71 protein-coding genes, 1 tRNA gene and 1 rRNA gene (1 of these 73 running past the window's edge) are annotated in these 85,770 nt (G+C 44.4%); 17 read left to right on the forward strand and 56 right to left on the reverse strand.

Features of this window, described 5'->3' with window-relative positions; genetic code table 11:
• Window positions 1-76, reverse strand: the 5' portion of a protein-coding gene (locus BLW49_RS12930; protein WP_090725003.1) for a VOC family protein. It extends 533 nt beyond the left edge of the window; the window shows 76 of its 609 coding nt (coding positions 1-76); it begins with the start codon at window positions 74-76; its stop codon lies off the left edge, out of view.
• A 179-nt stretch (window positions 77-255) separates the two neighbouring features.
• Between BLW49_RS12930 and BLW49_RS12935 the strand changes: the two genes are divergently transcribed.
• The gene (locus BLW49_RS12935) at window positions 256-954 is read left to right on the forward strand and encodes a MerR family transcriptional regulator (protein WP_090725005.1); all 699 of its coding nucleotides are present in this window, start codon (window positions 256-258) and stop codon (window positions 952-954) included.
• A 254-nt stretch (window positions 955-1,208) separates the two neighbouring features.
• On the opposite strand, the gene BLW49_RS12940 is transcribed toward BLW49_RS12935, so the two are convergent.
• From BLW49_RS12940 to BLW49_RS12960, 5 genes are all read right to left on the reverse strand, one after another.
• Complete coding sequence (locus BLW49_RS12940; protein WP_090725006.1) at window positions 1,209-2,666, reverse strand: DEAD/DEAH box helicase; 1,458 nt, start codon at window positions 2,664-2,666, stop codon at window positions 1,209-1,211.
• 44 nt (window positions 2,667-2,710) lie between these two features.
• On the reverse strand, window positions 2,711-4,450 hold the full coding sequence (locus tag BLW49_RS12945; protein ID WP_090725008.1) for an ABC-F family ATP-binding cassette domain-containing protein: 1,740 nt from the start codon (window positions 4,448-4,450) through the stop codon (window positions 2,711-2,713).
• A gap of 571 nt (window positions 4,451-5,021) precedes the next feature.
• Window positions 5,022-6,197, reverse strand: coding sequence for a helix-turn-helix domain-containing protein (locus BLW49_RS12950; RefSeq protein WP_090725009.1), 1,176 nt, complete (start codon window positions 6,195-6,197; stop codon window positions 5,022-5,024).
• A 27-nt stretch (window positions 6,198-6,224) separates the two neighbouring features.
• The gene (locus BLW49_RS12955) at window positions 6,225-6,986 is read right to left on the reverse strand and encodes a DUF5986 family protein (RefSeq protein WP_090725010.1); all 762 of its coding nucleotides are present in this window, start codon (window positions 6,984-6,986) and stop codon (window positions 6,225-6,227) included.
• Between the two features lie 599 nt (window positions 6,987-7,585).
• Complete coding sequence (locus BLW49_RS12960) at window positions 7,586-8,332, reverse strand: hypothetical protein (protein WP_143042116.1); 747 nt, start codon at window positions 8,330-8,332, stop codon at window positions 7,586-7,588.
• 621 nt (window positions 8,333-8,953) lie between these two features.
• On the opposite strand from BLW49_RS12960, the gene BLW49_RS12965 reads away from it, so the two are divergent.
• The gene (locus BLW49_RS12965; RefSeq protein WP_090725014.1) at window positions 8,954-10,681 is read left to right on the forward strand and encodes a retron Ec67 family RNA-directed DNA polymerase/endonuclease; all 1,728 of its coding nucleotides are present in this window, start codon (window positions 8,954-8,956) and stop codon (window positions 10,679-10,681) included.
• Window positions 10,682-10,958: 277 nt separating this feature from the next.
• Here BLW49_RS12965 and BLW49_RS12970 read toward each other — a convergent pair whose 3' ends face one another.
• The 7 genes from BLW49_RS12970 to BLW49_RS13005 form a co-directional block, all read right to left on the reverse strand.
• Window positions 10,959-11,960 carry a hypothetical protein gene (locus tag BLW49_RS12970; protein WP_090725015.1) on the reverse strand — a complete coding sequence of 334 codons (1,002 nt, stop codon included), beginning with the start codon at window positions 11,958-11,960 and terminating at the stop codon, window positions 10,959-10,961.
• 997 nt (window positions 11,961-12,957) lie between these two features.
• On the reverse strand, window positions 12,958-13,437 hold the full coding sequence (gene rlmH, locus BLW49_RS12975) for a 23S rRNA (pseudouridine(1915)-N(3))-methyltransferase RlmH (protein ID WP_090725017.1): 480 nt from the start codon (window positions 13,435-13,437) through the stop codon (window positions 12,958-12,960).
• A 103-nt stretch (window positions 13,438-13,540) separates the two neighbouring features.
• Entirely contained in the window at window positions 13,541-14,782 is a 1,242-nt protein-coding gene (locus BLW49_RS12980; RefSeq protein ID WP_090725019.1) for an ATP-binding protein, read from the reverse strand.
• A 167-nt stretch (window positions 14,783-14,949) separates the two neighbouring features.
• The gene (locus BLW49_RS12985) at window positions 14,950-17,853 is read right to left on the reverse strand and encodes a glycoside hydrolase family 3 protein (protein ID WP_090725020.1); all 2,904 of its coding nucleotides are present in this window, start codon (window positions 17,851-17,853) and stop codon (window positions 14,950-14,952) included.
• 95 nt (window positions 17,854-17,948) lie between these two features.
• Window positions 17,949-21,191, reverse strand: a complete 3,243-nt coding sequence (locus tag BLW49_RS12990; RefSeq protein ID WP_090725021.1) for a glycosyl hydrolase 53 family protein — start codon at window positions 21,189-21,191, stop codon at window positions 17,949-17,951.
• Window positions 21,192-21,452: 261 nt separating this feature from the next.
• Window positions 21,453-21,620, reverse strand: coding sequence for a CxxH/CxxC protein (locus BLW49_RS12995; RefSeq protein WP_076314175.1), 168 nt, complete (start codon window positions 21,618-21,620; stop codon window positions 21,453-21,455).
• Window positions 21,621-22,424: 804 nt separating this feature from the next.
• Window positions 22,425-23,666: a S1C family serine protease gene (locus BLW49_RS13005; RefSeq protein ID WP_090725024.1), complete on the reverse strand. Its 1,242-nt coding sequence runs from the start codon at window positions 23,664-23,666 to the stop codon at window positions 22,425-22,427.
• Between the two features lie 374 nt (window positions 23,667-24,040).
• Here BLW49_RS13005 and BLW49_RS13010 point away from each other — a divergent pair, with 374 nt between their 5' ends.
• Window positions 24,041-24,247 (forward strand): hypothetical protein, encoded by a 207-nt coding sequence (locus BLW49_RS13010; RefSeq protein ID WP_076314172.1) that lies wholly within the window; start codon window positions 24,041-24,043, stop codon window positions 24,245-24,247.
• Here the strand turns inward: BLW49_RS13010 and BLW49_RS13015 are convergent.
• The 26 genes from BLW49_RS13015 to rpsF form a co-directional block, all read right to left on the reverse strand.
• Window positions 24,216-25,022, reverse strand: coding sequence for an MBL fold metallo-hydrolase (locus BLW49_RS13015; protein ID WP_076314171.1), 807 nt, complete (start codon window positions 25,020-25,022; stop codon window positions 24,216-24,218). The two genes, BLW49_RS13010 and BLW49_RS13015, sit on opposite strands and share 32 nt — an antisense overlap.
• A gap of 13 nt (window positions 25,023-25,035) precedes the next feature.
• The gene (yycI, locus tag BLW49_RS13020) at window positions 25,036-25,776 is read right to left on the reverse strand and encodes a two-component system regulatory protein YycI (RefSeq protein WP_090725026.1); all 741 of its coding nucleotides are present in this window, start codon (window positions 25,774-25,776) and stop codon (window positions 25,036-25,038) included.
• A 60-nt stretch (window positions 25,777-25,836) separates the two neighbouring features.
• Window positions 25,837-27,117: a YycH family regulatory protein gene (locus BLW49_RS13025; RefSeq protein WP_076314169.1), complete on the reverse strand. Its 1,281-nt coding sequence runs from the start codon at window positions 27,115-27,117 to the stop codon at window positions 25,837-25,839.
• Window positions 27,118-28,941, reverse strand: coding sequence for a cell wall metabolism sensor histidine kinase WalK (walK, locus tag BLW49_RS13030; protein WP_076314168.1), 1,824 nt, complete (start codon window positions 28,939-28,941; stop codon window positions 27,118-27,120).
• Entirely contained in the window at window positions 28,942-29,667 is a 726-nt protein-coding gene (gene yycF, locus BLW49_RS13035; RefSeq protein ID WP_090725027.1) for a response regulator YycF, read from the reverse strand.
• A gap of 165 nt (window positions 29,668-29,832) precedes the next feature.
• Window positions 29,833-31,311, reverse strand: a complete 1,479-nt coding sequence (locus tag BLW49_RS13040) for a M23 family metallopeptidase (protein ID WP_076314166.1) — start codon at window positions 31,309-31,311, stop codon at window positions 29,833-29,835.
• A 303-nt stretch (window positions 31,312-31,614) separates the two neighbouring features.
• Window positions 31,615-32,382, reverse strand: a complete 768-nt coding sequence (locus BLW49_RS13045) for a prolipoprotein diacylglyceryl transferase (protein WP_090725029.1) — start codon at window positions 32,380-32,382, stop codon at window positions 31,615-31,617.
• Window positions 32,383-32,669: 287 nt separating this feature from the next.
• A complete protein-coding gene (locus BLW49_RS13050; protein WP_047912588.1) occupies window positions 32,670-33,956 on the reverse strand; it encodes an adenylosuccinate synthase in 1,287 nt (428 codons plus the stop codon).
• A gap of 421 nt (window positions 33,957-34,377) precedes the next feature.
• Complete coding sequence (gene dnaB, locus BLW49_RS13055) at window positions 34,378-35,739, reverse strand: replicative DNA helicase (RefSeq protein ID WP_047912587.1); 1,362 nt, start codon at window positions 35,737-35,739, stop codon at window positions 34,378-34,380.
• 1 nt (window position 35,740) lies between these two features.
• Entirely contained in the window at window positions 35,741-36,184 is a 444-nt protein-coding gene (rplI, locus tag BLW49_RS13060) for a 50S ribosomal protein L9 (RefSeq protein WP_076314164.1), read from the reverse strand.
• On the reverse strand, window positions 36,181-38,184 hold the full coding sequence (locus BLW49_RS13065) for a DHH family phosphoesterase (RefSeq protein WP_090725031.1): 2,004 nt from the start codon (window positions 38,182-38,184) through the stop codon (window positions 36,181-36,183). Before BLW49_RS13065 ends, rplI begins: the two co-directional genes overlap by 4 nt.
• An 11-nt stretch (window positions 38,185-38,195) precedes the next feature.
• Entirely contained in the window at window positions 38,196-39,113 is a 918-nt protein-coding gene (locus BLW49_RS13070; RefSeq protein WP_076314162.1) for a DUF2232 domain-containing protein, read from the reverse strand.
• Window positions 39,114-39,118: 5 nt separating this feature from the next.
• Window positions 39,119-39,421 carry a MazG-like family protein gene (locus tag BLW49_RS13075; protein ID WP_076314584.1) on the reverse strand — a complete coding sequence of 101 codons (303 nt, stop codon included), beginning with the start codon at window positions 39,419-39,421 and terminating at the stop codon, window positions 39,119-39,121.
• 130 nt (window positions 39,422-39,551) lie between these two features.
• Window positions 39,552-39,986, reverse strand: coding sequence for a CBS domain-containing protein (locus BLW49_RS13080; RefSeq protein ID WP_047912583.1), 435 nt, complete (start codon window positions 39,984-39,986; stop codon window positions 39,552-39,554).
• A 158-nt stretch (window positions 39,987-40,144) separates the two neighbouring features.
• A complete protein-coding gene (locus BLW49_RS13085) occupies window positions 40,145-41,242 on the reverse strand; it encodes an LCP family protein (protein ID WP_090725032.1) in 1,098 nt (365 codons plus the stop codon).
• A gap of 259 nt (window positions 41,243-41,501) precedes the next feature.
• Window positions 41,502-43,094, reverse strand: coding sequence for an MFS transporter (locus tag BLW49_RS13090; RefSeq protein ID WP_076314160.1), 1,593 nt, complete (start codon window positions 43,092-43,094; stop codon window positions 41,502-41,504).
• Window positions 43,095-43,382: 288 nt separating this feature from the next.
• Window positions 43,383-44,315 carry a D-alanyl-D-alanine carboxypeptidase family protein gene (locus BLW49_RS13095; RefSeq protein WP_076314159.1) on the reverse strand — a complete coding sequence of 311 codons (933 nt, stop codon included), beginning with the start codon at window positions 44,313-44,315 and terminating at the stop codon, window positions 43,383-43,385.
• 383 nt (window positions 44,316-44,698) lie between these two features.
• Window positions 44,699-45,712 (reverse strand): ABC transporter ATP-binding protein, encoded by a 1,014-nt coding sequence (locus tag BLW49_RS13100; protein ID WP_076314158.1) that lies wholly within the window; start codon window positions 45,710-45,712, stop codon window positions 44,699-44,701.
• Complete coding sequence (locus BLW49_RS13105; RefSeq protein WP_076314157.1) at window positions 45,709-46,686, reverse strand: ABC transporter ATP-binding protein; 978 nt, start codon at window positions 46,684-46,686, stop codon at window positions 45,709-45,711. The genes BLW49_RS13100 and BLW49_RS13105 overlap by 4 nt, the downstream gene beginning before the upstream one ends.
• A 12-nt stretch (window positions 46,687-46,698) precedes the next feature.
• Window positions 46,699-47,622 (reverse strand): oligopeptide ABC transporter permease, encoded by a 924-nt coding sequence (gene opp4C, locus BLW49_RS13110; protein WP_090725035.1) that lies wholly within the window; start codon window positions 47,620-47,622, stop codon window positions 46,699-46,701.
• Window positions 47,623-47,634: 12 nt separating this feature from the next.
• Window positions 47,635-48,600, reverse strand: coding sequence for an ABC transporter permease (locus BLW49_RS13115; RefSeq protein ID WP_076314155.1), 966 nt, complete (start codon window positions 48,598-48,600; stop codon window positions 47,635-47,637).
• Window positions 48,601-48,677: 77 nt separating this feature from the next.
• Complete coding sequence (locus BLW49_RS13120; protein WP_090725038.1) at window positions 48,678-50,447, reverse strand: ABC transporter substrate-binding protein; 1,770 nt, start codon at window positions 50,445-50,447, stop codon at window positions 48,678-48,680.
• A 957-nt stretch (window positions 50,448-51,404) separates the two neighbouring features.
• Window positions 51,405-52,031 (reverse strand): M15 family metallopeptidase, encoded by a 627-nt coding sequence (locus tag BLW49_RS13125; protein WP_090725040.1) that lies wholly within the window; start codon window positions 52,029-52,031, stop codon window positions 51,405-51,407.
• A gap of 140 nt (window positions 52,032-52,171) precedes the next feature.
• Window positions 52,172-52,444 (reverse strand): 30S ribosomal protein S18, encoded by a 273-nt coding sequence (gene rpsR / locus BLW49_RS13130; protein ID WP_047912573.1) that lies wholly within the window; start codon window positions 52,442-52,444, stop codon window positions 52,172-52,174.
• Between the two features lie 19 nt (window positions 52,445-52,463).
• Complete coding sequence (gene ssb / locus BLW49_RS13135; protein WP_090725042.1) at window positions 52,464-52,952, reverse strand: single-stranded DNA-binding protein; 489 nt, start codon at window positions 52,950-52,952, stop codon at window positions 52,464-52,466.
• 50 nt (window positions 52,953-53,002) lie between these two features.
• The gene (gene rpsF, locus BLW49_RS13140) at window positions 53,003-53,293 is read right to left on the reverse strand and encodes a 30S ribosomal protein S6 (RefSeq protein ID WP_047912571.1); all 291 of its coding nucleotides are present in this window, start codon (window positions 53,291-53,293) and stop codon (window positions 53,003-53,005) included.
• 218 nt (window positions 53,294-53,511) lie between these two features.
• Here rpsF and BLW49_RS13145 point away from each other — a divergent pair, with 218 nt between their 5' ends.
• Window positions 53,512-53,706, forward strand: a complete 195-nt coding sequence (locus tag BLW49_RS13145; protein WP_076314151.1) for a YjzC family protein — start codon at window positions 53,512-53,514, stop codon at window positions 53,704-53,706.
• Window positions 53,707-54,201: 495 nt separating this feature from the next.
• Here BLW49_RS13145 and BLW49_RS13150 read toward each other — a convergent pair.
• The 4 genes from BLW49_RS13150 to BLW49_RS13165 all read right to left on the reverse strand — a co-directional run bounded on the left by BLW49_RS13150 (window position 54,202) and on the right by BLW49_RS13165 (window position 55,916).
• Window positions 54,202-54,293: transfer RNA gene (locus BLW49_RS13150), tRNA-Ser, on the reverse strand.
• A gap of 54 nt (window positions 54,294-54,347) precedes the next feature.
• Entirely contained in the window at window positions 54,348-54,560 is a 213-nt protein-coding gene (locus BLW49_RS13155) for a DUF951 domain-containing protein (RefSeq protein ID WP_076314150.1), read from the reverse strand.
• Window positions 54,550-55,641: a mechanosensitive ion channel family protein gene (locus tag BLW49_RS13160; RefSeq protein ID WP_256209746.1), complete on the reverse strand. Its 1,092-nt coding sequence runs from the start codon at window positions 55,639-55,641 to the stop codon at window positions 54,550-54,552. Before BLW49_RS13160 ends, BLW49_RS13155 begins: the two co-directional genes overlap by 11 nt.
• A complete protein-coding gene (locus tag BLW49_RS13165) occupies window positions 55,641-55,916 on the reverse strand; it encodes a putative Se/S carrier protein (protein ID WP_076314149.1) in 276 nt (91 codons plus the stop codon). Before BLW49_RS13165 ends, BLW49_RS13160 begins: the two co-directional genes overlap by 1 nt.
• 105 nt (window positions 55,917-56,021) lie before the next feature.
• Here BLW49_RS13165 and yyaC point away from each other — a divergent pair, with 105 nt between their 5' ends.
• Window positions 56,022-56,627 carry a spore protease YyaC gene (yyaC, locus tag BLW49_RS13170; RefSeq protein ID WP_076314148.1) on the forward strand — a complete coding sequence of 202 codons (606 nt, stop codon included), beginning with the start codon at window positions 56,022-56,024 and terminating at the stop codon, window positions 56,625-56,627.
• Here yyaC and BLW49_RS13175 read toward each other — a convergent pair.
• The 12 genes from BLW49_RS13175 to rpmH all read right to left on the reverse strand — a co-directional run bounded on the left by BLW49_RS13175 (window position 56,602) and on the right by rpmH (window position 68,495).
• Complete coding sequence (locus tag BLW49_RS13175) at window positions 56,602-57,102, reverse strand: DUF4446 family protein (protein WP_076314147.1); 501 nt, start codon at window positions 57,100-57,102, stop codon at window positions 56,602-56,604. The two genes, yyaC and BLW49_RS13175, sit on opposite strands and share 26 nt — an antisense overlap.
• Window positions 57,103-57,165: 63 nt before the next feature.
• The gene (locus BLW49_RS13180) at window positions 57,166-58,329 is read right to left on the reverse strand and encodes an aminotransferase class V-fold PLP-dependent enzyme (RefSeq protein ID WP_090725044.1); all 1,164 of its coding nucleotides are present in this window, start codon (window positions 58,327-58,329) and stop codon (window positions 57,166-57,168) included.
• Between the two features lie 120 nt (window positions 58,330-58,449).
• Complete coding sequence (locus BLW49_RS13185) at window positions 58,450-59,298, reverse strand: ParB/RepB/Spo0J family partition protein (protein ID WP_076314145.1); 849 nt, start codon at window positions 59,296-59,298, stop codon at window positions 58,450-58,452.
• Window positions 59,291-60,052: a ParA family protein gene (locus BLW49_RS13190; protein ID WP_076314144.1), complete on the reverse strand. Its 762-nt coding sequence runs from the start codon at window positions 60,050-60,052 to the stop codon at window positions 59,291-59,293. The genes BLW49_RS13185 and BLW49_RS13190 overlap by 8 nt, the downstream gene beginning before the upstream one ends.
• A 193-nt stretch (window positions 60,053-60,245) precedes the next feature.
• Window positions 60,246-61,064 (reverse strand): nucleoid occlusion protein, encoded by an 819-nt coding sequence (gene noc, locus BLW49_RS13195; protein WP_090725046.1) that lies wholly within the window; start codon window positions 61,062-61,064, stop codon window positions 60,246-60,248.
• Window positions 61,065-61,798: 734 nt separating this feature from the next.
• Complete coding sequence (gene rsmG / locus BLW49_RS13200) at window positions 61,799-62,524, reverse strand: 16S rRNA (guanine(527)-N(7))-methyltransferase RsmG (RefSeq protein WP_076314142.1); 726 nt, start codon at window positions 62,522-62,524, stop codon at window positions 61,799-61,801.
• A gap of 2 nt (window positions 62,525-62,526) precedes the next feature.
• Window positions 62,527-64,413 carry a tRNA uridine-5-carboxymethylaminomethyl(34) synthesis enzyme MnmG gene (gene mnmG / locus BLW49_RS13205; protein ID WP_090725047.1) on the reverse strand — a complete coding sequence of 629 codons (1,887 nt, stop codon included), beginning with the start codon at window positions 64,411-64,413 and terminating at the stop codon, window positions 62,527-62,529.
• Between the two features lie 236 nt (window positions 64,414-64,649).
• Window positions 64,650-66,026 carry a tRNA uridine-5-carboxymethylaminomethyl(34) synthesis GTPase MnmE gene (mnmE, locus tag BLW49_RS13210; RefSeq protein ID WP_076314140.1) on the reverse strand — a complete coding sequence of 459 codons (1,377 nt, stop codon included), beginning with the start codon at window positions 66,024-66,026 and terminating at the stop codon, window positions 64,650-64,652.
• A gap of 116 nt (window positions 66,027-66,142) precedes the next feature.
• Window positions 66,143-66,847: an RNA-binding cell elongation regulator Jag/EloR gene (gene jag / locus BLW49_RS13215; RefSeq protein ID WP_076314139.1), complete on the reverse strand. Its 705-nt coding sequence runs from the start codon at window positions 66,845-66,847 to the stop codon at window positions 66,143-66,145.
• Between the two features lie 33 nt (window positions 66,848-66,880).
• On the reverse strand, window positions 66,881-67,762 hold the full coding sequence (yidC, locus tag BLW49_RS13220) for a YidC/Oxa1 family membrane protein insertase (RefSeq protein ID WP_177178735.1): 882 nt from the start codon (window positions 67,760-67,762) through the stop codon (window positions 66,881-66,883).
• 70 nt (window positions 67,763-67,832) lie between these two features.
• The gene (gene rnpA, locus BLW49_RS13225) at window positions 67,833-68,186 is read right to left on the reverse strand and encodes a ribonuclease P protein component (protein ID WP_047912558.1); all 354 of its coding nucleotides are present in this window, start codon (window positions 68,184-68,186) and stop codon (window positions 67,833-67,835) included.
• A 174-nt stretch (window positions 68,187-68,360) separates the two neighbouring features.
• On the reverse strand, window positions 68,361-68,495 hold the full coding sequence (rpmH, locus tag BLW49_RS13230; RefSeq protein WP_039295761.1) for a 50S ribosomal protein L34: 135 nt from the start codon (window positions 68,493-68,495) through the stop codon (window positions 68,361-68,363).
• A gap of 511 nt (window positions 68,496-69,006) precedes the next feature.
• Here rpmH and BLW49_RS13235 point away from each other — a divergent pair.
• The 9 genes from BLW49_RS13235 to gyrB all read left to right on the forward strand — a co-directional run bounded on the left by BLW49_RS13235 (window position 69,007) and on the right by gyrB (window position 79,960).
• Window positions 69,007-69,675, forward strand: a complete 669-nt coding sequence (locus BLW49_RS13235) for a GntR family transcriptional regulator (protein WP_090725048.1) — start codon at window positions 69,007-69,009, stop codon at window positions 69,673-69,675.
• 192 nt (window positions 69,676-69,867) lie between these two features.
• Window positions 69,868-71,229 (forward strand): GntT/GntP/DsdX family permease, encoded by a 1,362-nt coding sequence (locus BLW49_RS13240; RefSeq protein WP_090725050.1) that lies wholly within the window; start codon window positions 69,868-69,870, stop codon window positions 71,227-71,229.
• A gap of 128 nt (window positions 71,230-71,357) precedes the next feature.
• Complete coding sequence (gene gntK, locus BLW49_RS13245; protein ID WP_090725052.1) at window positions 71,358-72,905, forward strand: gluconokinase; 1,548 nt, start codon at window positions 71,358-71,360, stop codon at window positions 72,903-72,905.
• A gap of 594 nt (window positions 72,906-73,499) precedes the next feature.
• Window positions 73,500-74,846, forward strand: coding sequence for a chromosomal replication initiator protein DnaA (gene dnaA, locus BLW49_RS13250; protein ID WP_076314134.1), 1,347 nt, complete (start codon window positions 73,500-73,502; stop codon window positions 74,844-74,846).
• A gap of 218 nt (window positions 74,847-75,064) precedes the next feature.
• Window positions 75,065-76,207 (forward strand): DNA polymerase III subunit beta, encoded by a 1,143-nt coding sequence (gene dnaN / locus BLW49_RS13255; protein WP_090725055.1) that lies wholly within the window; start codon window positions 75,065-75,067, stop codon window positions 76,205-76,207.
• A 56-nt stretch (window positions 76,208-76,263) separates the two neighbouring features.
• A complete protein-coding gene (gene yaaA, locus BLW49_RS13260; RefSeq protein ID WP_047912552.1) occupies window positions 76,264-76,482 on the forward strand; it encodes a S4 domain-containing protein YaaA in 219 nt (72 codons plus the stop codon).
• 56 nt (window positions 76,483-76,538) lie between these two features.
• Window positions 76,539-77,651 (forward strand): DNA replication/repair protein RecF, encoded by a 1,113-nt coding sequence (recF, locus tag BLW49_RS13265; RefSeq protein ID WP_076314132.1) that lies wholly within the window; start codon window positions 76,539-76,541, stop codon window positions 77,649-77,651.
• Window positions 77,652-77,666: 15 nt separating this feature from the next.
• Window positions 77,667-77,915 carry an extracellular matrix regulator RemB gene (gene remB, locus BLW49_RS13270; RefSeq protein ID WP_047912550.1) on the forward strand — a complete coding sequence of 83 codons (249 nt, stop codon included), beginning with the start codon at window positions 77,667-77,669 and terminating at the stop codon, window positions 77,913-77,915.
• Window positions 77,916-78,049: 134 nt separating this feature from the next.
• A complete protein-coding gene (gyrB, locus tag BLW49_RS13275) occupies window positions 78,050-79,960 on the forward strand; it encodes a DNA topoisomerase (ATP-hydrolyzing) subunit B (RefSeq protein WP_076314131.1) in 1,911 nt (636 codons plus the stop codon).
• A gap of 138 nt (window positions 79,961-80,098) precedes the next feature.
• Here gyrB and BLW49_RS13280 read toward each other — a convergent pair whose 3' ends face one another.
• Complete coding sequence (locus BLW49_RS13280; RefSeq protein ID WP_076314130.1) at window positions 80,099-80,881, reverse strand: YheC/YheD family protein; 783 nt, start codon at window positions 80,879-80,881, stop codon at window positions 80,099-80,101.
• Window positions 80,882-81,266: 385 nt separating this feature from the next.
• Here BLW49_RS13280 and gyrA point away from each other — a divergent pair, with 385 nt between their 5' ends.
• The 3 genes from gyrA to BLW49_RS13295 all read left to right on the forward strand — a co-directional run.
• On the forward strand, window positions 81,267-83,834 hold the full coding sequence (gene gyrA / locus BLW49_RS13285; protein WP_090725056.1) for a DNA gyrase subunit A: 2,568 nt from the start codon (window positions 81,267-81,269) through the stop codon (window positions 83,832-83,834).
• A gap of 198 nt (window positions 83,835-84,032) precedes the next feature.
• Window positions 84,033-85,142 carry an HD-GYP domain-containing protein gene (locus BLW49_RS13290; protein ID WP_090725058.1) on the forward strand — a complete coding sequence of 370 codons (1,110 nt, stop codon included), beginning with the start codon at window positions 84,033-84,035 and terminating at the stop codon, window positions 85,140-85,142.
• A 437-nt stretch (window positions 85,143-85,579) separates the two neighbouring features.
• Window positions 85,580-85,770 (forward strand): 16S ribosomal RNA (locus tag BLW49_RS13295); the annotation flags it as partial.

Raw genomic sequence — 85,770 nt, forward strand, 5'->3', positions numbered from 1 at the left:
TAAAGCCGATGCTCTCATAAAACTCACACTGTTCATCAATGCTCACGCAAGGCAATATAGGAATGACTTTGCTCAAATTATCTCCTCCAGTTTTACGCCGAGGTTCGGCATTTTTGGTTTTTTTGACTTACACTCCTATCGTACAATATTAATGCAAATGATTAGGTTTGAATAAATCAGCCTTTATATTATAGGGTATAATTAAATGAAGTGGTCATGTGCTTTAAGGTTGAATTACAAGGGGTTGAAAGTTTGATGAATGGCCGTGATATAGCTAAAAAGTTGAATATCAGCACGAGCGCATTGAAGCATTACGAAGCATGGGGGTTAATTCCTACAGTCGAAAGAGCATCAAATGGTTACCGAATATATACAGAGGAGCATGAATCGTATTTCCAATGCATTCGTGCCTTAAAATCAGGATTTGGTATGGATCTGGTCAAGGAAGTCATGCCACGCATCGTCAAGGGGGAGAGGCTTGATGCTCTATGGTTAATAAATAAAGCACAAGTGGACCTGCATGCCGAGAAGCTAACGGTTCAAAGAACAGTCGAGATGCTTGATTTAAGAGAGCTTACTGATCTTCCACTCAACCGCAGCAAACCGTTTTTTACGATTGGAGAAGTGGCGAGAGAGGCCAACATATCTGCATCCGCAATTCGACATTGGGAGAAAGAAGGATTAATTAAATCTGAACGGCACAAAGAGAGCGGGTTTCGCATTTATAGCCCGTCCGATGTCCGAAAGATTCTGATCATTCGTACCGTTCAGAGAGTGGTTTATTCCTTGGATGTTGTTCGTGAAGTATTGTCGGATCTTGATAACCATAACGTTGTTCAGGCTAAAGAAATTGCTCTTAAGTCTTTACAATACATTGACCATACACTCGTAGAGCAAGTACGAGGAATTTTTTATTTGCAGAAGCTTTTTGACATTCTTACTAACCGTGCCTAAGCATCGGTAAATTCAAACTAAATTTTGCTCTACTTGTGAGAAGGTTCAGCTTAACGGTCATACTCCGAAGCTCTTCGAGCAATTGTATTAGTTCCCGTTTTTCCATCCGCCACCCTCCTCTCGTCTGCTCAAGAAAGCATCGGTAGACGCCAAAAACCAAGGAGTTAAGCGAGAACATATCCCTTAGCTCCTTGGTTCATAAAATTACTATCCTATTTAGTTATTGACAACATACCCCACCATAGATTTTCCCGCTATTGGCGGTTCGCCTGATGTACCTTCAGCTGCTTCCCTTTAATGGTTGTATTCTTCATCACATTCAGAACGAGTTCACCTTTGCCGTTAAGAATATCCACGTAGGAGGCGTTATCCTCTATTACAATGATCCCGATGTCATCGGCCGATATCCCGTCAATCTTAGCAATGGTGCCTACGAAGTCTACGGCCCTGATCTTCTTTTTCTTACCCCCGTTGAAATAGAGCTTCAGAACCTCCTGATTCCGATGGGAGCTTCGGTCCTTCTTGATCGTCTGCTGATTCGCAAGCTTCGCTTCAAAAGCAGGAAGAGTACGTGCGATGGTCTCTTTGGACGGGGCGTTACGCTTCTCAATCTCGAACCCGATGTATTGCTGGACGCTGGCAACGAACTTGTCTTCAGACGGTGTAGCGAAGGAGATGGCCTTCCCCGATTTCCCGGCTCTTCCCGTACGGCCACTGCGATGGACATAGCTTTCATTCTCTTGCGGAAAATCATAATTAATAACATGGCTGATGTTCTCGATATCAATCCCTCTGGCAGCCACGTCGGTCGCAATCAGGTAGCGGAATTCCCCACGCTTAAATGCGTTCATCATCTCCGTGCGATCATCCTGCTCCATGCCCCCATGGATTCGGCCGCAAGGGTAGCCATGCTTAGTCAATTCATTAAATACCGTTTCAACCCTGATCTGGGTCCGGCAAAAAATAATGCAGCTATCCGGATTCTCCACAACCGTGATATCCCGCAGCAATTTCAGCTTGTGATCGTCCCTGACGGCATACAGGGAATGCTCGATTTGGCTCGTCGTTCTGGCTTCGGTCTGTACCTCAATATCCAGCGGATCATTCATATATTTGTGGCATAGCTGCTCCACATCTTTAGGCAACGTTGCCGAGAACAGCATCGTCATCCGCTCCAGCGGCAGCTCACGGATAATCTTCTCCACATGTTCAATGAAACCCATGTTCAGCATCTCATCGGCCTCATCAATGACCAAATAACGAATCTGCTCCAAATCAATCGTCTGCTTCTCGATGTGATCAATTAACCGCCCCGGTGTGCCTACAATAACATGATTTCGTTGCTGCAACTGCACCTTCTGTCTGTGAAAAGGCTGTTTCCCGTATACAGCGGTTGCCTTAATTCGTTTATATCTGCCGATGTTCATTATATCCTGCTTAACCTGATCGGCCAGCTCACGCGTTGGCGTCAAAATAAGGGCCTGCGGCCGGTATTCCTGCCATTCCAGCATCTCACAGATCGGAATCCCATAGGCTGCAGTCTTCCCGCTTCCGGTATGGGATTTAACGGTCATATCCTTTTTCCCCAGCGCATAAGGAATGACCTTACGTTGCACCTCCGTCGGCTGCTTATACCCCAGGCTATCCAATGAACGGATAATTTCCTCGCTTAATTCATAATCTTTAAAGCCTTGCTCAACTTGCTCACTCATGAAGTAACCCCTTTATATAAGTAACATGTCCGCGCATTTGTCATTTACAGCAGCTTAATCAGCTCTTCCAGCTCATCAAGCAACACTTTGGCAAGTTCAAAATTTGTATCTTTCAATGCCAATTCAATCTTCATTTCAACGGACTTCTTCTTCTGTTCCATTTCCAAATAGTCTTTACTGAAGTGGCTCGCATAAATCATCTGTCTGAACTTGCGCATACTCATCTTACGAATTGTCTTATTTTCAATAATTAATACATAATTCATACCATTCACAACGGAATAGAAATCATGTGAAATCATCAGAATCGCGCCTTTATAGTCGATAATGGCTTTCTCTAGTGCGATCTGGGTGTAAATGTCCAAATGGCTTGTCGGTTCATCAAGAAGCAGTACGTTGGCCTGACTGGCAGCAACCTTGGCTAGCTGAAGTATATTTTTCTCTCCGCCAGATAACGTTCCGATCTTCTGATCCAGGATTTCACCTTCGAAACCATAGTGTTTAAGATAAGCTCTAATCTCATCATAGGTTTGAAACCCGGCGTCAATGAATTCATGGAGTATGGTATTCGAATCCGTTAACGTTTCGCCTTGAAGCTGAGACAAATAAGCAACTTTAGCATCGGCATTTATTTCAATGGAGTCATGATGATTTCGAGCGATTTCCCGGAGCAAAGTCGTTTTCCCGGTACCGTTCGCACCGATAATGGCTACTTTATCACCCGATTTGATTTCAAAGTTCACATGATGCAAAAGCAACTCATCAAAGGCAGCACTATAATTCTCCACATTTATGAGAGTGGTGTCTTCCACTATATGATCCAGCTCAAACCGAATCTTTGGTTGCTTGATATCAACAAATGGCGCTTTAATTCTACGTGCTTCCAATCGTTCCTGAAACCGGACTCTGGCCTTTAACGCCCTTCCTCTGGATGCTTCTGAATTATATTCTGCGATCGCTCTAAGATTATCAATAATGACATCATAGCGCTCAATCTCTTCCTGTTCAGCGACTGCGAGCTCCTGCATCTCAATCTTGGTCTGAAGTAAAGAGAAATTGTACTCGATATATCGCCCATCAAACTCCTGGATCTCCGCGTTCTCGAGGTGTATTATTTTGTTAAAGCAATGGTTCAACAGATACCGGTTATGCGTGACAACGAGCAGCATGCCCTTGTGGGAATTAATGAGTTTCTTAAGTGCGTTCAGGTTTTCAAAATCCAAAAAGACATCCGGCTCGTCCATAATTAGCAGTTCCGGGTGATTCAGCATTTCCTTCATCACTTGAATCAGCTTAAATTCCCCGCCGCTCAGGTCGGTTACGCTGGAGTCTTTGAGCTTCATCAGGTTGGCCAGATTTAGCTTCTTATTAATGTTGCTTTCAAAATCATCCCCGCCCATGGCTTCAAACGCGTCCAACGCCAATTGATACTTCTCCAGCAGGTCATCCATATTCGAAGAGGTTTCCATCTCTGTACAGATCGATGTGATTTCGTTCTGAATCTTAATGAATTCTTCTCCAATATATTCGAAGACCGTTACTTCTTTTGTGTTGTCTACTTGCGAGAACTGACTGACATGCCCGATTCTGCAATTCGGGTCAATCTCAAGCTTCCCCTCAAACAAATACCTTTCAGGGTCCATCAGGATATCGATCAGCGTAGTTTTGCCGCTACCACTTGTACCTATGAAAGCGCAGTGTTGGCCCTCTTCTAACGTGAACGAAATATTTTTATACAGTTCCTTTTGCGGAAATGAAAAGGATAAGTTATCAACTTTGATCATCGTATTACCTTTCTGGATAGCTAGGATGGTGACTATTGTTGGTGTATGGCGATGGTAAGACAGAACATAAGTCTGAGTTGCCGTTGTTCAGCGTAACACTGTTCCCTGGTAAGTTCAATTGGTTTGTGGGTTTGGGTTTCTTGGGTGGTTGATTTAGAAGGATTGGTTCGTGGATATATGTATAAATTATCTCATAATACCATACCGCAAGAGTGTTCATATCCATAAATAAAAGCTTAAGGAGGATCACGTTATGCTCCAACGTACGAGGAAGTTTCACAGCAAATTCTAGTAACGGAGGCCTTGCATCAGCTAGAGAAGAAGAGCTGTTTTCCCATGACTCCATTAATGCAACGGTCTTCTTGTCTTTGGTGAGAGCTGATTAGCCATTAACCAAGTTCCATTGCTAGCTCGTAATCTTTTTTTAATGTCCTCGCGCGATAAACTAATAACTTAATTTCGTTATAATTCTTATTGCAATTCATTTCGCTCTACTTGTGGTACGGTTAACCGTATCACAAATAGAGCGAAAACAGGGGTGCCAAATGGCACCCCATCAACAAACGTACAATTAGCTTCTTGCTCTCGACTCCAGCTTATTTTTTATACTCACGATATTGCCAGTGTGTGCAACTTCAGTCTTCAGATAACCTTCTTCCAATCCCAGCAACTCTTCCACTTCTTCACGAAGTAAGCTCAGGCCGTAGTGTTGCGAAAGCTTTTGCATAAATGTATCTCCGGATATATAATCATTTTCAATTAATAGCTCTATAGCTTGCTTCATGGACACTGGATCTCTTAGGTTTTTAACATCATCTAGGGGCTCCTTTGTTCTCCACCCTTTATGACTTATGGTTCGCTGCATATACTGATAAGTTCCTTCATTTATCGCTCCCAGCTTGTAAGCCCGCATTACCATTGCTCCTATGGACACACCCCACTTTTTTTTAAGTAGTTTATAGTACATAAGATCATTTGGATGAATGGATACATCTCTAAGGAAGCTTTCTCTTGGTAGAAGAAATGCTGCTGCAAAGTCATTTGCTTCCTGTTCTATTTGTTTAAACTCTTCCTTGCTCAAATCATCAATATTCAAATACGGATCATGAAGAACTTTATGGCCCAGTTCATGAGCCACATCGAATTGACGTCTGTAAAAAGACTTTTTGTCATTGCCTAAAACAATTGAATAGTATTGTTTTCCTTCTATTACATGTTGAGATCCAAATGCATCGATAGTCTTCTTACCTAACATCAATGAAGAGATAACAAAGCCCTTAGTCTCAAGTAAGTAAATAATATCTTTAACTGGCTTATCGCCAAGAGACCATGCTTCTCTAACTTTTTCGGCAACTTCTTCTACATTTTCAATGTCTTGGTCTGAAAAGTCAGGTACATCAAGTTCGGGAAAATCTACGTATTCTTCTAATAAGGCGCGAATAATAGTTAAGTACTTTATCCGATCATATTGCATCTCTCTCTCTTTTTTTCCAGTAGTCAACAATGATCGAAAGTATGTGTTTCCTGTTTTTACCTCAACAGAAGTCTCATAAAAATATTCTTTAGGAAATTTCAAAACATTTGTTATAAGCAACAATGAATCTAAGGTAGGAACTGCCTTGTCATTTTCATATTTTGATATCATCTGCTTACTAACACCTAATTCATCAGCTAAATCGGTAATGGTTAGACCACGATAAATTCTCCCCTCCCTTAGCCGAGAGCCGTTAAACTGTCTTTGAATCATCAAAATTCCTCCTTGTTTCGAGGAATGTTAACCTTTATCTTCCTCATTAATATCCACTTCATCCGATCTCTTCGTTGCAATTTCTTGATCGAAATGTTCTTTCCGTTTCTTAACCGATAGTTTGACTTTCGGAATGACATCCATATTATCCATAACTTCTTCGTGTAGAACAGTCAGATCGCTATACTCGTCCTTAGAAACATACATAGACCAATCAGCTTTATCAATCAGCTCAAAATACCGATTGAATAATCTAGCTTCTACCCCCACTATCTTCTTATCCAATTCTTGAGCTACTACAAATATTACCTGGTTAACCAAAGGATATTCTTCACCGAGTATCTTCTGTGCTTCCATAAGCCTTTTATGTTCATAATCCTCTGTCAACGTTGTTTCAAATAAAGTCAGTTGCTGATTCTCAAACTCTAAAGGTCCGCTGTTCAGTGAGACAAAAGCATGAAAATAATGTATCTTGTTTTTCCCAAAATTCTTAATTACTATGTCTAAATTCTTTTCCTTCGAAAATATATATAGGCTGCCTGTATCAATATCCAATGCACAAATAAAGGTCCAGATACCCCTTTTTCTAGTGAGTACAACCAGATCATTAAGCAAGGCTGCTTGTTTAATACGGTCAAATCGTATATCCCAAGATCCTCCATTTCTGAAGTTACCCGTGTCCATACCATACTCTTGCTTTATTTCACTGATAACATTATCTGTTCCCTCGGTAAAAGATTTAACTAATAATTCAGCCATATATCCATTTAAACCTAATCGATCTAACATTATTGTTCCACCTCCAAAGCATATATATTCAGAATTATCTTAATAATACTACATTTTATTAAATAAAGTAAACCTAATGCTACTAAAAAATATTTTTATTCGCTTTCTTTTTCATCTTTAAACTCATTTAATTCTATCTCATTTAGCCATTAGATCTCTAAAATACCCAAATCCAACCTTGAATACATAATAATCAAATTCCCTTAACCGCACATTGTTGCTAGCAACTTTCCATTTCTCTCGGATGAGAGCAGGTAGAAGCAACCGGACGATGAATTTTTAAGTTTGTCAAAACCAACAGCCATCCAACGCCGCAACCCTGCATTCTTCCTCCAAAATTAGGATTAACAAAATATGTACCCATCTCATCCCCCAAAAACTCTCCTGAAATGTGGATCCATCCCAATGAGGTTTTACACAGTAACTTACCAGGTCTATAGAGTTTCTAAACCCAAAATTTCGCCCTACATATGATATGGTTCACCGTAATTTATCTAAGCACAAAGTAAAGTTTGACCATAAAATATACATCAGTATAAAGACAAAGCCACTCCTGACAATGGAGTGGTTTCTTTAAACATACGTAATTGTATATATTATCATACTTCACTTCTAAGTTTCCAAGACTCCTCTGCCAATTCAAGCAGTACCTGAGCGACTAATATGAGATGTCTTGACTCTTCTTTCTGGCTTTTTATATCGTCTTCTTCTAAGTTACTTATCAGCTTATCAATTACCATAATAAACCTAAGTGATGCACTCGCAATAAACCCAAATCGAACAAGCTTGGAATTACCTTCCCACCCCTGATCTCTAAGTCCTTGTAAATAGTTTTGAAACAACTCTTCCTTATATTCTTCTACCTTGTTAACTGGAATTTTATTCTTTGTTAATGCATATCCAAACATTCGACCAAGCTCTTCTCCTACACCTGAAATGCTTGCAAACTGCCAATCAATCGCTAATAATGAATCGATGCCATTCACTTGCTCTATAAAAATGTTATCCCAGTGTACGTCTTGATGGGCGAATACACGGGGTAATAATTCTATTGTTTCCAGTAAGCTATTTACTCGTTTTCTATTGATATGATAAAGCCCCCACATAGAGCTATTACCCTTAAAATCCTCCAAACAAGAATCCCAAATAACTTTTTGCTCCTCAATCGGTTTAGCATAAGCAGCACAAACCTCTACCCACGAACGTATCCAAGAGTGGCATAAAAAAGACTCCGTAGGAAGAGGAGTTCCTGTTATGTAAACGCCATGAGGGACTACATCTCGAATAAAAATAACTGATAGGACCTCAAACCACTCAAAATCTGGTTGTTGCAACTTCATATTCATCAAGCGATTATTATCCTTCTTGATATACTGGTCATTTGATAGCAATTTGCTGCTAACAATTTGACTAATCACTGCTTTTAATTCAATTCCAGGTATAGCTTTATATTCATTTCCTTTTATGTGCTGTAAACACCCAATATCTATTGCAGCTGTCCCTTCCTATTAAATCCTGCATTAACAAAACCGCATCCAGTTTATTTTTTAGAAGCATCAAAGAAACTAGCTAGGCTAAAGGACAACAACAAAGATAATAGTATAAGTGTAAGGGCAACTAAGTAAATCAGAGTCCTAACTGAGCTTTTTAAGCAGAGTCCTGGAATTATAATTATTGTTACAGATCGACTACCATTGTCAGGTTCCAAAATCCACAAATGCTGACATACGTAAGATTAGTGAGGTAGCTGCTACGTAATAGTTTTTAATTTTATTTTTAAATAAAATAGTGTACAATTTATATGCGTGTGGCTAGATCTTTCGCTTGTGTTTCGCAGGCGTTAACAAAAATGTCGGGAGGATTTGCTTCTCTCTATTCTATTTTTATCGTTTTATGATATTCGCTAATTTGATCGGATTAATCGCATAATGAGTAGCCACACGTGTATTAATGGAGGTGTTATAAAATTGGAACAATTCAACAATTTAAAGTCACGTAACGAATTTTCTGATTTTTTAAATATACCTAGAAAACAGCTTAGTTATTTACTATATATTAAAAAAATTAATAATTCATATACAACGTTTGAAATACAGAAAAAAAGTGGTGGTGTTCGTAAAATTAGTGCACCTTCAGATGAACTTAAGGCTGTTCAGAAAAAACTTGTGGAGGCTCTATATAAGCATAGAAAAAGCGGAAATGGAAATAAATTCTCTCATGCTTTCGAAAAACAAAAAAGTATCATTACAAATGCTAGGATTCACAGAAAAAAAAGGTTTGTTTTGAATATTGATCTAGAGAACTTCTTTGAAAGCATACATTTCGGACGAGTTCGAGGCTTCTTTAACAAAAACAAAAACTTTTTGCTGCCAATTGAAGTAGCCACAATTGTAGCTCAGTTGTCATGCTACGAAGGAAAACTTCCTCAAGGAGCCCCTAGTTCTCCAATTATCTCAAACCTAATTTGTGAGATTCTTGACTACAGATTATTCAAAATTGCAAAAAAATATAAGTTGAACTATACACGGTACGCTGATGACTTAACATTTTCCACTAATGACAATAATTTTGTTAATAACCAAGATGATTTTTACAATATACTATATACAGAATTGGAGAAATCAGGGTTTAAAATCAATGAAAAAAAGAAAAGACTACAACTAAATAGCTCAAGACAAGAAGTTACTGGGCTTGTTGTTAACGAGAAATTAAATGTTAACAGAGTTTACTATAAAGAGACCCGAGCAATGGCTCATCAACTTTATAAGCAAGGAGAGTTTACAGTTAATGGTAATAAAGCTACCTTATTGCAACTTGAAGGTAGATTCTCCTTTATAAATCAGCTAACCTGGTATAACAATAAAATTGATGACCGCAAGCATAATTTTCATAATCTAAGTTCTAGAGAACTTCAATATCAAAAGTTTTTATTCTATAAGTACTTCTTTGCGAATCCTAAACCATTAATTGTAACCGAAGGTAAAACTGATGTTGTTTATCTAAAGTCTGCTCTAAAAAGTCTTTATAAAGAATATCCAAACTTGATTACAAAAAATAAAGACGGAGCCTTTCAGTTGAAAGTATCCTTTCTTAATAAAACAAAGCGACTACAATATTTCATGGGAATTTTTCGAGACGGAGGTAGTGCGCTAAACAATATTTATAATTTCTATGATCATAAGAAATCTCTCCCTGATTACCTCAAATATTTTCAAAACATAAGTAACACATCACCAAGCAATCCCGTGTTCCTATTGTTTGACAATGAAATTAAGAGTAAATCTAAGAAACCTATAGGGCAATTTCTTAATCATATAAGCCTAACTGAAAAAAGAAAAAGTTTACTGGAAATAGATTATATTGTTAAGCTAATAGGAAATTTGTATCTTTTAACTGTTCCCCTTGTTAAGGGAAAAGAGGAATGTGACGTAGAAGACTTATTCGATAATACTGTTCTATCACATACAATTAGTGGTAGGATTTTCACGAAAGAAGACAATTATGACGTCTCCAAATATTACGGAAAAGATATCTTCTCTAAATATATATTAAAAAATTATAATAATATTAACTTCAATGATTTTAAACCTATCTTGGATAACATTTCTCAAGTAGTAGATAGCTATTCAAAGGAAACTGTCACAAATGGTGTTTTGGAAATTAGTCACAAAGACAAAGTACCTTTAGAAGTTTAAACCCGAAGAAACCTAATATTTGTAACGACAGTAAAATACCTATTCCTTTAAGGAATAGGTATTTATACACTCTCTCTTTATTACATTATCTCTCCTGTTATCATAGCACAACTCCCTCTGGATATTTAATATTATCAAGTCTTCATATGCGTCCTTTTTATAGCTGCAGTACTGAAAGTAGCCTAGAACAACACTTATTATAAGATTATATTTTTAACAAAAAAACTTACAATGTTGTGCCGCCTGAGAGGAAATCCTGATATTTTATCTAAAAGGTTTACTTATAAATCTGACTTTCAAAGATTGTGTTAAACTTTTCAAAATTATTGTTTAAATTTTTTGATATATCTTGAAATGATACCCCTACTGGTAATAACTTCACTACTAAAACCATTAATAATATGTATGATATATGGAACATGTAAAAAGAATGAGCGTACGTGTTTAAGTTTGCCTTGCTGCTTCTAAAGGTTGAAGAGAATACACTTCCATGAAAACGTTCATTTCGATAAGTATACAAATACCCATTTAGTGCTAATCTAATTTGTTGTCTGATGTTTAGTTGATATGTCTTCCCAGATAGAGTAACTATATCACCTCTTAAGATTTTACAGAAAAGTTGTCCGACTAAATAGTTGGCACTCTTTTCACCATATAACTCTCCATTTTTTTTAATTCTACTCTTACTTTCGAGGTATTTCTTACTTAGCTCATTATAAAGGCTATTGCCGAGAGCATCCTTTACCCTTTTCTGAATGTTTAATTGATGATCTGCACTTTGATTAATGATTGTCGATCTAGTAACATCCTCAAACAATCGCCTTACCAGATACTCGCCCGATTGTTTAGGAATTAGGTTCATCAGTTTTAAAAAGGAAAGTGCCAAGTCGGGCTGTTTTTCCTCATCAATAAGATCACACCAAAATTCATTGGTGACCTTATCAAGTAGCTTGTGTTCCCTTCTAATAGACCACGAGTTTTGGGTATTTAAAAATCCAAGAAAATAGTTGATTGCACTCCACAACTTTTCAAATGCAAGATCAGGCCGACCGGGTAGACTATCAATAGTATCCATTAAGTAGGATACAATCATATGGGTTTCTGGATCCTCACTCTCTTCAAATTTTTGCGGTTCAAAGGTAGATGTTTTTAAGAGTTCTAACCTTTCAGCGTATAAAATTTCTGCTGGAAATTTAAGTGTTTTCGAGTCCGTTTTTGGTTCAATCCAATTATTATAGTATTCCACTCGCATAGAGCTAAAGCAGTTAATTTTTTGCAAGTTTATTCCCCCTTATTCTTTTATTCAAACTATATTTAATTTTATAATTATTAATCAATCTGTCTATCTATTTTCCAGTATAAGTATCTCATTGGTACTGATTTGAGATATTGATAAATATCAGGTTGCATCTAGAATGTATAAAATCTAACTCTCTCCTCTTTTTTGGCTATATCATGTTACGGAATGTAGTGTCTACTCATTATAGTGGATAAATACTAACAACATTTTTAAGCAGATTTTCCCTCTTGAAATCCCCCGTAACTTTGATTTCTAATGCAAATGAGTCTCTAGAATTCTGTTTATATGAAGTTTAGAGAATCCTCTTTGCTCACTTTCTTTTTGAGATCGCTATATCTTTTCATTAAAAAGAAAATGATAACCTGCCTAATTTATGAATTATATTTAGGATTCTTCTTAGTAATTAGTTTCCTAATACTTACCACCATACGTACACCTTAGAGTTATTTTTTATAAAGTGCATACTTCAAAAGTTTTAACCCTTATCTCAAACTTGGAGTTAGTCCAATGCTCTCAAAAACCTTTTAATCATTTTCATTAACAAAACAGATTATATAATACCACTTTCTAAATTTTGAAATACTTTGATGAAAGCTCAATGTTTCCAAGAAACTTTATTTTATATTTATGATGTAATTGAATTGGGAAGAAGGATTTCTTTAGTTTTGAGTAGAATCCTCACTAAAATTGTCTTCAAGCATAAAAATGACTATTGCTGAACTCCGGTCTATCCTAAGAGAAATGTATCTGCATTGCCCCGCATGGCAGACAAGCAACCAAAGTCCATTTGTTCGGAATCAAGTATGCTGATGTAATTACAAAAAATAATTATATTGTCAAATAAATTGTATGCCTTTCAGATATTAACATCTCTTATGTAACGGAAGTTAGCAAAGGCATTAACTTTTCTAAATATGTGGTTCCAAAGGAATACTTCTTCTCAAAAACTTTTATCTGGAGGACCAAAAAATTTTTGTCATTTATGATACGGTTCCCCCCGATTAATCTTCACCGCCCGGTAAATCTGCTCCACTAACACAAGTCTCATCAGCTGATGCGGCAGGGTCATACGGCCGAAGCTCAGCTTCTGCTGCGCACGCTTCAGCACCGCATCGGACAGCCCTTGGCTGCCGCCAATCACAAATACGATATGGCTTGTCCCGTACGTGCCGAGCTTGTCCATCTCGGCAGCGAGATCCTCTGAGCTCCACAGCTGACCCCCGATCGCAAGTGCAATCACATGTGCTTCACTCTTCACATGCGCCAGAATGCGCTCACCTTCGCGTTCTTTGACACCTCGTACTTCGGCTTCGCTCATATTATCCGGCGCTTTCTCATCAGGCACCTCAATGACTTGGAATTTGACATAAGGCCCTAACCGCTTCGCATACTCCTGAATGCCCTGCACTAAGTATTTCTCTTTTAATTTTCCTACGCCTATAATCTGGATTAACATGCTGTACTGCCTCCTGCTTATATTTGAACTTCTTTAAATTGATGGTTACTTTTATCTGTGGATCTAGTTTCTATAATAATGATATCCCTTTATGACCATTGTATCATGCAGCCGGAATAATCAGCCGGAATACGGTGCCCTGTCCTTTTTTACTATCTACTTCAATTCTGCCCTTCAGCTTGTTGATCGTGCTATAGACCATGAGCATCCCGAGGCCTGTGCCCTCCTGCTTCGTGGAGTAATACGGCTTGCCCAGTCTGGACAGCTCCTCCTTATCCATACCGACCCCTGTATCCTCGATACGAATAACAATGCTTCCTTTATGCTCCGAGATATGAATGATCAGCTTGCCGCCGCCCTTTTCTTTCATCGACTCAATCGCATTTTTATATAAATTAATCAGGCATTGCTGAATTTGGTGCTGATCGTAGTTTGTGCTGAGTGAATTGTCATAATGGGTCTCCACTTCAACATCATATATCATCGCATACGGCAAAATAATATTCGTTGTATACTCCAGATCTTCGCTTAAGTCTGCGTACACCATGTTCTGGGACTGCGGCTTGGCGAAGGATAGATAGTCGCTCACAATCCTCTCGGCTCGTTTCAGCTCTTCGAGTGACAGCTTAATATATCCCCGTTCCTTCTCCGTCATCGTTTCCGATTTACTAAGCAGCTGCAAGAAACCACTCGTGACGGTCAGCGGATTCCGGATCTCATGAGATACGCTGGCCGCGAGCTCGCTGACCACGTTCAATCGTTCAGACTGCAGCACGCGATCCCGATAATGGACATTGGCTATCAATTTTTCAATCAGAAGCATCGTAATGACCATGAAGACGGTATATGTCGTCAGCGCATGTCCAGCCAAGTCCCAGAAGGTATGATTCACTTGCTCAATTACAATGATTAAGGTGATCAAGTACCAGATCATTGTCACCAAAGCCGCTGCAGCCGCACCTGCAATGCGTCTCTTAGGCTTCAATCCCAGAAATCTTCTGCTATACATGGGAGCCGCTATAAATATGCTGGTTGCAAATAGAACGGCCGGTAAGACTCCTTCTCCACCAACATACAATCTGCACACGATGAGCGCCACATATAGCGGGAAGCTGCAGCGATATCCTCCAAACAAAGCAACGAGTAGAAAAGGAATATACCTCAGATCAAATGTATACCCATACTCCAATCTGAAAGGCATCAGCATACACAGACACATCGCCGCAGCGGATAATAAGACCATCACTTTTTTATTGTAAGCGAGCGGTTTATTTTCAAAGAAGATCAGGAAAATAACGACCGGAAAAAGCAAAATCAAAAAGTTTAACAACAGCGTTTCGAGCAAAGGGGCTACTTCCTTTCATCGGTATAGCATGTCTATGTTATATTTGAATATATTACTCCAATTACTCCTTCCAAGTAAATTAAACTCATTATTTAAATATTAGGGAAATTATACAAAAATAAAGCCAGATCTCCTCATCGTGAGGAAATCTGGCTTATGCATTTTATTTATTGAAATTGAATCGTACTTAGAGATGTCTTGCCGCTCAGCACGATGTATACGTCTTGACGCCCGCTCACGCCTTCCACTGTCACCGTGTAATCACGCCATCCTTGTGCTCCCGTGGAATCAAGCTCTACGCTTCCTGCCACCGGGCCTTCCGGACCTTGCAGACGAAGCTCGGCTGTTGCCGCCGTTTGGGCTGCTGCACGCAGAGTTACGCTGCTTACACCTTCACCAAATTCAGCATCCTGGAACACGATCCAGCCGGACTGCTCCTTCACTTCAACCGCGCTGCCACCTTCATGACATTCGCCAATCAGTACACCTTCGTAATCGTCATAGTTGAGCGCTTTTACAGGCTGCTTCAGATCACGCGGTGGAATGACTTCACCTTCTACCTTAAGCTCCGTATTCACTCGCAGATCCGCAGACGAAGCCCCTGCCATGAACGTATAGCTGCCGCTCTCGATACAGAAGCGCTCACGGGTAACATCCCAGATCGCCAGCTCGCTCAGCGGAAGCTTGAAGCTTACATCGGCAGATTCACCCGGCTGCAGCTGCACACGCTCGAACGCATGCAATTGCTTCAGTGGACGCTTCACACGAGACTGCTCCGCATGTCCATACAGCTGCACGACTTCTTCACCGGCAAGCTCTCCTGTATTTGTAATGCGCACCGTAATGCCTACCTCGCGATCCTGATCTGCTGATACCGTATTCCGATCAAGACTGATTTCATCATAGCGGAAGGAGCTGTAGGATAAGCCGTGTCCGAATGGATACAGCACATCGCCCTGGAAGTATTGATACGTACGATCTCCCTTGATCACATCGTAATCCATGAATTCAGGCAGCTGATCTGTCGACTTGTACCAAGTCATATTCAGACGTCCTGCTGGATTGACATCACCGAAGAGAACATCCGCTACTGCATTTCCGAGCTCTTGACCTGCATGGGTCGTGTACACAATCGCTGGAACATGCTCATCTGTCCAGTTCAGAGCATAAGGATAGCTGCCGACAACAACAACGATCGTATTCGGGTTGACAGATAGTGCTTCCTTAATCAGCTGCTCTTGAGAGGCCGGAAGCGTTATGTCCGGACGGTCAATCGTTTCTTTACCGTTAATGAGCGGATGGTTACCGACAAATACAACAGCAAGGTCTGCATCGGCTGCGGTTTCCTTCGCTGCAGCAAATTTATCAGTCACCGTCTCCACCTCGAAGATGTCTGCGCTGATCTTCTCTTCTCCGCCTGCTACCGAAGCGGCGCCGGATACATTAATCTCGTTCGCAGTCTCTTCCGCACGGCCTGTTCCCACGAGCAGCTCACCGCTGTCTTTGTTCACGGTAACCGGTGTGTCGTTCCATGTGGAGAAGGTAACCTGCTCGGCATTCTCTCCTTCAGGACGAACAAGGAAGACTTCCTTCGTAAACCATTCCCAGATCTGATCTGCAGATGCCTTCACAATACGATCGTCTGTGGTCAGATAGAGGCCATTGTCTTCAGCGATGATCGTGTGGCTGTCCCAGCCCCAATCGGTCATTTCGAAGATGGCTGCTTGATCAGCCGCTTCACCCGTAGCAGCCAGAGAGGACTGATCCTCTTTGCGTACCTGCACATAGCGTCCGCTGTCCTTCGCTTTCAGCTTCACGCGGTCAGTGCCGCCAGCAAACGTCGTTTCACCGCCATGGCTGCTCAGCTTATCCTGAATACCTTGGAGCGGAGTAACTGCGTAAGGCAGCGAGCCGCTGTACCAGTCACGATATACCGTACCGCCGAGCGGGCCAATGACAGCGACCTTCTTCAGCTTATCTGCTTGCAGCGGCAGCATATTTCCTTCGTTCTTGAGCAGAACTACGGCTTTGCCAGCTGCTTCTCTCGACAGCTTGGCATGCTCTGGATGCATAATGACCGACTCGTCGATCGCTGCATACGGGTTGCCTTCCTCTGGATCGAATTCACCAAGACGGAAACGAACGCGGAACGTATTACGCAGTGCCACATCTAGATCGCTCTCGCTGAGCAGACCTTCTTCTAAGGCTTCACGAAGTGACTGCTTAATGAGCTCGCCGTCATCTGTAATACTGTCGATACCGCCTTCCTTAACGGAACGAGCAACAGCCTCTTTGTAAGTCTCCAGGTAGCCATGATCACGGACCGTACCGGATACGTCAAACGCATCACTGACAACAAATCCGTCCATGCCCCATTCCTGCTTCACAATCGCGTTGACATCCGGGCTAAGGTTAGCTGGAACGCCGTTGATAGCATTATACGCTGTCATCATGGACTGAGCGCCGCCCTCTTTAAACGGAATCTCAAACGCTTTCAAATAATACTCACGCATATTACGCGGATCAATGCTGACTGATGCATCGCCGCGGCCAACCTCGTTATTGTTCGCGATAAAGTGCTTCAGTGTCGCAATCGCTTTCATATACTTCGGATGATCACCCTGCATTCCCTTAACCAGAGCGGATGCGAGTTTACCGGCGAGTACCGGATCTTCACCGTAAGCTTCCTCTGTACGGCCCCAGCGAGGATCGCGTTCCATATCGACCGTCGGTGCCCATAAGGTCAGACCGTTGATCTCTGGATTTTTCTTATAAAAGCCCCGTGCTTCGTCACCGATTGCGCTTCCAATTCGCTGCATCAGGTCCGTGTCCCACGTACATCCGAGACCGATCGGCTGCGGATATCCGGTTGCTTCTCCAAGCCATGCCATACCATGAGCTGCTTCCGTACCATGCTTGTAAGCCTTCACACCAAGGCGTTCTACTGCCGTTTGATATTGAATCATAAGTCCCACTTTTTCTTCCAAAGTGAAGCGAGAAACCAAGTCATTTACCCGTTCTTCAAGTGGAAGGGAAGTGTTCTGGAATGGATATTGTGTTGTACTCGACATATTGAATCCTCCTTCGGGTAGACTCCCTCAAGCGTATTTTATGACATATCCCATATAGGGGCTACCCGAATAATTAGAGGCGTTTTCATAGAATATTAGAGTTGCGGAATGCGGTTTGAAGCCGCCTGAATCGCATGGTATGCCCAGTGGCTTCGCGGAACATCGGTCCACAACTGCTGCTGCACATCGTTTACTCCAGAACGTCCGAGCACGCGATTAATCACCGTTACGGCTTCCGCTCGGGTCAAATACTGATCCGGATGGAAGGGTCCGCCTGCTGTTCCGATCATATATCCTGCCTCGGCAGCCAATGCGATGTTGGATTCAGACCAATGATTTATGGCATCCGTAAAAATAGTGGCTGTGCTGCCTTGAGTCAGCTTCGACTCCAGACCTGCCCAGCGAACAACAATCGCTGCCATCTCTGCCCTTGTGATCGAGCGGCCCGGCTTAAAGGTGCCATCCCGATACCCGGACATCAAACCACTCTTTGTTATTTGTTCTATCTCTGTGCCAGCCCATCCAAATGTATCGATGTCCTTGTAACTCACAGCATACTCTGTTTGAGTTGTTGCAGCCTGAACCCGATACAGCATGGCTGCCATCTCAGCTCGGGTAACGGCCTGACCTGGGCGGAACGTGCCGTCTGAATAACCTGCTATATATGCATCCCGGAAAGGAGTATCCTCTTTATCCTCTGTCTCCGATAGATCTCCGTCTGTTTCCTTCTCATCGTCGTTCTGACTATTCCCATTCTCACCCGCGGAGCCGTTAGGTATAGGTAAAGTCCCTGTTCCAGCATCTTCGGCCGGCTGTGGAGTTGGTGTCGGTTCTGGTTCTGGATCTGGTTCTGGATCTGGATTCGATCCTGACCCCGATCCCGGTTCATAAGCACGCTCGAAGCTCAAATAAAAATCATCCAAGGTCCCCCACGCGCCTCCATCCGCTTTTATGGCTGCACCAATCGTGATCTCGCCCTCTGTCACTAGAATGTCCTTAATTTCAGGGGTACTCCACTGTACCCATCCATTCACCACTGTGTCAGCTCTCAATTCATTCCCATTCACGATCGCATATAAATACATCTCCGGATTAGCCGCATCGCCGCCTTGAAGATTCATAGATACATTGTAGTAACCAGGCTCAAGACCTTCTACTGTCTGCTGGGCCTTGAAATCCACCTGATCTGCAGAATAGAAATGCAGCGAGTAGCTGCCCGTCTTGGCATCCATTGCATTATTCTGATAATCCGTGTGCGGTACTGCACCTTCCGGATAGGTAATACTCCACATGCTCCGGTCACTTTGTTCAAAGCTTCCATTAACGATCCAATTTCTCTTCTTAATCTGCAGAAATGCCTGTACGCTATGCCCGCCTTCTGCCGTGCCTTCGATCACATAGCTGCCAGGGCCTGCTGTTATGGCATTACCCAGCTGCGCCTCATCCCAGGTTACCGTCACGGTCCCTGTTGTTCCATCATTGTAGGTTACACTTGTTACACTAGGTAATGAGAATGGTTCGCCCGCGATAGCCGATAGGTGTACGTCCTGAACGGCATCGATGACAATCGGGGCCACAGCACCCGTATGAACATATTTGAATACATTCAGTGATGGCAAGGGATGTCCTGCAAAATCAAACAACGCCTGATTATCAACGGCGCTTCCGCCATACCACTTCCCGGCATCATGCGGATCATATTCCGCTGCATAGCTGGATGCCCAGCCTGAACCATGTGCTTCCCAGATCGTTCTGTTCTGTTCAAGCTGATCCTTGGGACCCACCGGAAGCCATGCCGGTTCCCAGTAGAACACCCCAATGCCGGCTTCCCCTACCTTGGCTACTGCCTCAATGACATTACGTACCGAGGTAGCCTGTCCTTGAACCGTAATAGGATACTCAAGGGTTTGTCCTGAATTGCTTGGTGCTGTGTTACCGTGTCCGTCCCCATCCTGATCCGTATAGGTGTATGAGGTTTCGGCAACCATGACCTTTTTGCCATACGTGTCGGCAACCTCTGTCAGGACAGCCGTCAGGTTGGACAGCGTACCATGCCAGAATGGGTAATAGGAGCTTGCAAACACATCATAATCTACATTATATCTCTCTAGTTCTTCCGCATAGTGCATGTATCTTCCTGATGTTTCAGGATTCGTAAAATGCAGGGCAACTAGAATTTCCGAATCCACCTCTCGAATGGCCCGGCTTCCTTCATTAAATAGCTCGCTGATATGTGACCATTCCGTCTCCCCTGCAAACTGTCCATTCGTTTCATTGCCAACCTGAACCATTCCAATGTCAATGCCCTCGGCCAGCATCACTTCCAGGCTGTCTTTTGTATACTGGTACAATGCTTCCTTCTTCTCTTCAAAGGTCAGGCCTTCCCATGCCTTCGGCGCTTTCTGCTTCGCCGGGTCTGCCCAGAAATCGGAGTAATGAAAATCCACCAGCAGCTTCATTCCGTTAGCCGTTGCCCGCTTACCTATCTCAATCGCCCGAGCGAGGTCGTTATTACCGCCGCCATAACCATTGCCTGATGCGTCATAGGGATCGTTCCAGATCCGAACACGCACATAATTGACGCCTGCGTCATGCAGTGTTGTAAATATGTCCTGTGTATGACCAGCCTCATTATAGAACTGGACACCACTCTCCTCTAGCGCGATAATGCTGGAGATATCCACTCCCTTGATGAAGTCGGGAGACAGCCCCTCTACTTTTTGCACAAAAATATCTGCATCTACCGGCTTCGTCGTATCCGTGCTCACTTGTCTTAACTCGGCCTGATCGAGATATCCCCAGGAATTTGGTGCACCGCTGATGATTGCACCTATATTCAGATTCGCAGTCTCCTCTTCCAGAATGAATTGCAGACGCAGCTTCCCCCATTCGTTGTAGCCCGTCGTAAGCACTTCATCCCCCATATCCTGACCAGCGATTAAGGTTACGCTGCCAGCTTCTGCAGCATCACCACCCATCGATTGAATGGATAACTCATAGGTACCAGAAGGCAGGCTTGAAACCGTTTGTGTTAGCGTAATTGTCTGCTCCCCAGTGGCCGTATCCTTGATCCAGTATTTAAAGGCATGCTCTCCTTCAAACCCCTCAATATAGGAGTCATCCTGATAGGCAAACCGCTGAATATCCACGGTATTCCAATTGTCAGTAGCGATATTCCATGATCCATCTGTCCAGAAATCAGACTCATATCCGCCATTCATAAGGTACGCATTATGTGGGTTCGCATGTGCCACAGATCCTCCGATTCCAGTCGGTATACTGAATCCCGTAAACCCCATCATCGCAGCCAATATAAGACTGCCTATCCTTTTTCCCATTCAATCATCCCCCATCATTTATCCCAATAAAATAAAAGCACACTCATGCTGATCCTAGTAATTAATCTATCGAATTTTTTTGTAAGCGCTTTATAAATAATATATCAATGGGGGCGCCGGGCGTGAACGGATAATAAATGAACATTTCGTGTGCTAAAGCAACTACTTTGGCACAAGGTCTCTATAAAACACAAAAAGAGCGCAGTAACACGCTCTTCTCCCATCCCTATAATGAACATCAAGCTCTAGCTTCCTACGATGCTACACGACCAGAAATTCCGCATTGTTGTCGCATTCGGAGCATTTCACCGGCGGATCCCAATCCGAGAATTCGGTTTCCTTCAGATCGACAATATCCGGTGCGTCCTCGAACTCATCGACGAACAAATCAATGGCATGCTCCACATGCTCTTTACATACGGTGTACATTCATTCAAGCATCCTTTCTGTCTTGAGGCCTTTCTTATATGGGGTCATCCTCTGTCTTCATGCAATACATAAATTAATAACCCCTTCTCCTGTTCTACCATACCTGTCCTAGAAAATAAACCCTTAATCTGTTTATTCTGTTCCAGCCTATCCCTATCTTTCCCCGCAGGCACCCAATGTCATACAGATATCCTATTCCAACCTGTGCTTCGTTCTACATTCAGATAATTCAAATCCCGTTCCAGTTATTGTAAAATAGGAAATGATCCATTTCCGAAAGGAGGGAAAACCTATCCATTCCGATCTTAATTCTCTCTTGATAGTTACGTTCTTTATTCTAAATGCGCTGTATTACTTTCTGTTCTCCTGGAGCTTTGAAGTAGTCAGATCCGAGCCTATAGAGAAAACAACCACCTTGAAGAGGATAGATATCGCAAGTGCGATAATTTCGATGGCTCTTGTCATGGTTAGCGTGTATATCATGGAACAGCCAAATGCCTTACTATTTTTCGCGTTTACCCTGATTCATGCCTATAATGCGTTTAAAGAATGGAAACTCAATCGACCCTCAAGAGAGTATTTACGCTCATTGTCTTTATGTATCTTCAGTGCTGCTTACACCGTGACTGCCTTCGTCGTCTACCACTAAGCCAGCTGCAGCTCAGCCTAGGCAGCTTCATTCAATTCTTATGAGACTTCACATCTTGATCCACATAAAAAAAGTCCGACATCATCATGTCGGACTCTAGCGAAATGGTGAGGAGCAAGCTGTCTAAACTTCTACTCTCACCACTCATTCCACTATTATTCCACCGGCTTATCGGTCAGCTTCACCGTTGCTTCCTGCAGCTTCCCATCCCGGTAATAAGAGATGACCATCTCATCCCCGATCTTCTTCTTATCATACAGATACTTTCGCACATCCATCGTCGATTGGATCGGCTCTCCGTCAAATTCAACGATGACATCATTCAGCTTAAGTCCTGCTTCGCCCGCTGGTCCGGATGACTCCAGTACAAGAGCGCCTTCCTCTACCGAATCAGGCAGCTTCAGCTCCTTGCGCTGCTCCTCGTCAAGCGGTGCATAGGAGCTCGACAGATCAATTGTGTACACACCGAGGAAGGGTCTTGATACTTGGCCATCCTCCATCAGATCGGTCACAATCTTCATCACATCTTCTGTCGGAATCGCAAAGCCAAGGCCTTCAACCCCCATGTCTGCAATCTTCATCGTATTGATCCCGATCAGCTCACCCTGCATGTTGATCAGCGCTCCGCCGCTGTTGCCCTCATTGATGGCAGCATCGGTCTGAATAACATTCTGCTCCCAGTCATATACTCCGTCCTGGTTAATCGATACAGGGATCATTCGGTTCGTATAGCTTACAATCCCCGAAGTCATCGTACCGCCAAGCCCCAGCGGATTGCCGATCGCAAGTACGGTTTCTCCCCGGCGAATCTGCTTCGAGTCACCGATCTCAACCGTTGTATTGATGCCTTTACTGTCAATGGACAGTACGGCTATATCGCTGATTCGGTCCTTGCCGATGAGCTGTGCCTCCTTGGATACCCCATCCACTGTAACAGCCTCCAGATTATCTCCACTGTCCACAACATGATGATTGGTCATGATATAGGCGGTATCGCCTTCAATCTTAAAGATGACTCCTGATCCCAGAGCTGCATCCTCTATGCGGGAGCCGTCGATCTCACGATGGCTGACAATACTGACAACAGCAGGCCTTACCTTGTCACCGGCAGTAATAATGCGTTCATACGGATCACCTTGCGCTGTTCTAAGTGAAGTACCGGAGAAGGCCGTCTGAGCATCCCCCGGCATCGCAACGAGAGCGAATAGACCAACAGATACAACCGCACTAATCACCGAGCTAATAATGGCAACTTGAAGCATGGAAAGAGAGGAGGACCCTGATGTACTTACTGTTTTTGGCCAGAATTTCTTACGGCTGAATCTTACCCGCCCTATCGATTTTCCGGCCCGTTTCGATACTTTGGTGGAATAAAATTCGTCATCAAACAAACCCATTAAATCCTCTCCCCTTCGTATCACTACGCATCAAGACCTGTTCTTCTCGCCTTAACACTTGTTACATGGTTATATATCAAATCATCAAATGTATGAATCAAGACACTACTATATTAGACACCTCCGTTGCACAAAAAGTTTCTAGGAACTTTTTCCAGCACAACGACCCGTCTAGAACGAACAATAAGACATATACCTTAATTTCACCAAAAATTAGAAGATTCAAGCAGTCTTTCGTTCAATTCAAACAGCCTTTTTAGCATACCACGGCTCTATATTTCGTTACAGAGGAAAAAACAGGAATGATTCTATGCTCTCCTGACTACAATAGAATACAAGCCGAATTAAAGAGATTAATAGAAGGAGGTCTACACATGAATCGTGTCTACTCTGCAATGGAAGAGATCCAAATGGCAGCCAAGCTGGCTGATCTGAAGGAAGAGCATTATCGCAATACCCTCGCCCTCAGTGTAATCATCGAGCTGCTCGTCGAGAAGAATATCCTGACCCGTGAAGAGGTGGAGAAAAAAGCAGCCGAGCTCGACAGCTTTATGGAGAGCCCACCTTATCCCACGGTGTAGGCCGGTCATAATACGTCTCGCACAGCTGAAATTCACTGTCCTTGTAGAAGCAGCCCCGGTCCTCCATCGCACCGCGAACGGTCAACTTCGCCAGCTCCATCATATTATGGTCCCGGCTCAAATGTGCTAAATACGCTCGTTTGGTTCGGCCGTTCAGCAGCTCACTAAGTGCCGCACCTGCCGCTTCGTTAGACAAGTGTCCCAGATCACTCATGATACGGCGCTTCGTATTCCACGGGTACCGTCCCATCCGAAGCATGTCAATGTCGTGATTGGATTCGAGCACGAGCACATCTGCATCCGATATGGCAAGTCTAACCTTGTCGCTCATATAACCGAGATCGGTGGCTACACTCAGCTTCTCCTTGCCATCATAAAATGAATAACCCACCGGCTCGGCTGCATCATGAGAGATCCCGAAAGATTCCACACGCAGTGACTCAAACTCACGGACCTCTCCGCTCTCCATGATCCTGATGTTCTCCTCTGGAATTTTGCCAAGCGCCTTGTGCATCGCCTTCCAGGTATTCGTGTTTGCATAGATCGGTAAATTATATTTACGTGCCACTGCGCCTAGTCCTCGAATGTGGTCAGAATGCTCATGCGTTACCAAGATTCCATCCAGCTGAGACCCAAGCATGTCCCGTTCAAGCAGCAGCTCATCTATTCGTTTGGCACTCAGGCCAGCATCTATTAATAAAGCAGTATCCTCATTACGCACGACAGTCGCATTGCCTGTCGAACCGCTCGACAATACGGTAAAAGCGATCCCCATAGCTTAAAACTCCTTACGGTTTATCTGACTTCGGACTAATAACCTCTCCGCTAATGCCCTGCACAAAATACTGCTGCCCGCTCTCGAGCACGAATCGCCATGCAGGGGCTGCGACCTGGCTGTCCGAGTTGAACTCCTCTCCATAATATCCGAGCTCAATATCCTGAACGACGGCTTCATCGGGCAAGAATAATTCAACCAATGTGCCAAGCGCCTTCGAAGCCGGAAGCACCTGTTGTTCTTCTTCAAATGTCGACATTTCAATCGGTGACAGCTCATAAGCCGTTATTTTTTGATTGGAATAATACAGTGCCAGGTCCACATGAAACAACGGCCATTTCTGTTCAGCCAGCGGATGCAGGATGAAACGATCCAGCACGTCTGGATTGGCCAGCGGATCGAGCTTATATTCCGCAATGTTCTTAATAAATGGCTGCAGCGCTGCTTGCATCTCCTGCTCAGAGAAGATCAGCTTGCTGTCGATCGGCTCTTCCAGCTGAATCGGCTTTGCTGCCTTGCTTCCATTCACATACCGATAGGTGAGCTTGGGCATGGCAGGTGTTTCACTTGGAATGGGAGCGAGAATCTCGATTCCCTTCTCTTCCATGAGCCGCTGTGTGCTCTCTCCCAGCGAGGTGAAGTCCAGACTTGAGCCCGCAGTTTCCCGCGCATCCATCCAGAGCTGATATCCGAGTACCAGATTCAGCAGTAAAAAAGCATAGATTAACACATTCTTAGCACGGCCCCAATCCATTTCCTCACCTCATTTCATTATAGACCTTTGACAGCACAAGTCCAGGGTAGTGGAAGCACATCAAGAAGATGGAATCGTACTCACTTGACCGCTGGCCAGCGTGATTTCCCATACGGGAACCAGCTTCATTCCAGCCTCTGATACGACCGGCTGATAAGCCGGATTTAGCTTGATAACCTGCTGTTCGCCTGCTGCCGCCTTGATCTGTTCAGCCAGCTCGTCCCCATAAGGAAGCTGCACCATCTCCTTGCCGAGCTCCTCAGCTTCATTAAGATACAGCAGTGAACGCTCATATGTGGATACGAGCTCCTTCTGAACCTCGAGACGCATATGCTCATATCCATACTCCGGCAAATCGAGCACCGGATAACTCTCGTAATAGGGGAGTAGATGGACCTCCGTGCTGTCTCCATCTGAGTCAATTTGCATCTGGTACGTGCCATTAAATCCCCCATGCTGATTAACAAAATCAATCGCCGCAAGAGTATCCTTTGTCCGATCACCCTCGCTCGCCTGTACGGCTGCCGGGTCATTATAGCTGACCCAGCGCTGATTGAAATTCACCTGAAGACTACGCTTGCTGTCCGTATAGATTTCTGATCCATCCTTCTCCTGGATGTTCCGTGTCATGCTGGGATCGAAGAACAGGCTTCGCTGCATCTGCTCCACCGTGTACTGCTGGGTCCCCAGCTCGGCCTGAACCATCTCCAGTGCTTCTTCAGGAAGATAATATCCTCCACTAGTCAGCTTGTAGGGAGTCCAGCCTGCCCCGAAGTCGACATGCTGCTTAATATCCTGAACTGTAAGATCCACATCGGCAGCTTCGTACACCACGTCGCCCTGTGAACTAAAGAACAAGGCACGTGCCTTGTCATCACTATCTGTATATATCCAGATCTTATTGATTGTTTCAGCTTCAAATAATGGATCACTGCTGAGCTGCATCACTCTTTGCAGCAGTGCCACCGGCATCCCGCCTTCGAACGACAGCTCAATTCCCAGATTCTCTTTCTTCAGCTCATTCCAGTTCTCCGAGCTCACACTCTGTCTCTGAAATTCTCCGAAGCTGCGCCCGGCAAGCCGCGAATAAATCAGCTGATAGAAGGTCGATTCTGGGTAGAAAAGTGTGTGCCGGTCTTCACCCATATGAATAACCATGTGATCAGGGAAGATCAGATTCTCGATTCGCTGCTCCTGACCCATATTCTCCGTCTTGATATAATTGGAATCGCTCGTAACAACCGAATAGCTGCCTGGCAGCCGGTAGATGAGAAAATAGCTCTGAAACAAGCTTGCGGTGATCAAGATTGCGAGTACGATCGTCTTGAATCTTTCCTTCATCTACAGCTCACTCCCTTCTTGCTCCAGCGGAAGTGTAAAGGTGACCTTCGTCCCTCTGCCCAGCTCCGATTCCAGCTCAATGTCTCCCCCATGGGCTTTGACGATCTCGCGTGCAATAGATAGTCCAAGACCCGTTCCACCCATACTGCGCGATCTCCCCTTCTCAACCCGATAAAATCGTTCAAAAATACGGTCAATATCCTTCTTCGGTATGCCGATTCCGGTATCTTCCACGGATATAGCGACCGTATCTCCCATATGAGTCGCGGATAAAGTAACGCTGCCGCCCTCATGCGAGTACTTCAGCGCATTGGATACCAGGTTATCCAGCAGCTGGTCGATCTGATCCCGGTCCAGCGGCACCTCCGGTACATCCTGGTCCACGATAACCGCCACATTCATATACTTCTGCTGCATTTGGAAGGAGAACCGGTCGGCTACCTCATCCAGCACATCCATGATCACGGTCGGCTGCTTCCGCAGCGGTGCTTCATTGGAATCAAGCCGGGATAAATGAAGCAGGTCCGTGACAAGCCGAATCATACGCTCGGTTTCATTTTGAATAACCCCAACAAATCGTCCTCCGAGCTCCGGATCTTCAATGGCTCCATCATCCAGCGCTTCTGCGTAGCTCTTAATCGTCGTCAGCGGTGTACGCAGCTCATGAGACACGTTGGCCACGAATTCTCGCCGGGATGCCTCCAGCTCCTCCTGCTCGGTAACATCCTGCAGCACGATAATGGCCCCTGTTCGTTCTTGATCGCGCCGCTGCACCGGTGTGAAGGTAACCCGAATCACCACCGAATCGTTCTGACCAGATGGCTGGATTTGAAGCAGTGTTGACGCGGTAATTCCGCTCAGCATCGTCTCTGCTTCTTCAACCTCAAGCCCGAGTACGACTGCAAAATGCCTGCCGCTCATCGCAGCTTCATCCCGGCCCAGCATCATGCTTGCCCGTTTATTGACCAGAATGATCCGGCCGAGCTCATCGGTAGCGATTACGCCGTCACTCATATTTGCCAGAATAGAAGACAGCTTGTCCTTCTCCTCTTCATTCTCAGACAGTGCCGTTCTGAGCTGGCTCGTCATATAGTTAAAGGTGCTGCTGAGCTGCCCGATCTCATCCTTGCCGAGCACAGGCATCTTGGTGCTGAAATCCCCTTCTGCCACGGCGTTGGCCTTGCGTGTAAGCTCCTTGATAGGGGCTGTGATGGTATGTGACAGAATGACGCCCAGTACAGCGGTCAGTCCAAGTGCAATCAGCACCCCGGAGATAAATATGTTATTAATCCGCTCCATTGTCGTATACAGCTCATTCATCGATGCCGCGATATACACAGCACCTACGATTTTGCCCCCAGAGGAAACGGGCTTGGCTACGACTTTTTTGCGGACATTATCTTCGTCAATTATGTTTTCTTCGTTGTCGCGGATTCCTTGCAATGCACGGCTTACCACCGTCTGCGTGTTCTTGCGTCCGATATAATCGTTATGTGAGCTGAGCGTCGTTGTTAATACCCGTCCGCTTGCATCCAGCACCTGAATCTCGGCTCCGTTGATGTTAAAGAGATTGTTGACGAGCGTGCCCAGATTCTCTGTGCTGTCCTCTTCTCCCTCACTGTCACCTGTAACCAGCGCTTCAGCAACCAGAACAGACAGCATTTCAGCTCGCGCATGCAAATCCTCTGTGAAATTGCTCGTGAGTGAAGTCTTCATCGCACTGACAAAATAAACCCCGATCAGCTGCATCGCCACCAGAATAAGCAGCACATATACAATGATCAGCTTCGCCTGCACCGTGCGGAAATAAGAGGTCCATTTCATCTACAAGACTCCGTTCTTCGATCCCCGAATCAAGTACCCCAGTCCTCGGCGGGTAACAATCGTTTCCGGTTTGCTCGGATTCTCTTCAATCTTCTCCCGCAGCCTTCGGATCGTCACATCGACTGTGCGGACATCGCCAAAGTATTCAAATCCCCATACCGCCTGAAGCAAATGCTCTCTTGTCATGACCTTGCCTGCGTTCTTGGCCATATAATAGAGCAGCTCATACTCTCGATGTGTAAGATCAAGAGCCTGTCCATTTCTGTAGGCTGTATACATATCTGTATCAAAATAAAGATCGTGCAGCTTCAGACCCTGTGCCTCTTCCTCTGTCTGCGGAGGCTCCGCTGCTGTCTCTGACTTCTGCTGTCTTCGCATCTGTGCCTTGACTCTTGCGAGCAGCTCGCGTGTGCTGAACGGCTTCGTCACGTAGTCGTCTGCTCCCAGCTCAAGCCCAAGCACTTTATCAATCTCGGAGTCCTTTGCTGTGAGCATGATAATCCGGGTTTCCAGCTGAGCCCGCACCTCCCGGCATACATCCATTCCATCCTTGCCAGGGAGCATCAGATCAAGCAGGATTAAATCCGGTCTTTCGGATAGAGCGAGCTCAACTGCTTGAATGCCATCAAATGCACAGATAACCTCGTATCCTTCTTTCTCTAAATTAAATTTCAGGATATCTGCAATCGGCTGTTCATCATCGACCACTAGAATCTTTCCCTGCATCCGTTCGCCCCACCTTTGATTTTGCGTCTTCTATAACCGCCTTTTTTATAATCGTATTCTCATTCTAACATACCTAAACTGGCAACTTCACTAGGTGAAAAGGGCTCTTTCCTCTGCTCATCAAAAAAGCATGATCTGTGTCTATACAGATCATGCTTTCCTATTTTAAGGGAGATATTTCATCGGATTTTGCGCTACACTATTCTTCTTGATTTCAAAGTGAAGATGTGTACCTGTGGAGCGTCCCGTATTCCCCATAATTCCAATGTTTTGGCCTTGATCAACAATCTGTCCTTCTTTGACTCCAATGCTGTCCAGATGACCATACACCGTCTCATATCCGTTACGATGATTAATGATAATGACGTTACCATAGCCGCTTTGCTGTCCTGCAAAGGTTACAACTCCTTCGTCAGAAGCGGTAATGGATCTGTTACCCACGAGATCAATGCCTTTGTGCTGCTTGCCCCAGCGTTCGCCGAAGCCGCTGGTGATCGTCGCGTTGACTACTGGCCACTTGAAGATGCCGCTGCCTTCACCCGTCACCTTGGTCCCTTGGAGAACGACTTTAGATACTGAAGCCTCTATAACTTCCTGACCGAGCCATTCTTCTTTTACCAATTCGCCATTTTCTTTAGTAATCCGATACTCGACCTGCTTGAGCCCGGTTTGTCCTTCCCGTACGACCTTGGTAACACCTGACTCGAGTTCGTCTGTTTGACGGATCTCTACCTGTGGTTCCGTCTCGATCTCTTCGACTACGTTCTCGACCGTCGTTACCGTAAGCGGTGGTTTTGGAATTACAAGCGTCAGCTCTTCCCCGATCCGAAGACTGTCTTCTTCTAGTTCAGGATTCAGCTGCTTGAGAGCAGCGATCGTTGTGTTGTGATGCTGGGCGATATAACTCAGGGTATCCCCCTCCTTCACCACGTACACCGTCTTCTGCTCTTGTCCCTCCGTCAGTCGTTCAATCGCCTCGTCACTGGAGAGGACCTTGCTCGGATCGGTCTTCACTTCACTAAGCACGACCTGCTCTTCAAGCTCGACGGATTCCAGGCTGACCTGCTCCCCTTCAGGAGCTTGTGAACTATCGGAAGATAGCGCAGCTACTGTTCTGATCTTAGAAGCGGACTCAGCTGCTTTTTCTTCAGCTGTAATATATTTATTTTTAACATTCTGGATGACTTGATCCGCTGTCTTCTGGTCTTTTACAATCCCTATCGTCTTGCCATCAATCTTAAGCTTAACACCTTCCGCATAACCGGTCAGTAACCCGTTCAGCTTATTGAGTGTGGCTTCGCTGTCGATCTCAGGCTTGTATGCCTGCTCTTCCTTTAGCTCAACGTCGCTGATGTCCAGCTGCATAAGAGCATCGGGATATTGCTGCTGAAGCTGTTCTATTTTACTCTCATACAGCTTCGATAGCTCATTTTCACTTTTGACTGCTCCGATATGCTCTCCCTTAACATAAACATTGTAATAAGGGATCGTATTTGCAGTTACATACGTTTCACTCGCAAAGCCTGCTGACATGGTAACAAATAATCCTGCTGCCGTTACAAGAAGCCATTTACGTGGCTTGGATAACTCCTTTTTCGGTAACGAGTTGTCAGAGCTCTTCATGTTGTCTTTCATACTGCTCATGATTTTCTCCTTTTCTCTGCCCTTTAAAAGTTCAAGCTATATTATTGCACTCCATTACATCACTTATGAGCCTTTTTATTCGTAGTTACAATCCAAGCGGTAAACGATATGTATGATTTGATCGAACGTTCAGTCCTCACTTATCGCTTTGATTACTTAGATATATGAATAAAAGGTTGCTAAATAGTATCAAAAATTTAACCTTTTGCTTACTTGTTTACTTTACCACAGCCGGAAGTCCTAGATCAACTCACCAAAACATACCAAAAACCCGCGCAAAGCGCGGGTTTCCTGAACTTTCCTTTAAGGTGTCAATACGGCCATCAGCTCATTATATTCTTCCTCTGTTAAATATTTTGCAATCACTTGCTCCATGTTCTGCAGCTCTGTCTCTGTCAAACCGCCTTCCATCGTACTAGAGATCTTCTGCATTTCATCGGCAGGAATCTTATTCATGAGCAGCTCGAATACCGCTGTCTTATCCTCGGTGGAGATGGAGTCCTTCTGATCTGTAATGTCTTCTGGTGTCATGACCATCTGGTCATCCGGTTCAGCTGTACCTGCCTCGGCCCCTTCTTCTGTTGTGCTTGAGGAAGGGGTCTCAGGAGTCTCAGACGAGCTTCCTGATGGACTGCCTGTTGATTCCCCTCCATCAGCAACTTCACTGTCTGTTTCGCTGCTCCCTTCTTCCTCACTGTTTAATTCGGGATTGTTCGGATCAGCCTGACTTGTATCCGTCCCGTCTGTTTGACTCGGTTCATCGCCTGCACTAGCATCAGAATCTGCTTTGCCATCCATTCCATTTTGGGATGGATCTGGGCTCATACTGCCAACAGAAGCTGTATCCGAATTAGGCTCTGTGCTTTCGGAAGTGTCTGATGTCTGATTCATACCCATCGCACCTTGAAACACCGCAGCAAGATTGTTCGGCGCGCCTTCCCACGTGATATTGAAGCTGGCCAGCAGTGATGAAATATAAGATTGCACAATTAGTCCTGTTGTCAGCAGAGTCAGAGTGCTCACCAGGATGACGGTCAGCAGGAGCTGCCCCGTCCATTTTAGCCATTTCATTATGTTTACGCCTCCTCCTATCTATCTCCCCTCTTCGCCGCCTAATCTAGCAGATGAGCTGGATGCTTCAGTCAATCGTTAATTTTACGTTGTCTGATTCATCCCGAAGAAGGCTATAGCCTCAGTATTGACGTATTTCTCTCTATTCTATCCTTCGAATTTTCATATTTTCACAGCAGTACTAACGCTAATTCAGGAAAGCATACCAAAAACCCCCATCCTTTCTATACAAGAAGGGATGGGGATTCTGGATCTAGATATGAAGTAAACCTTTAGTTGTCTATAGATTAAACGTAGATTGGCAGTACTTGATTCGTCTGCTCACGATTACGGCCAACGGAGAAGATCGCGATTGGAATACCTGTCAACTCCGATACACGATTCACATAATTGCGAGTCGTTTCTGGCAGATCTTCGAGTGTCTTCGCTCCGGTAATGTCCTCGCTCCAGCCTGGCATTTCTTCATATACAGCTTCACATTCTGCCAGCATTTTGAGGCTTGCCGGATAATGAGTAATGAACTCACCGCGATACTTGTATCCGACGCAAATCTTAACGGTATCCAGACCTGTAAGTACATCAAGAGAATTCAGAGACAGCCCGGTAATACCGCTGACACGTCTAGCATGACGAACCACTACCGTATCAAACCAGCCCACCCGGCGAGCACGTCCAGTTACGGTACCATACTCATGACCTTTCTCGCGAATATAGTCTCCTACTTCGTTATTCAGCTCTGTAGGGAATGGTCCATCTCCGACACGTGTTGTGTAGGATTTCGCTACCCCGATAACTTGACTGATCTTCGACGGGCCGACTCCGGAACCGATACATACACCGCCAGCCGATGGGTTGGAGGACGTTACATACGGATAAGTACCTTGGTCGATATCCAGCATAACCCCTTGTGCACCCTCGAAGAGCACCTTCTTGTCTTCATCAATCGCATCGTTAAGAACAACGGAAGTATCCGTTACATATGGACGAATAAGTTCCGCATACTCCAGATACTGTTGCAAAATCTCTTCTACATCCAGCGCCTCTGCACCGTACACTTGCTCGATCACTTGATTCTTCTCCTTCACCATATGGCGAAGCTTCAATTCGAATTCCTCAGCATCCATCAGGTCAGCAATACGGATACCGTTACGGGCTGCTTTATCCATATACGCAGGGCCGATTCCCTTACGTGTCGTTCCGATCTTATTAGGACCCTTGCGATCTTCCTCAAGTGCATCCAGCACCATATGATATGGCATAATGACATGAGCACGGTCACTGATGACCAGATTCTTCGTGGAGAAGCCGTTCTCATGAATATAATTGATCTCTTCCAATAGAGCGGCTGGATTGACAACCATACCGTTCCCGATCACACACTTCTTATCCTCATAAAAAACACCGGATGGAATCAAGCTGAGCTTGTATTTCTTACCGTCAATCAGAATGGTATGACCGGCATTGTTACCACCCTGGTACCGTGCCACCACATCGGCGCTTTCCGCAAGATAATCTGTAATTTTGCCTTTGCCTTCGTCTCCCCATTGTGTACCCACAACGACTACTGTTGACATGTTCATTCCCCCGTGAGTGTCTTTTGCACTCCTTATTTTCTTAACACTTGAACTTAAATATACATTAATTAACGATTTCTATATCGCAGCCACTTCATGACTGCAGCTCTCGCAGACATTCGAATGTCCTAGATTTTCACAAGATTACGAACCGCCCTCATATCACGGCAAAAAGCCCTACCTTAATCGCCATTCCCCTCAGGAAATGACTGTTGCTGTAAGGTTTACCTCAAAAAGCAGCAATTCAAGTGTACCAGTCACTCCTATCAAAGTCAAATAAAAAAGCGAACATTAAATTATAAGTAAAATTTATCGTTCGGGATTTGCTGGACAACTCCGCTTAAAATGATAAAATCCACTCCCCACGGTGCAATCAGCACACGAGAAGTGGATTGATAGTTTAATAGGTAAGAATGCGTCGTCACCCGGCAAAGGCATCCGAATGCACGCGTTCATAATTAACGAATTTATTGAAGTTCTTCAAGAAGACCAGCTCGACAGTGCCCACCGGACCATTACGCTGCTTGGCTATAATAATCTCGATGATATTCTTCTTCTCCGTCTCCTGATTGTAGTAATCGTCGCGGTATAAGAAGGCTACAATATCGGCATCCTGCTCAATGGAACCGGATTCCCGAAGGTCACTCATCATCGGCCGTTTATCTTGGCGCTGCTCGACACCCCGGCTGAGCTGGGACAGAGCAATGACCGGCACATCCAGCTCCCGTGCAATCTGCTTAAGGGTACGGGAGATTTCTGATACTTCCTGCTGCCGGTTCTCCCCAGCCTTGCCTCGTCCCTGAATCAGCTGCAGGTAGTCGATGACGATCATCCCGAGCCCTTTTTCCTTCTTCAGACGGCGGCATTTAGCACGAATATCAGCCACGGTAATTCCTGGTGTATCATCAATATAAATTTCGGCTTCTGACAAAGCAGCGATGCCCATGGTCAGCTTGGACCAGTCGTCATCACTCTTGAACTCCCCGTTCCGCATTACGCCTGCATCGAGATTGGCTTCCGCACAGATCATACGCTGTACCAGCTGTGCGGCGGACATCTCAAGACTGAAGATCGCTACGGTCTCGTTCGCTCTAACCGCTACGTTCTGGGCAATGTTCAGGGCAAATGCCGTCTTCCCTACGGAAGGACGGGCAGCCACAATGATCAGGTCATTCCGCTGGAATCCGCTCGTCATCTTGTCCAGATCAACGAAGCCCGAAGGGATTCCTGTCGTATTCCCCTTGTTCTGATACAGTGACTCTACCTTCTCGAAGACCTCCATAACGACATCTCGGATGGCGATAAACCCACTGCTTGAGCGGCGGTTGGAGATCTCCAGAATGCGACGCTCTGCATCGCTGAGCATGCCGGATACGTCTTCCCCGCCGGCATATCCTTCGCTTACGATCTGCGTCGCTGTACGAATGAGTCTGCGCAGCATCGATTTTTCCTCGATGATCTGTGCATAATAATCAACATTAGCAGCGGTCGGCACCGCATGTGCCAGCTTGGCCAAATAGGTTACCCCGCCAATCTCATCTAACTGCCCTTTGTCCTGCAAGAGTGAGGTCAGTGTAATGAGATCAATGGGCTGATTGCCTTCTCCAAGCTCAATCATCGCTTCGTAGATCAGCTGATGGGGCTTGTCATAGAAATCATCGGTTGTCACCCGCTCCATAGAGGTAATGAGTGCTTCCGATTGAATAAGAATTGCACCTAGAACCGCTTGCTCGGCTTCCAGGTTTTGCGGCGGAACACGATCAAAATAAATCTCGCCGCCCATCTTATTCCTCCGTTACTTGGACCTTGAGCGTAGCTTTGACATCAGGGTGGAGCTTAACCGGAACCTGAGTCACTCCCAAGTTACGGATTGGCTCGTCCAGTTCAATTTTGCGTTTATCCACTTTGAAGCCTTGCCCTGCAAGTGCTTCTGCGATCTGCTTGCTCGTAATCGCTCCGAATAGACGTCCGCCTTCTCCGGCTTTTGCCTTCAGCACGATGGTTGCCTCTTCCAGCTTCTTGCCGAGTGCTACCGCATCGTCCTTTTCCTGCTGCTTGCGCTTCTCTTCAGCCGCATTCTGATTCTCTAGTGTTTTCATATTGCCATCCGTAGCCGCACGTGCTAAACCTCTTGGCAGCAAAAAGTTAGAAGCGTATCCTTCGGATACCTCTTTCACTTGACCTTTTTTTCCTTGACCTTTTACATCTTTTATAAAAATGACTTTCATTCGAACAACCCCTCTTCCTTCTCGATTTCAGCCAATACTTCCAGCAGTTTTTCCTCTGCTTCCCCAATCGACATTTCCAGCTGTACGGCAGCATTGGTCAAATGACCTCCGCCCCCCAAGCGTTCCATGACAACCTGTACATTCATCTTGCCGAGTGAACGGGCACTAATGCCAATCACGCCGTCCGGTCGTTCACTAACCACAAATGAAGCAACGACATCCGTCATGTTGAGCAGCGAGTCGGCTACCTGTGCAATCAGAAGCTGCGGAATTACCTGTCCCGGCTCCGTCACAGCGACCGCAATATGCCCATACATCATTTTAGCATGTTTTATGATTTCTGCTTTCGCAATATATTCCTGTAAATCTTCCTTCAGCAGCCGCTGAACCAGCATCGAATCGGCACCGTTTCTGCGCAAATACCCCGCTGCCTCGAACGTTCTTGAACCGGTATGCATGGCAAAATGCTTCGTATCCACCGTTATTCCAGCCAGTAATGCTGTCGCCTCCAGTGGAGTGAGCTGCAGCTTATCATGAATATACTGCAGCAGCTCTGTGACCAGCTCTGCTGCTGATGAAGCATACGGCTCCAGATAGATCAGCACAGCATCGTTAATAAATTCCTCGCCTCTGCGGTGATGATCCACCACAACAACTCTGGAAATGGAGTCCACCAGCTTCGGCTCAATGGTCATGGAGGCCTTATGTGTATCCACGACAACGAGCAGACTGTGCTCGGTCATCATCTGCATGGCTTCCTCAGGCAGAATAAATGCCTCCAGCAGCCGCTCATCCTTCTTCACCTGCTCCATCAAGCGATCGATGGATGGGTTCGAACAATCCAGCACAATATAGCACTCTACATGATATAGATTAGCAGCTTTCCATAGTCCTATGGAAGCACCGATCGCATCCATATCTGGCATTTTGTGCCCCATGATGAAGACACGATCGCTCTCCTGCATTAAATCACGCAGGGCATGGGCAATCACTCTGGCTCTGACCCGGGTTCTCTTCTCCACTGCATTGGTCTTACCGCCGTAAAAAGAGAGCCGCTGTCCCGCCTTCACCGCTGCCTGATCACCGCCCCGGCCAAGTGCCATATCAAGAGACGATTGAGCCAGCTCGCCCAGCTCCCGGATATTCTCTGATCCAAAGGCGAGTCCCACACTCAGCGTCATCGGCACCTTCAGATCTGCTGTCATCTCCCTGATGTTATCCAATATAACAAATCTGCTCATCTCCAGCTGCTGAAGTGAGCTGTAATGAAGCACCATAAGGTATCGTTCGGACGATAATCTTCTTAGATAGATATGATAATCCTTAGCCCAAGCTGTAATTTCACTGGCAACACGGGCAATGAGTGCTGTTCGCTGCTGATCATCCATCCCCTGAGATGCTTCATCCAGATTATCAAGCATGATGATGCCGAGTGCAATCTTCTCATTCTCGTATTTCTCCCGTAAGGTAGCGAGCTCTGTTATCTCATAAATGTAAATGAGCCGTTCCTCGGGGTAATGAAACAGCTCATAGACCCGATCCAGCGTTTGATACTCAAATCTGATTTCATGAGCGTTTCCATGCGTATTTTCCTTGCTGCCATCCTTCTTATCCTTCTGCTTGAATGGAAGCTGCGGAAAAAAAGAAGTCAGTTCACTCCCGATCAGCGTCTTCTCTTCAAACATTCTGGATACATAAGGATTATGCCATTCAATTGAACGATCCTCACTATACAGCACGATGCCAAGCGGGATGCTCGCAGACACTTCGCCTTCAACTCTTTTGATCCGAAGATTTAGACTACCCATGTAATTGACCAGTTCTCTTCGGAATACGAACTCTTTCTTGACCATGATAAATCCGAGTACAGCGATAAGAACGAAGCAAACCAGACCCAGCGGCCAGTTATATGCAACCAGAAATGCATCCAGTATTAATAATAAAGCAAACGCCCAGACGGTCTGATAACCGTGCCAACGCTTTAACAGAAATTTAGGCATCATGGTTCATCCTATCGTTTTGGTTTCGAAATGGCTTCACGGAGCGGGAAGGCAAGGTCTATGATTCCGATAATCCGCATGGGTCCAATCAGAAACGTGGCAACAGCGAGCAGATACGGAATGACCGGATGCCATGATCTCGCATGTGCAGCAAAAAAGAAAAATCCGATGGCTTGAATCATGAAGCAGAAATTAATCAGCGGTGAGAAGTTGAGTGCAATCATCGTCAGAAAGCTGTTGTCTGTATTGCCAGCTACCAGCTGAAGAATAATGCCCAAGAAATAATACCATATCAAGGATCTTGGCAGTCTCCACTCACGGATTGGCTTAAGCCGGTTCACTCGGATTCCCATTCGGCCAAGAATAGGACGGGCAATAACATGGGTTAGAGAAGTCATCACCAGTGAAGTGACGATGAGCGCAAAAGGAATCATCTGAACGGTCGCGTTGCTCACTGCCTCCGCCATTTCTTCATCCATTACCAATCCATTCGTCAAGGCGTTGTTACCGCCCGATTCAGTTACCGGTGTCATCGTAAACTCGATCGTTTCACGAATATATTCAGAGAAATCAATTTGAAACAAAGTTGTGCTGATTAAGAGCAGTAGTAGAAATTCGGCCAGAATTGTGCCTGTTCCAAGCACCAAGGTGTTTAACGCAGGCTTTTGCTTCTTATAACAATGACCGATAAGAATCGCTGGAATTAAGAAAAATATACCAAATATTAAATAAATCGGACTTATGATCAGCCCAATCAAGAGTACGGGTATAACATGTACTAAGAATGACTTCAAATTTAATGAGGTATAAAGTATAACCCCTGGTAAAATAATCAGAAACACACTAATCGCTGTTAAAGGAGTTAACAGAGATAATAACAGAAGCAGATAAATCAGACTCCAAACAGCTGTTTTCCAGCGGAATTTCAAAATGTTCACCTCTTACGCATATGGTCTTCGAGAGCGGAAATGTCCTGGTACCAGTCCTCAAGCTGGTGACCTTCCTTCTTGTGCTTCTTGAGCTTCTCAACGAGCAGGTCATCCATATCTCTAAACGATATGCCGAGCCTCCGTCCCAGAATATAACTACTCATGATGAGACTCGCAAGGCTGTCACTGATTCGAGCGTTGCTTCCTTCCCATAGAGCCTTGAACAATCGTGACACTTGATCCAGCACTTCGGTTTTGAGCCATTCAATCACTTTTGCGCGCTTCGCGACATCTAGTTCTTTTGGCATGCTCATGCTCGTCACACTCCCGTAAAATGCTTTATTCTCCATTATAGCATAAGGGAATACCCATAAAAAGGCGACCCGCGGCCCTACAGCTTATAGGATGCAGTCAATCTCTAATGAATATGCCTGCTAGTTATAAATTTGCATCAGATTTCACAGAACCTCTAGACATGACATCTTCACAATACTCAATAATCTGGCTCCGTCTTACGATCCCGATGAACCGCTGCATATCATCCACGACAGGAACAAAATTCTGAACCTTCGCCAGCTTGATCAAGTCTTCCATGTTGGCATCAATCGATACAGGCTTGATATGTAAGCGCAGGGGTACATCCTTCAGCACATATTTTGAAGCGTTTTCAAATGTAATCTCTCCTCTGGAATTCTTCATATGCCACAGCAGGTCTCCCTCTGTCACCGTACCTTCGTACTTACCGTCCTTGCTGAGAATCGGTACCGCTGTAAATCTGTGATATTCCATCCGTTCAAGTGTCTGTCTGAGCGTTGCATCCGAGGTTACCGTGGCCACCTCTTGTTTCGGAAGCAAGAAAAAAGCAATATTCATATCGAGTTATTCCTCCTCTTTACACACAATTATAAGAACAACCCATTAGTATGGGATTTTGCGAAAAATAACTTCTTATTCCATTATATTCATATAAGACAACAAAATCAGCACCCGACCAAAAGAATGTCGTCAGTGCTGATTGTCGTACGTCTATGTTATTGAGATTGAGAAGGTATATTTTCGCTGCTCTCTGTAACATCGCTCTCGGTTTCGTCTTCTTTATTAAAATCCTCCGGCTTGAGCAGTGTTTCTTCCGTCGTATTCGGATCGAGCCAGTTCGCGATCATTTCTTTTGAATACTCATAATATTTCTCGTCGACTTCGGTATAAAATATACCGTCATCCTTTCTTACCCCTTCACCCATCATCGTGAAACTTAAAATTTCCGGGTTGCCTTGTGTAAGAACCTGCTTGGCAAGGTTAATAATAGATGTCGGATGCAGATCCGTCTGGAAATTCTCTCCCATAATATCAAACAGCTCTGGAATTTGGGAAATCTGTTTCACATTCAGCATACGGTTTGCTACAGCGTTCAAGAAGATCTGCTGTCTCTCTGCACGCTTAAAATCACTGTCTTCGCGGTAACGGATATAGTATAATGCCTCTTCCCCACTATAGATTGGTTTACCACCTTCGATAGTAAATTGCACATGATTCGGATTTTTATTAACGATATCTTCGGTAATCGGAAGCTCTACCCCGCCGATAGCATCTACAACCTGCTGAATGGCCATAAAGTTGACCGTTGCGTAATTGTTTACCTCATAGCCCAGGAATTTCTCAACCGTGTTGATCGCCATCTCCTCTTCGCCAAAGGCAAAAGCATGGGTAAGCTTATCGTAATCATTCATGCCGTCCTCATCTGCATCATGTCCTACAATCTCCACATAAGTGTCACGTGGAATAGAGACGAGCAGTACCCGGGATTCCTGAGGGCGAACTACAGCGTAAATGACGGTGTCTGAACGACCGCGGGTCTTCTCATACGGTCTTGCATCCGTACCTAACAGCAGTACAGAGAAGGGCTCATCCTGATATACAACGGGCTCTGCGCTGGCACTCCCGGATGGTTTATATGATTTTTCAAGCTGGTTCTCGACCGTGCCTGACAAGAATAGATCAAATGCGGCTATAGCAATCTGTTGACGGAACGGATAAGCGACCGCGACTACAACGACAAGAGTCAGGAGGGTGATGAGTAAGCCTCTTCCTCTCCTTTTTCTACGATGCCTGTTTCTGCTTCTAGATCTCATAGTTCATTCCTTCTCTATTAGATTTGTAGATTCGTCTTATGTGAAAGCAACGTCATAACAGTATTATTTTCGGCACATTCTGCCCTAGAATGTATCCCTCTATTATGATGGCCTATTATTTTTCATCCTGCAACTTGTACATTTTGCTATATTACCATAATAATCAGAAGTTAGGGATGCTGCAAATTGTCATATTTAAACGAAGAAGAAGCCCTTTCCGCAGAAAGAGCTCCTTTTCTTACAATTTCAATGATTGATATTAATGTGATACCTGTCTATTCTCTTCCCTTTGATTCCTCTTCTTGCTGCGAATCTTTCCCGTCACTAGTGATGCCGCTGCCGTAAGGATACTGAAGATCAGAGCAGACCAGAATAAACTGCTGTATCCTTGGTTCACCGTCAAATCCAGTGCCTGTGTTAATGCATCCGAAATGGAGGTATCCGGGATGGAAGCGAAAGCTTCACGAATAGAGTTCACATCCGTTGAAGCCATCTGTGTTTCCCCCATATATTGCTGCAGTACGGAAGGATCGGCCTGAATCCCCTCCTCTGCGAAACTCGCCTCTATGTTGGCACCAAAGCTTGAGAAGGAACGTGCGAGAAAACCGGCAAAGACCGTTGGCGCAATAGCCATCGCCATCTGCCTGAATAACGAACTGGTTGCCAGCGCAATGCCTCGTTCTGACTCCTTCGCATCCTCCGTAATAAGAACATTGACGGGTGCTCCCAGCATTACGCTAAATCCAAGCCCGACAAACAAGCTTGAAATGACCATTTCCCATAAGCTGTCGACCCATAACGCAAATAGAAGGAAGCCAAACGCACTTATTAAACCAGCTACCGTAAGTGTCCAGATCGGACCTTTGCGATCTACGTACATCCCGCCAAGCGCCGAACCTACACCAGCAGCAAGGGCAAGCGGAGTGAACCAATACCCGGAAGCCGTGCTGGATACACCAAGATACTGTTCCACGAATCCGGGAATGAAAATGACCGATGCCAGGATCGCGCCCGAGAAAAAGGCAATGAGCAGCGTCCACAAAAAAGACGGTACTCGAAGCATTTGGGTGGAAATGACCGGACTAGCTCCTTGAAGCTCCATTCTTTTTTCCCAATAATAAAACAGAATCAGCATGATCAGCCCGCCAGCAAAGTATCCATAAAATCCAGGTTCGCCCATGCTGGTCAATAGGCTGACTCCTTCAAGGTTCGTGAAGCTGAACATGACTCCCAGTACCCCTAAGGAGAGCAGACTGACACCGATCCAGTCCATCTTCGCAGTACTTAGCTCCTGCTCCTCGCTAATGAATTTGTAGCCCAGAAGTAGTAGCAGTATCGCAATGGGCACATTAATGAGAAACAGCCAATGCCAGTTGCCCGTGAGCTGAAGCAGCAGAGAACCGACATTGGGTCCCAGTACGGCAGCTACTCCATTCATCGCACCCAGCATCCCTAGTGCTCCACCCTGTTTCTCTTTAGGGTAGGTACTGAGCACATAAGAGCTTGCAATAATGAATATTCCGCCGCCCCCTAGGGCCTGAATTAGCCTTGCGCCCAAGAACATTACAAAGTTTGGGCTTAATGCCACGAGCAATGATCCAAGCCCGAATAAAGCCACTTCGATCATAAACAGCTTCTTCCGCCCATATCGGTCCGACAGCTTGCCTGCAATCGGTACACTTATGGCGAGGCCCAGTGTGTATAAAGTGATTGTCCATGCTCCCCAGTTCGGTGATACCCCGAATGAAGCGTTCAATGTTGTTAAAGAGGAAGTAATAATGCCATTATCCAAGGCAGCCATGAACACACCGACCGCAAAAATAATGAGCGGCCATTGTAATTGCTTTTTCATTCATATCCCTCCGAGACCTAGGATTCCAACTCAAGATCTATAATTAACCCAAGAGTCAATTATTATCATACGCCTATAAATTCAAAAGTAAAGATAAAATTATGTAACTATAAACATATATTTTAGGTATTTATATTTCTAATATGATATATATTGTAAATTGAACACCCTCAGCTCGCTTTGAAAAATAAAAAAGAGCAAGGTATCTGTTGTCTCCCTGCTCTTCATTACTCATGCCTTTCTATTGTAGCGGCTATCCGTCTGTCCTTGGTTTTGGCTAACTCAATTTTATATGGTTCGGTCGACGGCCTGCCGCAGTGCCAATGCCCACTGCTTATGCCAACCTCCCGCCGTGTATCCGTGTGAATATCCGTAGTTTAGCAAATCTCTAGCTTCGTTAAATCGTTGTTCCTGTGACTCGGCTCCAAGCACGACAGCAACGAGCCTCTTGCCGTTCTGCTCGGCAGTCCCTGCATAACTGTATCCGGCTTCCTCTGTATATCCTGTTCTGAGTCCGTCTACCCCTTCATAGGAGTAAGGTCCACTGATCTCTTCCAGCATCCAGTTGGTATTACTCATGTAGAGGCCTTTACCCTTTAATTCCACTTGCGGACGACTTGCCATCTTCAGAATTTCCGGATGCTCCCGAATGAGATGGGCTGATAATAACGCAATATCACTCGCAGTCATATAATTGTCTGTAGGGCCACCTGCCGAGGAAGTATTTCCTGTCACATTATGATATATCGTATGGACCGAGAGCCCTAATTCCTTGGCTTTGTCATTCATTCGATCAATGAATACATCCTCAGATCCCAAAGCATGCTCAGCGAGAGCAACCATCGCATCATTCGCCGAATATACCGATACAACTTCAAGCAGCTCTCTTACTGTAAACTGATCTCCTGGGCTAAGCGCCACCTGCTGTCCTTCGACATCGTTAGCATTCTGGCTGATTTCAACTTGATCATTCCAGGAAATATGTCCTGCTGAGATCTCATCCATGATGATCAGCTGGGTCATCAATTTGGTAATACTCCCTGTTGGCAACGGAACATCACCATTGATGTTCATAATGACTTCTCCTGTATTTGCGTCCATCAACAATGCAGCATTCGATTGAATGGCGGGCTTCCCGACTAATATTCCCGGTCTGATGATAATCACAAACAGCGCAAGAATAACGACTATAGCACTGCTTCGCAAAATCCACTTTTTCATATAGCTTGTCCCCCATTCTCCTGAATACGCCGCATTTCATATGTTGATGTTGTTTTCTTCTATGTATTTGACTCTCGTTATAGTTTTTATTAAACACTTCTATATATATAGACGTATGAAATGACAATTTTGTCTGCACTTTTTTAAAATTTTTTCTCTTTTTTTCATTCCAATTTTTTACTGCTTCAAAAACACCTGCTTTTTATGGAACTATGCATCTTGATTCATTGGTCCTCCCTTGGCCCTGCTTCCATATAATCCAATAAAAAAAAGAGCATCATCTCCTCTACCCTATCGGATATGGAAATGATGCTCCTTAACAATTCAACTGATAATATTGTCCGTTCGCAAGCAGGACCCCAAACCCAAGCTTGTAACGTTATTTATGCAAAATGACATGCAACATAGTGATCATTGCCCATGTTGCGATATTCTGGAATTTCCTGCTTGCAAATATCCGAAGCGAGCGGGCAGCGTGTATGGAACTTACAGCCCGAAGGCGGATTCGCCGGGCTTGGAATATCGCCTTTCAGCACAATTCTCTCCCGTTTGATTGTCGGATCTGGAATCGGCACAGCAGACAGCAGTGCTTTGGTATAAGGATGAAGTGGATTCTGGAATAGATCATCCTTACTAGCCATCTCTACCATCGAGCCCAGATACATGACTCCGATTCGGTTGCACAAATGCTCGACAACACTAAGATCATGGGATATGAACAAATAAGTGAGCTGTTTCTCTGCCTGCAGATCACTCAGCAAGTTAATAATCTGAGCCTGGATGGATACATCCAGAGCAGATACAGGCTCGTCCGCCACAATAAAATCAGGGTTAAGGATGAGCGCGCGCGCAATCCCGATACGCTGACGCTGACCGCCTGAGAACTCATGCGGGAAACGATTATAATGGTAGCTCGACAGACCACAGATCCGAAGAATTTCTTCTACACGCTCCCGAAGCTCTTTTTTGGGAATAAGCTTATGATCCAGCAGTGCCTCACCAATTGCTTCTCCAACCTTAATTCGTGGATTCAGGGAGCTGAAGGGATCTTGAAATACAATCTGCATCTGTGGACGGATGCTTCTCAGCTGCTGTTTAGACAGCTTATGGATATCCTGGCCTTTGAAAAGAACACTTCCCTCTGTTTTCTCCAGTAGACGAAGAATGGTTCTGCCAATCGTACTCTTGCCGCAGCCAGACTCGCCGACCAGTCCAAAGGATTCGCCTTTATAGATCGTAAATGATACATCATCTACCGCTCTTACATTCCCAACCTGGCGCTGAAATACACCGCCTGTGATCGGGAAGTACTTCTTGAGGTTTTTGACCTCCATAAGCGGTTCTGCTAATTTACTTGGTCTTACTTCAGTTACTGTCGCACTAGTTACTTCTGTCATCGTACCTTCGCCTCCTCCTCGTACAGCCAGCAAGCCACTTTATGTCCTTGCTCATTCTTTCGAAGCGGCGGCTCCTTCTCACGGCAAATGCTCATGCAGAACTCGCAGCGATCATGGAAATGACAGTTATTCTCCAAGTCCACAGGGTTAGGTACCTGGCCTGGTATAGAGTAGAGACGCTCTTGTCTTTGGTTAATAATTGGCTTTGCTTTAAGTAATCCCTTGGTATAAGGGTGCTTCGGTTCTCTGAACAGCTCATATACGGAAGCTTCCTCGATGACTTTTCCAGCATACATAACGACAACGTAATCTGCCATTTCGGCTACAACACCAAGATCATGGGTAATGAGCATGATCGAAGTGTTGAACTTCTCTTTAATATCCCGCATCAGATCGAGAATCTGAGCTTGGATCGTAACATCAAGCGCTGTGGTCGGCTCATCGGCAATCAGCAGCTTAGGATTACAGCTGAGGGCAATCGCAATCATAATCCGCTGACGCATACCTCCACTCAGTTCATGAGGATAGGAGTCTACAATTACCTCAGGACGCGGAATACCCACCAGACTAATCAGCTCAATGGCTCTCTTGCGTGCTTCCTTCTTATCGAGCAGCTGGTGCAGCATGAGCGGTTCACTAATCTGCTCCCCGATCGTGAGAACCGGGTTTAAGGAAGACATCGGCTCCTGGAATATAATCGATATCTCGTTGCCTCGAAGCTTGCGCATTTCATTATTGCTCAGTTTCAATAGATCTCTGCCTTCGAACAAGATTTCTCCTCCGGCAGAAGGAGTATCGAGCAAGCGCATGAGTGACATTGCAGTAACACTCTTGCCGCAGCCAGATTCCCCAACGACGCATACGGTCTCGCCTTCTCGTATAGTAAAGCTGACGTCATCTACGGCTTTGACGATCCCGGCGGATGTATGAAAATGCGTTTTTAAGTTGCGAAATTCTACAAGTTCTTTTGCCATGTTCGCATCTCCCTACTTTTTCATTTTAGGATCGAGCGCATCACGAAGCCCGTCACCGATTAAGTTAATGCCTATTACTGTTACCAGAATACAAACCCCTGGTGGAATCCATACCCAAGGTCTCTTACGGAATTCAATCAGACTATTGGCATCGGATATCATATTGCCCCAAGATGGAGTTGGCGGCACTACGCCGAGACCCAGATAACTGAGTGCTGATTCACTCAAGATCATGCTCGCCACAAGCAGTGTAGAAGTAACGATAATGATCGGTACTGTATTCGGAATGAGGTGTCTGAAGATCTTGCGACTATCCCGAAGTCCAAGCGCTTCTGTCGCCTGCATAAACTCCTGCTCGCGGAGAGAAAGAATCTGGCCGCGTACCATTCTTGATAAAGTTGTCCATCCCATGACACCCATAATCAGGATTAGGAAGTAAACTCGATAATCCGGATGGACCTTCAAATCAGACAAAATCGCGCCCATGATGATCAACAACGGTAGCGACGGAATTGCCATGAAGATTTCAGCAACACGCATGATGATCGTATCTACAAATCTTCTATAAAATCCTGCCAAGGCACCGAGTACAGATCCAAGCACAACAGCAACAAAAGTAGCTACAAATCCAACTAAAAGAGATATTCTTCCAGACAGCATAATTCGAAGCAAAATATCGCGGCCGAGCTTATCCGTACCCAGCCAGTGCTGTGCATTCGGCGGCTGATTTTTGTTCGCTACAGAATAGTCTGACAAGCTATACGGGGACATCATCGGACCAAACACACAGAACAAAACCATAAAGACTAAAATTAAAAGTCCCATTACCGCGAGCCGATTGCGAGTAAATCGACGTAATGATATACGCCACGGAGAATCTGGCCGCTTAACTGGAACTTGAGTATTCGACTTAAGGGGTGCAGCCTCAATCGCCAATGTAATCTCCTCCTACTTTAACCTTATTCTAGGATCTGCGGTTCCATATAGTACATCCGACAGCAGCGTACCTATTAAGGTTAGTGCCGAGATGAAGACGGTGAAACCAAGCATAAATGGATAATCCCGCATATTGATTGACTCCATATACACTTGTCCAACACCAGGCCATACGAATATTTTCTCAAGGATAATGGCTCCTCCAAATAATCCGGGAAGTTCAAATCCCATCAGCGTAATAGCAGGAAGCATGGCATTACGAAGCGCATGCTTGAAGATAACGGTTCTCTCTTTCAACCCTTTAGCACGGGCCGTTCGAACGTAATCCTGCCGAATAACCTCCAGCATGCTTGTCCTGAAATAACGAGTCAGAGTTCCTGTACTTAGCATGGTTAGTACGAGTATTGGAAGGAAGCTATGATTTACAACATCTAAAAAATATGTCCAAATTGACATATTTGACGCCCCTGCTGAACTCATTCCCCCCACTGGGAACCATCCCAGGTCAACAGCAAGAAACTTAATTAATACGAGTCCAATGAAAAAGGAAGGAAGCGACATACATAGGAACACAAGTAAAGTTACCACTTTATCAAAGAAAGAATATTGAAATTTAGCAGAGAATACGCCTGTAAATACGGCAATAATCCAGCTGAAGATCATACTGAAAAAGGCTAGCACGAAAGAATTCCACACATAATCTCCAATAACATCTGTTACCGCCCGCTTATGCTGAAGTGACTCACCCATGTTCCCGGTAAGCATATTGCCTACCCAAGTAAAATACCGCTCTACTAGGGGTTTATCCAGACCATATATTGCACGAAGCTGAGCCGCTCTTTCTTCTGTCATCTGCGGGTTTTGCTGTGAGGTAATGAAATCTCCAGGCACCAATGCTGTTATGGCAAACAAGATAATGGTGATTCCGATCATCGTCGGAATCATCTGCAGCAGCCTCCGGATAATGTACTGCTTCATAATATTCCTCCCGGTTAGAAAAGTAGATAAGCTCAGCTCTTGCCAGAGCTGAGCTTATCGTTATCATGCTGATTTAATTATTCTCCGATTTCGGCTTTGTACAGATCAATAGTGAAGTCTTTGTAAGGTGTGATTTCTAGGCCGTTAATGCGTCCATTGATCGCCCAGCCGTCACGTCTTTGGTACATCAAGATATCCGGAATCGTTGCATTAAGCTCTTGATATGCCTTAGCGTAGATTTCTTTACGCTTCTCGAGATCAAGTTCTGCTTTACCTTGTGCTGCCAGCTCATCATAGGCTGGATGAGAGTATCCAAGGCGGTTCTGAGCACCGTCAGTTGTATAAACGGTTGTATCTGGATCTGGAGTCAAGCCCCAAGCCATAAAGAACATTTCAAAGTTTCCTGATTCAGCCTTCTCAGTAATAGCGTTGAAATCAAGCACTTCAGCTACGACTTCAATGCCAAGGTCTTTATAGTTCGCAGTCATGATTGGAAGAAGTGCATCTACTACGACGTTATCCGCTGTCGCGGAGAAGTCGATTTTAAATTTTTCACCGTCTTTCTCACGGATACCATCCGCACCTACAGTCCAGCCTGCTTCGTCTAGAAGTGCTTTAGCCTTTTCGGTATCAAATGCATAGGCTTCAATGCCTTCTTCGGTATAAGCCCAGGATTGCTTGGATTGTGGAATATTGATAACATCAGCAAATTTGCCGTATACCGCTTCTACAATCTCAGCGCGATTAAGGCCATACACCAAGGCTTGGCGCACTTTCACATCAGAGAATTTCGGACTTGTATGATTCATACCGATGTATCCATATCCGTTCGTTGGGAAGATGTTCAGATCCAAGAATCCAAGGGCCTGAGCCATTTCAACGTTATCTTCATCGACTGTGAGCATATCCATGTCGATTTCACCGGATTCCAGCATCGCAAGTCTTGTTTCGTCGGTAGTCGTTTTGTAAATTACATTCTTAATTTTTGGTGCTCCCAAGTAGTAATCCGGGTTTGCTTCAAATACAACCTCTTGACCGGGAGCAAAGGATTTCAATACATATTGACCAGAACCGATTGGCTTGTCATTCAGAGCCTTGACTCCATCCAGGTTGCCTTGGGTATAGGACTTACCATAGTAATCAGATGGAATAAATGGAACTCCTGCCAAGTTTACTTGCGTCAAAGCTGTTGCTTCTGTAACTTCAACTTGAACCGTGTGATCATCAACAATGGTTACACCAGAGATTTCATCTGCCTTGCCATCATAGTACTCTTGTCCACCTTTGATCTTCCAAGAGAGTGGATCAGACTGACCATCATAGCTGCTGTCATGGTACATTTTAAGAGCTAAGTAATAGTCATTTACGGTTACTGGAGAACCGTTTGTGTATTTCAGATCTGGCTTCAGCTTGAAGGTGTATTGCAAACCATCTTCACTAACCTCGATGCTCTCCGCAAGTCGAGGAGAGTAAGTGCCGTCAGCATTAATACCTTGGAAGGATTCAAAAATAAGATCGTTTACCCATATATCATAGGTTGTACTTGCAAAGAGAGGATTAAAAATACCTGCAGGGGATGTAACCCCTACAATTAAAGTGTCGGTACGGTTTGTTGCTGTTCCTGGATTCATCGACATATCCGTCGCTTCAAACAAACCATCATTCTGCGTAGCATCTTCTGCTGCTGGCTCTTCTGCCGGCTCTTCTGGTGTCTCTGCCGGTTCAGTTGTTTCTGCAGGTGTTTCCCCCGTCGTTGGTTCTTCAGCTGTTGATCCGCCGGAGCATGCTGCCAGCACAGTAACCAGCATGAGCATGATCACAAGCATTAGCGAAAATCTCTTTCTCATGAAAATCCTCCTCGTAAAATTCTATAATGCTTGTTGCTTATAAATTATCAGGATAATTATGTATGAATACTTATCCATGAATAATTACAGAGGTGAGTAAATTTAATCATGATGCACTGTTGTGTATTGAAAGAAATAGAGCGAAATGCTAGTTTGTAAATGATAGGACGATGTGTAGAGTGAATATTGTTTAAACGTTGATGGTTAGTCTCGTAAGATGTGAGCTTCTCTAGTTGTGGAGTAGATCTAAATAAATCGATGGTCTTAGTGCTAAGTCTATGAGGTCAAAATGTGAAAAGGATAGGAAGTTTTAGACCAAAGGTCAATAAATGTAAGATGAACCTACATTTTCAAATCTAAATAAGTTATTGTAATAATACGTGTAAATATTACTAACGTCAATAATTTTTTCATATTTTCATTAAAAATGTTGTTTAAAAGACCTGTGACGGGGTATATAGACCTGATTATATAGATCTAAACTTCTAGATTGTGTTGAGGACTTTCTTCTTAAAATATCGGTTTTTAACTCTAAACATGACATGCCTTTCACACAACTTAGCTGGATTTAGCTTAAAATGTGTTAATATATGTTATATTATATAACACAAAATTAACTTTGTTGATTTGGATTTATCTGCTATGATGATTCTGAAATGAGGTGGAAAGTGGATTGGTGTGATAACTAGCGTGGTTCAGGTTCTTCAAAGTAAATTAACATATGCTTTATAGTTCTATTATATTTGTTGATTATAATAGAACTTTTTTCCTATTATACAATTATCTTTATTAATTTCAAGTCAAAAATGATGAATCCCACGAATAATTCTAAAAATGATGGGGGCTGCTACCATTTCATCACATACTACGAAAAGAAGTAAGCTCTATCATGCGCAGAGCTTACTTCTTTTATATTTCTTATTTTCTTACTTAGTGTAAGATTGATAATTAATTGAGTTATTCGCTTGCTTCCAAATCCTCTGGCTCGATCTCATAACCTGGGGGTCTCTTCCCGCGCTGTAGTTCAGCAATACTATAGCCAAAGTCATACTGCAGATGCGGATAATCAGGGAAATTGGCCCAGTCCCCGCCCCACTCAAACCCAAGACTTTTGGCAATGGCGACGACTTCCATCCAGTCGGATTCACCATTGTTGTTCCCATCATACTCCATGTCCCATATCACTTTGTCTTCGGATACCCGAATTGCAAAATCTATTGCAAGGCCATAGTTATGATATGATTCCCCTCCACGTGCAGAGGTGACAATCTGTCCTTCCGTCGTTCTACCTTGCTCATACAGCTCATTTTGTCTCTCTTCACTGCGATGACCTTCTGTGATCATGATTTGTATACCTTTTTGCTTCGCAAGTTCTACCAGCTGAGATTTCTTCGCTGCCACTTCAGGATGGAGCTCTGTTACATGTTTTGGCTCGTCCTCTTCAAACAATAGATTAGGACTCCCCCAATCTATATTAAATGATTCCGTTTGAGAGATATAATAGATAAGGCCCAATACGAGAAAAACAAAAAAAATAGGCCCACTAGATCTTCGCTTCTGTTTATACTGCCGCTGTCTGTTCATAACCACTCCTCAAGCTTTTTAGATGAATGATGAAAGCTATGTATTCTATTATATTCGTTCTACCATTCCAGGAACAACCCTACAAAAAAAGGACAGCCTGCTAAGTAGCAGACTGTCCTTCCCGTTCACTGAATCGTTAACTATTCAGTTGTGTACGGAAGCAATGCGATTTGACGGGAGCGTTTAACTGCAATCGTCAACATGCGTTGGTATTTTGCGCTTGTGCCTGTTACACGGCGTGGCAAAATTTTTCCGCGCTCACTGATAAATTTACGAAGCAGATCCGTATCTTTATAGTCAATGTGAGTAATTTTGTTAACAGTGAAGAAGCACACTTTACGACGTTTGTTACGGCCGCCGCGGCGAGCCGGTCTTTTATCGTTGTCTCCGCCTTCTCTTTGTTTGAAGCTCATGCTATTCAGTCCTTCCTAATTAAAATGGCAAATCATCATCCGAAATATCAATCGGTTTTCCGTCATCGGAAAAAGGATCCTGATTGTTCCGTGAGAAATTGTTATTGCTATTATTCCCGCGGCCACCGCCTCCATAAGAAGGCTCTTCACGCATACCACCACCGTTATTATTCGCGTTGCCGCCATCACGGTTGGATTCCAAGAAACGAACGTTATCTGCAATAACTTCGGTTACGTATACACGCTTTCCTTCGTTATTTTCGTAGTTTCTTACTTGGATGCGCCCTTCGACGGCTGTCAAACGGCCTTTACGCAAATAATTTGCGCAAGTCTCCGCCAGCTGTCTCCAGGTAACGACCGGTATAAAATCAGCTTCTCTTTCCCCGCCTTGGCTTGTAAACGGACGGTCTACAGCAATGGTAAACTGCGTTACGGCTACCCCTGCAGGTGTGTACCGCAATTCTGGGTCACGAGTTAACCGGCCGATCAGAATGACTCGGTTTAACAATCTAATCCCCTCCTTCTGAGCGTAGTTCTTACAAAATCACTTGAAACGAATTAAGCAACAACGTCGTTCGTGATGAGATAACGAATTACTTCGTCAGAAATTTTCATGATACGTTCCATTTCAGAAACGACAGCTGGTTCAGCAGTGAAGTTAACCAACACATAATGACCATCACGGAATTTCTTGATCTCATACGCAAGACGGCGTTTACCCATAACGTCGTGTTTTGTAATTTCACCACCGCCGTTGGAGATGATGCCTTGGAATTTTTCGACTGCAGCTTGAACAGCTTCTTGTTCAATGTCAGGACGAATAATGTACATCACTTCGTATTTGCGCATACTAGCACCTCCTTATGGACTTAAGGCCCTCAAGTCATCGCTTAAGAGCAAGGAACGAGATTAAACTCGCACCATATCAATATACCATTTTCAATAAACGAGTGCAAGCACATGTTCTCTTTTACCAATGTTGATCAGACATGTTCCTCCAAGAGACTGCGCACAATAGCCAATGTGACACAATTTTTCAATCAGAATATTGAAGGAGGGCATTTCAAATGGGTGAAAAAACCGAGTTTGAACCAGGAGACAAAGCACCTAATGATGGAGAGTACACGGAGATTGGTGAACGAAGCTTCCATACCGAGATCAACGATCCGAAGCGAATCAATCTCAAAAAAGGGGAGACTTTCCCTGAAACCTCAAACCATAATCGAAAATGGAAGAAGCTGACCAAAGCCCGAGTTCACTAAGGCGATGAGCAGAAAAAGGGATCAGAATGGTCATGTTATACGTAAGCAAGCTCGATCTTTGTAAATCCAAGCTTTACCAATACAATTCCCGGTTATAATTCGCTGATGCGGATATAATACAATCAAGGCAGTGCTTCACAGAGAGGTGTGGTTCCGTTGGATGATTTGAAGACAGAGCCGGACTTATTCATTTGAAGGAGGGTCTTTAACGTGGCGATAGAAGCGGAAGGTAATGTGCAATTGATGAAGTAATTATGGATTCAGATGCACTGGTATTGCGTAGCAGTACACCGAGCTTCTAACTGAAGCTGTCGTAGAAGATGTTTTCTTTAAAAAAAATGCACTGCCCCCCATAAAGGACCCGAAAGGGTCCTTTTTTGGTGACTATAGACAACAAGCAACAATCAGGCACCCTTGACATTCACGTCCATAACGACAAAAGACCCTGCATTCAATGCAGGGCCTAATCTCTATATAGTTAACAGTTAAATGGTGTGGCGGAAAGAGAGGGATTCGAACCCTCGCACGCCGCAAGGCGCCTAACTGATTTCGAGTCAGTCCCCTTATAACCTCTTGGGTACCTTTCCGCAGCACTTTATATTATACACTTTTGCTTGTCTGTTGGCAAGCACTGTTTGAGCCTACGCTTGCCCTTGCGGATCCTCAGCCGAGCGGAGCACTTTCTTAAAATTTTTTTCAAACTTAGCGCGTGGTACAAGTACACTATGTTTACAGCCTACACACTTAATTCGGATATCCATGCCCATACGAATAATTTCCATCTCGTTGCTTCCACAAGGGTGCGGCTTTTTCATCTGAACGATGTCCCCCAGATTAAACACTTTACGCTCCATTCGAACCATCCCCCGTATTATCTTCAGTAGCTGCGGCGGCTTCTAGTTCAGCAAGCCTTACGCTCTCCTTATGTTCCAGTGCTTCTTTTACATCCATTTTAATTAGACGTTCCACTTCATGATTGGCATTGGGCAGACACTCCGCCACTACTCGAATTACATATTCAGCGGTTGTCATGGATTGTATGCCAACCACCTCCGGAACCATTAAGACATTGCTGTTACGCTCAGGCAGGTTCTGAACAGCTTCCTTCACCATTCTCATGCTCTCTCCCAGCTGCTCCTCGCCTTTCATCGGGATATCCACAACCGCACGGGAATTGGCCATCGAATAGTTGGTTACCGTCGTAATGGTTCCATTAGGAATGATATGCACTTCTCCTGTAAAACTAACAATCTTCGTCGTTCGAAGACCAATGACCTCCACTGTTCCCTTCAGCGTCCCTGATTGAACAACGTCACCCACCGCGAACTGATCCTCTAATATAATGAAGAATCCGGTAATAATGTCTTTGACCAAGCTTTGCGCACCGAAACCGATCGCTAATCCGAGTACCCCAGCACTGGCGAGTACAGGCCCGAGATTCACACCCATTTGAGATAAAATGAGGAGTACAAGAATGAAGTTACATACGATAGATACCACATTTTTGAGCAGCTCGCCTACTGTGTTTACACGTCTTTTATTGATTCTGATTCTTCTCTCTGACTGCCGATTCAGCAGCGACCGATCAATGACATTATGAAGCACCTTAATCGCAATCCGGGTCAGAATAAATACAATAATGATCTGTAGTGCAATTCCTGCGTAATGAATCCACATATTGGTGTCCGTGACCCAATTCCAGAAGACATCACTTAAACGCTTGGCTTCATCAACGGTCCCTTGAACGGCTTCCCCTACATTTTCAGTGAGTGTTCCGTCATCGGGGGTAGCCGCTGGATCAGGAGCGGTTCCTCCTGTATCTGTTCCGGTATCGGTAGTTTCCTCCGTCGGGGCTGTGCCGGCCGTTCCAGAAGTCTCTTCCGGTGTTTCATTTGTTTCCGTTTCAGGAGTCGTTCCTGATGCTTCAAACCACATTAATACTCCTCCCCTTCGTGTTCACAACAATCGACTTGTATATACTCAGCACCTTTTTTTTCATAGATGCCGCGAATCTCCACTTTTTCACTCACGATGATTTGATGGACTTGTCTTAAATCCTCCGATGGAAACTGGATGGACAGTGCGCAGCCTGCCGTTATTTCCTTCGGCGTTGGATAGGTATCGATATCAATTCCTGCATAGTCGAGCAGCATTTCTGCGCGAAGTGCCTGCTGCGTTGAATCAAATGCGATGGTCAGCCACAACTCCATCCTCTACCTCCAGTCTATCAATACGAATGGTACGAAGTATAAAAACCAAGCTTCTTCCATATACTATTTACTACTAATCCAAGCACGAAAGGAAGATAGTGCGCTATGAATCGGATTCCAAAAGCGATAAATTTACAGGACATGCCTGGTTTAAAGCTACAGCATACCGATCCGGGAGTACATTCAGCTATTATTCATCGTTTATTATTTCACCTGTTTGAGGCACCTAATCACAAAGAGATCGTTATCGTATGCATTGGCACCGACCGGTCTACAGGCGACTGCCTGGGCCCACTTGTTGGAACCGCATTATCCGAGCATAACAGTCCTTTCTTCCATCTCTATGGGACGCTGGAAGATCCGGTTCACGCCATGAATCTTCAGGATACGCTCACAATGATATACAGCAAGCACACAGATCCCTATATTATCGGGATTGACGCCTGTTTAGGTCAAGCCTCCAGTGTGGGCTGCATTCAGGTTGCGTCAGGTCCGCTTAAACCAGGAGCAGGTGTAAATAAAGAACTGCCGCCGGTAGGCGATATCCACTTAACAGGGATCGTCAATGTCGGCGGCTTCATGGAATATTTCGTTCTGCAGAATACTCGGCTAAGTCTTGTTGTCCGGATGTCCAACATCATTGCACACAGCCTGTATGCTGCGCTAGTAGAATGGCATAATCGTTCTACTCTGCTTGCCGTGCAAGAGTAATGGCTTCCTTCTCTTCGTTTGAGAGCGTATATGTGGACTCTCCCCCTTGCAGGGGCTTGGCATATACGTAGGAGCCATCTCTATTGTAGAGTCCAGTCAGGACAAGCCCATCCTCTTTCTCGTTCAGCATAGCAATGGAAAAACTCAGATCGGCTCCACGGTCACCATAAGCATTATAACGTTTAATACCCATTTTCCCTTGAATTCGATCAAGTTTTTTATTCATTCTGGCAACCATGTCTTTATTCGCACCTTGCTCGTCCTCAATCGCATCCATCTGCACCTTCAGGTTCAATAGTAGGGACTCCAAATCTTCTACGCCCGTACTGGACATAAACTTGTTGTAATTTTTGCGCAGCTTACTGACTTTAGCTGTCTGCACAATCAACATGATCAATAAAATGATCAGCACCAATACAATCCCAAACACAATCAAAGGCAGTTGTTCCAGAATCAGCTCATTCATTTCTGTCATTTATTGCTCCTACTCCTAACGTCTTTTACATTGGTTCTTTTGGGACTCATGCAGAATCCTTACTTACCTATTCGCCAGCTCACGAACAGCAGCAAGCAATATGGCCACTTCTCTCTCATTAGAGTTTACACCAAAACTAGCCCTGACTGCACCTTGCTTCGCTGTACCTGCGCTTTCATGGGCAAGTGGAGTACAATGATACCCTGCACGAACTGCAATACCGAACTGCCTATCTAATGTAAAGGCAAGCTCTGCAGCATCTATCTTCTCACTATAGAATGCAACAAGTCCACTTCTCGGTTCTCCCAGGTCTGGACCCAGCGTCTGAATACCAGGAATTGTACCTAAGCCCTCCATTAGCAGCTGTGTTAGTTTCCATTCATGCTGATAGATTTGCTCCGTCGTCATCTCCAGTACATAATCTACACCTGCACCTAATCCAGCAATACCTATCGTATTTGGGGTCCCCGATTCATAACGGTCCGGTCTTACGGTTGGTTGATCAATCGCTTCCGATTGACTTCCGGTTCCACCATGGATCAAGGGCTCTAAATCAATCGAGGGATGAATGTATAGCCCTCCGGTACCTTGCGGACCGAGCAATCCTTTATGCCCAGGAAAAGCCAGCATATCTATACTCATTCGTTCCACATCAATATCTAGAACTCCAGCGCTTTGCGCAGCGTCGACAAGAAAGTGAATTTGATGTTTCCTAGCTATTCGTCCTATCTCTTCAAGGGGAAGAATACTTCCTAATAGATTCGAGCTATGGGATACAACGATCAGCTTCGTACGATGTCGAATGGTTTGTTCTAACATGGAAATGGAGATTTGTCCCTGATCATCAAGAGGCAGATAGTCTACTTCTACCTGCTTGTGTGTTTTCAGATACTCGATCGGTCTTCGGACAGAATTATGCTCCATCATCGTGGTAATGATATGATCCCCTGAATTCACAATTCCCTTGATCGCCATATTTAAGGCAAGTGTTGTGTTAAAAGTATACACAATATCATTCGGGTTATGAATATGGAACAACTCTGCCAGTTTCCTTCTCGTATTAAATAATACTCTGCTGGCTTGTACAGCCATAGAATGGCTTCCCCGACCTGGGTTGGCCCCTGCGATGTCCATCGCCTGCAGCATCGCTTCTTTCACTGATTCCGGCTTCGGCCAAGACGTGGCAGCATGGTCTAAATAGACGATACCTTCTCTGTTCCCCTTCATATGTCAGTCCTCCCTAAACACAACAAATGACATACCTCATCTTCCCTTACGGTAAGAGGACGATATGTCACCTCAAACGAACACCCTTCATTACCTTGCCTATCTTTTGGTCGCACCTACCTACTGCAATTGCAACAGCTCAAGTAATCTTTCCAGATCTTGTTGACTGTAATAGTTCAGTTCGATTTTACCTTTGTCTTTGTTGGCTTTGATCTTTACTGTCGTTTGGAATCGATTACGCAGGCTTTCTTCTACATTTTCAATATATGGATCTCTCTTTTTCTGTTTTACCTTTGCCTTTTGATCTTCATTCTTGCGATCCAATTGTTGTACGGCTTCTTCTAGCTCCCGTACACTCCACTGTTGCTGGATGCATTGCTTTGCCAATTCTTTAACAACCTTTTGCTCCTTGATTCCCACAATAGCTCTCGCATGTCCCATGGATAATGTTCCACGTGAAACATGCTCCTTTACTTCCTCAGGCAACGCGAGCAATCGTAAAAAATTGGCGATATGGGATCTTGATTTACCTACCTTCATCGATAACTCTTCTTGGGTGAGAGAAAATTGATCCATCAGCCCTTGGTATGCAACAGCTACCTCCATCGCATTCAAGTTCTCTCGTTGTAAATTCTCGATCAGAGCAATCTCCATGACCTGTTGTTCCGTAAAATTTCTTACGACCGCAGGTATGGTAGATTTGCCACAGAATTGGGATGCGCGAAAACGACGTTCTCCTGCAATAATTTCATAGCCCTTCAGTACACTTCGTACAATAATGGGTTGAATTACACCATGCTGTCGAATCGACTCAGCTAACTCTTGAATAGAATCTTCATCGAACGTTTTTCTAGGTTGGTATGGATTTGCTCGCAGCTGGCTCAGTGGTATTTCCACAATCTTGTCATCTTCGTTAATCGAAAGCGAAGGTATAAGTGCATCCAAGCCTTTACCCAAACGCTTACTCATATGAGATCACTTCCTTTGCCAACTCTAAATATACTTCAGCTCCTCTTGAACGAGGGTCATAAGTAATAATGGATTGTCCATGTGATGGAGCTTCACTTAGACGTACATTTCTCGGAATAATTGTCTGGTATACTTTCTGTTGAAAGTACTTTTTCACTTCTTCAATCACTTGTATACCTAGATTAGTACGTGCATCGAACATCGTCAATAAGACACCTTCAATTTGCAGTGAGGTATTCAAGTGCTTTTGTACAAGGCGAATGGTGTTTAACAGCTGACTCAGTCCCTCCAGCGCATAATACTCGCACTGAATAGGGATAATGACCGAATCGGAAGCTGTTAACGAATTAATGGTGAGCATGCCCAAGGATGGAGGGCAATCAATGAGGATATAATCATACTCGTCCTTAACGAGCTGCAGTGATTTCTTAAGTCTGACTTCACGCGATATCGTTGATACAAGCTCAATTTCTGCACCTGCAAGCTGGATTGTTGCTGGAATAATATGCAGGCCTTGAATACTTGTCTCGACTATCGCTTCTCTAGGATGAATCTCTTCAATAAGCACATCATAAATGCAATGAGCTACATCTGCTTTGTTAATACCAACTCCGCTGGTTGTATTCCCTTGGGGATCTATATCTACGAGAAGCACTCGTTTACCTAACGAGGCCATTCCCGCGCCCAAATTGACAGAAGTCGTGGTCTTCCCTACTCCGCCCTTTTGGTTTGCTACGGCAATAATCTTCGACACTTCGTTCACCTCAAATATAGAAGTCATTCCTTGGGGTATGAGATACATGATTCAGATAGATAGCCTGGACCACTTCATTTGTAAGTTTGTCATTTCATACTAGATTTGCAGACAAAAGTCTCAAACTCAGTAAGCCTTCTACTCTACTCTGCTATCTAAAAAAGCGGCTGAATTGCCGCTCAAGAACTATTCATTACTTGCGTTTAGGGATCTGAATCAATATTTCGTAATGATCTTCATGATCCGATTCCTTCGTCTTAATATCCATGCCTGAACCAGACACCATATCTATGGATTGGCGAATCGTATTTAGTGCCAGTCGCACATCCTTTGTAAAGGAGATACGTTTGGATTTCTTAACGGTTGTCGCTTCCTTATAAAAAGCAACTCTTGCTTCGGTTTGTTTAACATTCAGCTCTTTGCTGATGATTTCTTCTAACAATTTCAGCTGTAACTCCAATTGATCCAGTGACAATAAAGCTCTGGCATGTCGCTCCGAAATTTTACGTTCCATCAGTGCATTCTTCACTTCTTCAGGAAGCTGCAGGAGTCTGATTTTGTTCGCAATCGTAGACTGACTTTTGCCAAGACGCTGTGCAAGGCTCTCTTGTGTCAGCTGATGTAAGTCTATTAACTTCTGATAGGCAACTGCTTCTTCTATGGCCGTAAGCCCTTCACGCTGCAGATTTTCAATGAGAGCAATAGAAGCCGCTTGAGAATCATTAAATTCTCTTACAATCGCTGGGATATGGTCCATTCCAAGCTTCTTCACGGCACGCCAGCGTCTCTCACCCGCAATAATCTCATACTGGGAATTACGAATACGGACTACAATCGGCTGAATAACACCATGCGTTTTGATCGTCTGGCATAACTCATCAATCTTCTCGTCATCAAAAATCGTACGGGGCTGATACGGGCTGCTGACAATTTCGTTAATCGGAATTTGCTTTACTTCATCCCCGCCACTGCGTTCCGTCAAACCAAATAACTTAGAAAATTGTTCTTTCATTCCGTATATTACCACCTAATTTCATAATAGTGCCTTGAAGGACACTTCACTGTCTTACCTTCGCTTCGGTATACAAAGAATTACAGCATGCTACACCTGAGTATGTAAAAGTTAAAAATATCAGTAGGAATGGTGTTGATGCTCCACTTTATACGACATAAACTCACGATATATAAATAGACTGAACTACAATGAAGCTTCCGACATCTTAATACGGCATAGATCAAATTGATGTCTGAATCTCCCATTCATTCTACTATGTATTCTATCACTTTTTCTCGCATAATCCTATTCAACAATCGATTTATTTCTTTCTTTTCCGCTATGAAAATAAGCTGTGAAAACACAACATGTTTTATGCCTAATCTACTCTTTTTTCTGTTAAACAAGTTAGAATTCAATGGTCAACTTAATAAAAGAGATTTCATCAGTGGTAACATGATTAGTGGAGAGCAGCATGATAGAACAACTTCATGTATTTCCCTAAGAGGTAAGCTTGGTGGCAGGTGATAGCTCAAAATCGAGCTGCGGCGTGGGATCTATGCATTTGAATAAGAAGCCGGAACCAAATGGGAATGAAATAGGAACATGAACATGAACATGAACTTGAATAGGAATTAGATGATCTACCTACTCCTTGTATCTAGAATGTGATTGCTTGAGACCTCGTCAAATCGTGTACTATCCATTCACAAAAAAAAGAGAATGTTTCACGTGAAACATTCTCTTTCTATCTATTTTACAAGCGGCATTTTCAGTGGAGTTCCTGGTTTGCGAGGATACTTCTTCGGTGTGCTGCTTGTTTTGCCGATGACAATAATATGTCTCGCCGATTCTTCAACCGGCAGCTGGAAAGCATGCGTGTCGATCACTTTCGCCTTCAGCTCCTTCAGGCTGAATTCAGCATCCTGCAATTCTTCCGTCGGATCGCTTCCCTTCATCGCGGCAAAGATACCATCCTTCCGGACAAAAGGCAGACAAAATTCATTCAGTACAGCCATACGAGCAACCGCTCGTGCAGTAACCAGATCATAATGATCTCGATAGCCTGTCCGTCTTCCCAGCTCTTCTGCACGGCCATGGATAAGCTCTACGCCGTTAAGGCCCAGCGTATCTACGATATGCTGAAGGAAATTGATTCTTTTATTCAATGAATCAATAATCGTAAGCTTCAAATGCGGATAACAAATCTTCAATGGGATACCGGGAAATCCGGCTCCGGACCCTATATCTGCAATGGTCTGAATCTTGTTCATATCCACATAGAAAGAAAGGGAAACGGAGTCGTAAAAATGCTTCGTATAGACCTGCTCCCGCTCCGTAATTCCCGTCAAATTCATTTTTTCATTCCAGGATACCAGCTCTTTATAATAAAGCTCAAATTGCTCCAACTGTTTCTCCGTAAGAGATATACCCCGTGGATCTAAACGATCCTGCAGCTGCTGCTGTATTTGATCCATCGTTACCCCCTAGATGCCGTTACCCGATTGTAATGTTCCAAATACACGAGCAAGATCGAAATATCAGCAGGTGTCACACCTGAAATACGGGATGCTTGACCAATGGAGATCGGGCGAATCTGTTCAAGCTTCTGTTTCGCCTCCATAGCCAGACCATGTATGTCATTGTAATCGATGGAGTCTGGAATTTTTTTCTTCTCCATTTTTTGAAGTCGTTCTACATGGATTAATTGCTTCTCAATATAGCCCGCATATTTAATTTGAATCTCAACTTGCTCCTTCATTTCTGCATTTAAATCTTCAGGTGAAGGAGAGATTTGTTCAATAATGCGGTAGGAGATCTCAGGACGTCTCATCAGCGTAAGCAAGGTTGTACCATCCTGAAGCGGAGCCGAATCCAGGCTTGCGAGCAGCTCATTCACTTCCGATGGGCGGATTCTCGTTGTGCGCAGACGTTCAATTTCTTGATCTACTTTTTCCTTCTTATCGAGGAATCGCGCATAACGTTCTTCTGAGATCAAGCCAATTTCTTTGCCCAATGGAGTCAGACGCAGATCTGCATTATCATGGCGAAGCAGCAAACGGTATTCGGCGCGTGAAGTGAGCAAACGGTATGGCTCATTCGTCCCCTTCGTGACCAGATCATCGATCAGGACACCAATATAGCCTTGCGAACGATCCAGCACCACTGCCTCTTTACCTTGGGCTTTGCGTGCTGCGTTGATACCTGCCATAATTCCCTGACCTGCTGCTTCTTCATAACCGGATGTACCGTTAATCTGGCCTGCGGTGAATAGACCCGGCAGACGCTTCGTTTCCAGTGAAGGAAGCAGCTGTGTCGGTACCATGGCGTCGTATTCGATCGCATATCCATTTCGCATCATCTCTACATTTTCCATCCCAGGAATGGAACGAAGCACTTGCAGCTGAACATCCTCTGGCAAGCTGGTGGACAGACCTTGAACGTAATATTCCTTCGTATTCTTGCCTTCCGGCTCAAGGAAGATTTGGTGCTTCGGCTTATCGCTGAAACGAACAATCTTATCCTCAATAGATGGGCAATATCTTGGTCCTGTTCCTTCTATTACCCCAGAGAACATCGGAGCACGGTGAAGATTGTCATTAATGATCTGATGGGTCACAGTCGACGTATATGTCAGCCAGCATGGGAGCTGTTCATTATCTGAACCTTCAGTCTCATAAGAGAAAAATTTAGGCTCATCATCCCCTGGCTGAATCTCTGTCTTCGAGAAATCAATCGTATCCTTATGCACCCGCGGCGGTGTTCCCGTCTTGAAACGAACGAGCTCAAAGCCCAGCTCCTTCAAGTGATCTGACAGCTTAATGGAGGGCTGCTGGTTGTTAGGACCGCTCTCATACATCAGCTCGCCCATAATGACTTTCCCACGCAAATACGTACCTGTTGTAATAACTACCGATTTAGCTCGGTATTCCGTTCCTGTCTGGGTGATCACACCAACACACTGCCCATCTTCTACGATCAGACGATCCACCATGCCTTGACGCATCGTCAGGTTCGGTTCCTTCTCCATCGTCTCTTTCATCGTATGCTGGTAAGAGAATTTATCTGCCTGCGCTCGCAGCGCATGAACGGCAGGTCCTTTCCCTGTATTCAACATCCGCATTTGAATAAAGGTCTTGTCAATATTGCGACCCATCTCACCGCCGAGTGCATCAATCTCACGAACGACATGCCCTTTGGCAGGTCCGCCAATCGACGGGTTACACGGCATGAATGCAATCATGTCCAGATTGATGGTTACCATCAGCGTTTTACAACCCATCCGTGCAGCAGCCAGTGCTGATTCTACACCTGCGTGACCGGCACCAACGACGATGACATCAAACGTTCCGCCATCATATCCCATTGTCCTTACCTCCTTATAATCAGGAAATACTTCCTTGTTTGATTCTTATACAATTAAATCGGGCTTCAATTCATCCGATCGATAATAGCTATAGTACTGAGCATATGAATGCTCTTCTCAAGCACCATCCTTCATTATAACGAATCCTTCTGCTTAAGTTAAGATGCAGCTTACTACATTCGTGATTCGTGCATAATGTGAACAGCATTGTCAGCTGTAGGCTAACGGCTTACCCTTTATTTACCCAAACAGAATTGAGAGAAGATTTGATCAATCAGCGCATCATGTGCTGTATCCCCCACGATCTCTCCTAGATGCTCCCATGCCATTCGTACATCGATCTGAATCATATCAATCGGAATATACTGCTCAGCGGCCTCGTAGGCATCACGTAAAGATTGGTTTGCCTTTTTCAACAAGGAAATATGGCGCACATTGCTCACATACGTCAGATCGGCTGATTCCAGGCTGCCGCTGAAAAATAATTGGGATATCGCTGCTTCAAGTGCATCGATCCCTTCCTCGGCTTTTACAGACATCGGGACAATAAGTTCAGGATCGACGTAGCGCTCTAGAATCTCTCGATTAGCCTGAGTTGGGAGATCGATCTTATTCATGACAATGATCGCTTGTCGTCCTTTGATCTGTTCAAGCAGTTCGATCTCATCATCGTGAATCGGCTCGCTCGCATTGACTACCATTAAGATCAAGTCTGCCTCACTAAAAGCCGTCCTCGAACGTTCGACCCCGATCTTCTCAACGACATCCATCGTCTCCCGAATCCCAGCAGTATCGAGCAGCTTCAGCGGAATGTTGTTAATCGTAACAAATTCTTCAATGACATCCCGTGTCGTTCCAGGAATATCTGTTACAATCGCACGATTGTCCTGGGCGAGTGTATTCAGCAGCGAGGATTTGCCGACGTTTGGTCTTCCTACAATCGCTGTTGTAATACCTTCTCTTAATATTTTTCCTTGTTCTGCTGTTTTTAACAGCTTGGCAATCTCATTCATCACAAAAGATGATTTTTCTTTAATGAATTCCGAGGTGAGTGACTCCACATCATGCTCTGGATAGTCGATGTTTACCTCAATATGAGCAAGCGTCTCTACCAGCGTGTGTCTCAAATCTTTAATCTTGGTGGAGAGCGATCCTTCTACCTGCTTCAATGCGACAGAGAATGCCCGGTCTGACTTCGAACGAATCAGATCCATAACGCCTTCGGCCTGTGACAGATCAATTCTGCCATTCAAAAAAGCCCTCTTCGTAAATTCGCCAGGCTCGGCGACCCGAATATTCAGCTGAAGAAGTAAATCCATAATCCGTTTAACGGAAATAACGCCGCCGTGAGAACTGATTTCAACTACATTTTCCGTTGTAAAAGAGCGCGGAGCTCTCATGACAGTAACCAGCACCTCTTCTATATGCCCTTTACTGTCTGGATCTATAATGTGTCCATAATGAACGGTGTGGGAATCTACAAGATGAAGAGGTTTTTTACTTTTGAATATTTTCTCCACTTCTGTAATTGAATCCGGACCACTTACTCGAATCACTGCAATCCCCGCTTCACCAACGGCCGTGGAGATCGCAGCTATGTTATCACTAATCAAGAGGTTCACCTTCTTTACCATTTATAATAAGACTCGCCCATACTATGAAAAAAGCAATGGCTCCTGCATCCCGCAGAAAGCCATTGCGTATTCGCAAAATTTCTCATTGAATTACATCATTTAGGTGTGATCACTACTCTACGGTTAGGCTCCTCGCCCTTACTGTAAGTCTTAATCTGACGGTGATGCTGCAGCTTCGCATGAATAACTTTGCGTTCCTGAGACGACATCGGTTCAAGTATTACTTCTTTCCCTGTACGAATAACTTGTAATGCGAGACGTTCAGCCAGCTCCTCCAACGTCTTGCGGCGCCGCTGCCTGAAGTTCTCTGCGTCCAGCACAATTCGAACAAAGCTTGTAGAGTGTTTATTCGCAACGATGTTTGCAAGGTATTGAAGTGCATCCAGCGTCTGCCCTCGACGGCCGATGATCAGACCTAAATTATCGCCAGTTATATTAAAGATTTTTCCGTCTCTGTTTTTCTTTATATCAATATCAACCTCTAGCCCCATGCCAGCAGCTACTTCTTTAATGAATTCACTTGCTTCGTAATAGGGGTCTGCCTCAGACACAGAAGATATCGATTCTGTTAAGCTTGAAATTTGGATCCGGTCAGGCTCAGTTACGACGGACTCGCTCTTGCGTTTAGGTATAAGGGTTAGTTCCACTTTAGCGGGCTTAACGCCGATAAGTCCAAGAAATCCTCTGGATGGCTGCTCTAAGACGTTTAACGTAACCGATTCCCGGCTGACACCAAGCTCAGTTAATCCTTTCATGACAGCATCTTCTATCGTTTTACCTGTCGCAATGACGGTGGTCATATAGAACGCCCTGCCTCCTTCACCACAAGCTGATTACTTTCTTTTCTTCTTCTTTTTCTTGTTGCCTTGCGATCTGTTAGCACCACTGCCTGATTTAGCTTGTCCCTTGCTGGAGCTCGTCGCAGCCTGAACATTAGCGGCAGCCAAATGCTTATCGTTATTACGATACAAGAAGAAGTTTTGTACGATGGTATAAATGTTGGAATAGAACCAGTACAACGGCAAAGCAGATGCGAACTGGTAAGACATAACGAACATCAGAATCGGATATACCCACAGCATAAATTGCATAGGACCTTGCTGCTGACTTGGGTTTTGCTTCATCATGTACCAGGTTTGGAAGAACATCGATACAGCAACGAGAATCGGCAGGACAAATGATGTATCCGGTGAGCCGAGTTCCATCCATAGGAACGTATGCTGACTGATATTGGAATTCATATAGATTGAATTGTAAAGAGCAATATATATTGGCATCTGGATGATCAAAGGTAGACACCCTGCCATCGGATTGACTTTATGCTCTTGGAACAACTTCATTGTTTCTTGTTGCAGCTTCTCAGGATTATCCTTGTACTTTGTTTGGATCTCCTTGATTAGGGGCTGAACCCTCTGCATGTTTCTAGAGCTTTTAACTTGTTTAATGGTTAATGGGAGAATCAATGTACGAACAATAAGCACTAAGACCAGTATGGCTAGACCATACTCTCCATTAAACCAATTCGCAAAAGTATCTAGAGCGAGTGAGAACCAGTAAACAACGTTACTTCTCCAAAATGAATCACTGTTTTTTAAGTCTTCCGTGGTCAAGTGTGCGGACGGATTCGTAGAACAGCCTGCTAACACGGAGACCAAAGCGATGACAGCGATAAGAAGGAGCCATTTTCTACCCTTCATTGACATGAATCGCGACACTTCATAACCCCTCTCTTAACCTTTCCATTCCACCGTAAATAATACCATAATTAGAAGAACAAAGAAAACGCTATTTCAAGCGATTTTTCTTGAGCAGCGAAGCTTTTCTCAAGACATGAAGGATACTCTTCTCCATCTCCTGATAACTCATGGAAGCGGCGCCTTTTCTTACGATAAAAACCAGATCCATATGTTCTACTATTTCGGCTTCATGATGACGAATGATTTCTTTAATAATCCTTCTAATACGATTGCGAACAACAGCATTGCCTATTTTCTTGCTGCAAGATACGCCGACTCGAAACTGATCGACATCTTTGCGACGCAATCCATATACCACAAATTGATAGTTGGCAAAGGACTTTCCATAACGGTATACGCGATTAAAGTCGTCCCGGTTTCGTAAACGTAATCTTTTATGCACGAGCAATCTTCTCCTTGCTTACCTGGCAATCCTCAAAAAAATGAATATAACTAGTATAGACGATCCGCCAAAAACATAAACGAATCGACCCAAAGTGTATTGATACCTCTATATTATCAATCAAATGAGCGACATTAAGAAAAAAAGACCACCGTAGTGGTCTTTATGCACGCATTACGCACTTAATACTTTTCTGCCTTTTAGACGGCGGGCTGCCAGAACTTTACGGCCGTTTTTCGTGCTCATTCTTTTCCGGAAACCATGAACTTTCTTACGTTTGCTTACGTTCGGTCTAAATGTTGGTCTCATGTGTATGCACCCCCTTAAAGGAATCCTGTACAGATTGAACTATCTTGTAGAGCTTATGAACTGTATTAATTTGCTTAGCGCAATCCATAACATTATCGAAATTTAATCATTTTCATAAACACAGAAAATGCCTTTATACATTTAAACATGATCAAGTCAAAAAGTCAACTGACTTCATACAGCTTATCATGTTTTACTTACAAGATATATAATGATCTTTAAATAATTGTCCACAATAGCAAATAATATCTTTCAATATATATAAATTATACACATGTGGATAACCAATTTGTTTTTTGTGTTTTCTCATCCAGCCCCTATTATTTAGAGGTCCTCCAGCTGTTGGCTGCAAAAGCGGATGTGTGCTTAACGGGATCCGCTTAAATTAGGAAATTGAATTAAATTCTTCTTATATATCCTAAATTAATCGTTTACAAAACATTCAATAATAGTGTAGGATAAGTCTCAGCTAGTTGTATACAAGTATACTTTTGGATAGGAGCGTCATGTCATGCGATATCCTGCTGCTTGGTTACAAGGAGAGTCTCTTGGTGAATATATTGTAAGCGAATTAAGACTGCAAATTATTGATGGCGCCATTCCAATAGGAGAGGTTTTGTCCGAGAATCGAATCGCCACTCAATTTGGCAGCAGCCGTTCTCCCGTTAGAGATGCATTTAAAACGCTTTCAAATGAAGGCTTGCTTCGATTGGAACGAATGGGCGCTGTTGTGCTTGGTCTTAGTCAACGTGATATGGATGAGCTGTATGACGTTAGATACCTTATTGAAAGCTTTGTCCAGGAGCGATTATCGTTAGATTTGCCAGAGCAGCTGATCATGAAGCTGCAGCAGATCATTGATAAGATGGAGCTATCGGCAAAACATAAGGATCATGTCGAATTTGCTTACCAAGACTTAAGTTTCCATGAAACGATCATAATAGAAGCAAACCACACTCGAATGCTGCATTTATGGAAGAGCATCCGGCAGATTATTATGACAGTTCTGCTGATTACGACAGAGGAAGTTTTCTCTCATGGTCATGAGCGGATCGAAACAGTAATTGAGAAGCACCGCAGACTTATACGTGGACTTGAGTCTCGTAATTCTGAGGTTGTTGCGGATGAGGTTAAGCTTTATTTTGACGATTCACGGCAAACTTTGCATAAAGCATTATGATTTCTCCAAGATAAGTACCAAGGTATTCAAATTGAGAAATGTGCAAGCGCTGTACTTTCTCTTTTTCGCTCAAACTTGTCGACAAGTATACTCGTACTCGATAAAAAGGCTTTAAAATACTTTTGTAAGCGTTTCTCGTTTTACACAACTTTAGAATTTCACTTTAATTGGCTGCAAAGGAGATTTTGAATTATGGATAGTATTTTTGGACTTAGTCATACGGCAACAATGCTGATATGGACACTAATTACGATTGTTATTCTTATCGTATTGATTTCTAAATATAAATGGAATCCATTTGTCTCCCTGTTAATATCCGCCTTAATGCTCGGATTACTTACAGGAATGAACGCAGAAGATGTCATCGGCTCCATAACCGGCGGGGTTGGCGGAACACTCGGAACGATAGCTATTGTTATCGGTCTTGGTACAATGCTCGGTAAAATGATGGCCGAGTCCGGCGGTGCTGAACGTATTGCTACAACGCTGGTTAATCGGTTCGGTCAAAAACGTGTTCACTGGGCGATGATGATCGTTGGTTTTATTGTCGGTATTCCTGTATTTTTTGAAGTAGGTGTTATCCTGCTTATCCCGATCGTCTTTACTGTCGCTCGAAAAACGGGTTTGTCCATTATTAAGATTGGTATTCCTATTCTGGCCGGTCTATCAACCGTGCACGGTCTCGTGCCGCCGCATCCGGCTCCAATGATTGCGATCGATGCATTTGATGCTAACTTAGGTATGACCATTTTCTACAGTCTCCTGGTTGGTTTGCCTACTGCGATTATCGCAGGGCCTGTATTCGGTAATATTATTAGCAAAAGAGTACAAGTTGAGCCGCCAGCAGAGCTTGCTGAACAATTCTCATTAAAAAGCGAACGCGAACTCCCTGGCTTTGGTATTACTCTACTGACTATTCTGCTGCCGGTTATTCTAATGCTTGCCGGTTCAGTAGCGATCATTGTTGATCCAGCAGTTACAAATGGTCTTACCCATTTCCTTACTTTTATCGGGAACGAAATTGTTGCACTCCTGATTTCTGTCGTCTTTGCACTGTTCTCTCTCGGATTTGCACGCGGCTTTAACAAAAGCGAAATTTCGAAGTTTACAAGCGAATGTCTGGCCCCTACAGCAAGCATTATTCTGATCATCGGCGGCGGCGGTGCATTTAAGCAAGTGCTGATCGACAGCGGTGTAGGTAATGCGATTGCTGAGCTTGCGACAAGCATTAACATCAACGTTATTCTGTTTGCATGGCTCGTGGCGGCTCTGATCCGCGTTGCAACCGGTTCTGCAACCGTTGCGATGACGACAGCAGCCGGCATCGTTGCTCCGGTTCTTGGAATGTCTCCAGATGTAAGTGTCGAGCTCGTCGTTCTGGCAACAGGAGCAGGTTCCCTCTTCTTGTCCCATGTCAACGATGCCGGTTTCTGGATGATCAAAGAATTCTTCAATATGTCTGTATCCCAGACGTTAAAAACCTGGTCCGTTATGGAATGTATTCTTTCTGTAGTGGCACTGATTCTTATTTTGCTATTAAGCTTTGTCATCTAAAAACTCCATATAGTACACTGGATATATGTACACTTCAATGAGAATTGCCTAACACGAAGCTGAACTGCTAGCTTCGTGTTAGGCAAATTGCGTTACTAAATACATTTTAGAAAGAAGGCTCTTACGTTATGAAATCATACATGCTTGGTATTGATATCGGGACAACGAGCACGAAATCGGTCCTGTTTGAAGAGAATGGACAAGTGGTTGCAAAAGCAAGTGAGGAATACCCGCTCTATACCCCTGTTCCCGATGCAGCAGTTCAGGATCCGGAGGAAATCTTCCATGCCGTCATCCATACAGTTAAAGAAGTCATGAAGACAAGCGGCGTTACACCTGATCAAGTAATGTTTGCTTCCTTCAGTACAGCGATGCACAGTATGATCGCCATGGATGCAGCAGGGAACCCACTTACTCCATGCATCACCTGGGCAGATAATCGCAGTAACGAATGGTCTAGAAAATTAAAGGATGAGCTGAACGGGCACGAGATCTATCGCCGCACCGGAACTCCAATTCATCCGATGTCCCCTCTGGCCAAGCTGCTATGGCTCAAACATGATCACACCGAGCTGTTTAATCAATCAGCCAAATTCATTTCGATCCGTGAATACGTTACATTCAAGCTGTTCAATGAATATGTGGTCGATCATTCTATAGCCTCTGCAACAGGACTGATGAATCTTGAACAGCTGAATTGGGACGAAGAAGCGCTGCAGATTGCAGGAATTACTCCAGAACGCTTGTCCAAGCTTGTACCTACGACACATATTCTCGAAGGCTTAAGTGAAAAATATGCGGCAGAGATGGGCTTGTCTGCCTCCACTCCATTCGTTGTAGGAGCTACCGATGGTGTATTGTCCAATCTCGGTGTAAACGCCATACGCCCTGGTGAAGTGGCAGCTACGATCGGGACAAGCGGAGCAATCCGCACCGTTGTAGACAAGCCGGTAACTGATCCAAAAGGACGTACGTTCTGCTACGCTTTGACAGAGAAGCATTGGGTTGTCGGCGGGCCTGTCAATAATGGAGGCATGATCTTCCGCTGGGTTCGTGATGAAATGGCAGCCAGCGAAATAGAAACAGCCAAACGTCTCGGTATCAGCTCGTATGATGTACTTACTCGTATCGCTGCACGTGTCAGCCCTGGTGCAGACGGACTGCTCTTCCATCCGTTCTTAGCCGGCGAGAGAGCCCCACTGTGGAATCCTGATGCCAGAGGCTCCTTCTTTGGCCTTACACTGCACCATAAGAAGGAGCATATGATTCGTTCCGTACTTGAAGGCGTCATTTTTAACCTCTATACGGTTCTGCTTGCCATGAAGGAACAAATGGGTCAGCCAAGCCGGATCCTGGCTACAGGCGGATTTGCACGCTCTCCACTATGGCGTCAGATGATGGCCGATATCTTTGATCAGGAAGTCGTTGTACCTGAGAGCTTCGAGAGCTCATGTCTCGGCGCTGTTGTCCTTGGTCTATATGCTACAGGACGCACAGATTCGCTTGAGATTGTCTCAGAGATGGTGGGAACGACTCATGCCCACAAGCCGGATCAAAACCATGTAGCGATCTACCAGGAGCTGCTTCCGATCTTTATCCGTATATCCCGTAAGCTGACGGAAGAATATGAGGATATTGCGAAGTTCCAGCGAGAACATATTACCGCAACCGAATAGATTTAACATTTGGCAAAAGAGCCGATCATAATGATCGGCTCTTTTGCATATCCTAGTTTCAATACGATTAATGAATCGTTATATAAATTGATCGGCTATGATTACAACCTCAAAAATATCCTCAGAGTGATTTACTCACTTTCCTTCGTTATCCACAGACCTAACTTCACTAGAGATACACAGGCTGCCTCCAATTGTTCAACAGATTTCTTCAATGCTAGAGGACAAGCTGTGAATAATTATTATCGCCTTTTGGGCATTCTTGTCGAAAACTAAACAGATTATAAACAATATATAGTGTTGTGATTAAAAATTATACACAAGTTATTGAATTTGTGGATAAAATCCTGAGATCCGTTGAAATATAAGCTTTCTTTTGCTATGATTATATTACTTTTGGATGTGAATATATGTTTTGATCCATAATATTATCAACAGCCTGTGGATAAAGTTGTGAACAATTTTAAGTTGTTCATTCTTTTTTTGTCTGAGGTCTTTTGGACACTGGGGATAAATTCTACAATATAAATTTTATTTCGACATTCCGCTCATGGCTCTGGGCCACATTTGGACGATTAAAAGGAGTGACAGTCTGTGGACAGCCATACTTCCGAACTATGGCAGCAAATACTATCAATAATTCAAACCAAGCTTAGCAAACCCAGCTATGACACCTGGTTTAAGGCGACCAAAGCCATTAAGCTGAATGATCAGTCTATCGTCATATCAGCACCCACTACGTTCGCTGTAGAGTGGCTGGAGAGCCGCTATACGAAACTTGTCGGTTCAACCGTTTATGAACTGCTCGGAAAACAAGTGGACGTTAAGTTTGTCATAGAAGAACACAAGACGGCTGAGCCGGATCCGCAGCAAGTGATCACGCCTCCTCCAGTACCACAAGAAGAGGCAATGGCACATATGCTTAATCCGAAGTACACTTTTGACACGTTTGTCATCGGCCCGGGCAACAGATTTGCACATGCAGCATCACTTGCAGTTGCAGAAGCCCCTGCCAAAGCGTACAATCCGCTCTTCTTATATGGAGGAGTTGGACTCGGCAAGACACACCTCATGCATGCCATAGGGCACTACATTTTGGAGCATAACCCCAGCAGTAAGGTCGTTTACCTCTCATCGGAGAAATTCACGAATGAATTCATTAATTCCATCCGCGACAACCGTGGTGAGAATTTTCGCAATAAATATCGCAATGTCGACATTTTGCTGATTGATGATATTCAATTTTTGGCCGGTAAGGAATCGACACAGGAAGAGTTCTTCCATACGTTTAATGCACTGCATGAAGAACATAAGCAGATTATTATCTCTAGTGACCGGCCGCCGAAGGAAATTCCGACACTTGAAGAACGGCTGCGCTCCAGGTTTGAATGGGGACTTATCACCGATATCCAGCCTCCGGATCTTGAGACGCGAATCGCCATTCTTCGCAAAAAGGCCAAGGCAGAGAATCTCGATATTCCAAATGAGGCAATGATGTATATTGCCAATCAGATCGATACGAACATCAGAGAACTTGAAGGAGCCCTTATTCGTGTGGTAGCATACTCGTCTCTGACCAATCAGGACGTAACAACACATCTGGCAGCGGAAGCACTCAAGGATATCATTCCATCAAGCCGCCCGAAGATTATTACCATTCAGGATATTCAGCAGAAGGTTGGCGAATATTACAATCTGAAGCTAGAAGATTTCAAGGCTAGAAAAAGAACCAAAGCGGTGGCCTTCCCAAGGCAGATTGCGATGTATCTTTCTCGAGAATTGACTGACTTTTCCTTGCCTAAGATCGGAGAAGCATTCGGGGGACGGGATCATACAACCGTCATTCATGCGCATGAGAAAATAACACAATCGATAAAGAGCGATCAGGAACTGTTTAAAGTTATCAACAATCTTATCGAGAAAATCAAAAACCCAACTTAACAAGTACAAAGCCTATGCACAATCTGTACACATGTGGATAGGCTTAATTTTATGCCGTTTGTAGGGCTTATCCACATATTCAGTGCGCCTATTACTATTACTACTATTTTTTAATAAATACTACATCAATATAGATGCGTCTTAACGACGCCAAATTTCGAAAAAGTTAAGTACGTTAGTCAGCAACATCAAGCTTATATTCCCCAAGGAGTGAAACTATGAAAATCAGCATATTGAAAAACTACCTGAATGAATCCATTCAACATGTATCCAAGGCGATCTCCAGCAGAACCACGATCCCTATTCTTACGGGCATCAAATTTGATGTGAATTATCAAGGCGTTACGCTTACTGCAAGTGATACAGATATTTCTATTCAATCGTTTATCCCTTTAGAAGAGGATGGAAAGACCATTGTTTCTGTAGAGCAGGCAGGTAGTGTTGTTTTACCCGCTAAGTTTTTTGTCGAAATTATTAAGAAGCTGCCATCTCAGGAAGTTCACATGGAAGTCAAAGACAACTTCAATACCTTTATCTCTGCCGGAGCAACAGAAATTCAGCTCGTTGGACTCGATCCCGAAGAATTCCCTATTCTTCCAAGCATCGAAGAGAATCAAACCTTGTCCATTCCTGGTGATCTGCTCAAGAATATGATTAAGCAAACGGTATTCTCCATTTCCACTCATGAGACAACACCTATTTTGACTGGCGTATTATGGAGTCTGAATGATAATGAGTTCAAATTTGTGGCAACTGACCGCCACCGCCTTGCAACCCGCTCTGCTCATATCGAAGGAGCCGATGAGATCAAATTCCACAATATTGTAATCTCAGGAAAAACACTAAATGAGCTGAGTAAAATTATCCCTGATCAAAATTCACTCGTTGATATCGTCGTTGCTGACAACCAGGTGCTGTTCAAGATTGACCGTGTATTATTCTATACCCGCATTCTGGATGGAACTTACCCTGATACTTCTAGAATTATTCCGAGCTCCTACAAAACAGAACTCGTATTAGAAACAAAGAAGCTCAGCGAATCGATCGATCGCGCGTATTTGCTGTCCCGTGAGGAAAAAACAAACATCGTTCGTATGCAGACACTGGATAACGGTGATATTGAAATTTCATCCAGCTCCTCTGAGCTAGGTAAGGTGCGTGAAGAGCTACAAGTAAAAGATTTCAAAGGGGAGCCGCTCAAAATCTCCTTCAACTCGAAATATATGCTTGATGTGCTCAAAGTGGTCGAGAGTGAAGAGCTTATGATCTCCTTCACCGGCGTGATGAGCCCAATTATCCTAAAACCGACGGACAACAGCTCAAGCCAGTATGTCATTCTGCCATACCGTACAACGAACTAGAGCTGTGTATTATTTTTTTTGAAATAAAAAGTTATTCACATGAGAGGAAGTTTTCCGTGAAAAAAATAGTTATCCACAGTGAATATATTAAGCTCGATCAGTTTCTAAAGCTGGCCGATTGTGTTCCGACAGGTGGAATGGCGAAGGCGCTGCTCCAGGAGCAGGCTGTCAAAGTAAATGGTGAGATCGAAGAGAGACGGGGCCGTAAGCTGTATGCTGGAGATCTGGTAGCCGTTGATGGGGAAGGCGAATTCCAGGTCGAAGAAGCGAAATAGAAGAGCGAACACCTGCTGCTTCCTCAAGAGGCGAGAGGCAAGGGAGGATGTAAAGTGTGTTTGTAAGTGACATTGAACTGAATCAATACCGAAATTACGAGCATTTGAAGCTCGAGTCCTTCGGACCGGTTAACCTGATTATTGGTCAGAATGCTCAGGGCAAGACGAACCTGGTTGAGGCGATATACGCTTTGGCACTAACGAAGAGTCATCGGACCTCTAAAGACAAGGAACTCATTCGATTCAATGCCTCGAGCGCGCATATCAGTGCACATGTGGATAGAAGGTACGGAACAATTCAGCTTGATTTATCGTTATCCCAGCAAGGCAAAAAAGCAAAGATTAACGGTCTGGAGCAGCGTAAGCTCAGTGATTTTATCGGCAGCCTGAATGTGGTCATGTTTGCGCCGGAGGATCTGGAGATCGTCAAAGGGACACCGGGGGTTCGCCGCCGGTTCCTTGACATGGAGATTGGACAGGTCGCTCCAGGCTATATTTATCATCTCCAGCAGTATCAGAAGATTCTGGTCCAGCGAAATAATCTGCTGAAGCAGTTATGGGGTGCTTCGGAATCTCAGCAGGTGATGCTCAGCGTATGGAATGAGCAATTAGCAGAGCATGGTGTTAAAATCGTTAAAAAAAGGAAACAATTCATAAAGAAGCTGCAAAAATGGGCGGAAACGATTCATGAAGGCATTACAGGGGGCAAAGAGAAGCTTGAGCTTGCTTATGTTCCATCCTTTGCCGATGCCCTCGAAGAAGATGAAGCTGTTTTATTAGACCTTTTTATGATAAAATTATCACAAACCAAGGATCAGGAGATCCGAAGAGGCACAACGCTAACCGGTCCTCATCGCGACGATCTATCCTTCTTTATTAACGGCCATGAAGTACAAACCTATGGATCACAGGGGCAGCAGAGAACGACCGCTCTGTCACTCAAGCTGGCAGAGATCGAGCTGATCTGCGAGGAGATTGGTGAATATCCGGTTCTGCTTCTGGATGACGTACTATCTGAGCTTGATCCATACCGTCAGACGCAGCTAATTGAAACGTTCCAGAGCAAAGTTCAGACGTTTATAACCGCAACAGGGGTTGAGACACTAAATACCAGCAAGCTCCATGATGCTCATATCTATCATGTACAGGCTGGTCACGTGGAACGTTAAGGAGATGAACGGACAATGTATATCCACCTGGGCGGAGACAAGATTATCCGCTCTTCCGAGCTCGTTGCTATTTTTGATATATCGATTGAAAAATCGTCCAAAATATCGAAGCAGTACATTACTTACTCTAAACAAGAAAAAAACCTGGAGATCATTGGAGAAGAAGAAGCGAAGTCGATTGTCGTTACCAAGAGCACGGTTTACTATTCCCCAATCTCTTCGACCACTCTCAAGAAAAGAGCGAATGTTCTAAGCGATATATAATGATTTATTGAGGAGTATCGTCATCTTGCGATAAGAGCAAGGAGGCGGTACTTTTATAACGCATTTGGCACTTTTATATACAGTCATAACACAATTATCAGATCCACTCTAATCTAGTGAAGTAGGTGAAAGGCATGTCTATGAATCAACCGACATATGGTGCAGATGAGATTCAGGTCCTTGAAGGACTTGAGGCCGTCAGAAAACGTCCAGGGATGTATATCGGCTCTACGAGCTCGAAAGGCTTGCATCACCTCGTATGGGAAGTCGTGGATAACAGTATCGATGAAGCTCTTGCAGGCTACTGTGATCAGATTGATGTGACGATCCACGAAGATAACAGCATTACCGTTGTCGATAACGGTCGGGGGATCCCTGTAGCAGAACAGGCCAAGATGAAGAAATCTGCCCTTGAGGTTGTTATGACCGTCCTTCACGCTGGAGGTAAATTCGGCGGCGGCGGATATAAAGTTTCTGGGGGGCTCCATGGTGTAGGTATTTCCGTCGTGAATGCTCTGTCCACCAAGGTTAGCGTTATTGTTAAACGTGATGGGCACATTTATCAGCAGGAATACCGCCGTGGTGTTCCAGAGTATGATGTCAAAGTCATCGGTGATACCGACGAAACGGGAACAACGACAACGTTCTATCCGGATCCTGAGATCTTTACGGAAACGACCGTATTTGAGTATGATATCCTGCTTACTCGTATTCGTGAGCTGGCGTTCCTAAACAAAGGAATTGGCATCAGCATTACGGATGAGCGCTCCGGTGATTCAAGCTCGTTCCATTATGAGGGCGGGATCAAGGAATATGTACAATACCTTAACAGCAAGAGAGAGGTTCTTCATGAGCAGCCAATCTATGTCGAAGGGCAGCGTGAGAACATTCAGGTGGAGGTAGCCCTCCAATACAACGACAGCTATACAGAGAATATCTACTCCTTTGCGAATAATATTAACACCCATGAGGGCGGTACTCATGAATCCGGCTTCAAGAGTGCATTGACACGGATCATTAATGACTACGCTCGTAAGGCTGGCGTTATCAAGGATAATAGCAGCAATCTAACAGGGGATGACGTGCGTGAAGGATTGACAGCTATTATCTCTGTCAAGATCCCGGAACCGCAGTTTGAGGGACAAACCAAAACCAAGCTTGGCAATAGTGAAGTGCGCGGAGTTGTGGAATCCCTGTTTGCAGAGAAGCTGCAGGAGTTCCTGATTGAGAACCCTTCTGTTTCCCGCCGGATTCTGGATAAAGCCCTGCAAGCGTCTAGAGCGAGAGAAGCAGCGCGTAAAGCTCGTGAGATGACTCGTCGTAAGAGCGTTCTTGAAGTGAGTGCTCTGCCTGGTAAGCTTGCTGACTGTTCATCGAAGGATGCTTCGATCAGTGAGCTGTACATCGTTGAGGGTGACTCCGCAGGTGGATCGGCGAAGCAGGGACGGGACCGCCATTTCCAAGCGATTTTGCCGCTCCGCGGTAAGATTCTGAACGTAGAAAAAGCGAGACTCGATCGAATTCTCTCAAATGCCGAGATTCGTGCGATTATTACAGCGCTCGGTACGGGGATCGGCGATGATTTCGATATCGAGAAGGCACGTTATCATAAAGTGATTATTATGACCGATGCCGACGTCGATGGAGCCCACATCCGAACTCTTCTGCTCACGTTCTTCTACCGCTATATGCGCAAAATTATTGAAGCGGGCTTTGTGTATATCGCTCAGCCGCCGCTCTTCAAGATCGAGCGCAATAAGACTGTCCGCTATGCAGGTTCAGAGGCTGAGCGTGACCTCATTCTTAAGGAGTTCGGCGAGGGCGTTAAGGTCAATGTACAGCGTTACAAAGGACTTGGAGAGATGAATGCCGGTCAGCTGTGGGAGACGACGATGGACCCAGAGAGCCGCACGATGCTTCAGGTGTCTATAGGGGACGCAATGATCGCGGACACCATGTTTGATACCCTGATGGGAGACAACGTAGAGCCTAGACGCGACTTCATTCAGGAGAATGCAAGATACGTCAAGAATCTCGACGTTTAGTATTCATATAAACAATGTGTTTTACAGAAGGGGCCGGTATGGCCCCTTTTTCTGATTTTACAGTAGACGGGATTGCAGCTGAATAACTACTATGGCAGAGAGTGATTAGGAGCGAACGCTAGATTTTGCTGCGAATGTCTACATTCGTACTCTACCGTAGGCTCTAGCGTACTTTTTGATTTTTCGATAAATGCTCTTGTCCGGTAAATAACCGAACACATACAAGCCAGGAGACGTATTAACCTCAAGAATCCACGGTCTTACTTTCTCATCTAGAGCAATGTCGAGGCCGAGCTCCTTAATGCCGGGATAGTTCTTTTCCATCTGTCTTGCCGTTTTGAGAGCGAGAGAGTTCAGTTCTTTCTTGAATTTCTTTGTCCCGGCTTCTCCGAGATAGGGCTTTAACAAAGCTTCAAAAGAAGCAATGTGACCGCCGCCGTTAATATTAGTCACAATTTTTCCTTTTGCAGCGACTTTACCGATAATGCCGGTGGCTTCCCATTTGCCCTGAGGGTTCTTCTGAGCCATCACTCTTAGATCGAATGGGCAGCCTTGATGCTTAAGAAGTCTGATCCCGCGCTGAATTAAATATGACTTTCCATTCATTCGCTTTTGTATCTTTTGATGCAGGGCTGTAACGGTAGTGTACGTTTTTTTCGTTTTTTCATAATGGAGAACATGCTCGGATTCATTTGATGAATGGGTCTCATCGCTGCTAGAATTTGGTTTCTCTACCCGCATAATTCCTTTGCCATGAGATCCATGCTCTGGTTTCACATATACCGTACGATGGGAGTTCAGCATTTTCTCTAGATTATTCTGATTGTACTTGCGAGTTTCTGGAACATAGACAGCGATCTGAGGATCTTTTAAGAGAACAGCTGTCTTTTTCCATTTGCTTGAGACACGTCGGATGCTCACTTAACCACTCCTTTATTACTTAATCAAATGTAGTCAATAAATTCGCGAAGTATCATACCTGCCGGAGGAAATCCATAGGACAAGGAGAAAAATCAGTGGTATAATAGAGGAATATGGCGTTTTGTGTGGATATGAGTAATATTGTGCAGCTGAATGTCCATTCTGAATTTGTACAGTATATGGTTTGCTCTTCAAAACAGGAAGGGCATATCCCTATAGATAGGTCCAATTAGAAGCGTGAATACGTTTAATAATGGACTTTTTGTCTAGGCTAGTAATAGAGAGAAATTCATTAGAAGATTTGGGCGTTAAAGCCTTGTTAGGCTTTTCACAAATACATTTTCAGCTTAACAATGTTGTTTGATAGACAAGAAGGAGGTCCAGCATGGCGGATCAAAATAACTCGCAAATTAAAGACCGCGATATTGGCGAAGAAATGCGCGAGTCCTTTATGGACTATGCGATGAGTATCATCGTCAGCCGTGCTTTGCCTGACGTTAGAGACGGGCTTAAACCAGTGCACCGTCGTATTCTGTTTGCAATGTCGGAGCTTGGAATGGCACCTGACAAGCCTTACAAGAAATCAGCGCGTATCGTCGGCGAAGTTATCGGTAAGTATCACCCGCATGGAGACTCGGCCGTATATGAAACTATGGTACGGATGGCCCAAGATTTCTCAATGCGTTATATGCTCGTTGATGGCCATGGTAACTTTGGTTCCATTGATGGAGACATGGCGGCGGCAATGCGTTATACGGAAGCACGTTTGTCCAAGATTGCGATGGAGATGCTTCGTGATATTAATAAAGATACGATAGATTTTATACCTAACTATGACGGGGAAGAGCACGAGCCTGTCGTTCTCCCTGCTAGATATCCTAATCTGCTCGTAAACGGTGTAGGCGGTATTGCCGTAGGGATGGCGACAAATATTCCACCGCATAATTTGGGAGAAGTCATCGATGGGGTTCACGCAATGATCGAGAATCCTGATATTGATTCTCTAGAGCTGATGGAATATATCAAGGGTCCTGACTTCCCGACTTCTGGATTTATTCTTGGCCGCTCTGGTATTCGTCAGGCTTATCAAACGGGCCGCGGAACGGTTACGATGCGTGCAAGAACGACCATTGAAGAAGTGAATAACAAAGCAAGAATTATCGTGCATGAAATTCCATATCAAGTGAATAAAGCACGTCTTGTAGAGAAGATCGCAGAGCTTGTACGGGAGAAGAAGATTGAAGGTATTACAGATCTTCGGGATGAATCCGACCGTAGCGGTATGCGAATTGTTATTGAGCTGCGCCGCGATGTGAATCCGAACGTGGTACTTAACAATCTGTATAAGCATACTTCCATGCAATCCAATTTCGGTATAAACATGCTGGCCATCGTTAATAACGAGCCTAAGATTCTGAGTCTGCGCGATGTTCTGTATCACTACTTACAGCATCAGATTACGGTTATTCGCCGTCGTACGGAATTCGAACTTCGCAAAGCAGAAGCTCGTGCCCATATCCTCGAGGGATTGCGGATTGCACTCGATCATATTGATGAGATCATCGCTTTGATCCGTGCTTCTGCAACGACAGATGCTGCGAGAGAAGGATTGATTGAGCGCTTTGAACTTAGTCATGATCAGGCACAGGCTATCCTTGATATGCGTTTGCAGCGTCTTACAGGACTCGAACGCGAGAAGATTGAGAACGAATATAACGAGCTTCTTGCCAAGATTGCAGAATATCGCGAGATTCTGGCGAATGAGCATTTGGTGCTTGAGATTATTCGTGATGAGCTGCAGGAAATCAAAGAACGTTACAATGATGAGCGCCGCACAGAGATTACGGTAGGCGAAGAAAGCATTCTTGATGAGGATCTGATTCCGCGCGAGGATGTGGTAGTTACGATTACCCACACCGGTTACATTAAGCGTCTTCCGGTCTCCACATACCGTTCACAGAAGCGAGGCGGCCGTGGTGTCGTGGGTATGGATACCAAGGACGAGGATTTCGTAGAGCATTTGTTTGTAACCAATACTCACAATTATCTGATGTTCTTCACGGACAAAGGTAAGGTGTACAGGCTCAAGGCTTATGAAATTCCTGAGCTTGGCCGTACCGCTAGAGGAACGCCAATCATTAATATGATTCAGATCGAGCAAGGGGAGACTGTCAACGCGGTAATTGAGGTTGAAGAGTTCGAAAGCGAGAAGTTCTTGTTCTTCGCCACCAAGCATGGCGTTGTGAAGAAGACCCCGCTCGAAGATTATGTAAATATCCGCAAGGGCGGACTTATAGCTATCCACTTGCGTGAGGACGATTCCCTTATTGAAGTGAAGCTTACCGATGGCAAACAAGAGATGATTCTCGGCACAGCTCAAGGTATGTCGATTCGTTTCTCTGAAGAGGATGTCCGTTCGATGGGACGAAGCGCGACAGGGGTCAAAGGCATAAACCTGGACGAAGAGGATTCGGTCATCGGTATGGATATTGTCGATTCAGAGCTTGAGGTTCTCATTGTTACGGCTAACGGATACGGCAAACGTACACCGGTGTCGGACTATCGTATTCAAAGCCGTGGTGGTAAAGGGATCAAGACGATCAACATTACGGAGAAGAATGGTCCAGTTGTCAGCCTGAAGGTCGTGAAGAACGAAGAAGACTTGATGATTATAACAACAAGCGGAACACTGATGCGCATGAGTATGGAGGGAATCTCCACGATGGGTCGTAACACTCAAGGGGTGAGACTCATTCATACACGCGAGGATGATTCAGTAGCAACGGTATGCAGAACAGATAAAACAGAAGAAGAGGAATTAGAGGCTATTGAGGATGTAGCTCTTATTTCCGAATCGGGTGCCTTGTCTGAAGATGCTGCAGAACCGGTTACAGAAGACAGTGAAGAGAGCAGTCTTATTGATCCGGAAACGGATTCTGAGAACGAAGAATAGGTTATCAAGAGAGATCCCATAATGGGGTCTCTTTTTTTAGATTAACCATATAGAAATGCTAAAGGTGAGACCTTAAATAAAAGATAATTAGGTCATAAACTCGCAATATACACAAGTTACCTGTAGGGATATAATGGAAAATAGAATAATATTTTTAATACTGCTAGATTACTGTGTTAGGAACGGAGCGTTAGCGTAATGGTTATGATGTCAATTATCGAATTAAAGCCAGGGACAAAGCTGGCCAAGGATGTACATACACCGCTGGGGGGACTCCTTCTATCCAAAGGAAAAGTGATCCTTCCACGAGATCTAGAAATTTTGCGAGCGTTTCTTGTACAGACCGTAGAAGTAGATATGAATACAGTGGATTCTTCAGAAGGAGGATCTGCATATAGCACGCAGGAAGAGCAGGAGAAACAGATACAGGTAGACCAGCAGATCGCAGAGATTATAAATACAGCAGATGTTACTTCTTTTGAGGAAGAGTATGAGCGTATGGTCACTTTGACGAAGAAGGCTTTTAATGAGGCCATGGCATTTGAGGTTCCTGTTTTCGAGCTTCGTACCCAATTTTCGATTCTTATACTACATTTAAAAAACGATCAAGTGCTTCATTTTAGTCCACGGTCGATAAAAAGAGATGATTATATGTACCACAATGCTGTATTGACAGCTCTAACCTCCTATTTAATCGCACAGTGGTGTGAGCTGCCTCAAAGGGACTGGATACAAGTCGCACTCGCAGGCCTGCTTCATAATATCGGTAATATTAAAGTGTCACCTGAGATCTTGTACAGTACTAAACCGCTGGGTAAGACAGAAGAGGAAGAAGTAAGAAAACATACGACCCACGGATATACAATTCTTAAGAACGTAAAAGCGATCAATGACGGGGTAAGATTAACTGCACTTCAGCACCACGAAAAAATCGATGGTTCGGGTTACCCGCTGCGGCTGGAGGGGCATCAGATCCATACGTATTCGAAAATTGTTGCCGTGGCAGATATATTCCATGCCATGACGCTCGAGAGACCGTATAAGAGCTCGCAATCACCTTACCTGGTACTGGAACAGATTATGCAAGAGTCTTTCGGGAAGCTTGATCCGAAGATCGTACAAACCTTTATTCGTAAAGTGACACAATTTCATAATGGAGCGGTAGTCGAGCTGAGCGATCATCGCAGGGGGAGTATCATATTTACCGATCGAGATCACCCAACGCGTCCAATGGTAGCTGTAGAGGGAGCCATTGTAAATCTAGTGGCAGAGCGTCAGCTCTATATCAAGAGAGTAATAAATGAGTAACATATCAGGGGGTATCTCCATCTCAATTGTAGAAAGAGATACCTTCTATAGTAGATAAAACAATAGAAAATAAATTACTTAAAGAAAAAGCTTGCATTATATTTTTATACATGGTATATTCTAATTCCGGCCAAGAAATAAGCCGTTTGAAACAAGAACATGGCAAGTAAGCTTCGATCAGAAGTTGAAAAAAACTTTTAAAAAAAAGCTTGCATTTCTAAACCGGACATGATATGATATAAAAGTTGCTGACGACGAGAGTTGAAACGCAACGAAGTTGATCTTTGAAAACTGAACAACGAGTGAGCAGAATTTTGCAACTGCAAAATTCTAAACGCGAGGTTATGGTACAAGTCGTCAGACGGTATGGTAACCGAGCAAAATAAAGAGAACATTACGTTCTCGTCAGTTTTTCTAATTGAGCTTAATCGCTCTCTTTTTTGGAGAGTTTGATCCTGGCTCAGGACGAACGCTGGCGGCGTGCCTAATACATGCAAGTCGAGCGGAGCTAGGTGAAACTTGTTTCACCTAGCTTAGCGGCGGACGGGTGAGTAACACGTAGGTAACCTGCCCATAAGACTGGGATAACTACCGGAAACGGTAGCTAATACCGGATAGGTTCTTCTCT

It is taken from the genome of Paenibacillus sp. PDC88, from assembly GCF_900106725.1.
Lineage (GTDB): Bacteria > Bacillota > Bacilli > Paenibacillales > Paenibacillaceae > Paenibacillus > Paenibacillus shunpengii.

Coding starts and splice junctions, on each gene's coding strand:
- BLW49_RS12935 (WP_090725005.1), top strand. CDS start 256: ATGAATGGCCGTGATATAGCTAAAAAGTTGAATATCAGCACGAGCGCA.
- BLW49_RS12940 (WP_090725006.1), bottom strand. CDS start 2,666: ATGAGTGAGCAAGTTGAGCAAGGCTTTAAAGATTATGAATTAAGCGAG.
- BLW49_RS12945 (WP_090725008.1), bottom strand. CDS start 4,450: ATGATCAAAGTTGATAACTTATCCTTTTCATTTCCGCAAAAGGAACTG.
- BLW49_RS12950 (WP_090725009.1), bottom strand. CDS start 6,197: ATGATTCAAAGACAGTTTAACGGCTCTCGGCTAAGGGAGGGGAGAATT.
- BLW49_RS12955 (WP_090725010.1), bottom strand. CDS start 6,986: ATGTTAGATCGATTAGGTTTAAATGGATATATGGCTGAATTATTAGTT.
- BLW49_RS12960 (WP_143042116.1), bottom strand. CDS start 8,332: ATGAATATGAAGTTGCAACAACCAGATTTTGAGTGGTTTGAGGTCCTA.
- rlmH (WP_090725017.1), bottom strand. CDS start 13,437: ATGTTAATCCAGATTATAGGCGTAGGAAAATTAAAAGAGAAATACTTA.
- BLW49_RS12985 (WP_090725020.1), bottom strand. CDS start 17,853: ATGTCGAGTACAACACAATATCCATTCCAGAACACTTCCCTTCCACTT.
- BLW49_RS12990 (WP_090725021.1), bottom strand. CDS start 21,191: ATGGGAAAAAGGATAGGCAGTCTTATATTGGCTGCGATGATGGGGTTT.
- BLW49_RS12995 (WP_076314175.1), bottom strand. CDS start 21,620: ATGTACACCGTATGTAAAGAGCATGTGGAGCATGCCATTGATTTGTTC.
- BLW49_RS13005 (WP_090725024.1), bottom strand. CDS start 23,666: ATGGGTTTGTTTGATGACGAATTTTATTCCACCAAAGTATCGAAACGG.
- BLW49_RS13010 (WP_076314172.1), top strand. CDS start 24,041: ATGAATCGTGTCTACTCTGCAATGGAAGAGATCCAAATGGCAGCCAAG.
- BLW49_RS13015 (WP_076314171.1), bottom strand. CDS start 25,022: ATGGGGATCGCTTTTACCGTATTGTCGAGCGGTTCGACAGGCAATGCG.
- yycI (WP_090725026.1), bottom strand. CDS start 25,776: ATGGATTGGGGCCGTGCTAAGAATGTGTTAATCTATGCTTTTTTACTG.
- BLW49_RS13025 (WP_076314169.1), bottom strand. CDS start 27,117: ATGAAGGAAAGATTCAAGACGATCGTACTCGCAATCTTGATCACCGCA.
- walK (WP_076314168.1), bottom strand. CDS start 28,941: ATGAAATGGACCTCTTATTTCCGCACGGTGCAGGCGAAGCTGATCATT.
- yycF (WP_090725027.1), bottom strand. CDS start 29,667: ATGCAGGGAAAGATTCTAGTGGTCGATGATGAACAGCCGATTGCAGAT.
- BLW49_RS13040 (WP_076314166.1), bottom strand. CDS start 31,311: ATGAGCAGTATGAAAGACAACATGAAGAGCTCTGACAACTCGTTACCG.
- BLW49_RS13045 (WP_090725029.1), bottom strand. CDS start 32,382: ATGAAATGGCTAAAATGGACGGGGCAGCTCCTGCTGACCGTCATCCTG.
- BLW49_RS13050 (WP_047912588.1), bottom strand. CDS start 33,956: ATGTCAACAGTAGTCGTTGTGGGTACACAATGGGGAGACGAAGGCAAA.
- dnaB (WP_047912587.1), bottom strand. CDS start 35,739: ATGGGCGGCGAGATTTATTTTGATCGTGTTCCGCCGCAAAACCTGGAA.
- rplI (WP_076314164.1), bottom strand. CDS start 36,184: ATGAAAGTCATTTTTATAAAAGATGTAAAAGGTCAAGGAAAAAAAGGT.
- BLW49_RS13065 (WP_090725031.1), bottom strand. CDS start 38,184: ATGCCTAAATTTCTGTTAAAGCGTTGGCACGGTTATCAGACCGTCTGG.
- BLW49_RS13075 (WP_076314584.1), bottom strand. CDS start 39,421: ATGCCAAAAGAACTAGATGTCGCGAAGCGCGCAAAAGTGATTGAATGG.
- BLW49_RS13080 (WP_047912583.1), bottom strand. CDS start 39,986: ATGAATATTGCTTTTTTCTTGCTTCCGAAACAAGAGGTGGCCACGGTA.
- BLW49_RS13085 (WP_090725032.1), bottom strand. CDS start 41,242: ATGAGATCTAGAAGCAGAAACAGGCATCGTAGAAAAAGGAGAGGAAGA.
- BLW49_RS13090 (WP_076314160.1), bottom strand. CDS start 43,094: ATGAAAAAGCAATTACAATGGCCGCTCATTATTTTTGCGGTCGGTGTG.
- BLW49_RS13095 (WP_076314159.1), bottom strand. CDS start 44,315: ATGAAAAAGTGGATTTTGCGAAGCAGTGCTATAGTCGTTATTCTTGCG.
- BLW49_RS13100 (WP_076314158.1), bottom strand. CDS start 45,712: ATGACAGAAGTAACTAGTGCGACAGTAACTGAAGTAAGACCAAGTAAA.
- BLW49_RS13105 (WP_076314157.1), bottom strand. CDS start 46,686: ATGGCAAAAGAACTTGTAGAATTTCGCAACTTAAAAACGCATTTTCAT.
- BLW49_RS13115 (WP_076314155.1), bottom strand. CDS start 48,600: ATGAAGCAGTACATTATCCGGAGGCTGCTGCAGATGATTCCGACGATG.
- BLW49_RS13120 (WP_090725038.1), bottom strand. CDS start 50,447: ATGAGAAAGAGATTTTCGCTAATGCTTGTGATCATGCTCATGCTGGTT.
- BLW49_RS13125 (WP_090725040.1), bottom strand. CDS start 52,031: ATGAACAGACAGCGGCAGTATAAACAGAAGCGAAGATCTAGTGGGCCT.
- rpsR (WP_047912573.1), bottom strand. CDS start 52,444: ATGAGCTTCAAACAAAGAGAAGGCGGAGACAACGATAAAAGACCGGCT.
- rpsF (WP_047912571.1), bottom strand. CDS start 53,293: ATGCGCAAATACGAAGTGATGTACATTATTCGTCCTGACATTGAACAA.
- BLW49_RS13145 (WP_076314151.1), top strand. CDS start 53,512: ATGGGTGAAAAAACCGAGTTTGAACCAGGAGACAAAGCACCTAATGAT.
- BLW49_RS13155 (WP_076314150.1), bottom strand. CDS start 54,560: ATGGAGCGTAAAGTGTTTAATCTGGGGGACATCGTTCAGATGAAAAAG.
- BLW49_RS13160 (WP_256209746.1), bottom strand. CDS start 55,641: ATGTGGTTTGAAGCATCAGGAACGACTCCTGAAACGGAAACAAATGAA.
- BLW49_RS13165 (WP_076314149.1), bottom strand. CDS start 55,916: ATGGAGTTGTGGCTGACCATCGCATTTGATTCAACGCAGCAGGCACTT.
- yyaC (WP_076314148.1), top strand. CDS start 56,022: ATGAATCGGATTCCAAAAGCGATAAATTTACAGGACATGCCTGGTTTA.
- BLW49_RS13175 (WP_076314147.1), bottom strand. CDS start 57,102: ATGACAGAAATGAATGAGCTGATTCTGGAACAACTGCCTTTGATTGTG.
- BLW49_RS13180 (WP_090725044.1), bottom strand. CDS start 58,329: ATGAAGGGGAACAGAGAAGGTATCGTCTATTTAGACCATGCTGCCACG.
- BLW49_RS13185 (WP_076314145.1), bottom strand. CDS start 59,298: ATGAGTAAGCGTTTGGGTAAAGGCTTGGATGCACTTATACCTTCGCTT.
- noc (WP_090725046.1), bottom strand. CDS start 61,064: ATGAAAGAACAATTTTCTAAGTTATTTGGTTTGACGGAACGCAGTGGC.
- rsmG (WP_076314142.1), bottom strand. CDS start 62,524: ATGGATCAAATACAGCAGCAGCTGCAGGATCGTTTAGATCCACGGGGT.
- mnmG (WP_090725047.1), bottom strand. CDS start 64,413: ATGGGATATGATGGCGGAACGTTTGATGTCATCGTCGTTGGTGCCGGT.
- jag (WP_076314139.1), bottom strand. CDS start 66,847: ATGACCACCGTCATTGCGACAGGTAAAACGATAGAAGATGCTGTCATG.
- rpmH (WP_039295761.1), bottom strand. CDS start 68,495: ATGAGACCAACATTTAGACCGAACGTAAGCAAACGTAAGAAAGTTCAT.
- BLW49_RS13235 (WP_090725048.1), top strand. CDS start 69,007: ATGCGATATCCTGCTGCTTGGTTACAAGGAGAGTCTCTTGGTGAATAT.
- BLW49_RS13240 (WP_090725050.1), top strand. CDS start 69,868: ATGGATAGTATTTTTGGACTTAGTCATACGGCAACAATGCTGATATGG.
- gntK (WP_090725052.1), top strand. CDS start 71,358: ATGAAATCATACATGCTTGGTATTGATATCGGGACAACGAGCACGAAA.
- dnaN (WP_090725055.1), top strand. CDS start 75,065: ATGAAAATCAGCATATTGAAAAACTACCTGAATGAATCCATTCAACAT.
- remB (WP_047912550.1), top strand. CDS start 77,667: ATGTATATCCACCTGGGCGGAGACAAGATTATCCGCTCTTCCGAGCTC.
- gyrB (WP_076314131.1), top strand. CDS start 78,050: ATGTCTATGAATCAACCGACATATGGTGCAGATGAGATTCAGGTCCTT.
- gyrA (WP_090725056.1), top strand. CDS start 81,267: ATGGCGGATCAAAATAACTCGCAAATTAAAGACCGCGATATTGGCGAA.
- BLW49_RS13290 (WP_090725058.1), top strand. CDS start 84,033: ATGGTTATGATGTCAATTATCGAATTAAAGCCAGGGACAAAGCTGGCC.